Here is a 112,731-nt window from a genome sequence, read left to right on the forward strand (position 1 = left end):
TTCGAACGTCACGGCCAGCCGATCGGGTCGGGGCGGGAGACCCGCACGATCAGCCGCCGGCTGCGCCGCGCCCTGGAGCATCGCGACCGGTGCTGTGTGGTGCCCGGTTGTGGGGCCACGCGCGGGTTGCATGCCCATCATCTGGTGCATTGGGAAGACGGCGGGCCCGCCGAGTTGGACAACCTGGTGCTGGTCTGTCCCTATCATCATCGTGCTCATCACCGCGGTCTGATCACCCTCACCGGACCCGCGCACCGCCTGGTCGTCACCGACAGCGACGGCGACCCCCTGCCGCCGGGTGCGCTGGCCCGCCCACCCACCACGCCACCACCGGCGGTCGCCCCCTACCGCGGACCCACCGGCGAACATGCGCAGTGGCGCTGGTACGAGCCGTACCGGCCGCAGTCCCCACCGGCGACCAACTAGCCCGCCCGGGCTTCGGTTAGCGCCACATCACCGACACGTGACAGAATGACGGCGTGCGAGCGGTGCTGTGGGACATGGACGGAACGCTCGTGGATTCCGAAAAGCTGTGGGATGTGTCACTTTCCGCGCTCTATGAGTCCTACGGCGCGGAGATGAACCGTGAGACCCGCACCGCGCTCGTCGGCGCTTCCGCCGAGGAGACCATGGTGACCGTCTACACCGAACTCGGTCTGGAACTGGAGCCCGCGGCGATGGCGGAGTCGATCCACTGGCTGCACGAGCACACCGCCGGGCTCTTCGACGAGGGCCTGCCGTGGTGCACCGGGGCCCGCGAGATGCTCGAAGCGCTTGTCGCCGAAGGCACTCCGATGGCGCTGGTCACGAACACCAATCGAAGCCTCGCTGAGCGTGCGCTCAACAGCATTGGGCGACACTACTTCTCGATCACCGTGTGCGGCGACGAGGTCCCCAACGGCAAACCCGCCCCCGACCCGTATCTGCGGGCGGCGGAACTACTCGACGTCGACCCCGCCGACTGTCTGGCCGTAGAGGACTCGGTCACCGGAACCGCTGCCGCCGAGAAGGCGGGCTGTGCGGTCCTCGTCGTGCCGAACGACGTCCCGGTCCCCGGTGGTCTGCGTCGGCGCCACGTGGGTTCGCTGGCCGACCTCGGCGTGGAGGACATGCGCAGGATCTATGCCGAGATCGATCGGGAAATGCGGGAGCGCAGCGCCTGATCACCAACCGGTGACGGTTTGAGCGCGTATAAGCGCCCACTTTTGGGAACACCCCCGACGGCAAGAAGCGAGTGCTTGAATGTGACTCGTATCACGCAACGGTGCGGAAAGGTCGTCGCATGGCCGGTCAGGGTGGTCCAGTCGGGGAGAGTCCCGAAATCTTCGAAGAGGGCCAGGATTTCTCCTCAGGCCGAACGGCGGTGCGGATCGCCTCCGTGGCCGCGCTCGGCGGCCTGCTCTTCGGCTACGACAGCGCGGTGATCAACGGGGCCGTCGACTCCATTCAGGAGGACTTCGGCATCGGTAACGCCGAGCTGGGTTTCGCAGTCGCGTCCGCGCTCCTCGGCGCCGCGATCGGTGCGATGACGGCGGGACGGATCGCCGACAGGATCGGGCGCATCGCGGTGATGAAGATCGCCGCGGTGCTGTTCCTGATCAGCGCGTTCGGCACCGGCTTCGCCCACGAGGTGTGGACCGTGGTGCTGTTCCGCATCGTCGGCGGCGTCGGCGTCGGCGTCGCGTCGGTGATCGCACCGGCCTACATCGCCGAGACGTCGCCCCCGGGCATCCGCGGCCGGCTCGGCTCGCTGCAACAGCTGGCCATCGTGTCGGGCATCTTCTTGTCCTTCGCGGTCAACTATCTGCTGCAATGGCTGGCCGGCGGTGCGAACGAACCTCTGTGGTTCGGGCTCGACGCCTGGCGGTGGATGTTCCTCGCGATGGCCCTCCCGGCGATCCTGTACGGCACGCTGGCGTTCACGATCCCGGAGTCGCCCCGCTATCTCGTTGCCAGCCACAAGATCCCGGAAGCCCGCCGGGTGCTGACCAAGCTGCTGGGCCAGAAGAACCTCGAGATCACCATCACCCGGATCCGCGAGACCCTCGAGCGCGAGGACAAGCCGTCGTGGCGAGACATGCGCAAACCCACCGGCGGCATCTACGGCATCGTCTGGGTGGGCCTGGGCCTGTCGATCTTCCAGCAGTTCGTCGGCATCAACGTGATCTTCTACTACAGCAATGTGCTGTGGCAGGCCGTCGGCTTCAGCGCGGACGAGTCGGCGATCTACACCGTCATCACCTCGGTCATCAACGTCCTGACGACGCTGATCGCCATCGCGTTGATCGACAAGATCGGCCGCAAGCCGCTACTGCTGATCGGCTCATCCGGTATGGCCGTCACGCTGATCACGATGGCCGTCATCTTCGCCAACGCCACGGTCAACCCGGACGGGACGCCGAGCCTGCCGGGAGCATCCGGCGTCGTCGCTCTCATCGCCGCGAACCTGTTCGTCGTCGCGTTCGGCATGTCCTGGGGCCCGGTGGTCTGGGTGCTGCTCGGTGAGATGTTCCCGAACCGCATCCGCGCCGCGGCGCTGGGCCTGGCCGCTGCGGGGCAGTGGGCGGCCAACTGGCTGATCACGGTCACGTTCCCGGGTCTGCGCGAGCACCTCGGTCTGGCCTACGGCTTCTACGGGTTGTGCGCGGTGCTGTCGGGCCTGTTCGTGTGGCGGTGGGTGATGGAGACCAAGGGCGTGTCGCTGGAGGACATGCACGGAGAGATTCTGCAGCAGAACAAGACCGCGGCCGGCTAGCTTCGTCCGGCCGCGGGCGGGGGGTCGTGCGTCCGGCCGTCGGCGATCGCCCGTGCGAAACCCGATCGCGGCGGCGTGGCCCGGCGTGACAGAATTGCCCAACGTGAAGACCTTCGATGCGCTGTTCGCCGAGCTGAGCGAACGGGCACGCACCCGCCCGGCCGGTAGCGGCACCGTCGCCGCACTCGACAGCGGCGTGCACGGCATCGGCAAGAAGATCCTCGAAGAGGCCGGTGAGGTCTGGCTGGCCGCCGAGCACGAGAGCGACGACGCACTGGCCGAGGAGATCAGCCAGCTCCTCTACTGGACCCAGGTCCTCATGCTCTCGCGGGGCCTGTCCCTCGACGACGTCTACGGGAAGCTCTGACATGCTGCGCGTCGCGGTGCCCAACAAGGGGGCGCTCAGCGAGTCGGCCTCGGAGATCCTGTCGGAGGCCGGCTACCGCCGCCGCAGCGATCCCAAGGATCTGACCGTCGTCGACCCGGCGAACAACGTCGAGTTCTTCTTCCTGCGCCCCAAGGACATCGCCATCTATGTCGGCTCGGGGGAGCTCGACCTCGGCATCACCGGCCGCGACCTGGCAGCCGACGCCGACGCACCCGTGCGGGAACGGCTGGCGCTCGGCTTCGGCTCGTCGACCTTCCGCTACGCCGCCCCCGCCGGCCGGGACTGGCAGATCGCCGAACTGGCGGGCAAGCGCATCGCGACGGCGTACCCGAATCTGGTCCGAAAAGATTTGGCCGACAAGGGGATCGATGCCACCGTCATCCGTCTCGACGGTGCTGTGGAGATCTCGATCCAGCTCGGGGTGGCAGATGTCATCGCCGACATCGTCGGTTCGGGACGAACCCTCGGGTTGCACAACCTGGTGGCCTTCGGCGAATCGCTGTGCGACTCAGAGGCGATTCTGATCGAGCGCGCCGACTCCGATCCGGATCCCGCACGCGATCAGCTCGCGGCCCGGGTGCAGGGCGTGGTGTTCGGCCAGCAGTACCTGATGCTCGACTACGACTGCCCCCGCACGGTGCTCGAGAAGGCCACCGCGGTCACACCCGGTCTCGAATCGCCGACCATCGCGCCGCTGGCGGATCCGGACTGGGTGGCGGTGCGAGCGCTGGTGCCACGCCGCGACGTCAACGCGATCATGGACGAGCTGGCGGTCATCGGCGCGAAAGCCATTCTGGCCTCCGACATCCGGTTCTGCCGCTTCTGATCTAGATCGCTCGTCGCGCCCTGAGGCGTGTTAGCGTCCGGATGTCCCACCACCGCACGGAGGTCCGATGACGCACGTTCTGGTTCTGGTTCTGGCCCTGCTGATCGGTGCGATCGCCGGCCTCCGGGCGATGACCGCCCCCGCCGTGGTGGCCTGGGGCGCGATGCTCGGATGGATCGACCTCACCGACAAGTGGTCGGAATGGATGGCGCACCCGATCACCGTGACGGTCTTGACGATCCTCCTCATCGGGGAGCTCATCACCGACCAGTTGCCGAAGACGCCCAGCCGAAAGGTGCCCCCGCAGTTCATCGCTCGGTTGGTCACCGGCGGCTTCGCCGGTGCCGTCATCGGCAGTGCGTTCTTCCACACGTTCAGCGCGACCGGCGCCGGCATGGTGGGCGCCGTACTCGGCACCCTCGCCGGCGCCGAACTGCGCACCCGGCTGGCGAAGTCGAACAACGGCAACGACCGCCCGGGAGCCTTCATCGAAGACGCCATCGCCGTCGGCGGGGGCCTCCTCGTGGCCTTCCTCGTCAGCCTCGTCTAGGCGATCCGATGTCCCAGCGATTCGACGCGATCATCATCGGTGCCGGGCAGGCCGGCCCCCCGTTGGCGGGACGGCTGACCGAAGCCGGCCAGACCGTCGCGGTCATCGAGCGCAAACTCGTCGGCGGAACCTGCGTCAACTACGGCTGTATCCCGACCAAGGCCCTCGTCGCGAGCGCGCACGCCGCCCACCTGGCCCGCCGCGGCGCCGACTTCGGTATCGGCACCGCCGACGTCACCGTGGACATGACGGCGGTGAAGGCCCGCAAGGACCGCATCAGCGGCGACGACCGCGAAGGCCTGGAAACGTGGTTGGACGGTATGGAGGGCGCCACGTTGATCCGCGGGCACGCGCGGTTCGAAGGCCCCCACACCGTCCGCGTCGACGACCAGGTGCTCGAAGCCGACCGCATCTTCCTCAACGTCGGCGGCCGCGCCGTCGCCCCGGACATGCCGGGACTGGGCGACGTCGACTACCTCACCAACGTCGGCATCCTGGACCTCGACGTCGTCCCCGACCACCTCGTCGTCATCGGTGGCAGCTACATCGCGCTGGAGTTCGCGCAGATGTACCGCCGCTTCGGCGCCGAGGTCACCGTCGTCGAGAAGGGTCCGCGCCTGACCGGTCGCGAGGACGAGGACGTCTCCGCAGCCATCAAGGACATCCTCGAAGCCGAGGGCATCACCGTGGTGGTCGGCGCCGATGCGATCAGTTTCGCCAAGTCCGGCGACGGCGTCGCGGTCACGCCGCGCGAGGGGGCCGAACCTATCGTCGGGAGCCACTGCCTGGTGGCGGTCGGGCGGCAACCGAACACCGACGACCTAGGGCTCGACGCGGCCGGGGTCGAGACCGACGGCCGCGGGTACATCGTCGTCGACGATCAACTTCGGACGAACGTCGACCACATCTGGGCGATGGGCGACTGCAACGGCCGCGGCGCCTTCACCCACACCTCCTACAACGACTTCGAGATCGTCGCCGCCAACCTTCTCGACGACGATCCGCGCCGCGTGAGCGACCGCATCACGACCTACGCCCTCTACATCGATCCGCCGCTCGGACGCGCAGGAATGTCGGTCGACGAGGTTCGCAGATCCGGCCGAAAAGCGTTGGTGGCCAAGCGTCCCATGACGCGCGTCGGGCGTGCCGTGGAAAAGGGGGAGACACAGGGCTTCATGAAGGTGGTCGTCGACGCCGAGACCGAGGAGATCCTCGGGGCCGCGATTCTCGGGGTCGGTGGCGACGAGGTGGTGCACTCCCTGCTCGACGTGATGACCGCCAAGCTGCCCTACACCGCGATCTCGCGGACCATGCACATCCACCCCACGGTGAGCGAGCTGGTGCCCACGTTGCTGCAGGACCTCAAGCCCCTCACCTAGCGAGACCCCCTTGACTGTGGCTTGCGTCACAGTAATATGACCACTGGTCACATCAAGCCTTGGAGGCGCGATGCCGACGGTGACATGGTCTCGTCTCGGTGCGGATCGACGCACGGCGGTGATCGCTGCGGCCGAGGCGGAGTTCGCCGCGCACGGGTTCTCGGCGGGCAGCCTGAACGTGATCGCCCGGCGCGCGGGTGTCGCGAAAGGCAGTCTGTTCCAATACTTCGCGGACAAGCGGGACCTCTACGCCTTCATCACGGACGTCGGCAGCCAGCGGGTGCGGGCCCACATGGAGGACCAGATCGCCCGCCTCGATCCCACCCGGCCGTTCTTCGAATTCCTGACAGATCTCCTCGACGTGTGGGTCGCCTACTTCGCCGAGCACCCCCGTGATCGCGCATTGCACGCCGCAGCCAGTTTCGAGGTCGACACCGACGCGCGGGTCAGCGTGCGCGCCGTGGTGCACCGGCACTATCTGCAGGTGTTGCGTCCCTTGGTCCGCGACGCCCAGGTCCGCGGCGACCTGCGCGCCGACGCCGACACCGACGCGCTGCTCTCGCTGCTGCTGATGCTGCTGCCGCACCTCGCGCTGGCGCCCTACGTGCGCGGCATGGACCCGCTGCTGGGGCTCGACGACATCTCGCCGGATCAGCCTGCCCTCGTCGTGCGCCGTTACGTCGCCGTGCTCGCAGCGGCATTTGCTTCACGGACCGGGGACGCCCCGCAGGCCGTGACACGGAAGAACACCGAAGGAGTGAACACATGAACAGAGCACGCTCGGACTCGCTGGCCGCGGGCGGCCTGAACTGGAACAGCTTGCCGCTGAGGCTGTTTGCGGGCGGCAACGCGAAATTCTGGGACCCGGCCGACATCGACTTCTCGCGCGACCGCGCCGACTGGGAGTCGCTGTCGGAGGTGGAGCGGCACTGGGCGACGCGGCTGTGTGCCGAGTTCATCGCCGGCGAGGAGGCGGTCACCCAGGACATCCAGCCGTTCATGGCGGCGATGCGGGCCGAGGGGCGGCTCGGTGACGAGATGTACCTGACCCAGTTCGCATTCGAGGAGGCCAAACACACCCAGGTGTTCCGGATGTGGCTCGACGCGGTGGGGATGACCGAAGATCTGCAGGGATACCTCGACGATCTGCCGGCCTACCGGCAGATGTTCTACGAGGAGTTGCCCGCCTCGCTGGACGCACTGAGCGGCGACCCGTCCCCGGCGGCACAGGTACGGGCATCGGTCACGTACAACCACGTCATCGAGGGGATGATGGCGCTGACGGGATACTATGCGTGGCACCGCATCTGCGTGGACCGCGGCATCCTGCCGGGGATGCAGGAGCTCGTCCGCAGGATCGGCGACGACGAACGTCGTCACATGGCGTGGGGCACCTTCACGTGCCGGCGCCACGTCGCCGCCGACGATGCCAACTGGGCGGTGTTCGAGTCGCGGATGAACGAGCTCATCCCGCTGGCGCTGCGCAACACCGAGGACGCGTTCGCGTTGTACGAAGAGATTCCGTTCGGTCTGTCCATGGACGAGTTCCAGCAGTACGCCGCCGACAAGGGGATGCGCCGGTTCGGCACCATCAGCAGTGCGCGCGGTCGCCCGCTGGAGGAGATCGATCTCGACTATTCGCCGCTGCACCTGGAGGACGCCTTCGCCGACGAGGACCGCGCGTCGCTGGCGTCCTCGGCGTGAGGGCTCAGCGGCAAGCGGCGCGCAGCAGCCGCAGCTGACCGATCTCGGCGGCGTTCTTCGTCAGCTCGACCGTCACCCACAGCACGGTGTCAGCGACCGTCCTGCCGCTCGACTCCGGCCAGGGGAAGCCCGTGGGCGCGGCAAGGTCGTCAGACGTCAACGCCGACATCGTGTTTCGCCACTGCGCGGCCAGGTCCCGCACCCTCGCCGTGGCCTGCTCGCCCGTCCCGGCCCACCGTATCGACGTCGGCTCCGGCAGTTCATCGCCCGCCAGCGTCGCGATGGCCGCGCTCCACCAGAAGTCGATGTGCCACGTCAACCACGCGATCGTCGGCACCGGCACGGGGTCGGGTTCGACTTCGGCAAAGTCCGCGACCCAGGTGCCGTCCTCGCCGCGGTGGACCGTCCAGCACAGATCGGCGGGCTCCCAAAGGAAGTCGGCCTCGGTCAGCGCATCGAGGTGCAGTTCGGTCAGCGCCCACGCGAGGTCGAACTGACGACGCACCTCGTCGAGCATCAACGCCGTTGCACCAGAAGTGTCTGTGCGCATGTGCCGATGAAGCCGTCACGGTCGAAGATCTCCGCGGTGGTCACCCCGACCCCGTCGGGGCCGATGGACCCCCGCGCCCGCAGCGCGAAGTCGCGGCCCTGCGGCAGCCGATGCAGGTGGACCGTGGTGTCGGTGTTCATGAACACGAAGCGCTGCGGATCGAGGGCCGCGCCGATCCCGTTGGCGGAATCGACGACCATCGCCAGCCGTTGCAACGCTGTGGTGGGTTCCGAATCCACCAGAGGCACAAGCGGTGTCAGCCAGGCGACGGCGGCGCCGTCCTGGTCGGGCTGGCTGCGCCAGCTCACGGTCTCGAGGTAACCGGGCGCCCCTTGCCACGCGTGCGTGGCATCGGCCGCCTCACCTTCGGTCAGGGGAGGGTAGCGGTCGGTCGCGGCGTCCTGGGTGTCGCTCGGCGCCAGCAGCCATGCGGTGGCACGGGCGACGGCCCGACGCGTCCCATCGGGGCGTTCGACGAGCATCTCGGCCGACATCATCGAGATCCGGGCGCCCGGGCGGTCCACCCAGGCACGCACGCGCAGTGTCGTCACCGGGATGGCGCCCAGGATGTCGAGTGTCACGCGACCGACCCGCAGACCCGTGCCGTCTGCCAGGTCTTCGATCGCGCGGGTCAGCAGCGCCAGCGGCGGCGAGCCGTGCTGGATCTGCGGATCCCAGTTGCTGCGGGTCCCGTCGGTCGACTCGAACACGTCGTAGTCGCCGTCGCGCCCCACACGACGGAACAGGCAGTCGATCACGCGGCGGGCTCCGCCTGCAGCACTGCGTCGGGGTCGCCCTCGTCCAGGACTTGCGGCCAGCCGGGGTACGGCGGGGGAGTGCCTCCGTAGACCGGGCACAGCGACCGGTGTGCGCACCAGTCGCACAGCCGCGACGGGTTCGGACGGAAATCGCCTGTGGCACCGGCGGTCTGGATGGCGCGCCAGATGGCGGTCAGGGTCCTCTCGAAGCGTTCGAGCTCGTCGAAATCCGGGGCGTAGTCGAGCACCTGCTGGTCTGCGAGGTAGAGCAGTCGCAGGCGCGTGGGCAGCACGCCCCGCGCTCGCAGCAGGGCGACCGCGTAGAACTTCATCTGGAACATCGCCTTGAACTCGGCCAGCGCGCGGGCCTCCGGGGGAGCCTTGCCGGTCTTGTAGTCCACGACGCGCACCTCGCCGGTCGGCGCGACGTCGATACGGTCGACGAAGCCGCGCAGCAGGGTGCCGTCGGCCAGCTCGACCTCCACCCGCTGTTCGCAGCTCTGCGGATCGAATCGCGTCGGATCCTCCAGCCGGTAGTAGCCGGACAACAGTGTCCGTGCCTGCTCCAGCAACTCGGCCTGCAGTTCCGGGGGGATATCGGAGGCCAGCTCGGGGCGCTCGGCGACCAGACGCTCCCACGCGGGCTCGATCAGGCCGGCCGCGATCTCGGGCACCCGCTCCGGGGCGGGCAGCGCGTACAGCTGCTCCAGCGCGGCGTGCACCACCGACCCGCGCACCTGGGCGGCCGACGACGGCTCGGGGAGCCGGTCGATGGCCCGGAACCGGTACAGCAGCGGACACTGCTTGAAGTCCGCGGCGCGCGACGGCGACAACGCGGGGCGTCGCACCGGCTCACTCATGGCTTTCACCCTAGGACCGGGGTCGGACATACCGCGGCAACCCGGACGCGAACGGCGGCGCGTCTACTGGCAGGCTGGTCAACCGTGCGTAGAACCGGTCCGTTTGCCGTCGGTGACCGAGTGCAGCTCACCGACGCCAAAGGCAGGCGCTACACCATGCTGCTCAAGCCCGGCGGCGAGTTCCACACCCACCGCGGCATCATCTCCCTCGACGAGGTGGTCGGCCTGCCGGAGGGCAGCGTGGTGAAGTCCACCAACGGCGACCAGTTCCTGGTGCTGCGGCCGCTGCTGGTCGACTACGTGATGTCCATGCCCCGCGGCGCCCAGGTGGTCTACCCGAAGGACGCGGCGCAGATCGTGCACGAGGGCGACATCTTCCCCGGGGCGCGCGTGCTGGAGGCCGGCGCCGGTTCCGGCGCGCTGACGTGCTCGCTGCTGCGCGCCGTCGGCCCCGAGGGCCGGGTGACCTCCTACGAGGTGCGCGAAGACCACGCCGAGCATGCCCAGCGCAACGTCACGACGTTCTTCGGGGACCAGCCGGCCAACTGGGATCTGGTGATCGCCGATCTCGCCGACCACGACGGCAGCGAGGTCGACCGGGTCGTGCTGGACATGCTGGCGCCGTGGGAGGTGCTCGGACCGGTGGCCGACGCCCTCGTCGCCGGCGGCGTGCTCGTCATCTATGTCGCCACCGTCACCCAGTTGTCCAAGACCGTCGAGGCGCTGCGTGAACAGCAGTGCTGGACCGAACCGCGGGCGTGGGAGAGCATGCAGCGCGGGTGGCACGTCGTCGGGCTGGCGGTGCGTCCCGAACATTCGATGCGGGGGCACACCGCGTTCCTGATCAGTGCTCGCAAATTGGCGCCCGGCGCGGTGGCGCCGACGCCTCTGCGGAAGAAGCGGCTGCCCAGCTAGTCGTCGTCGGTGCTCTTGCGCAGGCCGCGCCGCGCGGAGAGCAGCTCGAGCTCGGGTCGTGCCGCGACCAGACGCTCGGCGGCGTCCAGTACGTCGACCACGTGGGAGCGGTCGGCGGAGACGACGCCGATGCCGATGCCGGCGCGGCGATGCAAGTCCCGGGAGCCGGTCTCGGCGGCCGACACCGCGAATCGACGGGTCAGCTCGGCGACGACAGGACGGATCAACGAGCGCTTCTGCTTGAGCGAGTGGACGTCGCCGAGGAGGACGTCGAACTCCAGCCAGCCGATCCACATGGTCAGCGGGGTGGTGTCGGCGCCGCCGGAGCGGGCGCCGCGGCGCCGGTGTCGAGCTGCAGCAGCAGGTCGGCGGTCTGGCGGGTCAGCTGCCACGCGCCGGCCGCGGGGGCGAACTCCATCGGGTAGACGAACTCGCGGGCCGGTGGATTGGCCGGTCGGATCACGATGGTGGCCACGACGTGACCCGGGGCCGACTGCGACCAGCCGAGGTCGCGGGCCTCGAAGGTGAGGGGCAGAGATCCGTTGTCGCGCAGCGCGACTGCGAAGCGATCGAGCCCGGCTGCCTCGGCCGGGGCGCCCCCTTCGATCAGCGTGATTTTCTGCCCGCCGGGAACGGCGGGGTCGGCCAGTCGGGCCATCACATCGGTCAGCGCGTCCGCGGGGGGCAGGGGTGGTCCACCGGGAGAATCGGGGATGGGCGCCGGAATCCCCACCGACGGCTCCGCGGACGGCGACGACGTCGGAGTGGCGGCGGGATGCTGGGGCTGACTGCACCCCACAAGCCCGAGCGCCGCCACACAGAGTGTGGCGGCGCTGCGGACAATGCTGGGCTGCGGGATCAGCCGACCGCGCTGAGAAGTGCCATCGCGGACTGCTTCGAGATCTGCCAACCGGTCGGGCTGGGCCCGGCGACGAACGTCACGTTCTGCGTGGCGGCGGCGCCGGTCTGGGCCGTCGCGGTCACCGTCGCCGTGGCGATGGGGCCGTTCTGGTCGATGTTGTTCACCGCGAAGTTCAGCGGGAAGTAGCCCTTGGCGGCGGCGTTCGCGTAGCCGTTGTCGGCCACCCTGGCCTCGATGCGGCCCAAGCCGCCCTGCACGTACGCCGACTTGCCGCCCGTGAACGATCCGGGTCCCGACAGCGCGCTCAACGTGGAGACCAGCGGTCCCTGCAGGTCGGGCGCCGGCGCTGCGGGCAGCGGCGCATCGAGGACGGCCGGTGAGGCCCCCGCGACACCGGCGGTGGCAATCGAGGTCACACCCGCGGCTGCAGCACCGACGAATGCGGCGGCTGCTGCCCCAGCGGTCAAGCTGGTAACGAGGGATTTCAGGGTCACGGCTGTCCTTCCGTTGGCCGAACTGATCTATAGAGGCTAACAGTGTTGCTGGTGTGTCGAATTCCTAGAGCACACACAAAGACTGAATCGCCGGTAGCGTTGAAGGTGTTACTGCACCAACATCGGGTGTGGGAAAGGAGCTCAGCATGAGTGAGTCCGAGCGTTCCGAGGCGACTGACGGCTTCGGAGCATCCCCCAACAGGCATCTGTCCAGCGAAGATGCGGCAGAGCTGGAACAGTTGCGGCGCGAGGCGGCCGCCCTGCGGGAACAGCTGGAAAACGCTGTCGGTTCCCAGAGCGGTTTGCGCAGTGCACGCGATGTTCACCAGCTCGAGGCACGGATCGACTCGCTGGCGGCGCGTAACGCCAAGCTGATGGACACCCTCAAAGAGGCGCGGCAGCAGTTGCTGGCGCTCCGCGAAGAGGTCGATCGCCTCGGTCAGCCGCCGAGCGGCTACGGCGTGCTGCTCTCGGTGCAGGAGGACGACACGGTCGACGTGTTCACCTCGGGTCGCAAGATGCGGCTGACGTGCTCGCCGAACATCGACACCAAGGAACTGAAGAAGGGCCAGACGGTGCGCCTCAACGAGGCACTGACCGTCGTGGAGGCCGGGCAGTTCGAGTCTGTCGGTGAGATCAGCACCCTGCGCGAGATCCTGTCCGACGGCCACCGTGCCCTCGTCGTCGGTCATGCCGATGAGGAGCGCATCGTGTGGCTGGCCGAACCGCTGGTCGCGGCCGAGCACCTGCCCGAGGGGTCGTACGCCACCGAGGACGACTTGGACGACGACCGGCCGCGCAAGCTGCGCCCGGGCGACTCGCTGCTCGTCGACACCAAGGCGGGGTACGCGTTCGAACGGGTCCCCAAGGCCGAGGTCGAGGACCTCGTCCTCGAAGAGGTGCCCGACGTCAGCTACGGCGACATCGGCGGGCTGACCCGGCAGATCGAGCAGATCCGCGACGCGGTCGAACTGCCGTTCCTGCACAAGGACCTGTACCGCGAGTACGCGCTGCGGCCGCCCAAAGGCGTGCTGCTCTACGGCCCTCCCGGCTGCGGTAAGACGTTGATCGCCAAGGCGGTCGCGAACTCGCTGGCCAAGAAGATGGCCGAGCTGCGCGGGGAGGATTCCCGGGAGGCCAAGAGCTACTTCCTCAACATCAAGGGCCCCGAGCTGCTGAACAAGTTCGTCGGTGAGACCGAACGTCACATCCGGCTGATCTTCCAGCGGGCCCGCGAGAAGGCCTCCGAGGGCACCCCGGTGATCGTGTTCTTCGACGAGATGGACTCGATCTTCCGGACCCGCGGCACCGGTGTGAGCTCCGATGTCGAGACGACCGTCGTCCCGCAGTTGCTGTCGGAGATCGACGGGGTCGAAGGCCTGGAGAACGTCATCGTCATCGGCGCCTCCAACCGTGAGGACATGATCGACCCGGCGATCCTGCGGCCCGGCCGCCTCGACGTCAAGATCAAGATCGAACGGCCGGACGCCGAATCGGCGCAGGACATCTTCAGCAAGTACCTCACCGAGAACCTCCCGATCCACACCGACGATCTGTCGGAGTTCTCGGGGGACCGGTCGCTGACCATCAAGGCGATGATCGAGAAGGTCGTCGACCGGATGTACGCCGAGATCGACGACAACCGCTTCCTGGAGGTCACCTACGCCAACGGTGACAAAGAAGTCATGTATTTCAAGGACTTCAACTCCGGCGCGATGATCCAGAACGTCGTGGATCGGGCGAAGAAGAACGCGATCAAGTCGGTGCTGGAAACCGGCCAGCCCGGCCTGCGAATCCAGCACCTGCTGGATTCGATCATCGACGAGTTCGCCGAGAACGAGGATCTGCCGAACACGACCAACCCCGACGACTGGGCGCGGATCTCGGGCAAGAAGGGCGAGCGGATCGTCTACATCCGCACGCTCGTCACCGGGAAGTCGTCCAGTGCCAGCAGGGCGATCGACACCGAGTCGAACCTGGGCCAGTACCTGTAGGTCGGGTTCAGGCACTGCACACCGCCGGCACCGGCGGCGTTCACTTCGGCGACCCCCGCGCGTCAGCACCCGGGCGTAGTTTTCCTGCGTCCCCAGGTCTGCGAGTCAGGGAGTCCCATGAAGATCCACGCCGCGAAGATCCACGCCGCCCGCGTGTGCGGTGCGACCGCTGTGCTGTTCGCCGTGGCGACGGCCGCCGCGATCCCGGCGTCGCGGACGTCTACGCGATGCCCGATGTCGAAGGGGCGGTGTTGCAGGATGCCTGGGACGCCGTCGTCTCGGCGACCGACGGCACGCTGGAACCCCAGACGTCCACGGCCGAAGGACCGCCGTTCGAGCAGATCAACCTGACGAACTGGGAGGTCTGTTCGCAGTCGCCGGCCGACGGCGAGGAGATCTCCGCGGACTCGCCGCCCGAACTCGAGGTGGCGCGCCCCGGCGCCTGCTGATCAGCTCGACAGCGAGTAGCTGTTGGCCAGATCGTCCTGTAGGACACTGGCTTTCTGCGCCGTCGTGTCGATCCGCAGCGGACGCTCCAGGGTGCGCGCGCGGTAGCTCCAGCCGGCGGGCAGGGTCAGCCGGGTCGCCAGCCCGGCCAGGTCGTCGAGATGTAACTGCGGATCGACGGTCTGGCTGAAGGTCTGCATCACCCAGCGCCGGCCGTCGGGATCGGTGAGCTCGAAGACGGGCGTGCCGGCGTCGTAGAGGAACGCCGCCCGGCGGTCGACCTGGTTGACCGAATAGGGCGCCGGGTTCATCGACGACAGCTCGACGGTCGCCTGCCGCAGCATCTCGATGCCGCCGAAGGTGCGCCGCTCGGTCTCGGTACCGCCCGCCTTCTCGATGTGGCTCATCAGCCAGTACCTCGGCCCGTTCAGCAGTGCGGCTGCGGCGCTGTGCTCGGCCGCGATGGCCTGGGCGTCGAGCTGCGACCACAGTTCCGCCGGACAGTCGTTGAGCGGGTAGGTGTTGTAGACGGTTGCCTGCGGCCCGGTTTCGCCCATGTGGACGAGCAGCACCTCGCCGTACCGCTTGCCGAAGACGTCGGTCATCGTGCCGGAACCGTGGGAAGGGACAGCGGCAGGACCGTGAGCGCCGGGGCGCGTGTCAGGTCCGCGACGGTGTAGCGGTCGAGCTCGGCGTAGAACGCCTCCTTGGCGGTGGCCAGCGCACGCCGCAGCCGGCACCCGGCCACCAGCGGGCAGGGACTGCCGCCCTCGCAGTCGATGACCTCGCGGTCGCCTTCGAGTTCGCGGATCAGCCAGCCGATCGACGCCGTCCGCCCCGCGTCGGTCAGAGACAGCCCGCCGACCCGGCCCCGGCGGGCCTCGACCAACCCGAGTTCGACGAGACGGGACACGGCTTTGGCGATGTGGTTCTCCGAGGCCGCCGCGCTGGCGGCGATGTGGCGCGTGGTGACGCGCTGGTCGTCGAACTCGCCGGCGCTGAGCAGCATCATGGCGCGCAGTCCGAGGTCGGTGAACCGCGTGAGCTGCATGGATCCACGCTACGCCGGGCGATCCCGGGTCGGCGCGGTAACCGTGCGATAGCGATCCCGTGCCACCAGGGTCAGGCGCAGGTCGTCGATCAGCGGGTCCAGGAACTGGGCGCGGTAGCCCCTGTCGCCGACCGCGCGGGCGGCCAGATACATGAACGTGAGCGCGGTCAGGAACATCGAGATCTGGATCAGGGCGTCGGGCACCGGAAGGGTCATGCCGAAGATGTGGCCGTCGCTGGGTCCGCGATCGGTCAACGCCGCCAACAACTCCGGGCTGATCAGGATCAGGCCGAGGAGGAAGAAGAGCAGACCTGTCACCACCGACACGGTCAGCACCTGGACGATCTGCGACATCGCCAGGACGAAGACGACGTTGGAACGCTCGGCCCGCGACAGCGGCACCCGTCGCGGCCGGTCCGGCATGGACGCGAAGGGGGTGCCCGTCAACCGGGCGGCATCCTCGGGTTGTTTCGCCTCGGGACGCAGGATGGGCCGGACGCTGCTCAGCGTGCCCGACACCAGGAACGCCGAGGCGATCAGCATGAGGAACAGCAGCGCGCCCCAGAGCCGGAGGCGACCGATGGTCGAGGCCATGGTCCACACGGGGCCGTTGAAGAACACGAGGACCGTCAGCAGCATCACCGGCAGGGCGCCGAGCAACAGGTTGCCGATCGAGGCGAGGTTGGCCAGCATCATCCGCACCGCCCAGCCCAGGACGGCCCCGACTCCCGTTGCCGTGCAGACGAATATCGCCGCGACGAGCGCCAGCGCGACGATCGTGTCGACCAGGACGCGCGGAGTGGGGCCTGCGTAGAGGCCGCCGAGCACCTCGATCGCCAGGCAGAGCCCCGAGACCGCGGAGCGCGCGCGCAGGTCGTCGATCCGCGACACCCGGCGTCCCACGAGTGCCGCCGACGGCAGCACCAGTACGACAGCGCCGAGGATGAACCATTCCGTCCGCGTCGGGCTGCCGTCGATGTCGATCGTGTGCTTCCCGGTGACGGTGACGACCAGGACCGAGAACACCATCGTCACCGCCAGCGCCGCCAGCGCGGGGGCCGAGCGGGTCCACACCCGCTGCACGAGCACTCCGGGCCGCAGCACGGCGGGCAGTCCGTGCTGCAGGAACCACCGCTCGGCGGCGCGGCGCTGTTCGGTCTCGGGGGCCATGGCGGATAGATCTCACCATGCGGCCGGGTCCCGCGCGGGTGATCGCCGAGAGCCCGCGATCCGGTCCGCAGCGGTTCCCCTACGCTGGGCGGTATGCAACGGATCATCGGAACAGAGGTCGAGTACGGCATATCGTCGCCGTCTGATCCGACCGCGAATCCGATCCTCACCTCCACCCAGGCGGTGCTCGCCTACGCGGCGGCGGCGGGCATCCAGCGCGCCAAGCGGACCCGGTGGGACTACGAGGTCGAATCGCCTCTGCGCGACGCCCGCGGTTTCGACCTGAGCCGCTCGTCGGGGCCGCCTCCGGTCGTCGACGCCGACGAGGTCGGCGCGGCGAACATGATCCTCACCAACGGGGCACGGCTGTACGTCGACCACGCCCACCCGGAGTACTCGGCGCCCGAGGTCACCGACCCGATGGATGCCGTGATCTGGGACAAGGCCGGTGAGCGGGTGATGGAGGCCGCGGCACGCCACGTCGCCAGCGTGCCCGGAGCGGCCAAGCTGCAGCTCTACAAGAACAACGTCGACGGCAAGGGCGCGTCCTACGGCACGCACGAGAACTACCTGATGAGCCGCCACACGCCGTTCTCGGCGGTCATCGCAGGGCTCACTCCGTTCCTGGTGTCGCGGCAGGTCATCACCGGCTCGGGGCGCGTGGGCATCGGCCCGTCCGGCGACGAGCCCGGGTTCCAGCTCTCGCAGCGGTCCGACTACATCGAGGTCGAGGTCGGCCTGGAGACCACGCTCAAGCGGGGCATCATCAACACCCGCGACGAACCGCACGCCGACGCCGACAAGTACCGCCGCCTGCACGTCATCATCGGCGACGCCAACCTCGCCGAGACCTCGACCTACCTGAAGGTCGGTGCGACGGCGCTGGTGCTGGATCTCATCGAGGAAGGCCCGCAGCTGGGCCTGGACCTGTCCGATCTGGCCCTGGCCCGTCCCGTGCACGCCGTCCACGTGGTCTCTCGGGATCCGTCGCTGCGGGCGACGGTCGCGCTGGCCGACGGCCGCGAGATGACCGCGCTGGCGCTGCAGCGCATCTACCTCGACCGCGTGGCCAAGCTGGTGGACAGCCGGGACCCGGACCCGCGGGCGACACATGTGCTGCAGACGTGGGCGCACGTGCTCGATCTCCTCGAGCGCGATCCGATGGAGTGCGCCGACCTGCTCGACTGGCCCGCCAAGCTGCGGTTGCTGGAGGGTTTCCGCAACCGCGAGAACCTCAGCTGGAACGCGCCGCGACTGCACCTGGTGGACCTGCAGTATTCGGACGTCCGTCTGGACAAGGGCCTGTACAACCGGCTGGTGGCCCGCGGCTCCATGCAGCGGCTGGTCACCGAACAGCAGGTGCTCGACGCGGTGGACAATCCGCCGACCGACACCCGCGCCTACTTCCGCGGCGAGTGCCTGCGCCGCTTCGGGGCCGACATCGCCGCCGCGAGCTGGGATTCGGTGATCTTCGACCTGGGCGGTGACTCACTGGTGCGCATCCCGACCCTGGAACCGCTGCGCGGCAGCAAGGCTCACGTCGGCGCCCTGCTCGATTCCGTGGACAGCGCCGTCGAACTGGTCGAGCAACTGACGACCTGACCCGGCTATCCCCGGCAATCGCGGGTCCGCCCGGTAGTGTGGTGAGACCGGCGGGACGTCGGCCGGGTGCCCGTGCAGACGGGTTCACTGACGCAGGAGGCAGCGATGGCGCAGGAGCAGACCAAGCGTGGCGGCGGCGGCGGCGAGGACGACGACCTCACCGGCAGCACGGCCGCCGGCCAGGAGCGCCGCGAGAAGCTGACCGAAGAGACCGATGACCTCCTGGACGAGATCGACGACGTCCTGGAGGAGAACGCCGAGGACTTCGTCCGTGCGTACGTGCAGAAGGGTGGACAGTGACCTGGCCGGATCGAGATAAGTCCGCCTTTCCGTCCGCGCTACCCGGGGCCTTCAGCGCCCCGTCGGCCCTGTCCCACGGCGGGGTGAACCCGTCGTCGTTCTCGGATTTCCTGCGCCACCAGGCGCCGCACCTGCTGCCGGCCGGCAGCGGTCCCGTCCCCACGGACGCCGTTCCGCACGGCACGACGATCGTGGCGCTCAAGTACCCCGGCGGTGTGGTGATGGCCGGTGACCGGCGCGCCACCCAGGGCCACATGATCGCCAGCCGCGACGTGCAGAAGGTCTACATCACCGACGACTACACCGTGACCGGCATCGCCGGGACTGCGGCGATCGCGGTCGAGTTCGCGCGGCTGTACGCCGTGGAGCTCGAGCACTACGAGAAACTCGAAGGCGTCGCGCTGACGTTCCCCGGCAAGGTCAACAGGCTCGCGACCATGGTGCGCGGCAACCTCGGCGCTGCGCTGCAGGGATTCGTGGCGCTGCCCCTGCTCGCCGGCTACGACCTCGACGACCCGAATCCGCAAGGCGCAGGACGGATCGTGTCCTTCGACGCCGCCGGCGGACACAATCTCGAAGAAGAGGGCTACCAGTCGGTGGGGTCGGGTTCGATCTTCGCCAAGTCGTCGATGAAGAAGCTCTATTCGCAGGTCTCCGACGCCGACTCCGCGCTCCGGGTCGCCGTCGAGGCGCTCTACGACGCCGCCGACGACGACTCGGCCACCGGCGGACCGGATCTCGTCCGCGGCATCTTCCCGACCGCTGTCGTGATCGACGCCGACGGCGCCCGCGAGGTGCCCGAGCAGCAGATCGCCACGGTGTGCCGCAGCATCATCGAAAGCCGTTCCCGAGCAGACACGTTCGGGCCCGACGCCGAGGCCGTTCGAGGTGACGACCAGTGAGCTTCCCGTATTTCATCTCACCCGAGCAGGCGATGCGCGAGCGCTCGGAGTTGGCGCGAAAAGGAATCTCGCGCGGCCGCAGCGTGATCGCGCTGGCCTACGCCGACGGTGTGCTGTTCGTGGCCGAGAACCCGTCGCGCTCCCTGCAGAAGGTGAGCGAACTGTACGACCGCGTGGGCTTCGCGGCCGTGGGGCGCTTCAACGAGTTCAACAACCTCCGCAGTGGCGGGATCAGGTTCGCCGACACCCAGGGCTACGCCTACTCGCGACGTGACGTGACGGGACGCCAGCTGGCCAACGTGTACGCACAGACGCTCGGCACGATCTTCACCGAGCAGGCCAAGCCTTACGAGGTCGAACTCTGCGTGGCCGAAGTCGCTCATCACGGGGAGACGAAAGCCCCTGAGCTGTACCGGATCACCTACGACGGATCCATCGCCGACGAGCCCCATTTCGTGGTGATGGGCGGCACCACCGAGCCGATCGCGGCGGCCCTCAACGAGTCGTACGCCGAGAACGCCAGCCTGGCCGACGCGGTGTCCATCGCCGTCAGTGCCTTGAGCACAGGCGGAAACGGCGCCGAACCCAGGACGTTGGGACCCTCGACGCTCGAAGTCGCGATCCTCGACGCCAACCGGCCGCGACGGGCATTCCGTCGTATCACCGGCAGCGCCCTGGAGGCGCTGCTGCCGGTCGCCGAACCTGCCGACGACAGCGCGCCGTCCGAGGGCAGCGACTCCTAACGCTTCTTGGCGCCGACGTCGGCGCCGGTGTCGGTGTCGCGCACCCGCGCGGATCTGAGCGGGCACCCGTGGATCCATGGCGTCCCGGGCTGGGGCACGTCGTTGTTCCCAGTTTCCCTTCAGCGTGTTGGCCTTGCGCTGCCCTGCCAACGGGTGGATGATTTGTTGCGTATAACGCATCGCGTTGCGTAGTACGCAACAACTAGATGCGGCAAAAATCATCATCCTGAATCGAAAGCGGTCGAGGCATGCCCAAAGTCGTCGTGATCGGTGCCGGCATCGTCGGCACTTCGCTGGCCGACGAACTGACCGCTCGCGGATGGACGGACGTCACGCTCGTCGATCGCGGACCGCTGTTCGCCACGGGAGGCTCCACGTCCCACGCGCCCGGCCTGGTCTTCCAGACCAACCCGTCCAAGACGATGACGGCGTTCGCCCGCTACACGGTCGAGAAGTTCTCGGCGCTCCAGCATCCCGACGGCTGGGCGTTCAACCCCGTCGGTGGCCTGGAGGTGGCCACCACCGCTGAACGGCTCGCCGACCTGCACCGTAAAGTCGGATGGGCACAGTCCTGGGGGATCGACGGTCATCTGCTGAGCCCGGCCGAGTGCGCCGCCCTGCACCCACTGATCGACACTGATCGGATCCTCGGTGGGTTCCACACCCCGGCCGACGGTCTCGCCAAGGCGCTGCGCGCCGCCGAGGCGCAGGCCCGGCGTGCCGAGGCCCGCGGCGCCACCCTGCGGCCCCACACCGAGGTGCTCGGTGTGCTTGACAACGGCCGCCGCGTCACGGGCGTCCGCACCGCAGACGGCGTCCTGGAGGCCGACGTCGTGGTGTGTGCCGCCGGTTTCTGGGGCGCTCAGTTCGCCCGCCAGGTCGGTCTCGTCCTGCCGCTGGTACCGATGGCCCACCAGTACGCGCGCACCGGACAGATCGCCGAGCTCGTCGGCCGCAACACCGAGCGCACCGAGGCGGGGCTGCCGATTCTGCGCCACCAGGATCAGGACCTCTATTTCCGCGAGCACGTCGACCGCCTCGGTATCGGCTCCTACAGTCATCGGCCCATGCCGGTGGACATGACCCACCTGCTCGCCGACACCGCGGGTGAGCCGATGCCGTCGATGATGCCGTTCACCGAGGAGGACTTCGCACCCGCCTGGCGGGCCGCCGCCGAACTGCTACCGGCGCTGGGGGATGCGAAGGTCGAGGAGGCGTTCAACGGCATCTTCTCGTTCACCCCGGACGGGTTCTCCCTCATGGGCGAGCATCGCGAGCTGCCCGGATTCTGGGTTGCCGAAGCTGTCTGGGTCACCCATTCGGCCGGCGTCGCCAAGGCCACCGCCGAATGGATCATTGACGGGACACCCTCGATCGACACCCACGAATGCGACCTGTACCGCTTCGAAGACGCCGCCCGCAGCCCGGAGTTCGTCCTGCAGACCAGCACGCAGGCCTTCGTCGAGGTCTACGACGTGATCCACCCGCACCAGCACCGCACCGCGCTGCGCGGACTGCGCACCAGCCCGTTTCATCACCGCCACACCGAGCTCGGCGCGTACTTCTTCGAGGGCGGCGGCTGGGAGCGACCCGCCTGGTTCGAGTCGAATTCGACGCTGGCACAACGGCTTTTCGACGACGGACTGGCCGTTCCCGATCGGGACGAGTGGGCGGGCAGGTTCTGGTCACCGATCTCGGTGGCCGAGGCGCACTGGACGCGCCAGAGCGTCGCGATGTATGACATGACGCCGCTGACCCGGTACGAGGTCTGCGGTCCGGGCGCCGCGTCGTTCCTGCAACGGATGACCACCAACAACGTCGACAAGAGCGTCGGATCGGTCACCTACACCCTGCTGCTCGACGACGCCGGGGGGATCCGCAGCGACCTGACCGTCGCCCGGCTGGGTCCGGACACCTTCCAGGTCGGCGCCAACTCCCCGATGGACCTCGACTGGCTTTCCAGGCACAAGCCTTCCGACGTGATGTTGCGTGACATCACCGGTGGCACGTGCTGCCTGGGGGTATGGGGGCCGAAGGCCCGCGAAGTGCTCGCCCCGCTGTGTCCCGACGACCTGTCACACGGCGCCTTCGGCTACTTCCGGGCCCGCCACACCCATCTGGGTGCCATCCCGGTGACGATGATGCGGGTGTCCTACGTCGGCGAGCTCGGCTGGGAGATCTACGCGAGTGCGGAGTACGGGGCCGCGTTGTGGGATCTGGTGGCCGAGTCCGGCGCGCCGCACGACATCATCCCCGCCGGGCGCATCGCCTTCAACAGCCTGCGCATCGAAAAGGGTTACCGCAGTTGGGGAACCGATATGACGGCCGAGCACCGACCGGCCGCAGCCGGCCTGGACTTCGCGGTTCGCTTCGGCAAGGACACCGACTTCGTGGGCAAGGAGGCGCTGCAGACCGCGGCTGCGCCCGCAACGACGTTGCGCAGCATCGTGTTCGACGACCCTGACGCCGCCGTCCTGGGCAAGGAGCCGGTCTCGCTCGGCGGCACCTGCGTCGGCTACATCACCAGCGCCGGCCATTCCGCGACGATCGGCCGCACCATCGCCTACGCCTGGCTGCCGTCGCACGTGGCGGTCGGCGATGTCGTCACCGTCGCCTACCGGGGAGCCACCCATGCGGCCCGGGTGCATGCCGAACCGGTCGTGGACCCCGAGATGACCCGGATCAAGAGGTAGCCGTGACCTACGACGTGATCGTGATCGGGCTCGGCGGCATGGGCAGCGCCGCGGCGTATCACCTTGCCGCCCGCGGACAGCGGGTGCTCGGGCTGGAAAAGTTCACCCCGGCGCACGACAAGGGGTCCAGCCACGGCGGGTCGCGCATCATCCGGCAGTCCTACTTCGAGGACCCCGCCTATGTGCCGCTGCTGCTGCGCGCCTACGAGCTGTGGGACAGACTGGCCCTCGACAGCGCACGCGAGGTCTACCGGATGACCGGAGGCGTGTTCATCGGACCCCCGGACAGCCTCACCGTGGCAGGCAGCCTGCGTGCGAGCCGGCAGTGGGATCTGCCCCACGAGGTGCTCGAGGACGCCGAGATACGGTCGCGCTTCCCGAATTTCACGCCGAACCCCGGTGACGTCGCACTGTTCGAGGCGAAGGCCGGCTTCGCCAGGCCGGAGCTGACGGTGCAGGCCCATCTCGACCTCGCCGAAAAAGCAGGAGCCACACTGCGGTTCGGTCACGAGGTGCTGGAATGGTCGGAGACGTCCGGGGGGGTGACGGTACGGACGGCCGAGGGTACCTTCACCGCCGGGCAGGTCGTGATCTGCCCGGGAGCGTGGGCGCCGCAGCTGCTCGCCGAGTTCGGCATCCCGATCACGGTGGAACGGCAGGTGCTCTACTGGCTGGACCCCGTCGGCGGCACCGCGCCGTTCGTCGATCACCCCATTTTCATCGACGAGAACGACGCCGGGGCACAGATCTACGGGTTCCCTGCCATCGACGGACCTCGCGGCGGGGTCAAGGTCGCGTTCTTCCGCAAGGGCGTCGAGTGCTCCCCGGACACCATCGACCGCACCGTGCACGACCACGAGATCCGCGAGATGCGCGAACGGGTCGCCGACCTGCTGCCCGCCCTCGACGGGCCGTGCCTGCACTCGGCGACGTGCATGTACGCCAACACCCCGGATCAGCACTTCGTGATCGCCCGCCACCCCGAGAGCGCGAACGTGACGGTGGCGTGCGGATTCTCGGGGCACGGCTTCAAGTTCGTGCCGGTCGTGGGGGAGATCCTCGCCGACCTGGCCACCACCGGTGCGACGGCGCACCCGATCTCGCTTTTCGACCCACGCAGATTGGTGACGACGACATGACGGCACTCCTGGCCACCCTGGCCGGCCGCTACTACACGAGCACCGAGGCCTTCGCCGCGGAGCAGGAGACCATCTTCGAGACCATGTGGATGTGCGCGGTGCGGTCCTCGGACCTCGCGCGCCCCGGCGCGTTCCGGAAGGTCCAGGTGGGTCGCGAGAGCGTGCTGCTGGTCCGCGGTCGCGACGGTCTGCTGCGCGCATTCCTGAACGTGTGCCGACACCGGGGGGCGCAGCTGTGCACCGAATCCGAGGGAGAGGTGAAGCGGACGCTGCGGTGCCCTTACCACTCCTGGACCTACGCTCTGGACGGCAAGCTGGTGGCCGCTCCGAACATCGGGACCCTCACCGAGGACGGCGGCGCCCCGATCGACCGCTACCGGTACGGTCTGGTGCCGGTCGCCTTGACCGAATGGCTCGGCTACGCGTGGGTGTGCCTGGCCGACACGCCACCGCCGTTCGAGGATGTGATCGCCGAAGCAGCCAGAACCCTCGGTGACGACGACGCGATCGACCGCTACGGCATCGGCGGCCTCGATGTCGGCCACCGCGTCGTCTACGACGTGGCGGCCAACTGGAAGCTCATCGTCGAGAACTTCATGGAGTGCTACCACTGCAGCTCCATCCACCCGGAGCTGGTCGGGGTGGTGCCGGAGTTCGCCCAGGGTCTCGCCGCCCAGGCCAACGTGGGCCTCGGCGCGCAGTTCGGTTCGGACGTGGCCGGATTCACCGTGGACGGCGCGGCCGGTTTCGACCGGCTGCCCGGGATCACCGACGCCCAGGACAGGCGCTACTACGCCATCACCGTCAAGCCGACGGTCTTCATCAATCTCGTGCCCGATCACGTCATCTTCCACCGGATGTACCCGATGGCGGTGGATCGCACGGTGGTCGAGTGCGATTGGCTCTACACGGGCGACATCGTCGGTTCCGAGCGGGACGTGTCGCGGTCGGTCGAACTGTTCCACCGCGTCAACGTCCAAGATTTCGAGGCCTGCGAACGCACCCAGCCGGCCATGTCCTCACGGGCCTACCGGCGCGGCGGTGTCCTCGTTCCGGCCGAACACCACCTCGCAGAGTTCCATCACTGGGTAGTGTCCCGGCTGGCGGCTCCGATGTAGACGAAGCGAGGGGGCACGAGAAGCCATGGACGGCGAACCCGATCTCTGTATCGGCGGCACCTGGCGTCATGCCTCCGACGGGGGCACCCGCTACATCGTCAACCCCGCCCACGGCGGGATCGCGGCCGTCGTCGACGAGGCGACGCCCGAGGATGCCGCCGCAGCCGTGGCGGCCGCCAGGGCCGCGTTCGACGAGGGCAGCTGGCGGGCGACGCCGGTCTCCGAGCGTGCCGCCGTGCTCGACCGCGTCGCCGACCTGCTCCAGCGCGACAAGGAGTCACTGGCCCATCTCGAGACCATGGATACCGGCAAGACCCTCGTCGAGAGCCGCATCGACATCGACGACGTCACTTCGGTTTTCCGCTACTACGCCAAGCTGGTCGGCGCCGAGGCCGACCGTGTCGTCGACGTCGGTGACCCGGCGGTGATCAGCCGCGTGATCAGGGAACCCATCGGCGTCTGCGTGCTGATCGCGCCGTGGAACTATCCGCTGCTGCAGATGTCGTGGAAGGTGGCCCCGGCCCTGGCGGCCGGATGCACGATGGTCGCCAAGCCCAGCGAGGTGACCCCGCTGACGACGATCGCGTTCGTCCACCTGCTCGACGAGGCCGGCGTGCCGGCGGGGGTGGTCAACCTGATCCAGGGCAGCGGCGCCACGCTGGGCCCGGCGCTCACCGGCGACCCCGCCGTGGACTTCATCTCGTTCACCGGCGGTCTGGCCACCGGGCGCAGCATCGCCAAGACCGCAGCCGACAACGTCACGAAGGTGGCGCTGGAGCTCGGCGGCAAGAACCCGCACATCGTGTTCGCCGACATCGGATCCGGCGTCGCCTTCGACAACGCCGTCGATCACGTGCTGACCGGGGTGTTCCTGCACTCCGGCCAGGTCTGCTCGGCGGGTACCCGGTTGATCGTCGAGGACTCCCTCGCCGCTGACTTCGTCGCGGCGCTGGCGGCTCGGGCGGCGACCATCAGAATGGGCGACGGGCTGGATCCGGCCAGCGAGACCGGGCCCCTGGTCTCCGAACAGCACCGGGACAAAGTGGAAGGCTATGTGCAGCTGGGCATCTCGGAGGGCGCGAAGCTGGTGACCGGCGGCGCCCGGCCTGCCGACCCGGCGCTGAAGGACGGCTACTTCTACCTGCCCACCATCTTCGACAGCTGCGACCGGTCGATGCGGATCGTCACCGAGGAGACGTTCGGTCCGATCCTGACCGTCGAACGGTTCAGCACCGAAGCCGAGGCCATCGCGCTGGGCAACGACACGGAATACGGTCTGGCCGCCGGAGTCCGGACATCGGACGCGGCGCGGGGCGAACGGGTGGTGCGGGCGTTGCGACACGGCACGGTGTGGCTCAACGACTTCGGCTACTACACGGCGGCCGCGGAGTGGGGCGGTTTCGGCAGATCCGGCAACGGCCGCGAACTGGGTCCCACGGGGCTCGCGGAATATCAAGAGATCAAACACATCTGGCACAACACCGCTCCCGGTGCCGCGGGCTGGTTCAAGGGATAGGACATCACATGGTCGTCAAAGAGCCCTCCGGGGCGAGCGGAAGGGTCCATGCCGACAGCGGCATGGAGGATTTCGGTTACCGGGAATCCCTGGATCGCAGTATCGGCAAGTTCGCCAGCTTCGCCGCCGGCGTCAGCTACATCTCGATCCTGACGGGCACATTCCAGCTGTTCTACTTCGGATTCGGCACCGCGGGCCCGGCCTATCTGTGGTCGTGGCCGCTGGTGTTCGTCGGTCAGATGGCGGTGGCGCTGTGCTTCATGGAGCTCGCCGCCAAGTACCCGGTCGCCGGATCGGTCTACAACTGGAGCAAGAAGCTCGCCAGCAGGCTGGTCGGGTGGACATCGGGCTGGCTGATGCTCACCGCGTCCATCGTCACCATCTCGGCGGTCGCGTTGGCCTACCAGCTCAACCTGCCCAGGCTGTGGAGCGGGTTCCAGATCATCGGCGACGGCACCGGCCCGTACGACTACGCGGCCAACGCGGTGCTGCTCGGCTCGGCGCTCATCGCGTTCACCACGCTGGTCAACGCGCTCGGGGTGCGCCTGATGGCGATGATCAACTCCAGCGGCGTGTTCATCGAGCTGATCGCCGCCGTGCTGATCGTCATTCTGCTGGCCGTCAACGCCGAACGCGGCCCCCAGGTGTTCTTCTCCACCAACGGCTACGGCACCGACGAGAGCCTCGGGTTCCTCGGCGCCTTCCTCATCGCGTCACTGGCGTCGGGCTACGTGATGTACGGCTTCGACACCGCGAGCTCGCTGGGCGAGGAGACGGTCGAACCGCGCCGGACCGCCCCCAAGGCGATCGCCCGCGCGATCCTGGCCTCCTTCGTCATCGGCGGCGGCATCCTGGTATTCGCGGTGATGGCCGCGCCGAACCTGGAGGACCCCGCGCTGGGGGAGAGCAGCGGCGGCCTGCAGTACATCGTCCAACAGGTGATGTGGGGCCCGCTGGGCAAGATCTTCCTGGTCTGCATCGTCATCGCGGTCACGGTGTGCTGCCTGGCCGTTCACACCGCGGCGATCCGCCTGTCGTTCGCGATGGCCCGCGACAACGCGCTGCCGTTCGGTGAGAGGCTGGCCTCGGTGCATCCGAAGACCCAGACCCCGATCGTGCCGGCCGTGACCATCGGGATCATCTCGATCGTCATCCTGGTCGTCAACATCACGAACCCGCAGATCTTCACGGTCCTGACCTCGATCGCCATCATCATGATCTACCTCGCCTACCTGATGGTGACCGGGCCGATGCTCAAGAAGCGGATGCGGGGGGAGTGGCCGCCCAAGGACCTCAAGGAGGGCGGCTACTTCACCATGGGCCGTTGGGGCCTGCCGGTCAACATCGTCGCGGTCGTCTGGGGTGTCGGGATGGCGCTGAATCTGGCCTGGCCGCGCGCCGCCGTGTACGGCGAACCCTGGTACAACACCTGGGGTGCGTTCGTCTACATCGGTGTCATCCTCGGGGCCGGTCTCCTGTGGTATTTCGCCAAGGGCCGCAACCACATCGGGACACTGAAGTCGCACGCCGCCGAGACCACCGCGGGCGCCGATGGCTGAGCACGGCACGTTCGACTATGTCATCGCCGGCGGCGGCACCGCGGGCTGCGTGCTGGCCGCCAGGCTCTCCGAGAACCCCGACGTCACGGTCTGCCTGATCGAGGCGGGGCCCAGCGACGTCGGTGACGACGCGATCCTGGTGCTCTCGGAGTGGATGCACCTCCTGGATTCCGGGTACGACTGGGATTATCCGGTCGAGCCGCAGGAGCGCGGAAACTCGTTCATGCGTCACGCGAGAGCCCGGGTGCTGGGCGGATGTTCGTCGCACAATTCGTGCATCGCCTTCCATCCGCCCGCCGAGGCGCTCGACGACTGGGTCGCGATGGGGGCCACCGGATGGGGCGCCGCCGACGTGCTTCCGCTGGTGCGCCGCCTCACCGAGACGGTGCTGTTGCGCGACGTTCCCCCCGACGACCCCTGCGGCACAGCGGTTCTCGAAGCCGCCGCGATGGTCGGGATGCCTACCGTGGCGTTCAACAGAGGCGAGACGGTGCGCAACGGCGCCGGCTGGTTCCAGATCAACGCCGGCGAGGACGGTATCCGCAACTCCACGTCGAAGGCATTCCTGCATCCGATCCTCGGAACCCGCAAGAACCTCGAAGTCCGCACGGACTGCTGGGTTTCGGAGATCCTGTTCGACGACGCGCTGCGCGCCACCGGCGTCCGCTACCAGCGGCCGGACCTGACCGGCTACGACACCGTCTCGGCACGCCGCGAGGTCGTCGTCACCGCCGGGGCGATCGACACTCCGAAATTGTTGATGCTCTCGGGCATCGGGCCGACCGCCCACCTCCGCGAGATCGGCATCGAGGTCCGCGTGGACTCACCGGGCGTCGGCGCCAATCTCGACGACCACGTCGAGGGCCTGGTGTTCTGGGAGGCGTCGCGGCCGATGGTCACGACCTCGACGCAATGGTGGGAGATCGGACTGTTCACCACGATCGACGAGGGTCTGAACCAGCCCGACCTGATGATGCACTACGGCTCCGTCCCGTTCGACATGAACACGCTGCGGCGTGGATACCCCACCACCGACAATGGGTTCTGCCTGACGCCGAACGTGACCCAGGGCCGGTCGCGGGGAACGGTGCGGCTCCGGTCGCGCGACTTCCGGGACCGCGCCCGCGTCGACCCCCGCTACTTCACCGACCCGGACGGCTACGACGACCGCATCATGCTCGCGGGCGTGAAGCTCGCCCGTTCCCTCGCCGAGCAGGCGCCGCTGGCGCCGTGGGTGGCGCGCGAGCTGGCTCCCGGGCCGGAGGCGACGACCGACGACGAACTCCTGGACTACATCCACCGGTGTCACAACACCGTCTACCACCCGGCCGCCACGGCGCGGATGGGCGCGGTGAGCGACCCGATGGCGGTGCTGGACCCGCAGCTGCGGGTGAAGGGCGTGACGGGCCTGCGGGTGGTCGACGCGTCGGCGATGCCGAAGCTGCCCGCGGTCAACCCGAACATCACCGTGATGACGATGGCGGAGAAGTGTGCCGACCTCATCAAAGAAGCCTGAGAGCTTCGATCTCGCAGCCTTTCTGGCTGAACACACCCCGTTTCAGGGGTCGACGGAGGCCGAACTCGCCGAGCTGGCCGCCGGCGCGGCGATAGAGGAGTTCCCCGCCGGGCACGTCGTCGCCGACTACACGGACCGGGCGCCCGACGAGATCTGGATGGTGTGCGACGGAGCGGTGGCCTTGCGCTCCAGCGGCGACGGCACCCTGATCGACGTTGTCGCCGCCGGCGGGATCTTCGGCTACATGCCGTTGCTCACCGGCGCGGGAATGGACTTCCAGGCCCGCACCACGGCCCCAAGCACGTTGATCAGGCTGCCGGGCGCATCGGTGCGGGCGCAGTTCGCCAAACCGGCCGGCCTGGCGTTCCTCGCCTCGTCGAGCTGGTCGGCCGGCGCCGAGCGCCCGGCGATCGCCACAGCCACCGACAGCAGACCCGTCGCCGAACTCCTCCACGGCGAGGTGCTCGTGGTCTCCCCGTCGGAGTCGGTGCGCGACGTGGTCGTGCAGATGACCGAGCGCCACGTGTCCTACGCGCTCGTCCGGCTCCGCGACGGCGGCCTCGGGATCTTCACCGACCGCGACCTGCGCACCCGGGTCGTGGCGGCGGGCCTCGCCGTCGACGTGCCCATCGAACGCGTCATGAGCGCGCCGGCGCGCACCGTGCCCACGGATCTCACCGCCGACAGCGTGCTCGTGGAGATGCTCGACTGCGGGCTGCGGCACATGCCGGTGGTGACGCCCCGCGGAGAGGTGGTCGGTGTCCTCGACGACGCCGACCTGCTCGCCGCGTCGGCCCGGCAGAGCTTTCTGCTCCGTCGCTCCATCGCCGCGGCGAGCACCCCCGCGCAACTGCAGGAGGTCGGACGCCGGGTCACGGGTACGGCCGTCGACCTGTTCCGCAACGGGACCAAGGCGGCGGCCACGAGCGCGATCCTGTCCGTCGTCATCGACAGCCTGGTGCGCCGGGCCCTGGAACTCGTTCTCGCACAACAGGACCGCGGCGGAACCGACGGCTTCGCCTGGCTGATCCTCGGCAGCGTGGCCCGGCGCGAGGCGATGCCGTCCTCCGATGTCGACAGCGCGCTGTCCTGGCGCGACGACCACCCCGCCGCCGACGCCGTGGACCCCGCCCGGCTGCGGTCGATCGCCACCGAGGTGCACGCCATCCTGGACGCCTGCGGGCTGCCGTCGGACCGCAACGGCGCCACCGCTGCCACCGCGAGATTCGCACGGTCGCAGGCGGACTGGCTGCAGGCCGCGCTCGGGTGGCTCGAGGATCCGTTGCGCGACAGCGGGATCATCATGTCCTCGCTGCTGATCGACGGCCGGGTGGTCTGGGGCGATCCCGGCCTGCATTCGGTGCCCGCCGCGTTCCGCACGATCGGCGACCAGCATCCCGACGCACTGCGATTGCAACTGCTCGAAGCGCTTTCGGGCAAGGTTCGCACCCGCTCGCTGCGTGACGTGCTGTCCCGTCGTGGCGGCACGTTCGACCTCAAGAGCCACGCCGTCACGCCGATCGTCAACCTGGCCCGCTGGGGTGGTCTGACCGCAGGGGTGACCTCGGCGACCACCCCGGTGCGGTTGGAAGCCGCCGCGCAGGCGGGGGCGCTCAGCGACCCGGACGCGCGCACTCTGTCCGAGGTCTACGCGATGTTGCAGCGGCTGCGGATGGCGCACCAGGTGGAGCAGGTCGCCGCCGGCCACACACCGGGAGACATCATCACGATGTCGGAGTTGTCGCCGCTGAATCGCAGCCTGCTCGGAGACGGGCTGCGGGAGATCGCGGCCGTACGCCGACGTGTCGGCAGCGCCGGGCGCACGGGCCTATAGGCTGGCTGCCCGATGGTCAAGCCTGACAACCCGTCACCGGGCGACCCGCCTGCGGCGGTGCAGTCGGTCGACCGCGCGCTGACGGTTCTGGAGATCATCGCCGGGCTGGGTCAGGCGGGCGTGACCGAGATCGCCGCCGACCTGGGCGTCCACAAATCCACGGTGTCACGCCTGATCGCCGTGCTGGAGGCGCGCGGCTACGTCGAGCAGGTCTCCGAACGGGGCAAGTACCGGCTGGGGTTCGCGATCTCGCGGCTCGCGCATGTCGCCGGCGCCCAGAGCGACCTGGTGAAGCTGGGGCAGGAGGCGTGCGACGCGCTGAGCGCCGATGTGGGGGAGACCGCCAACCTCGCCGTGCTCGATCAGGACCGCATCGTCAACATCGTGGAGGCCATCGGTCCGTCGGAGATCACGTTGCGCACCTGGGTGGGGCAGACGTGCCCGGCCTATGCGACCTCCAGCGGCAAGGTGCTGCTGGCCGGACTGGATCCCGGTGAGGTCCGCTCCCGCGTGCGCCCACCGATGACGTCGTTCACGGACACCACCGCCCGCAGCGTGGCAGATCTGCTCGACGAACTCGCCGCGGTGCGCGAGCGCGGGTGGGCCAGTGTGCGGGAGGAACTGGAGGTGGGGCTGAACGCCGTCGCGGCCCCCGTCTACGACGCGCACTCGCAAATCATTGCGGCACTCAGTGTTTCGGGTCCGTCCTACCGGCTGGCCACAGACCGCTTCGACGAGGTCGCCGCGCGGACGATCGCCGCGGCCGATCATGTCAGCAGGCGGCTCGGCTGGACTCCACGCCGCTGAGCCGCTCGCGGTTTAACGGAGCCTGCGGCAGGCAACGCGTCTGACATGCAGCTGGCATCTGCGGCCGTCACCCACAGAACGGTCGACGTGGACGGTATCGCGACGTTCGTGCGGGAGGCCGGACCGCCGGATGCGCCGATTGTGTTGTTGCCACACGGCTATCCCGCATCCTCCTTCGTGTACCGGGGCCTGATGGCCGCGCTCGGCGACAGGTGGCGTCTCGTCGCCCCGGACCTCCCCGGGTTCGGCTACAGCGCCACACCGCCGGCCACGGAGTTCGGCTACACCTTCGACGCCTATTCGGCCTTCCTGCAACGGTTCGTCGACGTCGTCGGTCTCGATCGCTATGTGATTTGGCTGCACGACTACGGCTCTCAGTTCGGGTTCCGCCTCGCTCTGCACGCACCGGAGCGGGTCGCCGGACTGGTCATCCAGAACGGCGACATCTACGAGGACGCCTTCGGGCCGAAATACGAGTTCCTGCGGCGATCGTGGGACGACCCGGGCCCGCAGGCGCGGCGACGGATCGCCGACCACGTCACCCCGGCCGGGTTCCGCAGCGAGTTCACCGGCGAGCTACCCCCGGATGTCGCTGACCGGGTCAGTCCCGACCTCGCCACACTGCACTGGACGTTGATGAACACCCCGGAGCGCATCGCCAATCTGATCCGGCTCCTCGAAGACCAGCCCAGCACACTGGCCTGGTTCGCCGAAGAGCAGCGCTATCTCAGAGAACACCGTCCGCCGACGCTGATCGTGTGGGGTCCGCATGACGGGTACATGCCGCAGGAGTCGGCCTGGGCGTACCGTCGCGACCTCCCCGACGTGCCCGTCCACCTGCTCGGCGGCGGCCACTGGCTGCTGGAGACCCACCTGCCCGAGGTGGTGTCGTTGGTCTCGGCGTTCCTGTCCGAGATCCACCCGCCTCACGGAGGTGGACCCGACGCGGCCTGAGCGATGGTCTGCGCATCTCCGGTGATGACCGCCAGGATGGTGCGCCAGGAATCGGACGGCCGGTTGAGCATGCCGCTGTGGGCTTCCCAACCGGCGACCCGTCCGCCGTCGTCGTAATACCCGGTGTCCAGCGCGATCACGGTCGGCATCTCATCGGGATCGACGCCGTGCGGACCGCCCGGGATGCCCTGCACCAGCTCGATGAAATCGTCCGGCGCGGTCATCGAGTAGCGCTGCACCGACGGGTTCCTGTTGTGCCAGTCGCCCGGATCGTCCACGCCGACACCGGCGCCCGCCGCGGCGAGGAACAGCGTGCGGTCCGACGTCAGACCCCGCGCCTCGGCGGTCCCGACGATCGATCCGCCGTAGGAGTGCCCGATGACCGTCACCGGGACGTCGTCGCCGACCCGCCGGTCCACGTCCTCGGTGAACGCGACCAGGCGCGGCGCCATGTCGAGTGCGTAGCGCGCATCCGCGGCGTTGCCCACCGCGGCCGGATCCCGCACCTGGGGGAAGGGACCGCCCAGGTAGGTGATGACCGCGACGTCGCCGCCGCTTCCGGACACGAACCGCCTCGCCGTGGCCGCGTTCGCCGCGGAACCCTCGACGGTGGTGTTCACCCCTGGCACCAGCACCGCCACGCTGCGGGCCGCCGTGAGGTCACCGTGCAGTTCGACGAGCGAGGCCCGGGCCGGGTCGAACGCGAGGATCTGCCGCGGAACCCGCGGCCCGCCGGCCGGATCGTCGATCTCGCTCAGCAGGCCGCGATAGAACGCGATCCGGCGGCGCGACAGGTCGTCGGCGCCCGTCTCGGCCAGGATCGCCGCGGCGATGTTGATTCGGTTCGCGGCCACCCGCATGTCCCACGGGATCCCGTCGGTATTGCCCACGCGCTGCGGGAAGTCGGCGACCAGACGGGCGCGCTGCTCGGCGGTCATGGCCGCGATCTGGCCGGCGATGCGGTCCTGGCTCATCACCGGCCACGCGTCGACGACGTCGGCCGCACCCACCGGCCACGTGCCGGCGGGAACCGTGGCCGCCGGCTCCGGCGCGTCGCCGGGACCGGCCGACAGCGCGGCGGCGATGTCGCGGGCCGCATCCGTGTCGGCGGCGTCGAGGCGGCCCAGGGCGTCGGCGATCCGCTCACTCAACTCGGCGGCGCGTGCGTCGAGGAGCTCCTCGGCGACGGCCTCGTCGCCGCCGGCGAGCAGGATCAGCAGCGGCTCGGGGCCCGCGCCGACCCCGACCGTCCCGTCGTCGGAAACCACGAAGCCGTCGCGCCGCGCCTGCGTCACCTCGGCGAGCACGTCGTTGCGCGCCGAGGTCAGCTGTTCGGCGCCGTCCTGGGCCGCTGCGGACGCGCCCACCAGACGGTGCGCCACCGCCGCTGCCGCCTCGGCGATGCGGCGTGCCCGCGCACGGCCCGCGTCGGCGGCGTTCCCGGTCCAGAAGTCCCGGCTGCGGTCACACTCGTCGACCGCGCTGTCGACGCGGTGCCGAAGCCACCGCGCGGCGTGGTCGAAGTCGCGGGCCAGCTGGCGCAGCCCCTCCGGCCGCCACTGCTCGGTCAGCGACACCGAGGGGCGGGTCACTTCACCGCGAGCCGCTCGCCGAGGGCGGCGTCGGCGTGAACGAAGGCCTCGGCAGCTTCGCGCGCCGCCGCCACCCACGCGATCAGGTCGGCCACCACCTCCGCCACCTGACCGCCGACCACATCGGCAATCGGTAGCGCGGCGACGGCAGAGTCCGGTAATGCGCCGGCGTCGAGCGCCGGCCACCTCATCTGTGCCACGGCGTCGCCGGCGGCGGCGACGCCGTCCGCTGTCGCCCTCAGCCGCTCCAGGTCGACGTGTGCGATTTCCCCCATGGGCTCATGCTGACAGGCCCCAACAGCCCAGAGCCGAGTTATCCACAGGCACTTTCCTCGGGTGTCGCCCGTCGTGTGAGCCGGACAACTTGTAGTCTCGATGAGGTGCAGCGACGAATCATGGGCATCGAGACCGAATTCGGTGTCACCTGCACGTTCCACGGTCACCGCCGGCTCAGCCCGGACGAGGTGGCGCGGTACCTGTTCCGCCGGGTCGTGTCGTGGGGCCGTAGCAGCAACGTCTTCCTCCGTAACGGAGCCCGCCTCTACCTCGACGTCGGCAGTCACCCCGAATACGCCACCGCCGAATGCGACAGCCTGACCCAGCTCGTCACCCACGACCGGGCCGGTGAACGCGTGCTGGAGGACCTGCTCATCGACGCCGAGCAGCGCCTCGCCGACGAGGGCATCGGCGGCGACATCTACCTGTTCAAGAACAACACCGACTCCGCGGGCAACTCCTACGGCTGCCACGAGAACTACCTCATCGTGCGGGCCGGCGAGTTCTCCCGCATCTCCGATGTGCTCCTGCCGTTCCTGGTCACCCGCCAGCTCATCTGCGGTGCGGGCAAGGTGCTGCAGACCCCCAAGGCCGCGACCTACTGTCTGTCGCAGCGCGCCGAGCACATCTGGGAAGGGGTGTCCAGCGCGACCACCCGGTCCCGCCCGATCATCAACACCCGTGACGAACCGCATGCCGACGCGGAGAAGTACCGCCGTCTGCACGTCATCGTCGGCGACTCGAACATGAGCGAATCCACCACCATGCTCAAGGTCGGTTCGGCGTCGCTGGTGCTGGAGATGATCGAGGCCGGCGTCGCGTTCCGGGATTTCTCCCTGGACAACCCGATCCGTGCGATCCGCGAGGTGAGCCACGACCTGACGGGTCGCCGGCCGGTGCGGCTGGCCGGGGGCCGGCAGGCCAGCGCGCTGGACATCCAGCGCGAGTACTACGCCCGCGCGGTGGAGTACCTGCAGTCCCGCGAGCCCAACACCCAGATCGAGCAGGTGGTGGATCTATGGGGGCGTCAGCTCGACGCCGTCGAGAGTCAGGACTTCGCGAAGGTCGACACCGAGATCGACTGGGTGATCAAGCGCAAGCTGTTCCAGCGCTACCAGGACCGCTACAACATGGAGCTGTCCGACCCCAAGATCAGCCAGCTCGACCTCGCCTACCACGACATCAAGCGGGGTCGCGGCGTGTTCGACCTGCTCCAGCGCAAAGGTCTGGCCGCCCGCATCACCACCGACGAGGAGATCGAGGCGGCGGTCAACACCCCGCCGCAGACCACCCGCGCCAAACTGCGGGGGGAGTTCATCAGCGCCGCTCAGGAGGCGGGCCGGGACTTCACCGTCGACTGGGTTCACCTCAAGCTCAACGACCAGGCGCAGCGCACCGTGCTGTGCAAGGACCCGTTCCGCTCGGTGGACGAGAGGGTGAAGCGACTCATCGCTTCGATGTGAGCTCACGCCTCGCGGTGGCGGGCCGGTGCACCGAGACCGCATAGTCGCCACCCTCGTAGGGCCGGCGGTCCCACGTCGCCCACCGGTTCACCAGTTCCAGGCCCGCTGCCGCCGCGACCTCGTCGTAGCGCGCCAACGTCAGCCTGCCGGTGGTCAGCTGAAACCCGGCGACCAGAAGTCCGGTCGGCGTCAATCGCCGCGCGAGTTGGCTGACGACTGTCGCCTCGGTGCCGCGGTCGAGGAAGATCATGACGTTGCCCGGCATCGCCACGACGTCGAAGGTGTCCTCGACCCGGCTGTCGGTGTCGACGAGGTCGGCCTCGACCCAGCGCAGATCCGGCGCCTTGGCCCTGGCGGCGCCGAGCATGGCGGGGTCGGCGTCGAGGCCCACCACGGAGAACCCGCGAGCGGCGAGTTCGATTGCGACCCTTCCGGTTCCGCAACCGGCGTCCAGCACGCTCGTTCCGTCGATGCCATGCAGCAGCTGTTCGATCAGACCGGCCTCGCCGTGGATACTCTGGCCGGCGGCGGCCAGCTTCTGCCACCGCGCGTCGTAGTCGTCGCCGCGGGGCCTGTCGGACTGCTGCCAGCGGGAGCTCACCGCACCCCTCGGTTCTTCGCGCAAGCGCTCATCAGGTACCTCGGTTCTTCGCGCAAGCGCTCATCACGTGAATGGTCGCAGACGCGCCGCGATGGCCGTCGGACGGGACCAGCCCCGCGCCTTAAGCTCGTAGCCGTGGCGATCTCGAAAGTCGAACGGTTGATGAACCTCGTCATCGCGTTGCTGTCGACGCGGTCCTTCATCACCGCCGACCGCATCCGCGAGACCGTCTACGGCTATTCGGGGGAGGCCAGCGACGAGGCCTTCTCGCGGATGTTCGAACGCGACAAGAACGAACTGCGCGATCTGGGCATCCCGCTGGAGACCGGGCGCGCGTCGTCGTCGGATCCGGCCGAGGGCTACCGCATCAACCGCGAGGCCTACGCCCTTCCGGCCGTCGAGCTGACGCCCGACGAAGCCGCCGCCGTCGCCGTGGCCACCCAGTTGTGGGAGTCGCCGGAGCTCATCACGGCGACCCAGGGCGCGCTGCTCAAGCTGCGTGCGGCCGGAATCGACGTCGACGCGCCCGACGATGTCACGATCACCTCGACCGCGGCACTGCCCGGTCTGCGCGGCTCGGAGGAAGTTCTCGGAATCCTGTTGTCCGCCATCGATTCCGGTCAAGCAGTGCAGTTCCCGCACCGGCCGTCCCGCAGCGAACCCTACGTCACCCGCACCGTCGAACCGTGGGGCGTCGTCACCGATCAGGGTCGCTGGTATCTGGTCGGCCACGACCGCGACCGCGACGCGATGCGGACGTTCCGGCTCTCGCGGATCGGCGCCGACGTCAGGCCCGTCGGACCTGCCGGCGCGGTGACCAAACCGCCGGGTCTCGATCTGCGCGAGATCGTCGCGCGGGTGGTCGGGGACTGGCCGGCAGCCGGTCAGGCCACGGTGTGGGTGGCGCAAGGGCGCGCGACCGCACTGCGCCGCCGGGGCACCGTCATCGGCGCGCGCACGATCGGCGGCCGCGCCGGGGACGAGCTCGCCGTCGACATCGGCATGTTCGACAGACTGGCCCGGGAAGTGGCCAGCTACGGCCCCGACGCGGTGGCCCTGGAACCCGAATCGCTGCGCAAGGACGTCATCGCGCGGCTCGAAGCGCACCTGGCGCCGGTCGAACAGATGAAGGAGGCGGATCGCCTGTGACGGCCATCAGCGCCCGGTTGGTGCGCCTGCTCAACATGGTCCCGTACTTCCAGGCCAACCCGAAGATCACCTATGCCGAGGCCGCGACAGACCTCGGGGTGAGCGTCACCCAGCTTCGCGAAGATCTGAACCAGCTGTGGATGTGCGGGTTGCCGGGGTACGGCCCCGGAGACCTCATCGACTTCGAATTCTCCGGCGACACCATCGAGGTCACGTTCTCCGCCGGCATCGACCACCCGCTGCGGCTGACCTCACCGGAGGCCACCGGCGTCCTGGTGGCGCTGCGATCCCTGGTCGACGTGCCCGGGATGGTCGACCCCGAGGCGGCCCGCAGCGCGATCGCCAAAATCGAATCCGCGGCGGGCACCGTCGGCCACGGCGTCGAGGGTGCGGCGGTCGAGGAGCCCGCACCGGTCGAGAGCGAGGCCGCCGCGGCGGTGCGGACGGCCGTGCGCGACGACCGGGCGCTGGCCATCGAGTACTACACGGCATCCCACGACACGCTGTCGAGCCGCATCGTCGACCCCATCCGCGTGGTCCTCATCGCCGACCACAGCTATCTGGAGGCGTGGTGCCGGTCGGCCGAGGCGGTCCGGTTGTTCCGGTTCGACCGCATCGTCGACGCCCGGGTGCTCGACGAGCCGGCGGTGCCCCCGCCGCCGGCAGTGCAGGCGGGGCCGGACACCTCGCTGTTCGACCCGGACACCGCCGACCCCGCACTGCCGACCGCCACCCTGCTGATCGACCGGTCCGCGGGGTGGATGTTCGACTACTACCCGCTGCGGGTGCAGCGGGAGTTCCCCGACGGCTCGTGCGAGGCGGCGATGACCTACGCCTCCGATCAGTGGATGACCCGCTTCGTGCTCGGTTTCGGTTCCGCGGTGCGCGTCCTGGCACCGGCCGAACTGGCCGAGCGGGTGCGGGAATCAGCGACCGCCGCGCTGCAGGCCTATCGGGTCGGCATCGATTCCCCCGGCGGGTAAGCTGGGCGCAGACGTCTGGAGGTAACCAAATTGGGTGGTCTACAACCCTGGCACTGGGTCATCGTGATCGCTGTGTTCGTGCTGCTCTTCGGTGCCAAGAAGCTCCCGGACGCAGCGCGGTCCCTGGGTAAGTCGATGCGCATCTTCAAGTCCGAGATCAAGGAGATGCAGGCGGATTCGAAGTCCGAGACGGCCGACCGTCCCGAGGCGCGCACGCAGATCGCGTCCGAGCGCGTGCAGGATCCCGCCGCTGCGCCCCACGTCACGGAAACGCCGGCTCAGCCGACTCAGCCGACTGTCGTAGATTCGTCGGCTCAGCCGACTGTCGTAGATTCGTCGGCTCAGCCGACGTCGGACAGACGCCCGGCCTGACCGGACAGCTCACGAACGCGGCCTCGGGCCGCGTTCGTGATGTCGCGCCGGTGAGCAGCATCTAGGCAGACCTGTGCAGATACCTGGCCTTCTCAAGAAACTCGACCCTCGGCAACGTCGGGCGCGGGTCAATCCCGACGGCACGATGTCGCTGGTCGACCACCTCACCGAGCTGCGCACCCGGCTGCTGATCGCGGTCCTCGCCGTGCTGGCGACAACCGTCATCGGTTTCCTCTGGTACAGCCACGGCGCGTTCGGGCTGCCCAGCCTGGGCGACTGGCTTCGCGGGCCTTACTGCTCGCTGCCCGCGTCGGCGCGGGCGACCATCGCCCCGGACAACGAGTGCCGCCTGCTGGCGACCGCCCCGTTCGACCAGTTCATGCTGCGCCTCAAGGTCGGCATGACCGCCGGCGTGGTGATGGCGTGTCCGGTGTGGCTCTATCAACTGTGGGCGTTCATCACCCCCGGTCTCTACGCCAAGGAGCGCCGGTTCGCGGTCGCGTTCGTGATGGTCGGGGCCGCCCTGTTCATCGCGGGCGCGATCCTCGCCTACGTGGTGCTGTCGAAGGCCCTCGGGTTCCTGCTGACCGTCGGCAGCGACGTGCAGGTGACCGCGCTGTCGGGTGATCAGTACTTCGGGTTCCTGATCAACCTGCTGCTCGTCTTCGGGATCAGCTTCGAGTTCCCGTTGCTGATCATCATGCTGAACCTCGTCGGCATCCTCACCTACGAGCGGCTCAAGGCGTGGCGTCGCGGTCTGATCATGGGGCTGTTCGTGTTCTGCGCGTTCGTCACACCCGGCTCGGACCCGTTCTCCATGCTGGCGCTGGCGTTGGCGATGACCCTGCTGATGGAGGTCGCGATCCAGGTCGCGCGGATCAGCGACCGGCGCAAGGCGCGGCGTGCCGCGGCCGAGGACATCCCGGACGACGAAGCGGCGCCGATCGGTCACGCCGAGAGCATCGAGGCGCCCGCCGCGGTACCGACCCCGTCGCGGCTCGTGGTCGATGACGACGCCACCTGAGTCGTCGCCGGCGCTGGCGGACTTCGCCGCACAGCTGCCGTTCGCGCTGGACGGATTCCAGCGCCGCGCCTGCGAAGCCCTCGCCCAGGGGCACGGCGTCCTGGTGTGCGCGCCGACCGGCGCCGGCAAGACCGTGGTGGGGGAGTTCGCGGTGCACCTGGCGCTCGCTGCGGGCCGCAAGTGCTTCTACACCACACCCATCAAGGCGCTGAGCAACCAGAAGCACAACGACCTGGTGCGCCGCTACGGGCCCGAACGCATCGGTCTGCTGACCGGTGACCAGGCGATCAACGGCGACGCCGACATCGTCGTGATGACCACCGAGGTGCTCCGCAACATGCTGTATGCGGATTCCCGTGCGCTGCAGGGACTCTCGCACGTCGTCATGGACGAGGTGCACTTCCTGGCCGACCGGATGCGGGGTGCGGTGTGGGAGGAGGTCATCCTGCACCTGCCCGAGGACGTCCGCCTGGTGAGCCTGTCGGCCACCGTGAGCAATGCCGAGGAGTTCGGCGGCTGGATCAAGACGGTGCGCGGCGACACGACCGTCGTGGTCGACGAGCACCGGCCCGTCCCGCTGTGGCAACACGTGATGGTGGGCAAACGCCTGCTCGACCTGTTCGACTACCGCGCGTCGGGCCCGTCTGCGCGGGACCTCCTCGTCGACCCGGAACTGTTGCGCCACATCGCCCACCGGCGCGAGGCCGAGCGTCTCGCCGACTGGCAGCCGCGGGGCCGTAGCCGGACCGGACGCCCGGCGGGCCTCTACCGCACCCCCGGGCGTGCCGAGGTGATCACCGCGCTGCAACACGACGAACTGCTGCCGGCCATCACGTTCATCTTCTCGCGCGCCGGCTGCGACGCCGCGGTCAAACAGTGTCTGCGGTCGTCGCTGCGCCTGACCACCGGCGAGGAACGGGCTCGCATCGCCGAGATCGTCGACCGGCGCACCGCCGACCTCAACGAGGCAGACCTCGTCGTGCTCGACTACCACGAGTGGCGAGAAGGTCTGCTGCGTGGACTGGCAGCGCACCACGCCGGGATGCTGCCCGTCTTCCGGCACACCGTCGAGGAGCTGTTCACCGCGGGCCTGGTGAAAGCCGTCTTCGCCACGGAGACACTGGCTCTGGGCATCAACATGCCCGCCCGCACCGTCGTGCTCGAACGCCTGGTCAAGTACAACGGCGAACAACACCTGCCGCTGACGCCGGGGGAGTACACGCAGCTGACCGGCAGAGCCGGCAGGCGCGGAATCGACGTCGAGGGCCACGCCGTCGTGCTGTGGAACCCCGACGTCGACCCCGCCGAGGTCGCCGGGCTGGCCTCGACGCGGACGTTCCCGCTGCGCAGCTCGTTCGCCCCGACCTACAACATGACCATCAACCTGGTCAATCAGATGGGGCCCGAGCAGGCGCACCGACTGCTGGAGCGCTCGTTCGCCCAGTACCAGGCCGACCGTTCGGTCGTCGGCCTCGTGCGCGGCGTGGAACGCGGGGAGCGGATGCTCGGCGACCTCGCCACCCAGATGGGCGGGCCCGGCGCCCCGATCCTCGACTACGTGCGCTTGCGCGCCCAGATCGCGGAACGCGAACGTGCCCAGTCCCGCGCGTCGCGGCTGCAGCGGCGGCAGGCCACCAACACCGCGCTGGCCGGCCTGCGGCGCGGGGACATCATCGCAATCAACCAGGGCAAGCGGGGCGGCCTGGCGGTCGTGCTGGAACCCGCCCGCGGCGACGAGGACCCGCGCCCACTGGTGCTTTCCGAACACCGGTGGGCCGGTCGCATCTCGTCGGCCGACTACTCCGGCGCCGCCGGGCCGATCGGCAGGATGACCCTGCCCAAGCGCGTCGAACACCGCAACCCGCGGGCCCGCCGCGACCTCGCGTCGGCATTGCGGTCCGCCGCGGCCGGGCTCGACGTGCCGTCGGGCAAGGGCCGCCGCAGCGGACCGGCGCCGGACGGGGACGTCGACCCCGAACTGGTGGTGCTGCGCGAGCGCGTGCGGGCACACCGCGCTCACGGCCTGTCCGACCGCGAGGAACGGGCCCGGGTCGCCGAGCGCTATCTGCGCCTGGAGCGGGACAACGAGCAACTGCGCACCAAGATCGCCGCGGCGACAAACTCCCTGGCGCACACCTTCGACCGCATCGTCGTGCTGCTGACCGAACGTGGATTCATCGCCGCCGCACGCCCCGACGAGGACGGGGACACCGGTGCCGGGCCCACCGCCGACACGCCCACCGTCACCCCGGACGGCCGCCTGCTGGCCCGCATCTACAGCGAGAGCGACCTCCTGGTCGCCGAATGCCTGCGCGCCGGAGTCTGGGACGAACTCGACGCGGCCGAACTGGCCGCGGCGCTGTCGTCGGTGCTCTACGAATCGCGGCGGGACGGGCACGGGCCCGGCGACGGATCGGAGATCCCGACCGGCCGGCTGCGCCGCGCGCTCAACCAGACACGCCGGCTGTGGTCCGAACTGCGCTCCGACGAACAGCGCCACCGCATCACCCAGAGCCGCGAACCCGACGACGGCTTCGTCAGCGCGATCTACCGCTGGGCGAGCACCGGAGACCTGGCCGCGGCGCTGGCGGCCGGCGACACGTCAGGGTCGGGCACCGGATCGTCCATGTCGGCGGGCGACTTCGTCCGCTGGTGCCGCCAGGTGCTCGATCTGGCCGATCAGGTGCGCAATGCCGCCCCCTCGCCTGCTTTGCGGGCAACCGCGAAACGCGCCATCAACGACGTTCGGCGCGGCGTCGTAGCTGTTGACGCCGGGTAGTGTGTTGTCGCAGCGAGCCACGACCGAGGAGTGAAATGAGCGGACCGCAGGGATCTGACCCGACCCAGCCGTGGCCGGGTCAGCAGCCTGAGCAGGGGACAGACCAGTCGGCGGGCGATTCGGCGGCCAACCAGGGGTGGCAGCCGCCGTCGGGTGCGGGCCAGACCCAGGGTGGCGAGCAGCCGGCGTGGCAGCAGCCCCCGGCCTACCAGCCGCAGCAGTATCCGCAGTACCAGCAGCCGACGCAGCCGCCCACGTACTCACCTCAGCAGTACCCCGGGGGCGATCAGTACGGCCAGCAGACCTCTGAATACAGCCCCACCGGATACACCCAGCCCGGTCAGTACGGCCAGCCCGGCGCCTACGGTCAGCCGGGCCAGTACGGACAGCAGCCGGGTCAGTACGGACAGCAGCCCGGCCAGTACGGACAGCAGCCGGGCCAGTACGGCCAGTATCCGGGTGCGCCCGGCTTCGCCCCGTCGGGATCCGACGGCGGCTCGAAGCGGTCGATGGCCCTCATCGGTGGCATCCTCGGCGCGCTCGCCCTGATCGTCATCGCCGCCGTGCTGGTGATGGGCTTCTGGAAGCCCGGGTTCTTCGTGACCACCAAGCTCGACGTCAACGCCGCCCAGACCGGTGTGGAGCAGATCCTTACCGACGAGACCAACGGCTACGGCGCCAAGAACGTCAACGACGTCAAGTGCAACAACGGCGAGAGCCCGACGGTCAAGAAGGGCGACACCTTCAACTGCGAGGTGAGCATCGACGGCACCAAGCGCCAGGTCACCGTCACGTTCCAGGACGACGACGGCACCTACGAGGTCGGACGCCCCAAGTAGGCCGGCCCGTCAGGGCCCGTCAGAGCTTGTCTAACGCGGCCTGCAACCGAGCGATCGACGACGACACGCCGTAGCGTTCCGCGAGTTCGGCGACTTTGCGGGGGTGCCGCGCCGCCAGCGGCAGCTCGTCCCCGTCCGTCGACCAGCTGATGTCGGCATCGGTGGCCACCCGCACGACGGGCTCGGCCTTCTCGATGTACTCGGCCGCGGCCAGGATCTTCTTGCGGTGCGCCTTGGCCAGCGTCGAGGACGGGTCCGCAGCGGCGGCCAGGATGCGCTCCAGTGATCGATGCTGGGCCAGCAGCGTCGCCGCGGTCTTCTCACCGATGCCCGGCACGCCGGGCAGGCCGTCGGACGGGTCACCGCGCAGCAACGCGAGCTCCGCATAGGCCGGCCCGGCACGCTCGATCGGCACCCCGTACGTCTCGGCCACCTCCTCGGGCCCGTACGTGATCGCCTTGGACAGACCGCGGCCCAGATAGAGCACGCGCACCGGCACCGGCTCGTCGCGCACGAGCTGGAGCAGATCGCGATCGCCGCTGACCACCACCACGGGGTCTTCGGTCTCGGCGCCGGCGAGGGTGCCCAGCACATCGTCGGCCTCGCAGTGCGCCGCACCCGCGGTGGCGATGCCGAACGCGTCGAGGATCTCCATGATCATGTCGACCTGGGGGGTCAGCTCGTCGGGCACCACCTCGATGTCGGGCTGCTCGTCGGGGTTCTCCTCGGCCACGCGATGCGCCTTGTAGGACGGGACGAGGTCGACCCGCCACTGCGGACGCCAATCGTCGTCGCGGCAGACCACCAGGCGGTGCGGACGTTCCCGGGTGATGACCGTCGCGACGGCGTCGAGGAAGCCGCGCAGGGCGTTGACGGGCCGACCGTCCGGTGCGGTGATCGACGACGGGACACCGAAGTACGAGCGAAACCACATGCTCGCCCCGTCGAGTAGCACCAGCGGCGCGTTCTTGCTCATGCGCGCCATCCTGCCAGGTCACCTCGCGTCCCTCTGCGCCTCGCTACTAGCCTGGAATCCATGACGGACACCCGTTCCAGCGCGCGCTTCGACACCGGCGTCTACGCCCACCGGCTGCGGGCGGCCGCGGCGGCCGCCGCCGACGCCGGTCTCGCCGGCCTGGTGATTACGCCGGGATACGACCTGCGCTACCTGACGGGGTCGCGGGCCCAGACATTCGAGCGGCTCACCGCGCTGGTGTTGCCCGCGGACGGAGACCCTACGGTCGTCATCCCGCGCCTGGAACTGGCCTCGCTAAGGGAGTCGGCGGTGCCCGACCTCGGTGTCTCCGTGCGGGATTGGGTCGACGGCGAGGACCCCTACCGCCTGGTGGCCGACGCCCTGCCCGGCGGCGCGCCCCTGGCGGTGGCGGTCACCGATTCGATGCCCGCCCTGCACCTGCTGCCGCTGGCCGGCGTCCTGGGCACGGTCCCGGTGCTGGCCACCGACGTCCTGCGCACGTTGCGGATGATCAAGGACCCCGCCGAGATCGACGCGCTGCGCAAGGCGGGCGCCGCCATCGACCGGGTGCACGCGCGGGTGCCGGAGTTCCTGGTGCCGGGACGCACCGAGGCCGACGTCGCCGCCGACATCGCCGAAGCGATTGTGGCAGAGGGTCATTCCGAGGTCGCGTTCATCATCGTCGGCTCAGGCCCGCACGGCGCCGACCCCCACCACGAGTGCTCGGATCGCGAACTGCAGGCCGGGGACATCGTCGTGGTCGACATCGGCGGCCCGTACGACCCCGGCTACAACTCCGACTCGACCCGCACGTACAGCATCGGCGAACCCGACCCGGAGGTGGCGCGCCGCTACGCGGTGTTGCAGCGGGCCCAGCAGGCCGCGGTCGATGTGGTGCGCCCCGGGGTCACGGCCGAGGAGGTCGATGCGGCGGCCCGCGACGTGCTCGCCGGCGAGGGACTGGCCGAGGCGTTCGTGCACCGCACCGGACACGGGATCGGGCTGTCTGTGCACGAAGAGCCCTACATCGTGGCGGGCAACGCGCTACCGCTGCAGGAGGGGATGGCGTTCTCCGTCGAGCCCGGCATCTATTTCCCCGGGCACTGGGGCGCGCGCATCGAGGACATCGTGATCGTCACCGCCGACGGCGCGCTGTCGGTCAACGAGCGACCGCACGACCTCGTCGTGGTGCCGGTCGCCCAGCACGGCTAGCCTTCGCCGCGGTCCAGCAGACCCGAGGAACCCAGGACACGCTCGATGCGGACCTCGATCACCACCCGCTTGGGGTTGGGGCGAGGTGTCCGGTAGCGCTGCGCGTACCGCAATTCGGCGTCGCGGACGGCCTCGATGCCCTTGTGCACCGTCGCGGTGCCCTCCAGCGAGAGCCACCGGGCGCCGTCCACCTGGCTGAGCACCGCGACGCCGCGTTGCTCGGCGTTGACGGCCTTCTGCGACCCGCCGGTGGTGATGACGCGGGCGATGTGTGTCGTCGGGTCGAACGTGAACCCGACTGCGACGACGTGCGGGGACTGGTCGGAGCGCAGCGTGGTCAACATCGCGAGGTGGCGCTCGGTGAGGAACGCCAGCGCATCGTTGGTCAGTCGCGTTGTTGCCTTGGCCATCGGCGTCCACGCTAGCGCAGGACATAATCAGGGCCGTGAAGGACACGAGTCTGGTGGTCGTCTTCGGCGGCCGCAGCGAGATCGGGCTGGAAGTGGCGCAGCGACTGGCGCCGGGAGCCACGGCGGTGCTCGCGGCCCGCAGGCCCCACGAACTGGATGCCGAGACCGCCCTCCTGGAGCGGGCGGGCGCGGCGGCCGTACACACCTACGCCTTCGACGCCGACGACCTGACCTCCCACCGCGGCCTCGTCGCGACGATCGTCACCGAGCACGGCCCGATCGACACCGCCGTCCTGGCCTTCGGCATCCTGGGCGATCAGTCCCGCGCCGAAGCGGACGCCGCACACGCGGCCGCCATCGCCCACACCGACTACGTGGCCCAGGTCAGTCTGCTCACCGTGCTGTCCGAGGCCATGCGCTCGGCGGGCTCCGGCGCTCTCGTGGTGTTCTCCTCCATCGCCGGTGTGCGCGTGCGCCGCGCCAACTACGTCTACGGATCGGCCAAGGCGGGTCTGGACGGGTTCTGCAACGGGCTCTCCGACGCGCTGCACGGCTCGGGGGTGCGTCTGCTGCTCGTTCGGCCGGGCTTCGTCGTCGGCCGCATGACCGAAGGAATGTCGCCGGCCCCGCTGTCGAGCACACCCGCCCAGGTGGCCGAGGCCACGGTGCGGGCGCTGCGCAAGGGGCGCACCACCGTGTGGATCCCCGGATCGCTGGCCGCCCTGGCCTTCGCGTTCCGCAGCATGCCGCGGTGGATGTGGCGGAGGTTGCCGCGGTGATCGTCGTCGTGGGTATCGGGGCCGACGGTATGGCCGGGCTCCCTGCCGCATCCCGCTCCGAGTTGACAAGGGCCACGGTCGTTTACGGATCACCACGGCAGCTGGAGCTTCTGGACGCCACGGTCACCGCCGCGCGACGGTCGTGGCCGACGCCGCTGCTGCCCGCCCTGGACACGCTTCTCGACGGCGCCGACGGCGACGTCCACGTGGTCGCCAGCGGCGACCCGCTGCTGCACGGGATCGGCAGCACCCTCATCCGCCGCTTCGGCGCCGACCTGGTCGCGGTGCTGCCGCACGTGTCCTCGGTGACGCTCGCCTGTTCACGCGTGGGATGGTCGGTCCAGGACACCGAGATCATCAGCCTGGTGACACAGGACACCGTGGCCGCGGTCCGCCGCGGCGGGCAGGCGATCGTGTTGTCGCGCAACGGCTCCTCGCCGGCGGAACTGGCCAGGCTGCTGGCCGACACCGGGCGTGGCGATTCGGAGTTGACGATCCTCGAGCAACTCGGCGGACCCAGGGAACTGCGACGCACCTCGACGGCGCAGGAATGGTCCAACCGGCCTCCGGGCGACGTCGACGACCTCAACGTGATGGCTGTGCGCTACCTGCCGGACGCCCGGCAGCTCGGCATCCTGCCCGACGATGCGTTCGCCCACGACGGTCAGATCACCAAGCAGATGGTCCGCGCCGCCACGCTCGCGGCGCTGGCCCCGAAGCCGGGCGAGCTGCTCTGGGACGTGGGCGCGGGATCGGGCAGCGTCGCGATCCAGTGGTGCCTGTCCGGGCCCGGCTGCCGCGCGATCGCCTTCGAACGCGACGAAGGTCGGCGGGCCCGGATCGTCCACAACGCCACCGCCTTCGGTGTGCGGGTCGAGGCGACCTTCGACGCTCCCGAGACGTTCGCGTTCACCCCGCCACCCGACGTGATCTTCGTCGGGGGCGGTGTGAGTCAGCCGGGGCTGATGGACGCCTGCTGGGACGCGCTGCGCGCGGGCGGGCGGCTCGTCGCCAATGCCGTCACCGTGGAGTCTGAAGCCGTTCTCGCGCAACACTATTCTCGACACGGTGGCGAGCTGCGGCGATTCCAGCACTACGCCGGGGACGCCGTCGGCTCCTTCACCGGCTGGCGTCCCGCGATGCCCGTCACGCAGTGGTCGGCGACGAAGACCGGTACGTCCTGACCAGGTCGATCGCGTCCAGTTCGCGGATCGCCCGGCAGCCCCGGTGCAGCATGGTCAGGATCATCTCGTCGCCCCGCTCCGTGGACGCCGCGAACGCGTAGCCCAGCGCGGTCAGCAGCGGCGCCTGCAGAACGCCGAGTCGATAATCGTGCCAACATGTTTCGAGGTCGTATCCGCTCACGCCGTGGCCGAGGAGCGTGGAGTGGTACCGCTCGACGAGGTCGCGCTCGGACTCGGCGCGCTGCTCGGGGAGCAGGCTCGTGGCGGTGAAATAGGCCAGGTCGCGGGTCGGCAGCCCGATGCCGATCGTCTGCCAGTCGACGACGGTCACCCGGGTGCGGTCCGGGTCGTAGAGCAGATTGTCGAGCCGGTAGTCGCCGTGCATCAGCGAGAAGCGCTCCGGCACAGCCAACAGCCATGGGGTCACCAGGCCCATCGACGTCAGCAGGGTGTCACGGTCCTCGTCGCTGACCGATCCTCCGAGCTTGTCCAGCGTGATGTCGGCGGCCATCACGGCCACGTCACCCATCCCCTTGGCCGCCGCCTCGTCCCCGGGTTTGGGCATCACGATGCAGGGCAGGTCGAAGAAGCGCCGTTCGCCCCAGCTGGGCCCGTGCAGACCGGCGAGGGCCTCCACGGCCAGGGCCGCCTCGGCCGGGGTGCACCCCGCGATCTGGTCGCCCTGCTCGGCCGGGGCCATGTCGGCCAGCACCAGAACGAAATCGGTTCCGTCGGGGGATATCTCGCTGTGAAAGCACCCCGGCACCGGGATCGCGACGTCCCGGGCGACCGCCGAGTAGAACTCGACCTCCGAGAGGTATCCCAGCGCCACCCGTTCCCGCACCGCGTCGTCCTGGGCGGGGAGCTTGACCGCGAAAGTGGCGGGCGGAGTGGGGGACTGCGCCGTGGGCGGGTAGGTTGCGCGCACCCGGTAGGTGGCCCCGGTCTGCCCGGTGCCGATGGCGGTCACCTCGACGTCGCCCACCTCGGTGCCCAGCACCGAGGCCAGCCACTGAGGGGTGAGGTCTGCCGGGCCGCGGGGAATGCTCACTGGGTCGCCTTTCGGTATGTTCTGCTCTTCGCGGAAGCGCTCATCGGTGTGTTCTGCTCTTCGCGCAAGCGCTCATCGGTGTGTTCTGCTCTTCGCGCAAGCGCTCATCGGTAAGCGCCGTCGTCGGCATAAATCGTGCGCAGCCACACGGTTTCGGCCGCGGTCAGCAGTTCGTCGCGGGTCAGCCGGCCGCCGACGGTGTAGCGCTCAAGGAGACGGTCGTTGAACTCCAGCAGGATGCCGGCGAGGAGCTCCGCCTGCGGACCGCCCGGTGCGCGCCCGCCGTCGCGTTCGGCGGCGATCATGCCCGCGACCGCCGGGACGAACGACTCGCGGGCGTCATCCCACACGTCGCGGATCGAGGCGTTCGTCGCCCGGGCTTCGAGCATCGCCTGCAGCAGATACCGGTGCGCATCGACGGTGTCGAGCAGTGCCACCAGCATCGCCCGGATCCTCTGCTGCGGTGGACGGTCGGTGCTGGTGAGCAGATCGCCGGCCAGGAAGCCGTCGTCGTACATGGGTTCCAGCAGGGCGGCCACCGCGGCCGCCTTGTTCTCGAAGTAGAAGTAGAACGCGGACCGGGTGACGCCCGCGCGCCGGGTGACGTCGGCGATGTTGAGCGCGTCGAAGCCGGATTCGCGCAGATGGTGGTCGAGCGAATCGAGGATGGCCACCCGCCTCAGGTCGCTCTTCTGAGGCTGGCGACGGTCGGTGGGCGACCGCACCGGGAGTCCTCGCTGCACGCGCGAGGTTAACCCGCAGTTCTGACGAGTGTCAACGATGCGCGACGCGCGTCAGGCCTCCGGATAACGCCGCAGCGTGAAAACCCGATCGGCGCCGTCGGCGCGATGCCAGCGGGTCTGCGACGACCCGATGATGAGAAGGCAACGCATGTCGACGTCGGCCGGGTCCAGCTCGCCCAACGGAACGACGCGTACCGACTCGCCCGGCCCCGCGACGTCCCGGCCGATGACCACCGGCGTGGCCGGGTCGCGGTGCTCCAGCAGCAGGTCACGCATGGCCGCGACCTGCCAGGTGCGGGTCTTGGACGCCGGGTTGTAGATGGCCAGGACCATGTCAGCGGCCGCGGCGGCCGACACCCGCCGGGCGATCACCTCCCACGGCTTGAGCCGATCGGACAGCGAGATCACGGCGTAGTCGTGGCCCAGGGGCGCGCCGACGCGGCTGGCCACCGCCTGCGCGGCGGTCATCGCGGGGATGACCCGGACGTCCACGCCCGGCCACTGCTCGGCCTCTTCGAGCACCGCCGTCGCCATCGCGAACACCCCGGGGTCGCCCGAGGACACGACGGCAACGGTGCGGCCCTGCTCTGCCAGCTCGCAGGCCAGCCGGGCGCGCGCGGGCTCGTCGGTGTTGTCGCTGGGGTGACGGTGCTGCCCGTCCCGGACACCGACGCGGTCCAGGTAGGGCCCGTAGCCGATCAGGTCGGTGGCCGCCGCGAGCTCGTGGCGGCTCTGCGGTGTCATCCAGTTCGAGTCGCCGGGGCCCAGCCCGACCACCGCCACCGACCCGGTGCCGCGCGGGGCGGGCCGGTCGCCGGCGAGCATCGTGATGGCGAAGTACGGCACGGAGTCGTCGTCGACGTCCGCGGCGGGCAGCACCCGCTGACGCTCGGTGCTCGCGCGCTCGACGTAGTACGCGTCACCGAGGCGGCCCGAAGCTGAAAGCGCCTGACGTACAGCAGGATACGAGCGTCCCAGTTTCATGATCACCGCGGCGTCGGTGTCGGCGAGCCGGCGCTGCAGTTCGTCGGCGGGCAGCGTGCCGGGCAGGATGGTCAGTATCTGATCGCCCTGGACCAGCGGCGTCGACACCGCTGCCGAGGCCGCGCTCACCGAGGTCACCCCCGGCACGATCACGGCGTCGAAGCGCTGCGTCAGCCGGGTGTGCATGTGCATGTAGGAGCTGTAGAAGAGCGGATCGCCCTCGGCCAGCAGCGCGACGTCGCGCCCGGCGTCGAGGTGCGCGGCGATCCGGTCGGCCGATTCCCGGTAGAAGTCGTCCATCGCCCCGGCGTAACCACCGGGGTGGTCGGACGTCTCCGTCGTGACGGGGTAGACCAGGTGCTCTTCGATCTGCCCGTCGCGCAGGTATGGCTCGGCGATGCCGCGCGCGATGCTGCGCCCGTGCCGCGCGCTGTGGTAGGCCACCACGTCGGCGGCGGAGATCACCCGCGCGGCCTTGACCGTCACCAGTTCGGGGTCACCGGGCCCGAGTCCCACGCCCCAGAGCGTGCCCACCCGGCCGGTCATTCTTGTTCTGCCGCAATCGCGTTGACGGCGGCAGCGGCCATTGCGCTACCTCCGCGGCGGCCCGTGACCACGAGATATGACATGCCGCGGTCGTTGTCGATGAGCTCCTGTTTGGACTGGGCCGAGCCGACGAACCCGACGGGGCCGCCGAGCACCGAGGTGGGCGGGGCGACGCCGTCGTCGAGGAGCTCCAGCAGCCGGAACAGGGCGGTGGGGGCGTTGCCGATGGCGAAGACCGCCCCCGGGATCCGGTCCACCCACAGGTCCACCCCGGCCGCCGAGCGGGTGCTGCCGAGGCGGGCCGCCAGGTCGGCGGCACGCGGGTCGGCCACCAGGGACACGACCTCGTTGTCGGCGGGCAGACGCATCCGGGTGATGCCCGACGCGACCATCGAGGAATCGCACAGGATCGGCGCACCGGCCGCCAGGGCCGCGTGCGTGCGGGTCACCACATCCGGGGTGAACTCGACATGCTCGGCGACGTCGACCTGTCCGCAGGTGTGGATCAGCCGGACGACCACGCGGGAGACGTCATCGGGGAATCGGGCGAGGTCCGCCTCGGCGCGAATGGTCGCAAACGACTGCCGATAGATCTCTGCGGCGTCGCGGATGTAGTCGAGCACCCGCCCACCCTACGGGTGCGGTTCGCGGGCCCGGTAGCCGTCTCCGGTAGCCACCAGCACCTGGCCGTGGGCCGGGCTCCCGCATGCCCGCTCGCAGCCGACGAAGTGCCGATGCGAGGTGATCGCGGGGTCGACCGCCGCGGCGGCGTCGGCCCGGACGTCGGCGATCGAGTGTGCGCATCCGGGGCTGCCGGTGCATGCGGACAGCGCCAACCAGGGGGAGTCCTCGTCGAAGACCAGGCCCAGCGGTGCGAGCACGCGCAGCGCGACGTCGGCGACCCCCTCGTCGAGATCGAAGAGCAGGACCGACCGCCACGGAGTGACGGCCAGCGGTGCGCCGACCGCCGCGAGGTAGCGCGCCAGCTGGGCGTCGAGGACCCCGAGGGGGATCGCCGCGCCGAGGGTGATCAACCCGTCGTCCTGCTCGATCCACCCCACCGGGGGGCGGGTCTGCGCGGCCCAGGTCGTACCGGGCGGCGCGGTGGGTGTCCGGGTGCCCAGCAGCACCGCGGGATCGTCGAGTTCGCCCACACGCCAGTGCTTGTCGCGGATGTCGAGGAAGCGCCCGGCGATGTCGAGCAGTTCGTCGACGGCCTCGCCCAGGGCGATCCGCACCCCGGTGTCCCGGCCGGCGAGCAGCAGAGCGGCGCGGGATCCGTCGAGCGCGTGCACCCCGACGTCGGCGCCCAGTCCCGAGATGTCGGCGCGGCCGTCGTCGATGCCGAACAGGAACCGGCCCGGCAGTGCCGCGAGGCGGGGGTCGCGGCGGATGGCGGCATCGAGATCGGCCACCAGGCCGCGGACGTCGGCGAGCCCTCCGTGCCGGCCCGACAGCGGCGACGCCACGATGTTGCGCACCCGCTCGTGGGTGGGCGTCGGCAGCAGGTCAGCCGCGGCGAGACGGCCGGCGACTGCCGGGGCGTCGTGGACGCCCCGGATCTGCAGGTTGCCGCGGGACGTCAGCTCCAGGGTCGAGGAGCCCAGTTCCGAGGCGGTCTGTGCGAGCGCCTCCAGCTGCGCGGCGGTGATCGCACCTCCGGGCAGTCGAACCCGGGCGAGCTCACCGTCGGCGGCCCGATGTGTCTGGAGTGCACCGGGACACGCGTCGTCGTCGCGAACCCTGGCCATCCGTCCACGGTACCCGCCGGCACCGCTCGGTCAGCTCGCGAGCCGGACCGGTTCGACGACCGCGGAGTAGGTCGACGCGTCGCCGGCGACCACCCGGCTGCGTTCGCCGTGGACGTCGACGGGGATGTCGCCCGCCAGGGTGACGCGGCTGAGACGCCGGAACTGGTCGTCGTAGTCGGAGACGGCGTAGTGCTGGGTCGCCCTGTTGTCCCACACCGCGATGTCGCCCAGCTCCCAGCTCCACCGAATGGTGTTCTCCAGCTTCGTGATCCGGTTCTGCAGCAGCTGGAACAGCGCCGCGGACTCGGACTGGCCCAGGCCGACGAAATGCTTGACGAAGTGGCCGAGCAGGAGCACCTTGCGGCCCGTCTCCGGGTGCACCCTTACCACCGGATGCTCGGTCTCGTAGTAGTCGGAGACGAACTCCTCGCGGTACTGCCGTTCGGTGTCGGCGAGGTGCTCCAGGCGCGCGTCGACGTCGCCGGCGTAGTCGTAGGTGTTGGTGTGTACCGCCCACAGGCTCTCCGCGAGCGCCCGCAGGGGTTCGGGCAGCCTGTCGTAGGCGGCTTCGGTCGAGGCCCATGTGGTCGTCCCGCCGTACGGCGGCAACGTGATCGCCCGTAGCAACGACGCCTTGGGGATGCGGTCGACGAACGTGACGTCGGTGTGCCAGCTGTTGGCCTTGTCGTAGCGCGAGTCGATCGGCAGCACCTTGGCGCCGCGCGACGTGACCGTCGGATGCGCGGTCGTCGGCGTGCCCAGCATCCGGGCGAACGCCAACTGGCTGTCGTCGTCGAGGCCGTGCTGCCCGCGCAGGAAGATCACCTTGTGCTCCAGCAGCGCGTCGTTGATCCGGTCCGCGGTCGCGGCATCCACGCCGCGGGCGAGGTCGACCCCGTCGACGCGCGCACCGATCCGAGCGCCGAGCTTGACCACCTTCACCGATGACACGTTCCCACCTCCATAGCGTGAGCTCAGTTGCTGGGCTCCCGTGCCACTGTGTCGCGGATCGGCGCGCGCTCACACCCTTAGATTCACCGCGAATCGAAACCGCGCCGTTTCAGCGAAGTCAAGATCGGGTAAGGGAGATCAGCGCCAGTCAACGGATCGTGCATAGCGCGGGAAAGTCGAGAGCAGTGAGCTCCCTGTGGGAATACGTCTCTGCGCACTATCCGCAGTTGATCTTCGATTCATACCAGCACGTCAGCGCGGTCGTGCAGAGCGTGCTGATCGCCACCGTGCTCGGCGTGCTGATCGGGGTCCTCAGCTATCGCAGCGCCCTGGCGGCCAATCTGGCCACCACCACCTCCAGCGTCATCCTGACCGTTCCGTCGTTCGCGCTGCTCGGTCTGTTGATTCCGCTGTTCGGCCTCGGCGTGATCACCAGTGTGACCGCCCTGGTGCTGTACTCGCTGCTGCCCATCGTGCGCAACACGATCGTCGGTCTCAACGCCGTCGACCCCGCGCTGACCGATGCCGCCCGCGGTATCGGGATGAGCAGGCTGGACACGTTGCGCAGGGTGGAGCTCCGGCTGGTCTGGCCGGCCATCCTGTCCGGCATGCGGCTGAGCACCCAGATGTCGATGGGGGTGCTGGCGATCGCGGCCTACGTCAAGGGGCCCGGGCTGGGCAACCTGATCTTCGCGGGCCTGGCACGGGTCGGCAGCCCCACCGCGCTGCCGATGGCCTTGAGCGGCACCTTGCTCATCGTGACCCTCGCACTGGCGCTCGACGCCGTCCTGGTCCTCATCGGGCGGCTCACGACCTCGAAAGGCATTCGGTGACAGAGCAATTAGACCCTACCGGGGTGCGCATAGAACTCGACCACGTGTCGAAGGTGTATCCGGGAGCCAGGCAACCGGCCGTCGACGACGTATCCCTGGAGATCCCCGCCGGGGAGATCGTGATCTTCGTCGGCCCGTCCGGGTGCGGGAAGACCACGACGATGCGGATGATCAACCGGCTCAGCGAGCCGACGTCGGGCCGCATCCTGATCGGCGACAAGGACGCGCTGTCGATCAAGCCCACCGAGCTGCGCCGCTCCATCGGCTACGCCATCCAGCAGGCGGGACTGTTCCCGCACATGACGATCCGCCAGAACGTCGGGCTCGTTCCCGGCCTTCTCGGCTGGGACCGGGGCCGTATCGGCGACCGGGTCGACGAACTGCTCGACCTGGTCGGCCTCGAACCCACCCAGTACGCCGACCGTTACCCACGCCAGCTCTCCGGCGGCCAGCAGCAACGTGTCGGTGTGGCCCGGGCCCTGGCGGCCGACCCGCCGGTGCTGCTGATGGACGAGCCGTTCGGCGCCGTCGATCCCATCACCCGCAGCACGCTGCAGGACGAGTTGCTGCGGCTGCAGACCGAGCTTCGCAAGACCATCGTCTTCGTCACCCACGACTTCGGGGAGGCGGTGAAACTCGGCGACCGGATCGCGGTGCTGGGACAGCAGTCCAAGGTGCTGCAGTACGACACCCCGCAGAACATCCTGGCCAGCCCCGCCGACGACACTGTCGCCGGCTTCGTCGGCTCCGGGGCGTCGCTGCGTCAGCTCGGGCTGCTGCGCGTCAAGGACGTCGCGCTCGAGACGCGCCCGTCGGTGCACCGCGGCGACAGCGTCGACCACGTCCGCTCGGTGATCGCCGGCAGCGAATGCGACTGGGCGGTGGTCCTCGACGACCGCGAGCGTCCCGTCAGCTGGGTGCGGGAAGGCCGGCTCCGGCATGCCGATTCACTCGCCGACGCCGTGGAGACGCTGGACCTGGTGAGCACCCAGTCGACGCTGGAGGACGCCCTGGAGGCGATCCTCGCTGAGCAGCACGCGTCGGCCGTCGTGGCCGGGCCGGGCAACCGCTACATGGGGGTGGTCACCCTGGACACCCTGATCGACACGATCACCAGCCTGCGCGCCGACGCCGAGGCGTCCACCGCCGCCGAAGGCCCGTCGTGACGACGGTGACCGACACGGCCGCGGCGTCCGGCACACCCTCGGCGACGCGGGCTGAGCGGCTGCGCCTGTTCGTCCAGCCGGTGCTGGTGCTGATCGTCGCGGCCGCCGTGGTGTTCTGGGCGTTCCACCGCGAGCTGACCGCCACCCAGCAGGAGAACATCAACCCCGCCAACGTCGCCACGCTGATCTGGCAGCACCTGCTGATCACCGCCGCCGTCACCGCGATCGTGCTCGTCATCGGTGTCCCACTGGGCGTGTTGGTCACCCGCCCGGGCGCGAAGGTGTTGCGGCCCTTGTTCGTCGGTATCGCCAACGTGGGGCAGGCCGCACCCGCGATCGGCTTGCTGGTCCTGCTGTTCCTGCTCACCGCCAAGACCGGCTTCTGGATCGGTGTGCTGCCGATCGCGCTCTACTCCCTGCTTCCGGTGCTGTCCAGCACGATCCTGGGCATCGATCAGGTGGACCGGCCGCTGATCGACGCCGGTCTCGGGCAGGGCATGTCGCGGCGGTCGCTGCTGGTGCGCGTCGAGCTGCCGCTGGCCGTCCCGTACATCCTCGCCGGGCTCCGTACCTCGCTCGTGCTGGCCGTCGGCACTGCGACGCTGTCGTTCCTGGTCAACGCCGGCGGTCTCGGCATCCTGATCGACACCGGCTACAAGCTCCAGGACAACGTGACGCTGATCCTGGGCAGCGTGCTGGCGGTCTGCCTTGCGCTGCTGGTGGATTGGCTGGGCGGGCTGGCCGAGTACTTCATCAGCCCGAAGGGGCTGCGGTGATGAGGCTGCGTTCGACACTGGCCGTGGCGGCGACGCTCGTGCTGACCCTGTCGGGGTGTGGGCTGGGGTCGGGCAGCACGGTGCCGCTGGAGGTCGGTCCCGGTTCGGTGCAACCGAACCCCGCCCTGGAAGGCGTCCGCATCACGGTCGGCTCCAAGGAGTACACCGAGCAGGTGATCATGGGTTACATCCTGGAGTTCACACTCGCCGCGGCGGGGGCCGAGGTGCGTGACCTCACCGGCATCGTCGGATCCCGAAGCACCAGGGAGGCACAGCTTTCCGGGCAGGTGGACGTCGCCTACGAATTCACCGGCAACGCCTGGATCAACTACCTCGGACACGAAAAGCCCATCCCCGACACCAGGGAGCAGTACGAGGCCGTCCGCGACGAGGATCTCGAACGCAACGACATGGTGTGGCTGGAACCCGGCCCGATGGACGACACCTATGCGCTCGCGGCGAGCCCGCAGACCGTCGAACGTACCGGCGTGCGCACTCTGTCGGACTACGCAGCGCTGGTGCTGCGCAACCCCGCCGCGGCGCGCACCTGCGTCGACACCGAGTTCCGCGCCCGCCAGGACGGCTTCCCGGGGATGGCCGCGGCCTACGGATTCGATCCGGCCCGCGCGCAGACCCCGATCCTGCAGGTGGGCATCATCTACCAGGCCACCTCCGACGGCACCGAGTGCGACTTCGGCGAGGTGTTCACCACCGACGGCCGCATCGCCGCGCTGAACCTGACGGTGCTGACCGACGACAAGCAGTTCTTCGCCCACTACAACCCGTCGGTGACCATGAAACGCGAGTTCTTCGAGGCGCATCCGGAGATCGCCGAGGTCACCGCCCCGGTCACGGCCGCGCTGACCAATGAGGCGATCACCGAGATGAACAAGCAGGTCGATGTGGAGGGCCGCGATCCCAGTGCCGTGGCCCGCGACTGGATGGTCTCGGAAGGCTTCGTCACCGCCGACTAGTGGTCTGCGCCGTTTTGGGCGACCGAGTGGACCGCCCAGCGCGCAATCTGTGACCGTCGTCACTTCGGCGCGAAGCTGGTTCCGTCCGGCACAGAACGCCCGCTCAAGGTGATACCGGCGGTACCGTCCTGCTTACTGAATCCGTGTCGAACACGATGTCCGCCCGGATTCGCCACGACTTTCGGAGGTATCCATGTTCGCACTCATCGTGTTCGCCGCAATCATCGCGCTGCTGGTCACCGCGATCGGCATGCCGTACCGGCAGACCTGGTACGGCCGCTGGCAGGGCTGACCATCACCGGGCCGCGCTCGGGCGGTAGGTGCCGAAGCTCCAGATGTTGCCGTAGGGATCGCGGGCCGCGAACTCATGGGACCCGTAGTCCTGGTCGGTGACCGGCATGACGATCTCCGCGCCGGCCGCGCGCGCCCTGTCATGGAGCGCGTCGACCCCGGCCGGGGTCTCGATGACGACGTAGACGACGACCGGACCCGGCAGCGCGAAGATGCTGTCCCGGTCGGCGTCGTCGACCATCACCAGGCCGGTGCCGATCGCCACCTCGGCGTGCTGGAGAGGCTGGACGGGGTCGGGCGGTACGAGAAGCGTCGGTTCGGCCCCGAAAGCCTGGACGAGCCAGTCGATGGCCTTGCGTGGCTCGGTGAACGGGACGATCGGCACTGCGCCGAGGAAAGTCGGGTTCGAAGTCATGACCCGACGGTAGGGGGCTCAGACCGTCACGTCTTGTACGGAATTGACGGTGCGCATTTCGCCCGGTGTGAGACCGGACAACTCGCGCACCTCCCGCGACAGGTGTGCCTGGTCGAAGTAGCCGCACTCGGCGGCGGTCTCCGTCAGATCGGCCCCGCGTTCCAGGTGCAGGCGGGCCCGCTCGAACCGGATGATCCGCGCCACGGTCTTGGGCGGCAGTCCCACCGCGTCGCGGTAGCGGGCGATGAGCCGCCGATGGCTCCAGCCGAGCTCGGCGGCCAGGGACCCGATCGTGGCGGCGCCACCGCTGGCCACGATCTGCCCCAGCGACCACGCCACGCCGGCGTCCACCTCGGGTGCCTCGCACAGCCGGTCGGTGAGCGCGGCATCCACGATCGCGAAGCGCTGGGGCCAGCTGGGGGCGTCTCCGATGCGCTGCACCAGATCGGCGCCGGAGGGGCCGAGCACCGCCTCGATCGGTACCGACCGGTTGGCGAGCTCGGCCAACGGGACCCCCAGCACACGTCGCGCACCGAGCGGGGTCAGATCGATCTGCAGGCACTGCACCGAGCCCCGGTGGCCGACCAGCACGGGTCCGTCGGTGAGGCCGGCCACGAACGACCGCAGCCGCAGCGGGGCGGAGCCGACATGTTCGCGGTGGGCCACGGTCCACGCGTCGTCCAGAGTGATGATGACCGGGACGAACGAGCAGGCGAGCTCGCGGAAGACGCCGGGGACCCCGTCACGCGCGGTGAAGCCCTCGTAGCGCAGCACCACCCCGCGCAGCGACGGATCCGGGGTGCCTACGGCGACGCCCGCGCTCATGGCGTCCACCGTAGTCCGGTACGAATGTGGGGTGAGTGAACCCGCCGCCTCGCCGACCGTGCTGCTCCTGTCGACGTCGGACACCGACCTGATCACCGCCCGCGCCAGCGGCGCCGCCTACCGCTGGGCCAACCCGGCGCGGCTGGTGGAGGGGGAACTCGACGAGCTGCTCGACGGCGTGGACGTCGCCATCGTGCGCATTCTCGGTGGATACCGGGCGTGGGAGGACGGCATCGACGCCGTCGCGGCCAGCGGTATCCCGACCGTCGTGGTCAGCGGGGAGCAGGCTCCCGACGCCGACCTGATGAACTACTCGACGACGCCCGCGGGCGTCGCGCTGCAGGCGCACATCTACCTCGCCCAGGGCGGCGTCGAGAATCTCGGGAACCTGCACGCTTTCCTGTCGGACACCCTGCTGATGACCGGCTTCGGGTTCGCCGAGCCCGTCGCCACCCCGAGCTGGGGTGTGCTCGAACGCCCCGCGCGCGCCGGCGCCGACGATGGCACCGACGACGGCGACCGGGGCCCCACCGTGGCCGTGCTCTACTACCGGGCCCAGCATCTGGCGGGCAACACCCGCTACATCGAGGCGCTGTGCGACGCGATCGACGACGCCGGGGGAACGGCGCTCCCGGTGTTCTGCGCGTCGCTGCGCACCGCCGACGACGCGCTGATCGAACTGCTCGGCACCGCCGACGTGCTCATCACCACCGTCCTGGCTGCGGGTGGCGCCACGCCGGCGGCGGTCGGCGCAGGCGGCGCAGACGACACGTGGAACGTGGCACACCTTGCCGCCCTTGATGTTCCGATCCTGCAGGGGCTGTGCCTGACGAGCTCGAAGGCCCAGTGGGAGGCCAACGACGACGGGCTGTCGCCACTCGACGTCGCCACCCAGGTGGCGGTACCCGAGTTCGACGGCCGGATCATCACGGTTCCCTTCTCGTTCAAGGAGATCGACGACGAAGGTCTGATCTCGTACGTGCCCGATCCGGAACGGTGCGCCCGCGTCGCGGGTTTGGCGGTGCGGCACGCGCGGCTCCGCGCGATTGCGCCCGCCGACAAGCGGGTCGCGATCGTGTTCTCGGCCTACCCCACCAAGCACGCCCGCATCGGCAACGCGGTGGGCCTGGACACCCCGGCCAGCGCGATCAGACTGCTGCAGGCCATGGGCGAGCGCGGCTACCACCTCGGGGAGCCGGGCGAGGTGCCGGGGCTGGAGGCCGGCGACGGCGACGCCCTCATCCACGCGCTGATCGAGCGCGGGGGACAGGACCCCGCCTGGCTGACCGAGGGGCAACTGGCCGGGAACCCGATTCGCGTGTCCGCCAAGGACTATCGCGCCTGGTTCGCGACGCTTCCGGCCGAGCTCACCGATGCCGTCACCGAGCACTGGGGCCCCGCTCCCGGCGAGCTGTACGTCGACCGCAGCCGCGACCCCGACGGGGAGATCGTCATCGCGGCGATGCAGTCGGGCAACGTCGTGCTCATGGTCCAGCCGCCGCGCGGGTTCGGAGAGAACCCCGTGGCCATCTACCACGACCCGGACCTCCCACCCAGCCATCACTACCTGGCCGCCTACCGGTGGCTGGGACGGGGTTTCGGGGACACCGGCGGCACCACGTTCGATGCCGATGCGATCGTGCATCTCGGCAAGCACGGCAACCTGGAGTGGCTGCCCGGCAAGACCCTCGGCATGTCGTCGGCGTGTGGCACCGACGCCGCACTGGGCAACCAGCCGCTGATCTACCCCTTCCTGGTCAACGACCCGGGCGAGGGGACCCAGGCCAAGAGACGGGCCCACGCCACCCTCGTCGATCACCTGATCCCGCCGATGGCCCGGGCCGAAAGCTACGGCGACATCGCCCGGCTCGAGCAGTTGCTCGACGAGCACGCCAACATCTCCGCGCTCGACCCGGGAAAGCTGCCCGCGATCCGCCAGCAGATCTGGACGCTGATGCGCGCAGCGAAGATGGACCACGACCTCGGCCTCGAAGACCGGCCCGACGAGGATTCGTTCGACGACATGCTGTTACACGTCGACGGCTGGTTGTGCGAGATCAAGGACGTCCAGATCCGCGACGGCCTGCACATTCTCGGTGAGACGCCGTCCGGCGACTCGCAGATCGACCTCGTCCTGGCCATCCTGCGCGCCCGCCAGTTGTTCGGTGGCGAGCAGACGGTCCCCGGGCTGCGCGAGGCGCTGGGCCTCAAGGAGAACGGCGAGGAGGGCCGGCTCGACCGCACCGCGGTCGACGACGCCGAAGCCCGCGCCCGCGAACTCGTCGTCGCCCTCGCCGAAACCGGTTGGGACGCCGCAGCGGTCGACTCCCTGACCGACAACGCCGACGTCGCGGCCATTCTGCGCTTCGCCGCCACCGAGGTGGTGCCCCGGCTCGCCGGCACGGCGGGGGAGGTCGAGCAGATCCTGCGGGCCCTCGACGGGCGGTTCATCGCGTCGGGCCCGTCGGGTTCGCCGTTGCGGGGACTGGTCAACGTCCTGCCGACCGGACGCAACTTCTACTCGGTCGACCCCAAGGCCGTTCCGTCGCGGCTGGCCTGGGAAACCGGTGTGGGCCTGGCGGACTCGCTGCTGGAACGCTATCGCAGTGACTACGGCCGCTGGCCGGAGTCGGTGGGGCTGTCGGTGTGGGGCACCTCGGCGATGCGCACCTCGGGCGACGACATCGCCGAAGTCCTTGCGCTGCTGGGCGTCCGGCCGGTGTGGGACGACGCGTCGCGGCGGGTCGTGGATCTGGAGGCGATCCCGCTGGCCGAACTGGGTCGCCCCCGCATCGACGTCACCGTCCGCATCTCCGGGTTCTTCCGTGACGCCTTCCCCCACGTGGTGGCCATGATCGACGACGCCGTCCGCCTGGTCGCCGATCTGGACGAGGCGGCCGAGGACAACTTCGTCCGCGCGCACGCCCACGCAGACCTGGCCGACCACGGTGACCACAGGCGCGCCACCACAAGGATTTTCGGATCCAAGCCGGGAACCTACGGCGCGGGCCTGCTGCAGCTCATCGACAGCAGGAACTGGCGCGACGACGCCGATCTCGCCGAGGTGTACACCGCCTGGGGCGGGTTCGCCTACGGGCGCGGCCTCGACGGGGCCCCCGCGACCGACGACATGAACCGGTCCTACCGCCGAATCGCCGTGGCGGCCAAGAACACCGACACCCGCGAGCACGACATCGCCGACTCCGACGACTACTTCCAGTATCACGGCGGCATGGTGGCCACCGTGCGCGCCCTGACCGGCAAGGACCCCGCCGCCTACATCGGCGACAACACCCGGCCCGAATCGGTGCGCACGCGCACCCTGTCCGAGGAGACCACCCGGGTGTTCCGCGCCCGCGTGGTCAACCCGCGCTGGATCACGGCCATGCGCAGGCACGGTTACAAGGGCGCGTTCGAGATGGCGGCCACGGTCGACTATCTGTTCGGCTACGACGCGACCGCCGGGGTGATGGCGGACTGGATGTACGAGCAGTTGTCGCAGAGCTACGTGCTCGACGACGAGAACCGCAAGTTCATGAACGAGTCCAACCCGTGGGCGCTGCACGGTATGGCCGAGCGGCTGCTCGAGGCCGCCGGACGCGGCATGTGGGCCGCGCCGGAGAAGGCCACCCTGGACGGGCTCAAGCAGGTGCTGCTGGAAACCGAGGGCGACCTGGAGGGGTGACACCGGCCCTGAGGCCGGCCTCAGGACCGGCCTGAAGAACCTGACTAACCTGACAGCATGTCTGTCACGTTCGCCGAAGTCGCCAAGTCCGAATACATCCTGCTGACGACGTTCACCAAGGACGGCCGGCCCAAGCCGACCGCCATCTGGGCGGCGCCGGCCGGCGAGGCCCTGATCGCCATCACCCAGGAGAAATCCTGGAAGGTCAAGCGCATCCGCAACACCCCGCGCGTGACCATCGCCGAGTGCGATCGTCGCGGCAACCCCAAGGGAGAGCCCGTCGAGGCCACTGCGGCGATCCTGCCCAAGGCGCTGAACGCCAAGACCTACGATGCGCTCGGCAAGCGCTACGGCCTTCTCGGGAAGACGTTCAACTTCTTCTCCAAACTGCGCGGCGGCATGGACAACAACGTTTCGATCGAGATCAAACCGGTCAATTAGAGGGTTCATGGCGAACTCCGCGACCCAGCACCCGACGTTCGAGGACGTCTACCGCGAGAAGTATCTGCTGCTGACCACGTTCACCAAGGACGGGCGGCCCAAGCCCACCCCGGTGTGGGGCGTCCCGCATGAGGGCAAGCTGCTGATCAGCACCGACGACGGCTCGTGGAAGACCAAGCGCATCAAGAACACGCCGCGGGTGACCATTCAGAAGTGCGGTGTCCTCGGCAAGCCCAAGGGCGAGCCCGTCGAGGCGGTCGCGCGCAACCTGCCGAAGTCCGAGACGCGCCGCGTCTTCGACATGGTCACCCGGCGCTACTGGTGGCATGCCTGGTGGTGGGTGCCGCAGGCCATCATCCGCGGCGGCGTCGACAAGGTGCACGCCGCGATCGAGGTCGAACCCGCCTCGTCGTGACCCGCGCCTGAACATCGGCTGAGGGTCTGTGGGCAGCGGAACCGGGGACATCCCCCCGGCGTTGTCACACTATGGCGATGAGGCTGTTCCTTCTGTACGCGGTCGTCGAGCTGGCCGTGCTGGTCGCGCTGGTCTCGACGATCGGTTTCGGCTGGACCCTGCTGCTGGTGGCCGCGGTGTTCCTGCTGGGTCTCGCGCTGGCCGGCTCGCAGCTGCGCCGCCATCTCCAGCGCCTGCGGGCCGGACTGAGCCTGGCCGATGCGCAGGGGGCGGTCACCGACAGCGTGCTCGTCGCCCTCGGTACGGTTCTGGTCGTGATTCCCGGCCTGGCCAGTTCGGCTCTCGGCGCACTGCTGCTCCTACCGCCCACCCGCGCGGCTGCCCGTCCGCTCGTCACCGCGCTGGCGGCCCGGCGGGCCCCGCTGATCGTGGGCGTCGGAACGATGGGTTCGGCAGCGGCACGTTCCCGCATGCGCGGTGAATACGTCGACGGTGAGGTGATCGACGTCCACGACGTCGGCGACCCGGTCGTCTTCGACGACGGCGCGCCCGGACGCCGAGACGCTGCCGACCCGGTCGTCTTCGACGACGGCGCGCCCGGACGCCGAGACGCTGCCGACCCGGTCGTCTCGGAGGACGGTGTCACCGGACGGCGCGAACTGCCCCGCTCACCGGAGTGACCGAGCTCCTCCTCAACGGCCGGGTGCACAGCCCGGCCATGCCCGACGCCACCGCCATGGCCGTGCGTGACGGGGTGGTCGCATGGCTGGGCAGCGACGACGTGGGCCGCGCGCAGTTCCCGGAGGCGACCGTCACCGACCTCGCCGGAGGATTCGTGGCGCCGGCGTTCGTCGACAGCCACGTGCACACCACCGCCACAGGTCTGACGCTGACCGGCCTGGACCTCCGGCCCGCAACCTCGCTGCCGCACTGCCTGGAGCTGCTGACCGCCCACCTGCGGTCGCATCCCGACGGCGTCGTCTGGGGACACGGCTGGGACGAATCCGCCTGGCCGGAGGGTATCGCTCCGAGCACCGCGGACGTCGACGCCGTCGCCGGTTCCCGGCTGGTCTACCTCGCCCGCGTGGACGTGCATTCCGCGGTCGCGTCGACAGCCCTGCGTCATGTCGCCGGTGTGACCGACGGGGCGCCGCTGATCGCCGACGCCCACCACCGGGTCCGCCGCGCGGCCCGCGAGCGGCTCGACGCCGCACAGCGCGCCGACGCCAGGCAGGCCGCCCTGGACATGGCCGCGGCGCACGGCATCGTCGCCGTCCACGAGTGCGCCGGCCCGGACATCGGCGGCCTCGACGACTGGCGGGAGTTGCGGGCTCATGTCCACGGCGTCGATGTCGTCGGCTACTGGGGCGAACAGGTCAGCACCGCGGCACAGGCCACCGAGCTGATCGAGGCGACCGGTGCCCGCGGTCTGGCGGGCGACCTGTTCGTCGACGGCGCGATCGGGTCGCGCACCGCATGGCTGCACGAGCCCTACACCGACGTCGGCGCCGATGCCCACCCCGGCTGCGGGGCGGCAACCGGGAACAGCTACCTCGACGTGGACGCCTGCACCGCGCACCTGGCCGCCTGCACCCAGGCCGGCGTCACCGCCGGTTTCCACGTGATCGGCGACGCGGCCGTGGCCGCCGTCACCGCAGCGCTGCAGGCGGTCGTCGATCGCTTCGGCGTCCCCGCGGTGGCGCGCTGCGGGCACCGGCTCGAACACCTCGAGATGGTCACGCCGGAACAGGCCGCGTTCCTGGGCAGCTGCGGTGTCATAGCCAGCATGCAACCGAACTTCGATGCGCTGTGGGGCGGTGCGAACGGCATGTATGCCCAGCGTCTGGGGGCAACCCGCGCCGCGGAACTGAATCGCTTCTCGCTGTTAGCATCCCAAGGCGTGCCACTCGCTTTCGGTTCGGACAGCCCCGTCACCGACATGAATCCCTGGGCGACCGTGCGCGCGGCCACGGCTCACCGGACCCCGGGCAGCGCGATCTCGGCACGTGCCGCGTTCGCCGCCGCGACCAAGGGAGCGTGGCGGGCCGGGGGAGTCCGCGACGGTGTGACGGGCACGCTGGTGCCGGGGGCCCCGGCGAGCTACGCGGTGTGGGACGCCGACCGTTTCGATGTCAGCGCGCCCGCCGACGCGGTGCAGCGATGGTCCACCGATCCGCGGTCACGGGTGCCGGTGCTGCCCGCTCTCGACGGTGAGCTGCCCCGCTGCCGGCAGACCGTGCACCGAGGTTCTGTCCTCCATGGCTGACACCGTCGACACCGCAGCCGAGACCGGGACCGGCGCCGACGCCCCGCCGGCCGCGTCGCGGTGGCGCCGCCTCGGTCAGGGGATCGTCGACCGCCTCGCCCTGGTGAGCGTGGCGATCGTCGCCGGTCTGGCGCTCTGTGTGAGCTTCCCACCGTTCGGATGGTGGTTCACCGCGATCCTGGCGCTCGGACTGATGGGCTGGGTGCTGACCCGGCCGTCCACCACCGTCATGGGGGGCGCCGGCTACGGGCTGCTGACCGGCCTCGCCTTCTATGTGCCGCTGCTGCCATGGATCAGCGGTCTGGTGGGAGCGGCGCCGTGGCTCGCACTGTCGTTCGCCGAGGCGCTGTTCACCGCGTTGTTCGGTGCGTTGGCCGTGGTCGTCCGCCGGGTGCCCGGCTGGCCTGTGTGGTTCGCCGGCCTGTGGTCGGCCCAGGAGTGGCTGAAGTCCACGGTCCCCTTCGGCGGTTTCCCATGGGGAGTGGTCGGGTTCTCCCAGACCGACGGACCCCTGCTCCCGCTGGCATATCTCGGGGGAGCACCACTGGTCTCGTTCGCGGTGGCGCTGACCGGCTTCGGCCTGGCCGCGCTCGTCCTCGAGATCGCCGGATGGTGGCGCCGCGACGCTGCGACGCGGGCGACCCGCCCGCCGGCCGTGGTGATCCCGGGCCTGTGCATCACCCTGGTGCTGCTGGGCACCGCCCTGGCCTGGCCGCACGTGCGCAAGGCCGGGCTCGGCGCCGGGGACGAACCCCCGGTGACGGTGGCCGCCGTGCAGGGCAACGTCCCGCGACTCGGCCTGGAGTTCAACGCACAACGGCGAGCGGTGCTGGACAACCACGTTCGCGAAACGCTGCGGCTGGCCGACGACGTGCGGTCGGGGCGGGCGCCGCAACCGATGCTCGTGATCTGGCCGGAGAACTCGTCGGACATCGATCCCATCGCCAACGACGATGCAGCGCAGGAGATCTCGAAGGCGGCCGCGGCGATCAACGCACCCGTCCTGGTGGGCGGCGTGGTCGCGGCGCCCGGGTACAGCCGGGACAATCCGGTGTCGAACAACACTGTCCTCGTGTGGAACCCGGGGACCGGGCCTTCCGACCGGCACGACAAGCGCATCGTCCAGCCGTTCGGCGAGTACCTTCCGTGGCGCGGCTTCTTCAGCAAGCTCTCCTCCTACGCCGACCGGGCCGGGTACTTCCTCCCCGGCGACGGGGACGGAGTGGTCCAGGCCGCGGGGGTGCCCGTCGGCATCACCACCTGCTGGGAGGTCATCTTCGACCGCGCGGCACGGGAATCGGTACGCAACGGGGCGCAGCTGCTGGCGGTTCCCAGCAACAACGCGACCTTCGACCAGGCGATGAGTGAGCAACAGCTGGCGTTCGGCCGATTGCGTGCCGTCGAACACGACCGGTACGTCGTGGTGTCGGGCACCACGGGGATCAGTGCGGTCATCGCCCCGGACGGGCACGTGATGGCCCGGACCGGCTGGTTCGAGTCCGCCTACCTGGACAAACAGGTCCGGCTCAAGACTGCGCTGACGCCCGCGACCCGGTTCGGGCCTCTCATCGAGGCGGTCCTGGTGGCCCTCGGCGTTTCGGCTGTTCTCGGGGCGATGCTGCACAATGGTGCATTCGTGCCCACCAGATGGAGAGGTCGGAAACCGACCAGCGACGACGGCGAAGGAGCCCCATGAGCGTCCCCGGTGGCTTGACCGGTGAGGGCAGACCTGCCGGGCGGCCCAGCGCCCGCACGTTGGTGATCATCCCGACGTACAACGAGCGCGACAACCTGCTGACGATCGTGTCCCGCGTCAACGACTCGACACCCGACGTCCACGTGCTGATCGTGGACGACGGCAGCCCCGACGGCACCGGTGAGCTCGCCGACGAGCTGGCGCTGGCCGATCCCGACCGCGTCCACGTCATGCACCGCACCTCCAAGGACGGTCTGGGCGCGGCCTACCTCGCCGGGTTCGCCTGGGGCCTGAACCGGCAGTACTCCGTGCTGGTCGAGATGGACGCCGACGGGAGCCACGCCCCGGAGGACCTCTACCGCCTCCTCGACCAGATCGACGCGGGCGCCGACCTGGTGATCGGATCGCGCTACGTCGACGGAGGTAACGTCCGCAATTGGCCGCGACGCCGGCTCGTGCTGTCCAGGACGGCCAACTCGTACTCGCGCATCCTGCTCGGCGTCGACATCCACGACATCACGGCGGGCTATCGCGCGTACCGCCGCGAGGTGCTGGAGAAGATCGACCTGGCCGCCGTGGATTCGAAGGGCTACGGCTTCCAGGTGGATCTGACGTGGCGCACCATCAACGCCGGCTTCACCGTCGTCGAGGTGCCGATCACCTTCACCGAACGCGAGCACGGGGTGTCGAAGATGGACGGGTCCACCATCCGGGAAGCGATCGTCAAGGTCGCCCAGTGGGGCATGCGGGCCCGCATCGACCGGGCCCGTGGGAGCGCGCGCTAACTATCCGCGGCGGCGCGTCTTGACGATCTCGAGACGTTCCTTGAGCAGCTCTTCGAGTTCCTCGACGGAACGACGCTCCAGCAGCATGTCCCAGTGGGTGCGCGGGGGCTTCACCTTCTTGGGCTCGGGGACATCGCCCTCGATGAGGGTGCCCTCCATGCCGTTGCGGCACAGCCAGGTGCCGGGGATCTCGGCGTCGTCGGCGAACGGGACGTCGAACTCCTCGCCGTTGTCGGTGCGGTAGCGGGCGACCTGACGCGGCGCCAGGTCGTGGTTGCGGTCCGTCTCGTAGCTCACTGCTCCGAGGCGGCTGCCCCTCAAGACACGATCAGCCATCGTCAACTCCTCTGTGAAAGCTCGTGGTCCGGGATTGTCAACGCGTACACACAGCGAAGAGTTCCCGACTCGACCGTCGATGATACCGGGATATCGCGGTCGTCCCGTTTACAGTCGGGCGGTGACCTCGCTGAGCCCCTCGACGGGTACCCGTCGGCGCCCTCAAACCTGCCGGTGGTGCGGTCGCGAGGTGGCCGATGCGGGGATGGGGCGGCGGCGCCAGTACTGCAGACAGTCCTGCAGGCAACGGGCCTACGAGCAGCGCGCCCAGGTAAAGGGCACCGCCCTGCCGCCCGATGCGGTCGTGCTGTCCGCAGATGAGGCCTCGGACCTCTCGGATCGCGTGTACGAGGTCCGCTGCGCCGCCGAGGACATGGCGACCGCCATCGAGGAGGGCGCCGGAGCCGCCGAACTGCGCGAGCTCTGCGACGCGGTGATGAGGGCGGCGCGCGCCGCCGACGGCTGGCGCTGACTCCTTCCAGACGACGCGGCCGGTAGTCCGACGGTCGCGCCTGCCCAGCGGTACCCTTGGCGCGTGACCAGCGCCGATCCCGCGCTTTCTCCACCGACCCGTGTGTGGCGCTGGGACGATTTCTGTCTCGACGCGGCCCGCTACGAGCTGCGGCGCGCCGGTGCGGCGATCCGGGTCGAACCCCAGGTGTTCGACGTGTTGACCCAACTGGTGAGCAACTCCGAACGGTTCGTCAGCAAGGAGGAGCTCTTCGATTCGGTGTGGGGCGGGCGGTTCGTCGGCGAGGCTGCGCTCACCAGCCGGATCAAGGCGGCGCGCCGGGCACTGGGCGACGACGGCGAATCCCAGCGCTACATCCGCACCGTGCGCGGGCGTGGGTACCAGTTCGTCGGCCGGCTGCTCGCCGACGGCGTCGCTGCGACTCCCGAGCCGGAGGCGCCCCGGCAGCACATCGCCTTCACCCGCGCGTCCGACGGCGCACGGCTGGCCTACGCGGTGTCGGGAGAGGGGCCGCCGCTGGTGCGGGCCGCCAACTGGATGACCCACCTCGGCTATGACATCGAGAGCCCGGTGTGGCGGCACTGGGTCAGGGAGATGTCGTTGCGCAACACGTTCATCCGGTACGACGAGCGCGGGTGCGGACTGTCGGACTGGGACGCCGGCTCGTTCGACTTCGACAACTGGGTGACCGACCTCGAAACGGTCGTCGAGGCCGTCGGTCTGCAGCGGTTCCCCCTGCTCGGAGTGTCGCAGGGAGGCGCGGTGGCGGTCGCGTACGCCGCCCGGCACCCGGAGAAGGTGAGCAAGCTCGTGCTGTGCGGCGCATACGCGCGGGGCCGTGCGGTGCGAGCCCTCAACGACGACGAAAGACGGGCCGCCGCACTGGATCTCGACCTCGCCCGGGTCGGATGGGGTCGTGACGATCCGGCCTTCCGTCAGGTCTTCGCCGCGCAGTTCCTGCCCGACGGGACGCGGGCGGACTGGGCGGCGTTCGATCAGTTGCAGCGCCGCACCACGTCGCCGGAGAACGCCGTGCACTTCCTGGAGGAGTTCGCCCGCATCGACGTGCGGGAGTCCTGCGCCCGGGTGCAGTGCCCCACGTTGATCCTGCACTCCCGCGACGACCATCGTGTGCCGATGCGCTACGGAGAGGAATTGGCGGCGCTCATCCCCGAGTCCCGGCTGGTGGCGCTCGCGAGCAACAACCATCTGCTCACCGGTGCCGAGCCCGCGTGGCGGGTGTTCTGCGACGAGGTGGCCGCGTTCCTCGGCGCGTGAGCAGGGATCTCCACACAATCTCCACGCAATCTTCATGTGCGCCGCCGGGCGGCCGATCATGCTGATGCCATGAGAAACCACACGCGTTCACTGCTCGCCGGGCTCAGCGCGCTCGTCGCGTTCGGAACGTTGTCGGCCTGCACGAGCAACTCCACCCCCGAGGCGACCTCACCGTCGCAGCCGGCGCCGGAGACCTCCTCGGCGGCACCGTTTCCCGAATCCGCCCGCTATATGGCCGACATGGCCGCAGCCGACGGCAAGCCCATGACCATTGGGATCAGCGTGGACGGCAGCTCCGTCGCCGCCTACGCCTGCAACGGAACAGACGACGAGGCATGGTTCTTCGGCGACCAGACCGGCGGGGCGCTCGACCTGAAATCGCGGTTCCGGGACACCCTCGCCGCGCAGTTCACCGGCAGCGACGTGACCGGCGAGGTCACGATGAACGGGGTCGGGTACCGGTTCACCGCAGCGCCCGTCTCCGGCGTCGCGGGCATGTACACCGCCGACGCCGACGGGGTGCGTGCTTCCTGGGTGGTGCGTCCCGACGGATCCGCCACCGGCGTGCAGTTCAGCGGATTCCAGAAGGGGGACCGCAACTTCGACGTGTTCAATCTCGATGAGCTAAGCGACTTCGACGTGCGCAACGACGTGCGCAACAAACGCAATCTCGGGCCTGCGGGGCCCATCGAGTTCCCGCCGGGCGCTGCGCCCCGCTCCACGATCAACGGGGTCAGCGTGAACCCGACGCTCGTGACCGGCACATTCCGGCTGAACTGACGAATCGCGGTTCACCTCACGCAGAATCAAACCCTTCGGCGCCGGGACGGTCGGGCGTAGCGTCGCCTCACCGTGACACCTTCCACCGACCCGGCGCCGCCGTTGGCACCGGCCGCCCCCGCCCCCGGCGCCCGCCGTCCAGACCGCAGATGGGGTCTGATCCGGCTCGCGTCCCCGTTCGCGTTCCTCGCGCTCTGGCAACTCGGCAGTGCCCTGCGCCTGATCCCGCAGGAGGTGCTGCCCGCCCCGTCGCTCATCGTCGAAGCGGGCGTCGAACTTCTCGAGAACGGCCAGCTCGTCGACGCCCTCACCGTGTCCGGGATCCGGGTGCTCGAAGGCCTCGTCCTCGGGGGCGTCGTGGGCGTCGCGCTGGGTACGGCCGTCGGCCTGTCGAGGTGGGTCGAAGCCACCGTGGACCCGCCGATGCAGATGGTGCGCGCTCTGCCGCACCTCGGCCTGATCCCGCTGTTCATCCTCTGGTTCGGCATCGGTGAGCTGCCCAAGGTGCTGCTGGTCGCGCTCGGGGTGAGCTTTCCGCTCTACCTGAACACCTTCTCGGCGATCCGGCAGGTCGACCCCAAACTGTTCGAAACAGCGCAGGTACTGGGTTTTTCGTTCTGGCAGCGCTTCCGTTCGATCATCGTGCCGAGCGCCGCGCCCCAGGTTCTGGTCGGCGCGCGCCAGTCGCTGGCGATCGCGTGGCTCACCCTCATCGTCGCCGAACAGATCAACGCCGACAAAGGCATCGGCTTCCTGATCATGAATGCGCGCGACTTCCTGCGCATCGACATCATCATCTTCGGCCTGATCGTCTACGCCCTCCTCGGGATCGGCACCGACGCGATGGTCCGCGCCCTGGAGCGCCGAGCCCTGAGGTACCGCTCATGACCATCACCTCACCTGCCGCGCAGCATGTTTGCGATCCAAGGCCCGTCACGGCCGGCGAGCTGCGCCATGTCGACAAGTGGTACGGCGAGCACCATGTGCTCGCCGACGTGTCGCTGCGCATCGACCGCGGCGAGATCGTCGCGCTGATCGGGCGCAGCGGCTCGGGTAAATCGACCGTCTTGCGGGTGCTGGCCGGGCTGTCCGCCGACCACACCGGCGAGCGTGCCGTCGCCGGCGCGCCGGCGATGGCCTTCCAGGAGCCCCGGCTGTTCCCGTGGCGCGACGTGCGCACCAACGTGGCGTACGGCCTGACCCGCAGTCGCCTGTCCAGAGCAGAGAAGGCGCGACGCGCCGAGCACGCACTGGCCGACGTCGGTCTCGCCGAGCGTGCCGGCGCCTGGCCCTTGACACTGTCCGGGGGTCAGGCACAACGGGTTTCACTGGCTCGCGCCCTGGTGGCCGAACCGCAGCTGCTCCTGCTCGACGAGCCGTTCGGAGCGCTCGACGCGCTGACCCGGCTGTCGATGCGCCACCTGCTCCTCGACCTCTGGCGCGAGCACGGTTTCGGCGTCCTGCTCGTCACCCACGACGTGGACGAAGCCGTCGCCCTTGCCGATCGCGTGGTCATCCTGGAGGCCGGTGAGGTGGTGCACACGCTCGACATCCCTGATCCCCGCCGCGGGCCGGGGGAGGGCCACACCGATCGCCACCGGGCCGAGCTTCTCGACAAGCTCGGTGTCCGACTCTGACCGACGTTCTCCGGAAAGGATCTTCGATGTCTCGACTCATCGTGGTGCTCGCACTCCTGACGGTGCTGCTCGCCGGCTGTGTGACCAGGGAAGACGCCGCGGGTGCTGAGCAGGCCCCCGATCTCGTCCCCCTGACCGAACTGTCGGACCTCACCCTGCAGGTCGGCGATCAGAAGGGCGGCACCGAAGCCCTGCTGACCGCTGCGGGCGCCCTGAACGGGCTGCCGTACACGATCGCGTTCTCGACCTTCACGTCCGGACCGCCTCAGATCGAAGCCGCCACCGCGGGCAGGATCGACTTCGCCGTCACCGGCAACACGCCGCCCATCTTCGGCGCCGCCTCGGGAGCGAAGGTCAAGGTGGTCTCGGCCTACGACGGCAGCGGTCGCGGCGACAAGGTTCTGGTGCACCGGGATTCACCGATCCGGTCTGTCGCCGAGCTCCGCGGCAGACGCATCGCACTGGCCAAAGGCAGCTCCGCACACGGCAATGTCCTCGCCCAACTCGATCGCGCCGGCATGACACCCGCCGACGTCTCCTTGGTCTTCCTGCAACCGGCCGATGCACTCGGCGCGTTCGCCCAGCGTCAGGTCGACGCCTGGGCGGTCTGGGACCCCTATACCGCGCAGGCGGAAGCCGACATCCCGGTGCGCAGCATCGCGCAGGCCACCGGCGTCACGAACGGAGCGGGTTTCGGCGTCGCCTCCGACCGGGCGCTGGCCGACCCGAAGCGCAACACGGCGATCAGCGACCTACTGGTGCGCTATGCCAAGGCGGTGCAGTGGGCACATGACCATCCCGAAGAATGGGCCGAGAAATATTCGGCCGCAGTGGGTCTCGACCCCGCGGTCGGGGCTGCCGCGCAGGACCGCAGCCTGCGTCTGCCCCTCCCGCTGTCCGACGAACTCGTGGCGTCCGAGCAGCAGTTGACCGACCTGTTCGCCGAATCCGGACAGATCGCCGAAGCCCCGGAGTTCGACAAGTGGGTCGACCGCCGCTACGCCGAGACACTGGCGCCTCTGTCGGTCGCTCGTACCTAGGAGACATGATGACCGCACTCACCACCTCGACATCCAGCGTCCCGGCATCGGCTGCCTCGGCACGGTTCCACTGGTTCCTCCCCACCGCCGGTGACGGCAGGTCGATCGTCGGCGCCTCGCACGCCTCCGCGCAGCTCACCGAACCGGCGGGTTACCGACCGCCGACCCGCCGCTACCTCGCCGAGATCGCCCGCGCCGCAGACCGCCTCGGATACGAAGGAGTGCTGACGCCGACCGGGACGTGGTGCGAGGACGCCTGGCTCACCGCGTCGGCTCTGCTCGCCGAGACCGAACGACTGAAGTTCCTCGTCGCGTTCCGGCCCGGCCTGGTGCCTCCGACGCTGGCGGCGCAGCAGGCCGCCACGCTGCAGCGGTTCTCCGGCGGACGCGTGCTGCTCAACATCGTCAGCGGCGGCGACGATCTCGAACAGCGCCGGTTCGGTGACTGGGTGGGCCACGACGAACGCTATGCGCGCACGGGCGAGTTCCTCCACATCGTGCGCTCCGTGTGGACCCAGGAATCCGTCGACTTCACCGGCGACTTCTACGAGGTGGCCGACGCCCGGGTCTCCGCGCCGCCGAACCCGTTGCCGCAGATCTACTTCGGGGGGTCCTCGGCACCGGCCCTGCCGATCGCGGCCGACCACGCCGACGTCTACCTCACCTGGGGCGAGCCGCCGCAGGCCGCCGCGGCCAAGATCGAGACGGTGCGCGCCCTGGCCCGGCAGCGGGGACGCACCGTGCGGTTCGGCATCCGGTTGCACACCATCAGCCGGGACACCTCCGAAGCGGCATGGGCGGTGGCCGACGAGCTGCTGGCCACGCTCAGTCCCGAACAGATCGCCATTGCCACGCAGCTGCACGCGAAGTCGGAGTCCGAGGGCCAACGCCGCATGACAGCACTGCACGGGGGGCGCACCGACCGGCTGGAGATCTACCCCAACCTGTGGGCGGGGGTGGGTCTGGTGCGTGGTGGCGCGGGCACCGCGCTGGTGGGCAGCCACGAGGAGGTCGCGAACCTCATCCTGGAGTACCACGGCGTCGGGTTCGACGAGTTCATCCTGTCGGGCTACCCCCACCTGGAGGAGGCGTACTGGTTCGCCGAGGGTGTGCTGCCGATCCTGAGACGCAAGGGCGTCGCCTGAGGCCCCGACTCGGGTAAAGCTGTCGGCGTGGATGAGTGGTTCGAGCGCAGCCCGTTCATCGGTTTCGTCCCGTGGATCATCTACTGGGTCGTGGCCGACGGTCCGAGCACCTAGATGTTCGGCGCCCTCTGCGCCGTCATCGCCACGCTGATCCTCGGAATGTCGGCGGGCTTCGCCGGGGTGCGGTTGCTCGACGGGGTCACGGTGGCGTTCTTCGCGGGCGTGACGATCGTGGGCCTGGTCATCGGTGCCCAGGACCGCGACTGGATGGACACCTATGCCACGACCCTGTCCAGCGGCGTGCTCGCGTTGATGGCGCTGGTGTCGCTGGCATTCGAACCCTTCACGGCCCAGTACGCGCCTGCCTCGGGCCCGCGTCAGGACTGGGAGGAGGCAGCCTTCCGGCGCACCAACCAGGTGCTGACGCTGATGTGGGCCCTTGTGTTCGCCCTCATCGCGGTGCTCGGCTACCTCGCGGTGGCGGCGCCGTCGACCGTTCACCTGACCAAGGCGGTCATCCCCGTGGTCGTCATCGTCGGGGCCGCGGGCATGACGCTCACCTACCCGGCCAAGGCGCGGGAGAAGGCACGCCAGGGCGCCGGATGACCCCGGTCAGCACCCGTACAGTGCCGCCGACTCCGGGGGCGGCGCCAGCGCCGCCAGGCATCCGAACGGCACGACGCCGGCTGCGGCGATGCGTACCGCGGCACGGTGGGCGTAGTTGACGCAGTAGAGGCCCGAACTGTCACTGCGACACCGGTTGTCGCCGAACGCCAACGACTGCCCGGCGGCCAGCTCGGTCCCCGTGCCGGCGGCGAACGGGCCGGGATCTCCCCGCAGCGCGCCGACCGACAGGGTCGTCCCAGTGAACTCGGTCCACCCCGGCTTCCAGACACCCTCGGCCTGCGCCGGGCGCGGCGCGGGCGCCGTCGGGTCCAGCAGACACGTCAGGGGGCCGGTGGTCGTGATGCACTGCGTGGTGCTGTGCGGCGGTCCGGACGGTGCGACGAAGGCGACGGCGTCGCCGAGCCGGGTGGTGACGCCGTCGCGGAACGCCACATGGAATGAGCCGGGATCGACGGGCGTGCCCGCCTCGATGAAGTCGATGACCTCGTCGATCGGGGCCGCGGCCGCCGGCGTCGGAGTGGACGGCGCCTGCGGGGAAGCCGCCGGTGACGTCGCTGTCGGCGCAGGCGTCGGGGATCCCGGCGACTCCGCCTGACCGCCCACGGACTGAGAGCAGGCCGCCGCCAGGGCGCTGACCGCGACCAAGGCAGCAAGACGCATCTGACCAGGCTATCGACCCGACACGGATCCCACGGTGAGGCAGGCCGGCACAACGTTCGCTACCGTCGACAGAATGCACGAGCACACCGTCCGGGTGAACACCGCTGCGGGCACCGTCGAGGGCTTCACCCGGGACGGGGTCGATCGATGGCGGTCCATCCCCTTCGCGCGACCCCCGGTGGGAGCGCTCCGGTACCGCGCACCCCAGCCGGTGCAACCGTGGCGGGGCGTCCGCCACTGTCACGGCTTCGGTTATTGCGCTCCCCAGCAGAAGATGTACACCCTCCTCGCGCCGGGCAGATATCAGCCGATGAGCGAGGACTGTCTGACGCTGAACGTGGTGGCCCCCCAGGGCGCTGGCACGCGCGCCGACGGCCCGCTGCCCGTCATGGTCTTCATCCACGGCGGCGGCTACCTGCTGGGGAGCTCGGCCACCCCGGTCTACGACGGCGCCTCGCTGGCCCGCAAGGGATGTGTCTACGTCTCGGTGAACTACCGGCTGGGGGCACTGGGGTGTCTGGAGCTGTCGTCACTGTCGACCCCCGAGGTGACGATCGACGACAACCTGTTCCTGCGCGACCTCGTGATGGCCCTTCGCTGGGTGCGCGACAACATCGGTGCCTTCGGCGGTGACGCCGACAACGTCACCATCTTCGGCGAGAGCGCCGGGGCCCATGCCGTCGCGACGCTGATGGCGACCCCCGATGCCAAGGGCCTGTTCGCACGGGCCATTTCCCAGAGCCCGGCGAGCGGCATGATCAGCAACGCCGACATCGCCGAGGACTACGCGGTGCGCTTCGCACGACAGCTGGGGGCCGACCGTGCCGGTGCGGGCCGGGCCCTGCTGGCCGCGCGCCCCGCCGAACTGGTGAACGCGCTCGACCGGTTGGTCGTGGAGGGGCAGCGCGACATGCTGGGCGCCTTCGCGATCGGACCGACCTTCGGCACCGAATACCTGCCCGAGGACCCCGTCGAGGCGATGCGGGACGGTACGGCACATGCGGTGCCGCTGATCGTGGGCACCAACGCCGACGAGGGCCGGTTGTTCACCCGGTTCCTGAAACTGCTGCCGACCAACGAGCAGGCGATCGAACGTCTGCTGGCACACATGGAACCCGAAGCGCGCCAACGCATCCTGGCCGCGTACCCCGGATATCCCAGTGCGCAGGCGTGTGTGCGGTTCGGTGGCGACTTCATCTTCGGATCGGCGGTGTGGCAGATCGCGCACGCACACTCCGCCCACGCCCCGACCTACGTCTACCGCTTCGACTACGCGACCGCGGCGCTGCGGCTCTCCGGCATGGGCGCCACTCACGCCACCGAACTGCTCGCGGTGTTCGACGTGTACCGCTCCCGGTTCGGCCGCCTACTCACCGCAGGCATCGACGCGCGCAGCGCCCGCAAGGTCACCGACGACGTGCAACGGCGCTGGCTGTCCTTCGCCGGCCGGGGCGCGCCCGGCGCCGACTGGCCGCAGTACACCCGCGACGACCGCGCGGTCCTGGTCCTGGACCGTCGCCGACGCGTCGAACTCGACCCGCACTCGGATCGTCGCCTGGCGTGGGAGGACTTCTTCCTGGCCGCGCGGTGACGTCGCCGACTTGCGCGATTCAACCCGCCCCGGAGCGGCCGATGTGATTGCGTTGATTCGTGTCTCAGCCCGCTGATCCGTCCGCGCAGCCGTTCCCCCTCGACCCGCTCACCGCTTCCGAGATCTCGGCGGTCGCCGACATCCTGCGCCGCGAGCGCGGCGTGGTGCCCGGTGCGCCGGGGGCGCCGGCGGGCTGGCGGTTCGCATCGATCGAGATGCTCGAACCCGGCAAAGCCGAACTGGCCGACTTCGAAGCGGGCGGGGCCAGGCCGGCGCGGCGGGCCGAGATCGTGTGCTTCGACCGGTCGGCCAACGCGACCTACAAGGGTGTGGTGTCCCTGGGTGATCAGCGTGTCGAGAAGTTCGAGCACATTCCGGGCGTCCAGGCGAACTTCACCGTCGACGAGTTCGCGGAGTGCGACCAGTTGCTGCGCGCGCACCCGGAGGTGATCGCCGCACTGCGTAACCGGGGCATCACCGACCTGGACCTGGTTTTCTTCGACACGTGGACCTACGGGGACGCGGTCGCCCCGCCCGAGTACCGCGACCGGCGGATCGGTTGGTCGGACAGTTGGCTCAAAGCCGCTCCCGGCGCCAATCCCTATGCGCGGCTGGTCAGTGGCCTGCACTGCGTCGTCGACCTCAACGCCATGGAACTGCTCCGGGTCGAGGACGAGGGGGCGTTCGCCGCGGGTGAGCCCGCGCCCGCGGTGATGGGTGAGTACGTACCCGCCCACATCCCGGAACGGATTCTGGCCGCGTCGCGCCGCGAACCGCTCAAGCCCCTGCACGTCACCCAGCCCGAAGGGCCGTCGTTCACCCTGGAGGGCAACCTGCTGCGGTGGCAGAACTGGTCTCTACGAGTGGGTTTCAACCACCGCGAGGGCATGACGCTGCACACGGTGCGCTACCGCGACGGTGAGCGCGAACGGTCGATCGCGCACCGGCTCTCCTTCGCCGAGATGATCGTGCCCTACCGAGATCCGTCGCCGGATCACTTCCGCCGCACGGCTTTCGACATCGGTGAGTGGGGCCTGGGTTTCATGACGACCTCGTTGACGCTCGGTTGCGACTGCCTGGGCGAGATCCGCTACCTCGACGCCGTGCTGCACAACAGCCGAGGGGAGCCCTACACCATCGCCCAGGCGATCTGCATCCACGAAGAGGACGACGCGGTCCTGTGGAAACACGTCGATCACGACATCGGCGCCGAAGTGCGACGGATGCGCCGGCTCACCGTCTCGTTCCACGTCACGGTCGCAAACTACGAATACCTGGTCTACTGGCGGCTTTACCAGGACGGGAACATCGAATGCGAGGTGCGCGCCACCGGCATCATGGTGACCACACCACTGCCGGCGGGCGCACCCAATCCCAACGGCACGCTCGTCGACGAGCGCACCTACGCCCCGTTCCACCAGCACTTCCTGGTCGCTCGCCTCGACATGGACGTCGACGGGCCACGGAACACGGTGGTGGTGTCCGAATCGTTCGCCGAACCGATCGGGCCCGCCAACCCGCACGGACTGTCGCTGGTGGTGACCAACACCCCGCTGCGCACCGAAGGTGAAGCCCGACAGGATGTGAACTTCGCAACCCAGCGCGCCTGGAAGGTGGTCAACCCCAACGTCGTGACCGGGATCGGTGCTCACCCGGCGTACAAGCTCGTTCCCAGCGGTGCCATCCCGCCGATGTTCGAACCCGGTTCGCCCGTCCTCGAACGCGCCGGGGTGATCGCCCACACGCTGTGGGTGACTCCCAATCAGCGTGACGAGCGTTGGCCGGCAGGGGAATTCGTGAATCAGTCCGCCCGCGACACCGGCCTGACGCGGTGGACGGCCGCCGACCGTCCGATCGAGAACACCGACGTCGTCCTGTGGTACGTGTTCGGTATCCATCACATCACCCGGGCCGAGGACTGGCCGGTGATGCCCGTCGACGTGGTGTCGTTCTGGCTCAAGCCGTTCGGGTTCTTCGACCGCAACCCCGCGCTCGACGTCGCCGGCAGCCCGCCCGACGCGTGCCACACCCCCGTCGCCGGCGCCCACCACTGATGGCACGCTGAAGGGCGTGGTGCTCAGATCCGTCCTGCTGTTCGTCCTCGCCGCCGTGCTGGAGATCGGGGGCGCCTGGCTGGTGTGGCAGGGTGTGCGCGAACATCGCGGGTGGCTGTGGGTGGGCGCGGGACTGCTCGCCCTGGGCGCCTACGGCTTCGTCGCGGCGTTCCAGCCCGATGCCAACTTCGGTCGGGTGCTCGCCGCCTACGGGGGCGTCTTCGTCGCCGGATCGCTGCTTTGGGGGATGGTCGCCGACGGCTTCAGGCCGGACCGATGGGACGTCGGGGGCGCGCTCGTCTGCCTCGTCGGCGTCGGCCTGATCATGTACGCGCCGCGCTGACCCGTCGTCAGGACAGATGCGCGCCGGCGTCGTCCAGGTCCTTACGGCTCAAACCCATCGGTGTCCCGTCAGGAAGATCCTGTGCGGCAACAACTTTGCGGGTGATGGGAGTGAGGACGCCGAACAGTGTCTCGACGGCGGCGTCGTCGATCCCGGCGAGCGCGGACAGCGCGAGCGCATCCGTGCGGTCCTCGATGTGCTGTTTGAGCGCGCGGCCTGACGGTGTCAGCTCACCTTCGTCGTCGAGCAGTCCCCGTTCCCGGAGTTCCCCGTGGTGCCGAGCCCATTGGTCGTCGTCGTAGTCGCGAGCACGTTTGATCATCTCGGCGGGAACCCGGCCGGCCGCGGCGTGCAGGATGTTGCATTCACGGCCGGATACGCCCTCGGCGGTCAGTACGGCCACGTGTCCGTCGCCGCGATGCTCCCGCAGCAGCGTCGAGGCGTGCCACAACCGGGCCAGCGGTTCATCCGGCCACGCCAGTGCGTGGTTGGCCGCGTACAGCGCCCGCCCACCCACCTCGCACCGCGCGACCGCGTCGGCGACGAGGTCGGCGACGGTGCCCGCCTCGTCATCGGTGACGCCGTAGCGCCGCAGCGCGGCTGCGGCGGCGTCGCTGCGGATTTCCAGCGCCGCAGCCGGGGGAGCGATCTGCCAGGCTGCCGGCAACGCCTTGGCGACGCGTTCGGGGGTGAAGTTGTAGAACGCGGCAGTGACGACATCGACCGGCACCGGGCCCAGCGGGGCGGAGCGGGCCGCGAAATAGCCCATCCAGAACCCCTTGTATCCGAGCCCGTCCAGTGCCGACCGGGCTTCAGGCGCGAAGTAGGTGACGGCGTGCACCGGTTCGATGCGGTCGTGCAGGCGGCGTGCGACAGAGTGGGGTCTGGACATCTCGGCAGTCAATCATCACACCGACGGGGCCTGCTAGGGTGCCTGCAAACTTCCTGACTGCGACGGGATCACACCCATGAGGAAGGTCTTCGGTCCGCTCACCGCGCTGGCGGCAGCGAGCGCGGTGGTGTCCGGTTGCCACGTCCAGCTCGCCGACGGCCTACCGGTGGTCACGACCGAGGATCTGCAGTCCGACATCGCGCAGCGTTTCGGTGATGCCGGGCAGCGGCCGCAGTCCGTCTCGTGCAAGGAGCCCCTCGTCGGCGAGGTCGGTCAGGTGGCGCGCTGCGATGTGGTGATGAGCCCGACCAACAGCTTCGCGCCGATCGTGACCGTCACCAGCGTGGAAGGCGCCACGATCGACTACGAACTGGTGCCGGCACTGTCAAAGGAGCAATTGGAGCGGGCCGTGGTCCGGTTGATCGACGAAGCCGGTGGGCCACCGCCGTCCGAGGTGAGGTGTCCGGGCGGGCTCACGGGCCGGATGGGGGAGGCCGCACAGTGCGACGTCGTCACCTCAGGTGTCACGTTGCGCCGGACTGTGGAAGTCACCAGCGTCGAGGGGTTGATGATGAACTTCGACCTGGTCCCGATCCTGACCAGGTCCGAGGTGGAGAAGTCGCTGCTCGACGATCTGTCCCGTCATCTGAGCCGGCGGCCCGACTCGGCGACCTGCACGGGCGATCTGGAGGGCAAGCCGGGCAACACGGTGGACTGTGCTGTGGTCGCGGGCCCGGAGCGCGCGGCTTTCCTTCTCACGGTGACCGCGGTCGACGGCACGAACATCGATTACAGCTACGCCCCGCGGTGATGAAAAGGGTTGCGGCACCGACTTTCTGACGACATAGAGAAAGACAGAACCGCGGCGCCGACACTCTGGTCGGCGCCGCGGATCGGTGTCCAGCGTGCGGCCCACAGGGCCGCGGACGCGATCAGCGCACGCGGCGCTTCTGCTTCTTGGCCTGCTTCTTGGCTTCCTTACCGGCGGACTCGGCCAGCAACGCCGCCCGGTCGCGAGCGAGCTCGGCACGGTCGCGCGCCAGCGCCGCCCAGTCGGTACCGCGGTCGCGCGCCAGCTCGGCCAGTTCCGGGGCCCGGTCACGGGCGCGGTCGGCGAGGTCACCGCTGCGGTCGCGGGCGATCTCGGCGAATTCGCCGCCGCGCTCGCGGGCGATCTCGGCCAGCTCGGCGCTGCGCTTCTGGGCGATCTCGGCCAGTTCACCGCCGCGCTCGCGGGCGACCTCGGCCCACTTCCCGCCGCGGTCCTTGGCGACCTCGGCCAGTTCCGAGCCGCGTTCACCGGCGATGTGCGCCAGTTCGCGTCCGCGCTCGGCCCCGACCTGCAGGCCGTGTCCCACCTTCTCGGCGAGCGCGCTGTCCGACAGCGAGCTGCCCGCGGCCGCGCCGGCCGGCAGGGCGGCGGTGACCGCCCCGGAGACCTTGCGCGCCGCACGGCGGCCGCGCCAACCCAGCGACGGCTTGCCCTCGGTGTCGACCGCAGCGATGATCAGACCGCCGATGAGGCTGATGTCGGTGATGAACGCCCGCCGCTCGTCGGCCTTGCGCTGCGGATCGACCTCGCTCCAGAAAGCATGTCCGCCAAGGGAACTGGGGACGACACTAAGCGCCAGTGCGGCGGAGGCCAACCGGGGGAGTTTTCCGGTGGCCAGCAGCAGGCCGCCGCCGATCTGCACGCCGGCGGTGACCTTCGCGACGGTCTCGGCGTCGGAAGGCACGTTCGTGCCGACCGGGTCGGGCAGCTTGCTCAGTCCTTCGAGGGTCTGGCGAGAGGCGTCGGTCGCTGGTTTGGGGCTTCGGAGAGCCTCAATCCCACGCGAGATGAAGACTGCGGACAGCATCGGGCGCGCAACACGTCGGATCAACATGCGGCCTGTGTTCCCACGCGCACACGGCTGCAAACCCGCCGTATCGCGCCGGCGTGTGCACGCCGTCGGGTCCCTGTCACCGGGCCGGACCCGCTTCGGGGCGGGGCCACTGCGGGTGCCGCCGATCGGTCGACGCCTGTCGCATCCTGTCCAGAACGGCGCGCAGGGGGGACCAGTCCGAACGACGCCTGCGGGTGACCGCATACGCGGTCAGCGTGACGTCGGGGTCGCGCAGGGCCAGCACGCTGACCCCGGGCCCGGTCGGTCTGCCCAGTGGGAGCAGTCCCACGCCGAACCCGGCCACGATCAGGTCCTCCACCAGGTCCAGGCTGTCGATCTGGTGCGCGATGCGCGGGGTGAACCCGGCCAGTGACGCCAGGGTGCGCACGGCCGTCTCGTCGGCGGTGTTGCGGGAGTTCACGATCCAGGTGGACTTCGCGAACGCCGTCAGCCCGGTATCGGGTGGCGTCCCGGCCGGGACGCCCAGGCCCCACCCGATCGACCACAGCGGGGTCACCTCCATGCTCGGACCGGGCGAGGCGGGAGCCAGGTTGTAGTCGTAGGTCAGCGCAAGGTCGAGGTCGTCGCCGGTGAGCAGCGCGAACGCTTCGACGGGTTCGTACTCGCTGATGACGACATCCACCCCGGGATGCCGCGCGGTCAGGCCGCCGATGATGGGCAGCAGGGAGACCCGGATACCGGTGGCGAAGCCGCCCACGCGCACCGTCCCCGCCGGTTCCGCGTCGGGGTCGAGGTCCAGCCTGGCCGCGTCGACGGCGGCAAGGATGCTGACCGCGTGGTCTGCCAGCCGTCGACCCGCCGGCGTCAGCCGGACACGGCGGCCCTCGGGCTCGATCAGCTGCGTGCCCGTGTCGCGCGCCAGCGCCGCGATCTGGGCGCTCACCGTCGAGGTGGTGAGGCCGTGCTCGTCGGCCACGGCGCGCATCGATCCGAGCCGGGAGAGAGCGAGCAGCAGTCCCAGGCGCCGTGTGTCCATCCCACGATTGTCTCCAGTGGTCGGCCGCGCAGTCGGTAAGTTCGCCGCATGGCCGACCTGACCGTCACCGTCAGCGACGGTGTCGCGGTGCTGACCCTCAACCGCCCGCAGCGACGCAACGCCTACACCTCCGAGATGGGAGACCTGCTCAACGGTGCGTACCGGGACTGCGACGCCGACGACGGTGTGCGGGCCATCGTGCTGACCGGTGCGGGTGAGGCCTTCTGCGCGGGAGCGGATTTCGGGCAGGGAGACCCGTTCGCATCCGCCGGGGACGCGTTCACGGCCTCGCCGACGGACCCTGCGGCGTTCGAACTGCGCACCCCGGTCATCGCGGCGGTCAACGGCCATGCCATCGGAATCGGGTTGACCATCGCGCTGCACGCCGACATCAGGATCATGGCCACCGACGCGAAATACGCGGTCGCACAGGTTCGTCGGGGGGTCGTCGGGGACTGCATGTCGCACTGGACGTTGCCCCACCTCGCGGGCGCGGCCGTGGCAGCCGACCTCCTCCTGACCGGGCGCACATTCGACGGCACCGAGGCCGCCGCCCTGGGAATCGCCAGCCGCACGCTGCCCGCGGCCGAGGTGTTCGGCGCTGCGATGGCCGTCGCCCGCGACATCGCGACCAACGTCGCGCCGATGTCGGCCGCTGTGAGCAAGCGACTGCTCTGGGACACGATGATCGAGGGCCTCAGCGCCCGCCAGGTGGCGGCCCGGGAGACCGCCGCGCACCGCCGCCTGCTCGGCGGGGCCGATGCCCGCGAGGGAGTGGCCGCCTTTCTCGAGCGCAGGCCACCGCGCTGGACGGCGTCGGTGTCGCGGGAGTGGGAGGCCTGATCAGGGCCCCGCGGTTCAGCGGCCCCCGGCGGGGTACACCGGCGCGGCAACTGTCGACCGACGTGGACGGGATGTGGCGTGGCCGAACTGACCCTGCTGATCGTGTTGTTCGCCGCAACCGCGGTGCTCGCACCGATCGCCGAGCGCATCAGCATGCCGTACCCGGCCGTGCTGCTGATCTTCGGCATGCTGCTGGCGCCGATCCCCGGGCTGCCGCTGCCCGCGGTGGATCCGAAACTCATTCTGCCGCTGATCCTTCCGCCACTGCTGTTCGCCGCGGCGCGCCGGACCTCCTGGCGCCAGTTCCTGGACAACCGGCGCGCCATCGGGCTGCTTGCGATCGCGCTGGTCGCGGTGACCGCGTTCACCGTGGGGGCCACCCTGGTCGCGATCGTGCCCGGGCTGCCGCTGGTTGCCGCGACCGCGGTCGGTGCGGCGGTCGCCCCGCCGGACCCGATCGCGGCGACGTCGATCGCGGGCAAACTGCATCTGCCGCGCCGGCTGCGCACCATCCTGGAGGGCGAGGGGCTGTCCAACGACGCGACCGCGCTCGTCCTCTACGAAGTCGCCGTCGCGTCGGCGCTCACCGGCGCGCTGTCGCCGGGGCCGCACGGCGACCACTCTGGGGGTGGCCATCGTCGTCGGCGTGCTGACGGGCCTGCTGGTGGCGGTGTGCGCGCGGTGGGTGCTGACCAGGCTGCCGGCGCACCCGGCGGGAACCGCGCTGGTGCTCGTCTGCCCCTTCGCCGCGTACACCGCCGCCGACGCGGTGCACGGCAGCGGAGTGCTGGCGGTCGTCACCCTCGCCCTGTCGTTGAGCCGCTACAGCGATGCGGAATCCGCACAGACCCGGCTGGTGAGCCTCACCACCTGGGAGGTCGTCGAACTCCTCGTCACCGGCGCCGCCTTCGCGTTCGTCGGCCTCGAGCTGCGCGCCATCATGCAGAGCACCCCCGGCTCGTTGACCACACTGATCGTGCAGGCGCTGGCGGTCACCGCGGTGGTGATCGTGCTCCGGTTCGCATGGATCTTCCCGGTCGCGACCCTCGACGAACGCCTGCACCGGCGGCGAGGCGCCGTGGCCGAACCGATCGGGTGGCGCGAGATGACGGTGTCCTCGTGGGCGGGGATGCGCGGTGTCGTCACCCTGGTCACCGCTCTGGCTCTGCCTGCGGCCTTCCCTGAACGCGACCGGCTGGTCTTCATCGCGTTCGTCGTGGTCATCATCACCCTCCTCCTGCAGGGACTCACCCTGCCGGTACTGGTGAAGGTGCTGCGGGTCAGCGGGGACGACGCCGCGCTCGACGACCTCGAGCAGTCGCTGATCCGTCGCGCCCAGGACGCGGGGATGCGCCGACTCGACGAGCTCCGTGCTGCCGGAGACGTCGCCGACGACGTCGTCGATCATGTCGAGGAGAACGCGGCCCGAATGTGGCACGCCATCGGTCTGCGCGACGGTGACCGCGAGCCCCACGGTGCACCGGCCTCGGACCGTATCGGGGAGATCGACGTGGTGCGGGACTCGATGCTCGCGGCGGCCCGTGAGGTGGTGCTGGCGGCGCGGTCGGAGTCCGGGACCGATCCCGGAGTCGTCGACGACGTCCTGCGGCGACTGGACGCCCGCGGCACGATGCCCTGACCGCCTGCGCGAGGGCGACGGTCAGGGCATCGGTCGGACGTGTGCTGTGGTGACTACCGGATGCTGCTGTGGCTACGGGGCCGGGACAGTGCCACAACCCACACCGGGGATGCAGCCGGAAGCGCCACCGGGGCCTGCGGCACCGCTGGGTCCGCCGGGGATGGCGCCCGCGGCGCCGCCGGGTCCTGCGACACCGCCGGGTCCGCCCGGAATGGTGCCCGCGGCTCCCGCCGGTCCTGCGGCTCCGGCAGGTCCGCCGGGGATGGCGCCCGCTGCGCCGCCGGGTCCTGCGACACCGCCGGGCCCGCCGGGGATGGCGCCCGCTGCGCCGCCGGGTCCCGCGACACCGCCGGGCCCGCCGGGGATGGCGCCCGCTGTGCCGCCGGGTCCTGCCACACCGCCGGGTCCACCGGGCACCGCGCCTGCCACACCGGGGGCGGGCGGGGGCGGAGGAACGGCGCCGCATCCGGTGCCGGTCATGTCGTAGCACCCGGGCGGGCCGCCTGCCGGAACCGGCAGGAGGGACGCACCACCGAGAGGTGCGGTGGCGATCGCCGTGGCGGCGGCCGCGGTGAACATCAACGGGGAGTATCGCTTCAGAGTCCTCAGCATGACGCGCCTGTACCACGCTTCGGAGATCTCAAACATCGGCGGCGGCGATTGTTCGCTTTTTCCGAACGGTATGTCCGTCGAAAACGCGTGGACCGCGACGGTGGCCGTCCCGTTCAATGCAGACATGGCCAGCGATCAGGTTCGCACGGGCGCCTTCATGGCGGTGGGCTCGATGCTGTGCGTACAGCTCGGTCTTGCGATCGCCGTCACGCTGATCGACGACATCGGCGTCGAGGGCGTGGCGTGGCTGCGGCTGGCCTGGGCCGGCCTCCTGTTCCTCCTCATCGTCCGCCCCCGTCGAAAAGCATTCACCCGCAACAGCTTTCTGTTGAGTGTGCTGCTCGGGGTCATCACCGCGGGCATCACGCTGCTGTTCATGGCGGCCCTCGACCGCATCCCGCTGGGGACCGCGAGCGCACTGGAATTCCTCGGGCCGCTCGGCGTCGCGGTCGCCCGCGGGCAGGGGCGGGGCCGCTGGATGTGGCCGGCGCCCGCCGCGGTCGGGGTGCTGCTGCTGACCCAGCCGTGGGATGCGGCCGTGGACCTCGTCGGCGTCGCCTACGCACTGAGCGCGGCGGCGTGCTGGGGGGCCTACATCCTGGTCACCCAGAAGGTCGGCGACGCGGTCAGCGGGATCAACGGATTGGCCGTGTCGATGCCGGTGGCCGGTCTGGTCGCCACCGTCACCGTCGGTCCCGGTGTGATCGCGGAGATGACGCCGCACGTGCTCCTCGTCGGGCTCGGGTTGGCGATCCTGCTGCCCGTGGTGCCGTTCGCCTTGGAATTCCTGGCCCTGCGGCGGCTCACCACCGCGGCCTTCGGCACGCTGATGGCCCTGGAACCGGCCTTCGCCATGCTGCTCGGATTCGTCGTGCTCGACCAGCGGCCCGGCACCCTCGGCATCATCGGTATCGGCTTCGTCGTGGCGGCGGGCATCGGGGCCGCCCGCACCGGGGCCCGTGCCGCTCCGGTCCCTCTCGAGGTGGGGTAGACCCGGCTAGCGTGAACCCATGTCCCGAGGAATCTTCGACTCGCCGGTGGTCGGTCTCATCAACGCCGGTGCGGCTCGTGTGATCGACGCGCCCATCATCGGCTCGCTGGTGCGACGCAGCATGGTGGTCATCCGCTACACCGGTAGGCGGTCCGGAAAGACGTTCGAGACTCCGGTCAACTACCAGCGCCGCGGCGGCGCCGTGGTGATCCGCGTGATGGCGCCGGACAAGAAGACCTGGTGGCGCAATTTCACCGGGGACGGCGGGTCGCTGACGCTCCGCGAATTCGACGGCGCCGACCGCACCGGACATGCCGTCGCCCGTCGTGATGATCGTGGACGGGTGACGGTGACCGTCACGGTCTAGGCGCCGCGGGCGCAGGTGCCGCTGCTCAGCTCTCGAACCTCCTGCGGCGGTACAGCGTTCCGATACCCAGCAGGACGAGACTGACCACCAGGATGGCGGTCGCGAGCACGTTGATCTGCGGCGGGACGGCCGCCTTCACCGCCGCGTTCACGTACAGCGGGTAGGTCACCTCCGAGCCGCTGACGAAGAACGTGATGATGAAGTCGTCGAGCGACAGGGCGAAGGACAGCATCGCCGCCGCGACGATGCCGGGCACGATCAGCGGCAGCGTCACCTTGAAGAAGGTCCGGGCCGGGCCGGCGCCCAGATCCAGAGAGGCGTCCTCAAGGGTCCAGTCGAATCCGCGCACCCGGGCGCGCACCGTCATCGCGATGAAGCTGACCTCGAACGCGATGTGCGACAACACGATCGTCAGGTAACCGGCGGTGGTGTTGAAGTCCAGGAACAGGGTCAGCAATGCCGCACCCATCACCACCTCGGGGGCGGTCAGCGGCAGCACCAGGAAGGTGTCGACAGTCCGCTGCCCACGCCACCGCTGCCGCACCAGCGCGATCGCGACGAGGGTGCCCAGCACCAGCGCGACCGCCGTCGACACCGCCGCCACGTTGAGGCTGAGTTTCAGCGCCTCGGTCAGCGGCGGATACTTGAACGGGTCCAGCCAGTTGTCGAGCGTGAAGCCCTGCCAGGTGTAGTTGAACTTGCCCGCCGGTTGGTTGAACGAGAACAGCACGATCACGAAGATCGGCAGGAACAGGTACAGCAGTACCAGTACGGCCACGAGGCGCAGCAGCACGTCGCCCCAGTTGCGGCGTGCGCGAACCTTCTTCGGTTGCGGATCCTGCTGCGCGGCGGTGGCGATCGCGGCGCCGGCCTGCATGGTCATACGAGATCCTCCGTGCCCAGTGCGCGGGTGTAGAGCAGGACCCCGATCAGGATCAGCAGCATCAGCCCGAGGCTCAGTGCCGCCGCGGCAGGGTAGTCCTTGACCACCAGGAACTGCTTCTGGATCACGTTGCCGATCATCGTGGTCTGGGTACTGCCGAGGTAGTCGGCGTTGATGAAGTCACCGACAGCGGGGATGAACACGAGCATGCTCCCCGCCAGGACGCCGGGCATCGCCAGCGGCAGGATCACCTTGCCGAACGCGCGCGGAGTCGAGGAGTACAGATCCTTGGACGCCTCGATCAACCGGGGATCGATCTTCTCCAGGCTGACGTAGAGCGGCAGGATCATGAAGATGATCCAGTTGTAGGTCAGACCGCCGATGACCGCCCAGCTGGTCGATAGCAACCGGCCCTCGTCGGGCAGCATGCCGATCGCGCCGAGCGCGCTGACCACCCACCCTTCGTCGGCGAGGATCGTCTTCCACGCGATGGTGCGGATCAGGAACGTGACGAAGAACGGCAGGATCACCAGTCCGAGGATCAGGTTCTTGAATCTGCCTGCCTTGAACGCGATCACGTACGCCAGGGGGAAGGCCAGGAGAAGGCACAGCAGGGTGGCGACGAACGCGTATCCGAACGACCGGAAGATCTGCTCGCGGTAGAGCGTGAAGGCCTCGGCGTAGTTCCCGAAATCCCAGGCGAACGACAGGGTCGGCATGAACACCGACCCGCCGGTCTCCGAGAGCGAGGTGCGCGCCAGGGAGAAGAACGGCACCACGAAGAAGATCGCGAGGTACGCGAGTGCCGGCAGAACCATCAGATACGGAGCGACCTTGCTCCGCTGGCGGCTGCTGGAGGCAACACCGGCCATGGCGTCAGCCGCCGGTGACGGCGGCGTACGCGGTGTTGTATTCCTGCGTCTGCTCGTCGGTCAGTGGTGCCCAGCCCTTGGACTTGGCCAGCACCTCGGGGGACGGGTTGATCAACGGGTTCGCCGCCGTGGCCGGGTCGATCTTCTCCAGCTCGGCGGTCATGTCCGACAGCACCGGCACGTACTGGACGTAGGCGACCAGCTTGGCGTAGTTGGCCCTGTCGTAGACGTAGTTGATCCACGCCTCGGCGGCCTTCTGGTTCTGCGTGGTGTACGGGATCACCATGGTGTCGACGAACGTGGTCGCACCCGACTCCGGGACCACGAACTGCAGGTCGGGATTGTCGGCCTGCAGCTGCACGACGTCGCCCGAATACGCCTGTGCCACAGCGATGTTGCCTGCTGCGAGGTCGTCGGCGTAGTCGTTGCCGGTGAAGCGGCGGATCTGGCCCCGGTCGTTCTGTTCGCGCACCAGGTCGATGGCCTTCTGCACCGACTCCGTGGAGGGGTTCTCGGGCGAGCTGCCCTGCGAGAGCATGATCATGCCCAGGCCGTCCTGCGCATCCGAGAACAGGCTCACTCGGCCCTTGAACGCCGGATCCCACAGGTCGTCGATGGTGCGGATGTCGCGCCCGGTGGCGGCGCGGTTGTAGGCGAGTCCGACGAGACCCGACATGTAGGGCGCGGTGAACTTGCGGCCCGGGTCGACGCTGGCCTCGATGAGGTCGGGACGGATGTTCTTCTTGTTCGGCACACCCTCGTCGCTGATGTCGTTCAGCCAGCCGAGCTGGTGCAGCCGGGTCGCCAGGAACGTGGTGGGGACGGCGAGGTCCGCGCCGATGTCCTGCTTGCGCGACAGCGGTTCCTTGACCTTGGCGAACCACTGCTCGTTGTCGTTGAAGTCTTCCTTGTAGTCGACGGTGATCCCGGACGCGGTCTGGAACGCCGCGACGAACCCGTCCGCCATGTACAGCGGCCAGTTCGAGATGCGCAGGGTGCCGCTGGCCGGGCCCGCAGATTCCGAGCTGCTGGTCGACGAGCCGGTGTCGGAGGAACCGCAGGCGGCCAGGAACGACGAACCGAGCGTCAGGCCTGCCGCCGCCGCGGCGCTACCGCCGAGGAAGCGCCGCCGGGACGTGCGGCTGGCGGTCATCCGGGCCAGCAGGGTGGGATCGATCTCTCGGGACATGGCGGGGCGTGCCTTTCGTCGGCTCCGGGGAGGGGGTGGGGGCGAGGTGGGCTGGGTGTGCCCGACACAGCGTCAGGAGTCGTCGAGCATCTCTTCGAGATCCTCGGTGGTGGGGATGTCGTCGCCCGGCAGGACCAGCGACGCCTCGGGCGCCCAGCTCACATACACCTCGTCGCCTGGCCTCAGCAGAGGGAGTTGCTGCTCGGGGCCGACGTGCGCGATGACCGTCGACCCGTCGGGGGCGGCCAGCGACAGCCGGACGACGGGGCCCTGGAACGTGAGGTCGGAGACGGTGGCGCGCACGCCTGCGGCGTCTCCGGCGGGGGCGTCCATCGACACGTGGATCCGCTCGGGGCGCACCATCAGCGTCGCGTGCCCACCCGGTTCGATCGTGGTGTCGCCGGCCCGCGCCTGCAGCGTCGAACCCAGGACGTCGATCTCGACGAAGTCCCGGTTGGCGCGCCCGGTACGGCGGCCGGCCCACAGGTTGGCCTGGCCGATGAAGCTCGCCACGAACACCGTCGACGGTCGGTCGTAGATCTCGGTCGGCGTGCCGATCTGCTCGACGTTGCCCGCATTCATGACCGCGATGCGGTCACTCATCGTCAGGGCTTCTTCCTGATCGTGGGTCACGTAGATGAACGTGATACCCACCTCGCGCTGGATGCGCTTGAGCTCGAACTGCATGACGTGGCGCAACTTGAGGTCGAGGGCGCCGAGCGGTTCGTCGAGCAGCAGTGCGCTGGGGTAGTTCACGAGCGCGCGTGCCAACGCGACGCGCTGCTGCTGGCCGCCGGAGAGCTGGGCGGGTTTGCGTTCGGCGAAGTCGCTCAGGCGCACGATCTCCAGGAGTTCGTCGACGCGCTTGCGGACTTCTCCTTTTCCGATCTTCTTGCTGCGCGGTCCGTAGGCCACGTTGTCCCACACCGTCATGTGGGGGAACAGCGCATAGTGCTGGAACACCGTGTTGACGTTGCGCTTGTTCGGCGGAGTCTTGGACACGTCCGCGCCTTCGAGGCGGATAGCCCCTTCGGACGGTGTCTCGAATCCGGCGATCATCCGCAGGGTGGTCGTCTTCCCGCAGCCCGACGGGCCCAGCATCGAGAAGAACTCTCCCGATGCGATGGAGAAGTCGGCGTCGGCGACGGCGATGTAGTCGCCGAAGCGCTTCGTGACATGGTCGATCTCGATGACCGGGCCGCCCGTGGAACGGGTGGCCGCGGATGCCGCCGTCTGATCTGCAGCGGTCGTATGTGTGCCGGTCAGGGCAGGTCCTCCTCGGTTACGGCTGCGTGGCCGTGGGTAAACCTTCGCGGATGACGCGGCCCTTCGCAAGTGATTCCGCAACGAATTTACATTTCCACAATGGATTCCTTCGCCCAACCGGCCGTTCGGCACGAGAATCCGCGTAAAAAGTCGCGTCGGACCGATGCCGGTCCCCACCGGTCGGCATCGCGGTCGGTCGCGTCGTCAAGTGTGTCAGTCGCTTCGCGGCCCGCGAGGCTGTTTACGCCCGCGTATACCCGGGGTAGGGAGTAGGGCATGGCGACAGTCGATGTGTCCGTGACGTCCGATCTGAGTCCCGAGCGAGCCTGGAAGCTGGCCTCCGACCTGCAGCGGTTCGACGAATGGCTGACCATCTTCGGCGGATGGAAGAGCCCGGTGCCCGCCGAGATCGACGTCGACACCCAGGTGTCGTCCCTGATCAAGGTCAAGGGCTTCCGGAACGTCATCCACTGGCGGGTCACGCGCTATGACGAGCCCAAGGAGATCGAGCTGGTCGGCAACGGGCGCGGCGGCGTCTGCATCGCCCTGACCCTTCAGGTCGAGCCCGCCGGAGCAGAAGGTTCGTCGTTCCGCGTCGTGGCCGAGCTCACCGGCGGTCTGCTGTCCACTCCGGTGGGCAACGTCGTCGCCAAGGTCATCAAGGGTGACGTGAACCGCTCGGTCTGCAACCTGGCCGAACTGCGCTGAGCGATCCCGCAGGAGGCGCCGGTCAGCCCCACTCGTGGTTCATCGCGCGCTGCTCGCAGCGGGCCTCCTCGGATTCTGTCGCCCGGTGCCGGGGCCGCGATATCGCGATGAGCGTCATGGCCAGCACCGCAGTGCCGGCGCCGGCCAGGAAGATCGCGGTGAAGCTGCTCTCCAGCGGCACCCCTGATTCCGAGGTGCGCGCCAGCAGCACGGCCACCACCGCGGCAGCCATCGACCCGCCGACCGTTCGGGCGATGGCGTTCATGCTCGTGGCGACGCCTGTCTCACCCGCGTCGCTGTCGGCCACGACGAGCGCGGGCAGCGCACCGTACCCGAGGCTGATGTAGGCGTTGGCGAGGATGTTGGCGACGATGACCTGCCATGGCGAGGCGTGCAGGAAGGCGATCAGCAGGAAGCCGGCGATGCCGACGAGGGCGGCGACGACCAGCACCGGCCGCGCGCCGAACCGGTCGATGAAGCGACCGCTGATCAATGCGACGACGAATCCGGTGAGTGCCCCGGGCAGCAGGTAGACGACGCTGGCTTCGAGCACGCCGGCGCCGAAGCCGAACCCCGCGGTCGCGCGCTCCACCTGGACGAACTGGGTGAGTCCCAGGAACGCGAAATACAGCCCCATGCCGACGAAGATGGTCGCGAGGTTCGTGAACAACATCGACCGTTGCGCCAACATCCGCGTCGAGACCAGCGGCCGTGCGGTGCGTTGTTCCCACCGCCACCAGGCCACCAGCACCGCGACACCGCCGACGGCACACGCGAGCGTGCGCGGGGACGACCACCCCCACGCGTTGGCCTGGGTGATCGCGAGCAGCAGGGCCGACAGTCCGACGGCCAGACCCGCAGCGCCCAGCCAGTCGATCGAACCCGCGGTGCTCCGTGGCCGGTTCGGGACGAGCACCACGACGATCAGGATGACGACGACCGTGAACGCGGTGGTGAGCCAGAAGACGCGGTGATATCTCGCGTCGCCGTTCATCAGTAGCCCGACGACCACCAGTCCGGTTCCGCCGCCGAAGCCGAGGGTGCCCGAGAGCACCGACATGGCCGACACCATGCGCTCCGGCGGGAGCTCTTCGCGCAGGATCGCGATGCAGATCGGGTAGAGGGCGAACGACGCCGCCTGCAGGACGCGCGCGACGATCAACAATGCCAGCGACGTGGTGGTCGCGGCCAGCACCGAACCGATCAGGACCACGGCGAGCACGCCGAGAAGCACCCGTCTCTTGCGGTACAGGTCGGCGAGCCGCCCGATCAGTGGCGTCGCCGCCGCGGCCGCCAGCAGGTTGGCCGTGACCGCCCAGCTGACCCCGACCGGCGAGGCGTCCAACTGCTCGGCGATGACGCCCAACACCGGAACCACGGCGGTCTGGAGCACCGCGACCGTCAGCACCACGATGCTGAGCCCGATAACCAGCAGCCGCGGCCGTCGGACCGTCTGGCGCACGCCCACTCCTGTCGTCAGCGAAGACCCCCAGTTCGTTAGCTCATCTTCAGTTCTCGTCGATTATGGCGCGTGCGACCTCAGCACAGCCAATCGGTGAGGGCGCTCCGGGCCGACCCCGCGCACCGTGGTCGAATATGGCCATGGCGCAACGAACCTCGGATAACGTGTTCAGCGGCCGTCGGCCGTCCGGTGCGGGCGACCTGTCCGTCGAGACGCACGGCATCGCGCCGATCCCGGAAGCGCACCGCTACGGGACTGCGGGGCGCTTGTTCACCGTGTGGTTCGCCCCGCAGGTCAACATGACGGGTGTCTTCACCGGAACGCTGGCGATCGTGCTCGGCCTCGGCTTCTGGCTGGGTCTGCTGGCGATGGTGATCGGCACGGTGCTCGGGGCCCTGGTGGTCGGATACCTGTCGACCTGGGGCCCGCGGACCGGCGCCGGCCAGCTGCCCAACGCGCGCATGGCCTTCGGTGGCACAGTCGTCGTTCCGGCTGCGCTGCAATGGGTTTCGTCGGTCGCCTGGGACGCGCTGGTCGGGTTGTTCGGCGGCGAGGCGCTGTCGGCGCTCCTCGGTATCCCGTTCTGGTCGGGTGTGCTGATCGTGCTCGGGGTCCAGGGCGTCGTCGGCTTCTTCGGCTACGAGTTGATCCACCGCCTCCAGGCGGTGCTCACGGTGGTCCTGTTCGTCACGTTCGTGGTCTTCGCCGTCAAGCTCGTCGGCGGTCACGAGATCGCGGTTCCGGCGACGGCAGCCGGCGCCGACCTCGTCGGGGCGTTCGTGCTGGAGGTGACGATCGCGTTCAGCCTGTCCATCTCCTGGGCGACCTATGCCGCCGATTTCAGCAGATACCTGCCCGCCGGGGTGTCGGCGCGCCGCGTCTTCGCCTTCACCACCGCGGGTTTGGCGGCCGGCTACGTCTTCGTCCAGGGCGTCGGTATCGCGGCGGCCAGTGTGGTGGGGGAGCACACCGTCGAGGGTGTGCGCGCGGTGATGGGTGGCGGTGTGATCGGCGGACTCGCGCTGCTGGTGATCGCGGTGGCCTCCATCGGGTCCGGGGTCATGAACGACTACAGCGGATCCCTGGCCCTGCAGACGATCGGTGTCCGGGTGCGCCGCCCTCTGTCCTCGATCATCGTCACAGTCCTGGCCTTCATGCTCATCCTGTGGCTGCACGCCGCCGACACCGCGACGCGCTTCACCGACGTACTGCTGCTGATCAGTTACTGGATCCCCGCCTTCGTCGCGGTGGTGGTCATCGACTGGCGTATCCGGTCGAAGGGTCGCCCCACCGTCGATCCCGGCTCGGAGACGACGACGGGCCGCGACGGCCTCGCGGCGCTGGTCGTCTTCCTGGCGGCCTATGCCGTCGCCGTCCCGTTCATGAACACCTCGCTCATCCAGGGTCCCGTCGCAATGGCATGGCACGGCGCCGACATCGCCTACTTCGTCAACGGACTGGTCGCTGCCGCGCTCTACGGCGGCTATCGCGCTCTGAGCCGCCGCGGCCGCTGATTCGTCCGGCGCAGCACGGGGTACTGACACTGCCGCTAGCGTCACAGCTGACACTGCCCGAACAGGCAGCGTCCGCCGGAAAGGACACCACATGCGCCCATCCACCCTCGCCAAGACCGCGGCCGGATCATTCGCCGCGGCTGCCGCAGGCGCGCTGGCGACGCGGCCCGCCGTGCAGTCGCCGTGGTACGGGCGGCTCAAGAAGCCGGGGTTCCAGCCGCCCCGCCAGGCGTTCCCGATCGCGTGGAACATCCTGTACTCCGACATCGCCGGCGTGTCGGCGTCGACGCTCGACACCCTGTCCGACCGTGGGGACAGCGAGCAGGCACGCGCCTACACCCGGGCGCTCGGCCTGAACCTGGCCCTCAACGCGGGGTGGAGTTGGGTCTTCTTCAATCGGCGTCAGCTCGGAGCAGCGTCACTGCTGTCGGGCGCGTTGACTGTCAGCAGCGCCGATCTCACCCGCCGCGCCGCCGCAGTGAATCCCAAGGCCGGCGCAGCACTTTCGCTGTATCCCCTGTGGTGTGCGTTCGCGACGGTGTTGTCGACGCGCATCTGGCAACTGAATCGCTGAGGCACGCGCGTGACCGAGAAGTCGGAGGAGCCCGAAGAGCGTCAGCGCCTGGCCGACCGCATTCTGAGCGCGCTCGAAGACGCGATCTACTGGGCCATCGCGGTGATGCTCGTCATCGGTTCCGGTGCGCTGCTGGTGAGTCAGTTCAACACGATGCTGAGGCTGCGCAACACCCCAGCCAACACGATCATGCTGGAGATCCTCGACGGACTACTGCTGATCTTCATCTTCGTCGAGCTGCTCTACGCGGTGCGGACATCGCTGCGCTCCCACGAGATCGTCGCCGAACCGTTCCTCATCGTCGGGATGCTCGCGGGAATCAAGGAGATCGTCGTGCTGTCGGTCGAGGCCGCGACGCTGCTCGACAAGGGCCCCAACTTCGCGCGCGCCGTCGTGGAGATCGGCGTGCTCGGGGGTGTGGTTCTCGTCCTGGCGCTGGCGGCGTTCATCCTGCGAGGGCGGCGCCCGGGCCAGGACACGGGAACGAGGGTCAAGGAAGAAGAGTCCGAGGCCGCCTCGGACCGATAGTCGGGATGATCGCCGACCCCGGCGCGGCAGCCCGGGCGTCGTCACGGTCTACTGGATGTGTGCAGCAGCAACCGAGCGACGCCGGCGAGATCGCGGCGCACTTCACCGAATCCGAGGGCGGGTTCACCCCGACGAAATACGCTCAGAGCCATTGGGGCGAGGACCATCTGAATGGTCCGGCCGTGGTGGGCCTCGCGGCGCGGGTTCTCGAACAGCAGACCGGATCGGCGGAGTTCCTTCCCGCCCGTCTGACGGTCGACCTGTTTCGGGCCGCTCGCAACGTCCGCACCACCGTGGAGGTTCGCGTGGTCCGTGACGGACGCCGGGTGCGCAGCGCCGAATGCGATGTGGTGCAGGATGATCGGCCTGTCGCGAGGGCGACCTTGATCCAGTACCGGCCTTCTGCGCCGCCGCCGGGCGAGCTCTGGCACGCGGATCAGGCGTTTCCGGACGCCCCGGGCCCCGACGGCACGATTCTGCCGTTCGTGGGCAGTGACGACGCAGGCTGGACCCGGTCCCCGGGCGAACACCAGAACGCCTCGCGCAAACGGTTCTACAACGACGGGATCGCTGTCATGCGGGGCGAGGCGAACTCGCCGTTCGTGCGAGCGGCGATGGTCGCCGAGGCGACAAGCCTGGTGACCAACCTCGGGACGGCCGGTGTCGGTTACATCAACGGTGACCTGACCGTGGCGCTGTCGCGGCTGCCGGTCGACGAATGGATCGGAATCCAGGCCGACACCCATCACGCCGCCGCGGGCCTGGCCGTCGGCACGGCCACGCTCTTCGACAGCGCCGGCCCATTCGGCGCCGGGCTCACGACGGCCATCGCCAACCCCGCCGCGCAGATCGACTTCTCCACACGCCGGTTCGGGGTCGGCGACATCGACTACGAATAGGGGTCAGCCGGCCGCGGGCGGCTCCGCTGCACAGCGACGTCCAGCGACGTCCCTAAATGCACCCGCTGACCGAGACTCGCCGTCCGATGTTCGCGCACACGCTCACATTCGGCGGTGGTGGGGGCGGTGGCGGCGGTGCCGCGCTGTAATCCTCGGGCAACGGCGCGTACGCCGCGGGCGGCGGAACCCAGGGTGCGATGGCGTCGGCGACGTTGCCGCACGCGTTGACCGACACATGCCGTCCGCCTACCGAACCGCAGACATCCGCCGACGCGGCCTGTGGTTGGGACAGCGCGGCCAGACCGAGTGTCACGAGAGAAAACCCGATCGACGCCATGGCCCGCGTGGTCCGCACGAAGGGGATCGTACCGCTGGGGACGCGGACGCGAAGCAAATCGCCGGCCCCGTGACAGCACGCCGTTCCCCCTCGTCAACGGCCTGTTCGGTCCCGCTCGCGCAGCACCGTTCGGTAGTAGTGTCGCTGCCATGCCCACGGTCACCACCAGCGACGGCGTCGAGGTCTTCTACAAGGACTGGGGATCGGGCCAGCCGATCGTGTTCAGTCACGGCTGGCCGCTGTCGGCCGACGACTGGGATGCGCAGATGATGTTCTTTCTCGCCCAGGGGTACCGCGTCGTCGCCCACGACCGCCGAGGGCACGGTCGCTCCAGTCAGGTGGCCGACGGCCACGACATGGACCACTACGCCGACGATCTGGCCGCTGTCGTCGAGCACCTCGACCTCCGCGACGCCATTCACGTCGGCCATTCCACGGGAGGCGGCGAGGTCGTGCGTTACCTTGCGCGCCACGGCGAGAGCCGTGCGGTCAAGGCGGCGATCATCGCGGCGGTCCCGCCGCTCATGGTGCAGACCGAGACGAATCCCGGTGGGCTGCCCAAAGCGGCGTTCGACGATTTCCAGCATCAGGTCGCCACGAATCGCGCCGGCTTCTACCGGGATGTTCCGGAGGGCCCGTTCTACGGCTTCAACCGCGACGGCGTCGAGCCCGTCGAGGGAATCATCGCCAACTGGTGGCGTCAGGGCATGCAGGGCGGCGCGAAAGCACACTACGACGGCATCGTCGCGTTCTCGCAGACCGATTTCACCGACGATCTGACGAAGATCCGGCTTCCGGTGCTGGTGATGCACGGCGACGACGATCAGATCGTGCCGTATGCCGATGCCGGGCCCCTGTCGGCCGAACTCCTGTCCAACGGAATCCTCAAGACCTACAACGGATTTCCGCATGGCATGCCCACCACGCACGCCGACGTGATCAACGCCGACCTCTTGGAGTTCTTCCGCTCCTGACGTCTCGTGCCGGGCGCGGGCCGGGTGATGTCTCGGCATATCGGTGATAGTTCTGCATCAGGACTTCGGTGATGCCGAGCGGAGCCTTTTCGGTGATTGGCGACGAGCCACACTGGCTTTCGCGGAAAATGCGGGCCAGCGCCGCCGTAGAGGGATGTGCTGCAGACCCATCGCGGGTACCGCTACGGCCTGAGTCTTGACCTCGTTGCTCGATTTCACGCTCGACATCGGTCGCGAGTCCTGGGCTCGAGCACCGCCGCCAGCCCCTCGGTTTGCGCTCGCCTGGGCAGCACGTAGAACGACTTTCGGGAGATGCCCTGTTCGAGGCAAACGTCGAGACGGCCCGCGGGGCGCGTCATCGGGCCACTGAGAAATCGCCAGACGCACGACAGGCTCAATGGGTTGATTGACTGCCACGACCGCAGCCTCGGGCCAGAAGTGTTACCAGCAAGGACAACCGAACAGTCGCCGACGTCCCGCTTCAGAACTGTCAGCGATGTCCTAAGAGAAGACACTTCGATGCTAGCCGACTTGTCGGTGGTTCGAACTAGTGTTCGATGTATGGAGTTGGTGTCGGAGGCGGTCGCTGTGATCGGCGAGCAGCTCGCAGTGTTGGGCAAGGCGTGTGAGGAGTTGTCGCATCGGGAGCTGATCGGGCTGCTGGCCGAGGTGACGACGGTGCTGCGCAGCGTGCCGGCGCTGGAACATCAGATCCTGGCGCGGCTGCAGGCCGAGACCGAACCGCATCGCCTCGGCGAGTCGTCGTGGAAACGGGTGTTGACCACCGCGCTGCGCTGCAGCGACCGTGATGCCCGGCGCCGTGTGGACCGGGCCGAGACGTTGGGCCCACGCCAGGCGATCAGCGGGGAACCGTTGGCGCCGGTGTGGGAGGCCACCGCGGCCGCCCAGGCTGCCGGGGTGTTGGGTGAGGAGCATGTGGCGGTGATCGCGGCGTTTCATGCGGCCTTGCCGTCGTGGGTTGATGTCGATACCCGGGCTCAGGCTGATCGCCAGCTGGCCGAACTGGGCGCGGGTTTGGGGCCTGAGGCGTTGCGCGCGGCGGCGCAGCGGTTGGCGGCGATGATCGATCAGGACGGGCCCGAACCCTCGGAGTCAGAGCGGGTGGGCAAGCGCGGCCTCACCGTCGGCCCCCAACAACGCGATGGCTACTCCCGGCTGTCGGGGTGGCTCACCCCCGAAGCGCGAGCGATGTGGGACGCGATCGCCGCCAAAGCGGCCGCCCCCGGCACCTACCGCCCCGACGCTGACGCCTCTGGCCCTGAACCTGGCCATGAGCCTGATGCCCGGACCGCGGGCCAGCGCTACCACGATGCGTTCCAGATGCTGTGTCAGTCGGCCCTGGAATCGGGGATGCTGGGCTCCCATAACGGCCTCCCGGTGACGGTGATCGTGTCCACCACACTGCAAGAGCTGCAGAACGGTGCTGGGGTCGCGGTGACCGGCGGCGGCTCCCTGTTGCCGGTGCCGGATCTGATCCGGATGGCCGCGCGGGCTCATCACTACCTGTACGTCTACGACGGACACACCGGACAGTCGCTGTACCTGGGTCGGGCCAAACGCCTCGCCAGCTCCGCGCAGCGTCTCGTGCTGCATGCTCGCGATCGGGGCTGCACCCGCCCGGGCTGCACCGCACCGGGCTACTGGAGCCAGGCCCACCACGCCGTCACCGACTGGACCGCCGGCGGGGAAACCAACATCGACGACCTCGCCTTCGCCTGCCCGGCCGATCACCGCCTCCTCGACACCACCGGCTGGACCACCGCCAAAAACACCGCAAATCAGACCGAATGGATCCCCCCACCCGACCTCGACTGGGGGTACCGCCCGCTTGCGGGGGACGGCCAACGCCGCACCAACAGCTACCACCACCCCGAGAGATACCTCCTCGAGAGAGACGACGAACCGCCCGAGGAGCCATAGCGCTCGGACGCTGCATTGTTGTGTGCCCCAGTGGTTCTCACCGCGAAGTTACGTATGTGTCCGGTGAGAGCATCGGGGTCAGTCGCTGCTTTCCAGCGCTTCCCGCTGGATGCGATCGAACTGGGCGCCCATCGCTTCGGCCAGTGCGGTGGCCCCGGAGAGCGGGCGGACCATCACCATCAGGTCGTCGATCAGGCCGTCGTCGTTGACATGGATGAAATCGCAGCCGGTGATCCGCTTGCCCGCCACGGTGGCTTCGAAGACCAACGCATGGTCGTCGCCGTCCGTGATCTCGCGTAGATAGCGGAAATCCTCGAACACCCGCATCACTGCGCGCAGGATCGCCGCGGTGATGGGTTTTCCGGGGTAGGGCTTGAACGCCACCGGGCTGGTGAACACGACATCGTCGGCCAGAAGTGCCTCGATCGCCGAGCTGTCTCGTGCCTCGACGGCTTGCCGGAATGACTGCATCTCCCACCTCATCTGATCGACAATTCACTGTCCTGGTCACGACGGTATCGTCCTCGCCCCGACCCGGACCACCGACGGGAGTTGTACCGACCGCTGCTACGTAGCCCGCCATGCAACGCGGGCATGTTTTAGCGTGTGGCCATGGCACGTGTGGCAGGGGCTCTCAAGCTCGATCCAGCGTTGGGATTGTTCATCTTCCGTGTGGTGGTGGGTTTTCTGTTCACCCTGCACGGCACGGTCAAGATCTTCGGGTGGCCGAACGGCGGGGGAAAGGCTGCCGAGTTCGCAGCGTGGCCGTCCTGGTGGGCGGGTCTCATCGAGCTGGTGGCGGGCTTGCTCGTGATGTCCGGATTGTTCACGCGCGCAGCGGCTTTCCTCGCCTCCGGCACGATGGCGGTCGCTTACTTCTGGAAACACCAACCCGACGGCCTGTTCCCGATTCAGAACGATGGCGACTCGGCTGCTCTCTACTGCTTCGCTTTTCTGCTGCTCGTCTTCACCGGCGGGGGTGCGTTCGCGCTCGACACACTGCGCGTCAGGCGCGCAGCAGGTGCAGAGCCGTCCGGCCACGTTGATGCCGATGCCGACCGCAGTACGGCACCCGCCGGCGCCAGTTCTTGACTCAAGCAACAACTTTGGCGGGCAGGATGTTCGACCCCAGCTGACGCTCTGCGATTCGGTACGCGGCGTCCCGCGCGAACTCAGCAAAGACGGCGGCCTCTGACAGGCTGAACGGCTTCGCGTCGACGGAGAACGCCAGCAGGTAGCCGAGTCGTCGCTCCTGCGTCTTCAAGACCGCGGTGAGCACCGATCCGACACCGAGAGCGCGCGCCTGCCCCAGCCATTCCGGCCAGGCGCCGAGATGCGGCATCGTCGTGGTGGCGATCGTGGCGCCACTCCTCCACGCGTGAGCACCGGGGTTGTCCGCGAAGCGGTCGTACAGGGCATTGAGCCGCTCACCGACGCCGTCCGAGGATGCCGAGGTGATCCTCCTGCCGTCGGTGGTCAGCAGGTTCACGCCGCACCCTGCGGCGCTGGGCAGGGAAAGCGTGCACCGGCGGACGAGACCGTTCAGGACCTCAGGCAACGTGCATGCCGTCGCCGGCTCTCGGGTCATCGCCGGCTCTCGGGTCATTGTGGTCTCTCGGGTGATGGTCGCCATTGCGCCCCATTTCGCGCGATTGATTGGATGACGCCGCGATACCCGGCCCGACAGGTGTCAAACGCAGGATGCCGGGGTGGGCGTCGACTCGGAAATCCATGTCGTGATCAAGGTTTAACCGCACGAGTGGGGGTATCTCGCTCGAGCCGCCGCTGAGCAGATGCCGCGACACCTATTCCAGCAAGATCCGTATCTAGGCCATGTCTGGGGAGTCCATGTTCCGCCATACCGATTACATGCAATTCGACGTCAAGCCCGAACAGCCCGATCCCGTATATGCCCGCAAACTCCAGGAACTGCTCGGAGGCGCGTTCGGCGAGATGACAGTGACCATGCAGTACCTGATGCAGGGCTGGAACTGTCGTATGAAAGGCAAATACAAAGACCTGATCATGGACGTGGCCACCGAAGAGATGGGTCACGTGGAGATGATCGCGACGATGTGTGCGCGGTTGCTCGAGGGCGCACCGGCCACCGACGCCACCCAGAATGCGCTCGGCGATCCCGTCGTGGCCGCGGTGATGGGCGGTATGGATCCCCAGCAGGCGATCATCTCCGGTGGCGCCCCGACGCTGTCGGACAGCCAGGGATCACCGTGGAACGGCAAATACGTTGTGGCGTCGGGAAATCTGCTCGCCGACTTCTATGCCAATGTCGCGGCCGAGGCGCAGGGCCGCGTGCAGACCGCACGCCTGTGGCACATGACCGACGATCCGGGCGTCAAGGCGATGCTGAAGTTCAACCTGGCCCGCGACACCTACCACCAGAACATGTGGCTCGCCGCGATCGAGGAGCTGCAGGCCGACGGGTTGGAGGGCGTGATCGCCCCGAACGATCTCTTCGACGAAGAGTTCGACGAGCATGCCAGCACCCTGTGGCACCTGTCCGACGGAGCGGATTCCGACAAGGGCCGGTGGGCCAACGGTCCGCTGCCGGACGGCCGCCACACCGGTCGCTTCCTGGCCGACCCACAACCGTTGGGCGACCTGCAGTCCGGGCCGCCGCCGGACCCGAAGCTCTACTGCACCTATGACGGTGCGATGGGCGAGCCCCGCACTCCGGCCTTCGGTACGGAAAAGGGTCTGGTGGGCAAGCTCAAGGACGCGGTGGATCCCGACAAGACGTAACGGACATCCCCCCGAGGGGCGGGGCGCCGTCATTGGTCTGCACGGCGCCTCGCCCCGCCTTGTCCCTCCAGCTCAGAGAAAGACGACTCAGATGAAAGCGATGACCTACCGCGGACCGTATCGGATCCGGGTGGAGGACAAAGACATTCCTCGCATCGAACACCCCAACGATGCGATCGTCCGTGTGCATCGCGCTGCGATCTGCGGTTCGGATCTGCACCTGTACCACGGCATGATGCCCGATACGCGGGTGGGCCACACGTTCGGTCACGAGTTCATCGGCGTCGTGCACGAGGTCGGTCCCTCGGTGCAGAACCTCGTCCCCGGCGACCGGGTCATGGTGCCCTTCAACATCTTCTGCGGCTCCTGCTACTTCTGCGCCCGCGGGCTCTATTCCAACTGCCACAACGTCAACCCGAACGCCACCGCGGTCGGCGGCATCTACGGCTACTCGCACACGTGTGGCGGATATGACGGCGGCCAGGCGGAATTCGTGCGTGTGCCCTTCGCCGACGTCGGACCCGTGACGATCCCGGACTGGCTGGGCGACGACGATGCCCTCATGCTCACCGACGCGCTGCCGACGGGATACTTCGGCGCGCAGCTCGGCGACATCACCGAGGGCGACACGGTCATCGTGTTCGGTGCCGGCCCCGTGGGCCTTTTCGCCGCCAAGTCGTCATGGCTCATGGGCGCGGGGCGGGTGATCGTCGTCGATCACCTGGATTTCCGACTGAAGAAGGCGGCGTCGTTCGCGCATGCGGAGACCTTCAACTTCGTCGAGTACGACGACATCGTCGTCGAGATGAAGAAGGCCACCGGTTATCTGGGCGCGGACGTGGTGATCGATGCGGTGGGTGCCGAGGCCGACGGCAACCTACTCATGCACGTGACCTCCGCCAAGCTCAAATTGCAGGGTGGGTCGCCGATCGCGTTGAACTGGGCGATCGATTCGGTGCGCAAGGGCGGGACCGTGTCGGTGATGGGGGCCTACGGCCCGATGTTCAGCGCCGTCAAGTTCGGCGATGCGATGAACAAGGGTCTGACGATCAACGCCAACCAATGCCCCGTCAAGCGCCAATGGCCCCGTCTGCTCTCCCATATCCAGCAGGGTTACCTCACCCCGAGTGACATTGTGACCCACCATATTCCGCTGGAGGAGATCGCCGAGGGCTACCACATGTTCTCCGCCAAGCTCGACGACTGCATCAAGCCGGTCGTCGTATTCGATACAGACTGACGAAGGGTCGCACACACTCATGCCTACGCCTGCCGACAATCTGCCCGTCTACACAGCAGCCCACCCGCCGACACCCGACAGCGCGCTGCTGCGGGCGAGCATCCCGGGCTGGGGGGCCGACCTCGATCCGCGCGACCGGCCGTCCGTCCCGAAACTCCGCCACGATCTGGAGTCGGGTGCGCACTGGGACTTCCCGGAGCGGCAGTCGGAATCTCAGCCGCGGGAGCGATCGATCGAACACCGTTTCCTGACACCGGTGTTCGGCACCGCGCAGCCCCTGGGGGGTCTGTCGGGGGTCATCCGGCGCGCGGCATACCGGTACAGCGAGGGCAGAGCGGCGCACTGGCTGATCCTGCTGGGCGCCGATCGGGTCGACGTCGTCGAACACCGCGTTTCGGCGCTGTTCTCCCGTTCACCCGACAACCCGATCGCCGAGGCGGGCCTGCGCGCCGAGCTGACGCGTGGTGGGCGTCAGTCACGGATCGGGCGGAAGCGCACCGACGTCAAACACATGTGGATGGACCCCGTCATCACCACGGGGCCCTGGTTGATCCTTGGCGCGATCGTCACCCGTCTCGTGCGACGGCGCAGGGGCTGACTCAGCCGCGCGTCTCGGTGGCGTCGTCGTCGCCCTCGGCCTGATCGGGCTGTTCCTGTCCGGATGTCTTCATCTCGGGGTCGGCATCGGGGTCCTGCCCGCCCGATCCCTGTGAACTGCTCACCGGTCCCGTCATGGGTCACCTCCATCTGTACCGCCGCCATACCCACCCCACCGCCGTCTACGCCCGGGTTTAGCGATTGTCTCGGCGGCTATGAACCCGGTGAACGAGACGGACAGAAGGAGACGACTGTGAGCACCGACGACGCCGGCGCGACCACGGCCAACGACCTGGGTGGAGCCGACGACATGCTCAGCCCGATGGAAGCCACCGATTCCGACGACCTCCGCAACGCCGATGGCGACGATGTGGTGGATCCGCCCGACGACTGGAGCGGCGCCGACAAGTTCGGCATGTCGAGCGAAGAGGAGCGCCAGGGGGAATCGCTCGACCAGCGACTCGCCGAGGAAGTGCCGGATGTGACTCCTGACGACATCGATCCCGACGATGCCGACGGCCCCTCCGCCACCGACGGGCCTGCCCTGGGATCCGACCCCGCCGACGTGGGTCCGGGTGTGCACCAAGGTCAGGTCGACGGCACCCCAGAGGACGGCGAATCGCTGTTCCCGGTGGTCGAGTAGCAACTCAGAGAAGGTGAACCGATGACAGATTCGAACGACCTCGCCCTGCCCGACTACGACCAGATGACCCTGGGCGATCTGCAGCACCGCATCCGCTCGCTCAGCAACGACGAACTGCAGGCGGTGCTCGTGTACGAAGCGGGCCACGCCGCCCGCGTGCCTGTGCTGGAGATCCTGGAGGCCCGGGCGCGCGAACTCGACAGCGGCGCCGAGCCGTCCTCCGGCGATCCCCGACGGGCTCCCGGCATAGAGTCGACCCCCGGTGGGTCCCGGGTGCAGGAGTCCACGGCGGCCGAAGCCAACACGCCGCTGCGGCACGGCGTCGCGGAGCAGACGCCGAACCGTGGACTGCCGTGACCCGGGGTCAGCCCACGAGCAGCCGGGAGGCTGCGCGGTTCAGCCGTCGGCGGGGCCATCCCAGAGGCCCGTCGGCGGCCAGCGCCGCCCGCGCTGCGTTGCGACCGCAGATCCCGTGAACTCCGCCCCCCGGCGGGGCTGCGGCGCTACCGAGAAAGACGTTGTCCAGCGGTGTCTGTGCCCGCCCCTGTCCGGGAAGGGGTCGAAAGATCAACTGCTGGAACAGCTGTGACGTGCCGCCGTTGACGGCACCGGCATGCAGGTTGGCGTCGCTGCGTTCCAGATCCGAGGGGCGCTGAATGACCTTACCGACGATATGATCGGCGAAGCCGGGGGCATGACGAGCCACCACGTCGTCGACCGCCTCCGACACTATGGCGGCCGAGGCGTCGTCGGTGAGGCCGCGGGGTAGATGCGTGTACGCCCAAGCGGATTCGGTGCCCGCCGGTGACCGGGTCGGATCGGCCGTCGTCATCTGACCGAAGAGCAGGAACGGATGTCGGGGCAGCGTGCCGGTGTTCAGGTCCGCCATCCATCGGATGAGCCCCGCGTGGTCAGCGCCGAGGTGCACCGTCCCGGCCTCGTTCAGACTCTTCGAGCGCCAGGGGATCGGCGCGTCGAGTGCGTAGTTGATCTTGAGTACCGGGGTGTCCCAGACGAACCTGTCGAGATCGCGGGACCGGTGGGGTAGCACGTCGGGGGGAAGCAGTTGCTGATACAGCTGTGGGGCGGAGGTATTCGCGATCACGGCGCGTCGGCATCGCACCACGCTGCCGTCCGCGCACCGGACCGCGGTCGCGCGGTGTCCGCTCACGTCGATGCGCTCGACCCGTCGGCCGCAGTCGACGCGTGCGCCAGCGCTGGTCGCGCGGTGGACGAGGGCGCGCGTCAGTTCGCCCGCCCCGCCGACGGGAACGGGGAATCCTCCGTCCTGGGCCAGCATCATCATCAGGTAGCCCATGACCCCGCTGCCCGGCGCGTCGACCGGGACGTCGGCATGCATCGCGTTGCCCAGCAGGAGGAGCTGCGCGGCTTCGCCGTCGAAGAGGTGGCGCGCGAGCTCCCCGGCAGGTAGGAGCAGCAGGTGGGCCAGGCGCAGCGCCTCGGCAGATCCGATGCGGCGCAGCAGATCCGCAGGGCCACGCACGGGCGGGAACGGGGCGAACAGGGTTTCGAGCAGAGGCCTCTTGATCCGCTGGAACAGCGCGCAGGCTTCGACCCAGCGATCGCCGTCGCCGGGCTGGCGCCGTTCGAATTCCGCTGTGGTGCGGTCGATGTCGCGGTAGATGACGGGTGCGTCGTCGTCCTCGGCGGATGAGGCGTGGCCGACGACGGCGGGCGCATGGGTCCACCGCAGCCCGTGGTCCTCCAGGGACAGGGACGCCAGCGCGGGCGAGGCCGCCGAGAGCGGGTAGAACGCGCTGTAGAGGTCGCTGACGAACCCCGGGACCAGTTCGGCGCTGCGCACGGCGCCCCCGGGCTCGTTCTGCGCCTCCAGCACCACGACGTCCCAGCCCGCGTCGGCGAGCAGGGCTGCGGCGACGAGTCCGTTGTGGCCCCCGCCGATCACGACGGCGTCGGCTGTTTCGCTGCCGGCCCCGTTTACGGTGCCGGGGGTGTCAGACGTCATTCGAGGTGCGGCGCTCGGCCATGGCGGCCAGCCGCCAGGTGGTCTCGCGATTGCGGGGGAAGACCGCGGCCAGGGACAGCGAGTGGGGCAGCCACTTCATCGGCGCGGACACCGGCACCTCGGACATCTCGATGACGCACCCGCCGTTGTCGAGATCCTGCAGTCGTAGCGTGATTCGGGCCTTGCCGAAAGGCCGGCCGTTGGCGACCAGCACCAGTTCGCGCTCCGGAACCGAGGATTCGACGACGGTGTTGTCGTTGATCACCGCGGGCCACACACCGATGGAGTGGTGGATGGTGCTCCCGGGCTGCGGCCAGTTCGGGTCGACGGCGCGCATTCTGCTGTTGCCGACGACCCACTGCGAGTAGGTCCAGCCGTCGGCGATCACGTCCCAGACACGCTGCCGTGATGCAGACGTCTCGCGCCGGACGATGGGTGTGTCGTTGATCTCGGGCGGTTCTGTCGTCACCCGACGCGGCTACCCCGCGTGGCGTCCGGCAAACACCAGGACGGGCACGGATCACGGCCGGGGTCGTGCGTGCTTCGATGAGGCGTCCAACTGCAGGAGGTGACACGGTATGGCGCAGCGCTCTGAAGCGGTCTGGCTGGCCGACGTCCTGCGCGCAGAAGGCGTCGAGGTCGTCGAGTTCCCCGGCTGGCGGCAGCGGGGGCACGGCGATTTCAAGGACATCCGCGGCGTGATGGTGCACCACACCGGCTCGGACAACGCGACCGCAGCATCGATCGCCCACGGCCGCCCCGACCTGCCCGGCCCGCTGTCTCAACTGCACATCGCACGGGACGGCACGGTGACCGTCGTCGCGGCGGGCGTCGCGTGGCACGCCGGGGTCGGCATGTATCCGTGGCTGCCCACGAACATGGGCAACTGGCACACCATCGGCATCGAGTGCGCCAACTCCGGGACATCACCGACTGCGCCGCATCGCCGCCATTGGCCCGACGCGCAGTACTTCGCCATGGTCGACAGCTGCGCGGCGATCAGCCGCCGGCTCGGTATACCGGCGAGCCGCACCATAGGTCACAAGGAATACGCGGGACGCGCGCAGGGCAAATGGGACCCCGGTGCGATCGACATGGACCGGCTGCGCCTTGACATCGCGGCGCGAATCGGTGCTGTCCCAAGCGGTCCGACCCCCCGCCCGCCGGTTCCGGTGGGGGAGTACGCCGACGTCCTGCTGTCCCGGGGATCCACCGGCCCACAGGTCGCCGAACTGCAACGGCGCCTCAAGTTCGCCTATGCCGCGTACGCGGGAGAATTGGACATCGACGGTGTGTTCGGCCCGCTGACCGAGGCCGCAGTCCGCGAATTCCAGCGCCGGACACCTGGATTGACCGTTGACGGTATCGTCGGGCCGGCCACCGCGGCGGCGTTGCGACTGCGTCTCGTCACACCGATGTGACCTGAACGGGGATTCCGTTGAGTGCGCCGTTACCCGACGGTTCGTCGAGAAAATCCGGGGGGGACAGGACGTTGGTGTTCACCCCCGGCGCCTCGTTCGCCACGGCGAGGCGGGTGCCCTCCTTGCCGTGGCCCCACCCGTGCGGCATCGACACGACGCCCGGCTTGATGGCCTCGGTGACCTCCACGGGCACCTCGATGCACCCGCCGGACGACCTGACCGCGGCCATGTCCCCGTCGGTGAGACCGCGGCGCCGCGCGTCGTCGCGGTGAATCAGCAGCGTGCACCGATCCCGGCCTTTCATCAACGGTCCGACGTTGTGCAACCAGGAGTTGTTGGAACGCAGGTGGCGACGACTTACCAACACCAACTCTTCGGGTGCGCGGGTGAGCCGGCTCGCGAGCCGCGGCAGATCGTCGAGAAGATAGCGCGGCGCCAGCCGGATCTTGCCGTCGGCGGTCCCGAGGACCTCGGGGACCCGCGACACCATGGGGCCGTAGTTGATCCCGTTCGGCATCGACTTCAGCTTCGTCAGGGTCAACCCGTCGGGGTTGTCTCCGTAGCGGTCGCCGAACGGGCCGGTCCGAAGCGTCAGGTCCAGGGTCCGCTCGGGCCCGCCATGGTCGTAGTGGGCGCGGATCTCGGCTCCGTCGAGGCCCTGGGTGAAGCACATGTAGTCGAAGAATCCATCGTCGATGGCCGCGATATCGACCTCCTCGGCCGGTGTGCCGGTACACAATCCGGTGAGCCGGATCAGGATCTCCCATTCGTCGGGCGCCGCCGGATCCGGCTTGGCGAACACCGGCGGCGAATAGTTCGCGATGCTGTTGATCGCGAAGTTCAGGATCAGATCGTCATGGTGCGGCTGTTCCAGCGGTGAGCATCCCGGCAGGATGACATCGGCGTGCCGCGTGGTCTCGTTGAGCCACAGGTCGACCGAGATCATCGCTTCCAGACCGGGCAGCGCCTCGTCGAGCCGGTGACCGCCGGGCGTGGACAGCACAGGATTGCCGGCGACGGTGATCAGCGCCTTGATCTGGCCCTCGCCCGGGGTGGCGATCTCCTCGGCCAGGCAGGAAACCGGGACCTGGCCGAGCACCTCCTTGGCGCCGCGGACGCGGGTCCGG

General features: G+C 69.2%; 115 protein-coding genes and 3 pseudogenes (1 of these 118 only partly in view). 77 read left to right on the plus strand and 41 right to left on the minus strand.

Translation table 11 applies throughout. The features are described 5' to 3' along the window. The 9 genes from FHR72_RS21950 to FHR72_RS21990 all read left to right on the plus strand — a co-directional run. A partial coding sequence (locus FHR72_RS21950; RefSeq protein WP_183472135.1) for an HNH endonuclease signature motif containing protein occupies positions 1-426 on the plus strand: 426 nt, incomplete at its 5' end. A 53-nt stretch (positions 427-479) separates the two neighbouring features. Then, a complete protein-coding gene (locus tag FHR72_RS21955; RefSeq protein WP_183472136.1) occupies positions 480-1,163 on the plus strand; it encodes an HAD family hydrolase in 684 nt (227 codons plus the stop codon). Between the two features lie 119 nt (positions 1,164-1,282). Further along, a complete protein-coding gene (locus FHR72_RS21960) occupies positions 1,283-2,755 on the plus strand; it encodes a sugar porter family MFS transporter (protein ID WP_183472137.1) in 1,473 nt (490 codons plus the stop codon). A gap of 85 nt (positions 2,756-2,840) precedes the next feature. After that, positions 2,841-3,122, plus strand: coding sequence for a phosphoribosyl-ATP diphosphatase (locus tag FHR72_RS21965; RefSeq protein WP_183472491.1), 282 nt, complete (start codon positions 2,841-2,843; stop codon positions 3,120-3,122). Between the two features lies 1 nt (position 3,123). After that, positions 3,124-3,969, plus strand: coding sequence for an ATP phosphoribosyltransferase (gene hisG / locus FHR72_RS21970; RefSeq protein WP_183472138.1), 846 nt, complete (start codon positions 3,124-3,126; stop codon positions 3,967-3,969). A gap of 67 nt (positions 3,970-4,036) precedes the next feature. Beyond that, entirely contained in the window at positions 4,037-4,519 is a 483-nt protein-coding gene (locus FHR72_RS21975) for a DUF4126 family protein (RefSeq protein ID WP_183472139.1), read from the plus strand. A gap of 8 nt (positions 4,520-4,527) precedes the next feature. Then, positions 4,528-5,898 carry an FAD-containing oxidoreductase gene (locus FHR72_RS21980; protein ID WP_183472140.1) on the plus strand — a complete coding sequence of 457 codons (1,371 nt, stop codon included), beginning with the start codon at positions 4,528-4,530 and terminating at the stop codon, positions 5,896-5,898. A 70-nt stretch (positions 5,899-5,968) separates the two neighbouring features. Continuing rightward, complete coding sequence (locus FHR72_RS21985; protein ID WP_183472141.1) at positions 5,969-6,667, plus strand: TetR/AcrR family transcriptional regulator; 699 nt, start codon at positions 5,969-5,971, stop codon at positions 6,665-6,667. Further along, positions 6,664-7,602, plus strand: coding sequence for a R2-like ligand-binding oxidase (locus tag FHR72_RS21990; protein WP_183472142.1), 939 nt, complete (start codon positions 6,664-6,666; stop codon positions 7,600-7,602). Before FHR72_RS21985 ends, FHR72_RS21990 begins: the two co-directional genes overlap by 4 nt. Positions 7,603-7,606: 4 nt before the next feature. Here the strand turns inward: FHR72_RS21990 and FHR72_RS21995 are convergent, their stop codons facing one another. Genes FHR72_RS21995 through FHR72_RS22005 form a run of 3 tightly spaced genes read right to left on the minus strand, consistent with a single transcriptional unit; the run spans position 7,607 to position 9,770 of the window. Then, entirely contained in the window at positions 7,607-8,119 is a 513-nt protein-coding gene (locus FHR72_RS21995) for a DinB family protein (RefSeq protein WP_183472494.1), read from the minus strand. Continuing rightward, positions 8,119-8,910 carry a thioesterase family protein gene (locus FHR72_RS22000; protein ID WP_183472143.1) on the minus strand — a complete coding sequence of 264 codons (792 nt, stop codon included), beginning with the start codon at positions 8,908-8,910 and terminating at the stop codon, positions 8,119-8,121. The genes FHR72_RS21995 and FHR72_RS22000 overlap by 1 nt, the downstream gene beginning before the upstream one ends. Beyond that, complete coding sequence (locus tag FHR72_RS22005; RefSeq protein ID WP_183472144.1) at positions 8,907-9,770, minus strand: RecB family exonuclease; 864 nt, start codon at positions 9,768-9,770, stop codon at positions 8,907-8,909. Before FHR72_RS22005 ends, FHR72_RS22000 begins: the two co-directional genes overlap by 4 nt. 84 nt (positions 9,771-9,854) lie before the next feature. On the opposite strand from FHR72_RS22005, the gene FHR72_RS22010 reads away from it, so the two are divergent. Next, on the plus strand, positions 9,855-10,685 hold the full coding sequence (locus FHR72_RS22010) for a tRNA (adenine-N1)-methyltransferase (RefSeq protein ID WP_183472145.1): 831 nt from the start codon (positions 9,855-9,857) through the stop codon (positions 10,683-10,685). On the opposite strand, the gene FHR72_RS22015 is transcribed toward FHR72_RS22010, so the two are convergent. From FHR72_RS22015 to FHR72_RS22025, 3 genes are read right to left on the minus strand one after another with little or no spacing between them, the layout of a single operon-like run. After that, the gene (locus FHR72_RS22015) at positions 10,682-10,981 is read right to left on the minus strand and encodes a DUF503 domain-containing protein (protein ID WP_183472146.1); all 300 of its coding nucleotides are present in this window, start codon (positions 10,979-10,981) and stop codon (positions 10,682-10,684) included. The two genes, FHR72_RS22010 and FHR72_RS22015, sit on opposite strands and share 4 nt — an antisense overlap. 2 nt (positions 10,982-10,983) lie before the next feature. Beyond that, a complete protein-coding gene (gene lppK, locus FHR72_RS22020) occupies positions 10,984-11,544 on the minus strand; it encodes a lipoprotein LppK (protein ID WP_472670924.1) in 561 nt (186 codons plus the stop codon). Then, a complete protein-coding gene (locus tag FHR72_RS22025; protein WP_183472147.1) occupies positions 11,544-12,041 on the minus strand; it encodes an MTB12 family secreted protein in 498 nt (165 codons plus the stop codon). Before FHR72_RS22025 ends, lppK begins: the two co-directional genes overlap by 1 nt. Before the next feature lie 146 nt (positions 12,042-12,187). Between FHR72_RS22025 and arc the strand changes: the two genes are divergently transcribed. Beyond that, positions 12,188-14,035 carry a proteasome ATPase gene (gene arc / locus FHR72_RS22030; protein ID WP_183472148.1) on the plus strand — a complete coding sequence of 616 codons (1,848 nt, stop codon included), beginning with the start codon at positions 12,188-12,190 and terminating at the stop codon, positions 14,033-14,035. Between the two features lie 227 nt (positions 14,036-14,262). Further along, positions 14,263-14,484 carry a hypothetical protein gene (locus tag FHR72_RS22035; RefSeq protein WP_260156172.1) on the plus strand — a complete coding sequence of 74 codons (222 nt, stop codon included), beginning with the start codon at positions 14,263-14,265 and terminating at the stop codon, positions 14,482-14,484. Here the strand turns inward: FHR72_RS22035 and FHR72_RS22040 are convergent, their stop codons facing one another. Genes FHR72_RS22040 through FHR72_RS22050 form a run of 3 tightly spaced genes read right to left on the minus strand, consistent with a single transcriptional unit; the run spans position 14,485 to position 16,703 of the window. Continuing rightward, on the minus strand, positions 14,485-15,087 hold the full coding sequence (locus FHR72_RS22040; protein ID WP_183472149.1) for a hypothetical protein: 603 nt from the start codon (positions 15,085-15,087) through the stop codon (positions 14,485-14,487). After that, positions 15,084-15,533 carry an RrF2 family transcriptional regulator gene (locus FHR72_RS22045; RefSeq protein WP_183472150.1) on the minus strand — a complete coding sequence of 150 codons (450 nt, stop codon included), beginning with the start codon at positions 15,531-15,533 and terminating at the stop codon, positions 15,084-15,086. The genes FHR72_RS22040 and FHR72_RS22045 overlap by 4 nt, the downstream gene beginning before the upstream one ends. 9 nt (positions 15,534-15,542) lie before the next feature. Beyond that, a complete protein-coding gene (locus FHR72_RS22050) occupies positions 15,543-16,703 on the minus strand; it encodes a hypothetical protein (protein WP_183472152.1) in 1,161 nt (386 codons plus the stop codon). 93 nt (positions 16,704-16,796) lie between these two features. On the opposite strand from FHR72_RS22050, the gene dop reads away from it, so the two are divergent. The 13 genes from dop to FHR72_RS22115 all read left to right on the plus strand — a co-directional run bounded on the left by dop (position 16,797) and on the right by FHR72_RS22115 (position 33,386). Further along, entirely contained in the window at positions 16,797-18,305 is a 1,509-nt protein-coding gene (gene dop / locus FHR72_RS22055) for a depupylase/deamidase Dop (protein ID WP_183472154.1), read from the plus strand. A gap of 105 nt (positions 18,306-18,410) precedes the next feature. After that, positions 18,411-18,605, plus strand: a complete 195-nt coding sequence (locus FHR72_RS22060) for a ubiquitin-like protein Pup (protein ID WP_046365221.1) — start codon at positions 18,411-18,413, stop codon at positions 18,603-18,605. Continuing rightward, positions 18,602-19,507 carry a proteasome subunit beta gene (gene prcB, locus FHR72_RS22065; protein WP_183472156.1) on the plus strand — a complete coding sequence of 302 codons (906 nt, stop codon included), beginning with the start codon at positions 18,602-18,604 and terminating at the stop codon, positions 19,505-19,507. Before FHR72_RS22060 ends, prcB begins: the two co-directional genes overlap by 4 nt. Continuing rightward, positions 19,504-20,250: a proteasome subunit alpha gene (gene prcA, locus FHR72_RS22070; RefSeq protein WP_183472158.1), complete on the plus strand. Its 747-nt coding sequence runs from the start codon at positions 19,504-19,506 to the stop codon at positions 20,248-20,250. Before prcB ends, prcA begins: the two co-directional genes overlap by 4 nt. Before the next feature lie 248 nt (positions 20,251-20,498). After that, positions 20,499-22,943 carry a GcvT family protein gene (locus FHR72_RS22075; protein ID WP_183472160.1) on the plus strand — a complete coding sequence of 815 codons (2,445 nt, stop codon included), beginning with the start codon at positions 20,499-20,501 and terminating at the stop codon, positions 22,941-22,943. A 38-nt stretch (positions 22,944-22,981) separates the two neighbouring features. Further along, positions 22,982-24,082, plus strand: coding sequence for an N-methyl-L-tryptophan oxidase (gene solA / locus FHR72_RS22080; RefSeq protein ID WP_221194252.1), 1,101 nt, complete (start codon positions 22,982-22,984; stop codon positions 24,080-24,082). Then, on the plus strand, positions 24,079-25,200 hold the full coding sequence (locus FHR72_RS22085) for an aromatic ring-hydroxylating oxygenase subunit alpha (protein ID WP_183472164.1): 1,122 nt from the start codon (positions 24,079-24,081) through the stop codon (positions 25,198-25,200). Before solA ends, FHR72_RS22085 begins: the two co-directional genes overlap by 4 nt. A gap of 25 nt (positions 25,201-25,225) precedes the next feature. Then, on the plus strand, positions 25,226-26,716 hold the full coding sequence (locus FHR72_RS22090; RefSeq protein ID WP_183472166.1) for an aldehyde dehydrogenase family protein: 1,491 nt from the start codon (positions 25,226-25,228) through the stop codon (positions 26,714-26,716). Positions 26,717-26,724: 8 nt separating this feature from the next. After that, positions 26,725-28,275, plus strand: a complete 1,551-nt coding sequence (locus FHR72_RS22095) for an APC family permease (RefSeq protein ID WP_183472168.1) — start codon at positions 26,725-26,727, stop codon at positions 28,273-28,275. Continuing rightward, complete coding sequence (locus FHR72_RS22100; RefSeq protein ID WP_183472170.1) at positions 28,268-29,791, plus strand: GMC family oxidoreductase; 1,524 nt, start codon at positions 28,268-28,270, stop codon at positions 29,789-29,791. Before FHR72_RS22095 ends, FHR72_RS22100 begins: the two co-directional genes overlap by 8 nt. Next, entirely contained in the window at positions 29,766-31,625 is a 1,860-nt protein-coding gene (locus FHR72_RS22105) for a putative nucleotidyltransferase substrate binding domain-containing protein (protein ID WP_183472180.1), read from the plus strand. The genes FHR72_RS22100 and FHR72_RS22105 overlap by 26 nt, the downstream gene beginning before the upstream one ends. A gap of 12 nt (positions 31,626-31,637) precedes the next feature. Further along, positions 31,638-32,432: an IclR family transcriptional regulator gene (locus FHR72_RS22110; RefSeq protein ID WP_183472182.1), complete on the plus strand. Its 795-nt coding sequence runs from the start codon at positions 31,638-31,640 to the stop codon at positions 32,430-32,432. Between the two features lie 45 nt (positions 32,433-32,477). Then, the gene (locus tag FHR72_RS22115; protein ID WP_183472184.1) at positions 32,478-33,386 is read left to right on the plus strand and encodes an alpha/beta fold hydrolase; all 909 of its coding nucleotides are present in this window, start codon (positions 32,478-32,480) and stop codon (positions 33,384-33,386) included. Here the strand turns inward: FHR72_RS22115 and FHR72_RS22120 are convergent. Together FHR72_RS22120 and FHR72_RS22125 are read right to left on the minus strand one after the other, a co-directional pair. Continuing rightward, on the minus strand, positions 33,359-34,978 hold the full coding sequence (locus tag FHR72_RS22120; RefSeq protein WP_183472186.1) for an alpha/beta hydrolase: 1,620 nt from the start codon (positions 34,976-34,978) through the stop codon (positions 33,359-33,361). The genes FHR72_RS22115 and FHR72_RS22120 overlap by 28 nt on opposite strands. After that, complete coding sequence (locus tag FHR72_RS22125) at positions 34,975-35,253, minus strand: DUF7162 family protein (protein ID WP_183472188.1); 279 nt, start codon at positions 35,251-35,253, stop codon at positions 34,975-34,977. The genes FHR72_RS22120 and FHR72_RS22125 overlap by 4 nt, the downstream gene beginning before the upstream one ends. A 105-nt stretch (positions 35,254-35,358) precedes the next feature. Here FHR72_RS22125 and pafA point away from each other — a divergent pair, with 105 nt between their 5' ends. Then, complete coding sequence (pafA, locus tag FHR72_RS22130; protein WP_104864914.1) at positions 35,359-36,717, plus strand: Pup--protein ligase; 1,359 nt, start codon at positions 35,359-35,361, stop codon at positions 36,715-36,717. Here pafA and FHR72_RS22135 read toward each other — a convergent pair. Further along, the gene (locus FHR72_RS22135) at positions 36,701-37,318 is read right to left on the minus strand and encodes a class I SAM-dependent methyltransferase (RefSeq protein WP_183472190.1); all 618 of its coding nucleotides are present in this window, start codon (positions 37,316-37,318) and stop codon (positions 36,701-36,703) included. The genes pafA and FHR72_RS22135 overlap by 17 nt on opposite strands. A 135-nt stretch (positions 37,319-37,453) precedes the next feature. Between FHR72_RS22135 and FHR72_RS22140 the strand changes: the two genes are divergently transcribed. From FHR72_RS22140 to FHR72_RS22165, 6 genes are all read left to right on the plus strand, one after another. Next, positions 37,454-38,467, plus strand: a complete 1,014-nt coding sequence (locus FHR72_RS22140) for a helix-turn-helix transcriptional regulator (protein WP_183472192.1) — start codon at positions 37,454-37,456, stop codon at positions 38,465-38,467. Then, positions 38,464-39,450, plus strand: a complete 987-nt coding sequence (locus FHR72_RS22145; protein WP_183472194.1) for a helix-turn-helix transcriptional regulator — start codon at positions 38,464-38,466, stop codon at positions 39,448-39,450. Before FHR72_RS22140 ends, FHR72_RS22145 begins: the two co-directional genes overlap by 4 nt. Before the next feature lie 30 nt (positions 39,451-39,480). Beyond that, positions 39,481-39,822, plus strand: coding sequence for a Sec-independent protein translocase subunit TatA (tatA, locus tag FHR72_RS26655; RefSeq protein ID WP_260156173.1), 342 nt, complete (start codon positions 39,481-39,483; stop codon positions 39,820-39,822). Positions 39,823-39,895: 73 nt separating this feature from the next. Then, entirely contained in the window at positions 39,896-40,846 is a 951-nt protein-coding gene (gene tatC, locus FHR72_RS22155; protein ID WP_183472196.1) for a twin-arginine translocase subunit TatC, read from the plus strand. Next, on the plus strand, positions 40,830-43,625 hold the full coding sequence (locus tag FHR72_RS22160) for a DEAD/DEAH box helicase (protein WP_183472199.1): 2,796 nt from the start codon (positions 40,830-40,832) through the stop codon (positions 43,623-43,625). The genes tatC and FHR72_RS22160 overlap by 17 nt, the downstream gene beginning before the upstream one ends. Before the next feature lie 35 nt (positions 43,626-43,660). Then, complete coding sequence (locus tag FHR72_RS22165) at positions 43,661-44,464, plus strand: DUF4333 domain-containing protein (RefSeq protein ID WP_183472202.1); 804 nt, start codon at positions 43,661-43,663, stop codon at positions 44,462-44,464. Between the two features lie 19 nt (positions 44,465-44,483). On the opposite strand, the gene FHR72_RS22170 is transcribed toward FHR72_RS22165, so the two are convergent. Then, complete coding sequence (locus FHR72_RS22170; RefSeq protein WP_183472205.1) at positions 44,484-45,440, minus strand: 5'-3' exonuclease; 957 nt, start codon at positions 45,438-45,440, stop codon at positions 44,484-44,486. Between the two features lie 60 nt (positions 45,441-45,500). Between FHR72_RS22170 and FHR72_RS22175 the strand changes: the two genes are divergently transcribed. Beyond that, positions 45,501-46,652, plus strand: a complete 1,152-nt coding sequence (locus tag FHR72_RS22175) for a M24 family metallopeptidase (protein ID WP_183472208.1) — start codon at positions 45,501-45,503, stop codon at positions 46,650-46,652. On the opposite strand, the gene FHR72_RS22180 is transcribed toward FHR72_RS22175, so the two are convergent. Then, positions 46,649-47,062, minus strand: a complete 414-nt coding sequence (locus FHR72_RS22180; RefSeq protein ID WP_183472211.1) for a F420-dependent biliverdin reductase — start codon at positions 47,060-47,062, stop codon at positions 46,649-46,651. The two genes, FHR72_RS22175 and FHR72_RS22180, sit on opposite strands and share 4 nt — an antisense overlap. 35 nt (positions 47,063-47,097) lie before the next feature. On the opposite strand from FHR72_RS22180, the gene FHR72_RS22185 reads away from it, so the two are divergent. Together FHR72_RS22185 and cbiE are read left to right on the plus strand one after the other, a co-directional pair. Beyond that, the gene (locus FHR72_RS22185) at positions 47,098-47,841 is read left to right on the plus strand and encodes a decaprenylphospho-beta-D-erythro-pentofuranosid-2-ulose 2-reductase (protein WP_183472214.1); all 744 of its coding nucleotides are present in this window, start codon (positions 47,098-47,100) and stop codon (positions 47,839-47,841) included. After that, positions 47,838-49,025, plus strand: a complete 1,188-nt coding sequence (gene cbiE, locus FHR72_RS22190) for a precorrin-6y C5,15-methyltransferase (decarboxylating) subunit CbiE (RefSeq protein ID WP_183472500.1) — start codon at positions 47,838-47,840, stop codon at positions 49,023-49,025. Before FHR72_RS22185 ends, cbiE begins: the two co-directional genes overlap by 4 nt. Here the strand turns inward: cbiE and FHR72_RS22195 are convergent. The 6 genes from FHR72_RS22195 to FHR72_RS22220 all read right to left on the minus strand — a co-directional run bounded on the left by FHR72_RS22195 (position 48,988) and on the right by FHR72_RS22220 (position 55,051). After that, positions 48,988-50,076 carry an aminoglycoside phosphotransferase family protein gene (locus FHR72_RS22195; RefSeq protein ID WP_183472217.1) on the minus strand — a complete coding sequence of 363 codons (1,089 nt, stop codon included), beginning with the start codon at positions 50,074-50,076 and terminating at the stop codon, positions 48,988-48,990. The two genes, cbiE and FHR72_RS22195, sit on opposite strands and share 38 nt — an antisense overlap. Positions 50,077-50,180: 104 nt before the next feature. Beyond that, positions 50,181-50,801 carry a TetR/AcrR family transcriptional regulator gene (locus FHR72_RS22200; protein ID WP_183472220.1) on the minus strand — a complete coding sequence of 207 codons (621 nt, stop codon included), beginning with the start codon at positions 50,799-50,801 and terminating at the stop codon, positions 50,181-50,183. A 69-nt stretch (positions 50,802-50,870) separates the two neighbouring features. After that, complete coding sequence (locus tag FHR72_RS22205) at positions 50,871-52,349, minus strand: precorrin-2 C(20)-methyltransferase (protein ID WP_183472223.1); 1,479 nt, start codon at positions 52,347-52,349, stop codon at positions 50,871-50,873. After that, the gene (locus FHR72_RS22210) at positions 52,346-52,972 is read right to left on the minus strand and encodes a precorrin-8X methylmutase (protein WP_183472226.1); all 627 of its coding nucleotides are present in this window, start codon (positions 52,970-52,972) and stop codon (positions 52,346-52,348) included. Before FHR72_RS22210 ends, FHR72_RS22205 begins: the two co-directional genes overlap by 4 nt. 9 nt (positions 52,973-52,981) lie before the next feature. Further along, positions 52,982-54,100 carry a precorrin-3B synthase gene (gene cobG / locus FHR72_RS22215; RefSeq protein ID WP_183472229.1) on the minus strand — a complete coding sequence of 373 codons (1,119 nt, stop codon included), beginning with the start codon at positions 54,098-54,100 and terminating at the stop codon, positions 52,982-52,984. 30 nt (positions 54,101-54,130) lie between these two features. Beyond that, entirely contained in the window at positions 54,131-55,051 is a 921-nt protein-coding gene (locus tag FHR72_RS22220) for a TauD/TfdA dioxygenase family protein (RefSeq protein WP_183472232.1), read from the minus strand. Positions 55,052-55,236: 185 nt separating this feature from the next. Between FHR72_RS22220 and FHR72_RS22225 the strand changes: the two genes are divergently transcribed. The 4 genes from FHR72_RS22225 to FHR72_RS22240 are packed head-to-tail and all read left to right on the plus strand — an operon-like array spanning position 55,237 to position 58,800. Continuing rightward, a complete protein-coding gene (locus tag FHR72_RS22225) occupies positions 55,237-55,884 on the plus strand; it encodes an ABC transporter permease (RefSeq protein WP_183472235.1) in 648 nt (215 codons plus the stop codon). Then, entirely contained in the window at positions 55,881-57,050 is a 1,170-nt protein-coding gene (locus FHR72_RS22230; RefSeq protein ID WP_183472238.1) for an ABC transporter ATP-binding protein, read from the plus strand. The genes FHR72_RS22225 and FHR72_RS22230 overlap by 4 nt, the downstream gene beginning before the upstream one ends. Continuing rightward, positions 57,047-57,826, plus strand: a complete 780-nt coding sequence (locus FHR72_RS22235; RefSeq protein WP_183472241.1) for an ABC transporter permease — start codon at positions 57,047-57,049, stop codon at positions 57,824-57,826. The genes FHR72_RS22230 and FHR72_RS22235 overlap by 4 nt, the downstream gene beginning before the upstream one ends. After that, complete coding sequence (locus tag FHR72_RS22240) at positions 57,826-58,800, plus strand: glycine betaine ABC transporter substrate-binding protein (RefSeq protein ID WP_183472244.1); 975 nt, start codon at positions 57,826-57,828, stop codon at positions 58,798-58,800. Before FHR72_RS22235 ends, FHR72_RS22240 begins: the two co-directional genes overlap by 1 nt. 295 nt (positions 58,801-59,095) lie before the next feature. Here FHR72_RS22240 and FHR72_RS22245 read toward each other — a convergent pair whose 3' ends face one another. Together FHR72_RS22245 and FHR72_RS22250 are read right to left on the minus strand one after the other, a co-directional pair. Then, the gene (locus tag FHR72_RS22245) at positions 59,096-59,506 is read right to left on the minus strand and encodes a VOC family protein (RefSeq protein ID WP_183472246.1); all 411 of its coding nucleotides are present in this window, start codon (positions 59,504-59,506) and stop codon (positions 59,096-59,098) included. A gap of 18 nt (positions 59,507-59,524) precedes the next feature. Further along, positions 59,525-60,331 (minus strand): helix-turn-helix domain-containing protein, encoded by an 807-nt coding sequence (locus FHR72_RS22250; RefSeq protein WP_183472249.1) that lies wholly within the window; start codon positions 60,329-60,331, stop codon positions 59,525-59,527. Between FHR72_RS22250 and cobN the strand changes: the two genes are divergently transcribed. The 7 genes and pseudogenes from cobN (at position 60,330) to FHR72_RS22285 (ending at position 69,619) form a co-directional block, all read left to right on the plus strand. Next, positions 60,330-64,016 (plus strand): cobaltochelatase subunit CobN, encoded by a 3,687-nt coding sequence (gene cobN, locus FHR72_RS22255; protein ID WP_183472252.1) that lies wholly within the window; start codon positions 60,330-60,332, stop codon positions 64,014-64,016. The genes FHR72_RS22250 and cobN overlap by 2 nt on opposite strands. A gap of 57 nt (positions 64,017-64,073) precedes the next feature. Further along, positions 64,074-64,457, plus strand: a complete 384-nt coding sequence (locus FHR72_RS22260) for a PPOX class F420-dependent oxidoreductase (protein WP_183472254.1) — start codon at positions 64,074-64,076, stop codon at positions 64,455-64,457. Positions 64,458-64,464: 7 nt separating this feature from the next. Further along, a complete protein-coding gene (locus tag FHR72_RS22265) occupies positions 64,465-64,872 on the plus strand; it encodes a PPOX class F420-dependent oxidoreductase (protein ID WP_183472256.1) in 408 nt (135 codons plus the stop codon). Between the two features lie 71 nt (positions 64,873-64,943). Further along, a pseudogene (locus tag FHR72_RS22270) lies at positions 64,944-65,405 on the plus strand (FxsA family protein); the annotation flags it as partial. Between the two features lie 143 nt (positions 65,406-65,548). Continuing rightward, entirely contained in the window at positions 65,549-67,138 is a 1,590-nt protein-coding gene (locus tag FHR72_RS22275; RefSeq protein ID WP_183472260.1) for an amidohydrolase, read from the plus strand. Next, a complete protein-coding gene (lnt, locus tag FHR72_RS22280; RefSeq protein ID WP_183472262.1) occupies positions 67,131-68,834 on the plus strand; it encodes an apolipoprotein N-acyltransferase in 1,704 nt (567 codons plus the stop codon). The genes FHR72_RS22275 and lnt overlap by 8 nt, the downstream gene beginning before the upstream one ends. Further along, positions 68,831-69,619, plus strand: coding sequence for a polyprenol monophosphomannose synthase (locus tag FHR72_RS22285; protein WP_183472264.1), 789 nt, complete (start codon positions 68,831-68,833; stop codon positions 69,617-69,619). Before lnt ends, FHR72_RS22285 begins: the two co-directional genes overlap by 4 nt. Here FHR72_RS22285 and rbpA read toward each other — a convergent pair whose 3' ends face one another. Then, positions 69,620-69,955 (minus strand): RNA polymerase-binding protein RbpA, encoded by a 336-nt coding sequence (gene rbpA, locus FHR72_RS22290; RefSeq protein WP_183472279.1) that lies wholly within the window; start codon positions 69,953-69,955, stop codon positions 69,620-69,622. 121 nt (positions 69,956-70,076) lie between these two features. On the opposite strand from rbpA, the gene FHR72_RS22295 reads away from it, so the two are divergent. The 8 genes from FHR72_RS22295 (at position 70,077) to FHR72_RS22330 (ending at position 76,913) form a co-directional block, all read left to right on the plus strand. Further along, the gene (locus FHR72_RS22295; RefSeq protein WP_183472282.1) at positions 70,077-70,427 is read left to right on the plus strand and encodes a hypothetical protein; all 351 of its coding nucleotides are present in this window, start codon (positions 70,077-70,079) and stop codon (positions 70,425-70,427) included. Positions 70,428-70,490: 63 nt separating this feature from the next. Continuing rightward, positions 70,491-71,705: an alpha/beta hydrolase gene (locus FHR72_RS22300; protein WP_183472285.1), complete on the plus strand. Its 1,215-nt coding sequence runs from the start codon at positions 70,491-70,493 to the stop codon at positions 71,703-71,705. 69 nt (positions 71,706-71,774) lie between these two features. Next, positions 71,775-72,485, plus strand: coding sequence for a hypothetical protein (locus FHR72_RS22305; protein WP_183472289.1), 711 nt, complete (start codon positions 71,775-71,777; stop codon positions 72,483-72,485). A 102-nt stretch (positions 72,486-72,587) separates the two neighbouring features. Further along, complete coding sequence (locus FHR72_RS22310) at positions 72,588-73,373, plus strand: ABC transporter permease (protein ID WP_183472502.1); 786 nt, start codon at positions 72,588-72,590, stop codon at positions 73,371-73,373. Beyond that, positions 73,370-74,122 carry an ABC transporter ATP-binding protein gene (locus FHR72_RS22315; RefSeq protein WP_183472292.1) on the plus strand — a complete coding sequence of 251 codons (753 nt, stop codon included), beginning with the start codon at positions 73,370-73,372 and terminating at the stop codon, positions 74,120-74,122. The genes FHR72_RS22310 and FHR72_RS22315 overlap by 4 nt, the downstream gene beginning before the upstream one ends. A gap of 26 nt (positions 74,123-74,148) precedes the next feature. Next, positions 74,149-75,162 (plus strand): ABC transporter substrate-binding protein, encoded by a 1,014-nt coding sequence (locus FHR72_RS22320; protein ID WP_183472296.1) that lies wholly within the window; start codon positions 74,149-74,151, stop codon positions 75,160-75,162. Between the two features lie 8 nt (positions 75,163-75,170). Next, a complete protein-coding gene (locus FHR72_RS22325; protein ID WP_183472299.1) occupies positions 75,171-76,307 on the plus strand; it encodes an LLM class flavin-dependent oxidoreductase in 1,137 nt (378 codons plus the stop codon). Positions 76,308-76,421: 114 nt separating this feature from the next. Next, positions 76,422-76,913 (plus strand): hypothetical protein, encoded by a 492-nt coding sequence (locus FHR72_RS22330; protein WP_260156175.1) that lies wholly within the window; start codon positions 76,422-76,424, stop codon positions 76,911-76,913. Between the two features lie 6 nt (positions 76,914-76,919). Here FHR72_RS22330 and FHR72_RS22335 read toward each other — a convergent pair whose 3' ends face one another. Continuing rightward, the gene (locus FHR72_RS22335; protein WP_183472302.1) at positions 76,920-77,594 is read right to left on the minus strand and encodes a hypothetical protein; all 675 of its coding nucleotides are present in this window, start codon (positions 77,592-77,594) and stop codon (positions 76,920-76,922) included. 73 nt (positions 77,595-77,667) lie between these two features. Here FHR72_RS22335 and FHR72_RS22340 point away from each other — a divergent pair, with 73 nt between their 5' ends. From FHR72_RS22340 to FHR72_RS22350, 3 genes are read left to right on the plus strand one after another with little or no spacing between them, the layout of a single operon-like run. Beyond that, a complete protein-coding gene (locus FHR72_RS22340) occupies positions 77,668-79,185 on the plus strand; it encodes a carboxylesterase/lipase family protein (protein WP_183472305.1) in 1,518 nt (505 codons plus the stop codon). A 59-nt stretch (positions 79,186-79,244) separates the two neighbouring features. Beyond that, positions 79,245-81,239: a primary-amine oxidase gene (locus FHR72_RS22345; RefSeq protein WP_183472308.1), complete on the plus strand. Its 1,995-nt coding sequence runs from the start codon at positions 79,245-79,247 to the stop codon at positions 81,237-81,239. A 16-nt stretch (positions 81,240-81,255) separates the two neighbouring features. Next, positions 81,256-81,582, plus strand: a complete 327-nt coding sequence (locus FHR72_RS22350; protein ID WP_183472311.1) for a YnfA family protein — start codon at positions 81,256-81,258, stop codon at positions 81,580-81,582. Between the two features lie 7 nt (positions 81,583-81,589). On the opposite strand, the gene FHR72_RS22355 is transcribed toward FHR72_RS22350, so the two are convergent. After that, complete coding sequence (locus FHR72_RS22355; protein ID WP_183472314.1) at positions 81,590-82,474, minus strand: SCO6745 family protein; 885 nt, start codon at positions 82,472-82,474, stop codon at positions 81,590-81,592. Positions 82,475-82,550: 76 nt separating this feature from the next. On the opposite strand from FHR72_RS22355, the gene FHR72_RS22360 reads away from it, so the two are divergent. Further along, complete coding sequence (locus FHR72_RS22360) at positions 82,551-83,285, plus strand: DUF4333 domain-containing protein (RefSeq protein WP_183472317.1); 735 nt, start codon at positions 82,551-82,553, stop codon at positions 83,283-83,285. A 121-nt stretch (positions 83,286-83,406) separates the two neighbouring features. Here the strand turns inward: FHR72_RS22360 and FHR72_RS22365 are convergent, their stop codons facing one another. Both FHR72_RS22365 and FHR72_RS22370 read right to left on the minus strand, forming a co-directional pair. After that, on the minus strand, positions 83,407-84,360 hold the full coding sequence (locus FHR72_RS22365) for a DoxX family protein (RefSeq protein ID WP_183472320.1): 954 nt from the start codon (positions 84,358-84,360) through the stop codon (positions 83,407-83,409). Between the two features lie 76 nt (positions 84,361-84,436). Then, positions 84,437-85,357 carry a LysR family transcriptional regulator gene (locus FHR72_RS22370; protein ID WP_183472323.1) on the minus strand — a complete coding sequence of 307 codons (921 nt, stop codon included), beginning with the start codon at positions 85,355-85,357 and terminating at the stop codon, positions 84,437-84,439. A gap of 48 nt (positions 85,358-85,405) precedes the next feature. On the opposite strand from FHR72_RS22370, the gene FHR72_RS22375 reads away from it, so the two are divergent. The 3 genes and pseudogenes from FHR72_RS22375 (at position 85,406) to FHR72_RS22380 (ending at position 87,839) form a co-directional block, all read left to right on the plus strand. Beyond that, positions 85,406-86,200: an enoyl-CoA hydratase/isomerase family protein gene (locus FHR72_RS22375; protein WP_183472326.1), complete on the plus strand. Its 795-nt coding sequence runs from the start codon at positions 85,406-85,408 to the stop codon at positions 86,198-86,200. A gap of 153 nt (positions 86,201-86,353) precedes the next feature. Then, positions 86,354-86,722: pseudogene (locus tag FHR72_RS26660) on the plus strand (cation:proton antiporter domain-containing protein); the annotation flags it as partial. 106 nt (positions 86,723-86,828) lie between these two features. Then, entirely contained in the window at positions 86,829-87,839 is a 1,011-nt protein-coding gene (locus tag FHR72_RS22380) for a cation:proton antiporter (RefSeq protein ID WP_311736231.1), read from the plus strand. 72 nt (positions 87,840-87,911) lie between these two features. On the opposite strand, the gene FHR72_RS22385 is transcribed toward FHR72_RS22380, so the two are convergent. Further along, positions 87,912-88,451 (minus strand): hypothetical protein, encoded by a 540-nt coding sequence (locus FHR72_RS22385; RefSeq protein WP_183472328.1) that lies wholly within the window; start codon positions 88,449-88,451, stop codon positions 87,912-87,914. Between the two features lie 124 nt (positions 88,452-88,575). On the opposite strand from FHR72_RS22385, the gene FHR72_RS22390 reads away from it, so the two are divergent. Further along, positions 88,576-89,442, plus strand: a complete 867-nt coding sequence (locus FHR72_RS22390) for an EamA family transporter (protein WP_183472330.1) — start codon at positions 88,576-88,578, stop codon at positions 89,440-89,442. Positions 89,443-89,461: 19 nt separating this feature from the next. Continuing rightward, positions 89,462-89,809, plus strand: coding sequence for a hypothetical protein (locus FHR72_RS22395; protein WP_183472332.1), 348 nt, complete (start codon positions 89,462-89,464; stop codon positions 89,807-89,809). Positions 89,810-89,834: 25 nt separating this feature from the next. Here the strand turns inward: FHR72_RS22395 and FHR72_RS22400 are convergent, their stop codons facing one another. The 4 genes from FHR72_RS22400 to FHR72_RS22415 all read right to left on the minus strand — a co-directional run bounded on the left by FHR72_RS22400 (position 89,835) and on the right by FHR72_RS22415 (position 93,944). Continuing rightward, positions 89,835-90,692: an ABC transporter permease gene (locus FHR72_RS22400; protein ID WP_183472334.1), complete on the minus strand. Its 858-nt coding sequence runs from the start codon at positions 90,690-90,692 to the stop codon at positions 89,835-89,837. Beyond that, positions 90,689-91,564: an ABC transporter permease gene (locus tag FHR72_RS22405; RefSeq protein WP_183472336.1), complete on the minus strand. Its 876-nt coding sequence runs from the start codon at positions 91,562-91,564 to the stop codon at positions 90,689-90,691. The genes FHR72_RS22400 and FHR72_RS22405 overlap by 4 nt, the downstream gene beginning before the upstream one ends. A 4-nt stretch (positions 91,565-91,568) precedes the next feature. Continuing rightward, a complete protein-coding gene (locus tag FHR72_RS22410) occupies positions 91,569-92,753 on the minus strand; it encodes a polyamine ABC transporter substrate-binding protein (protein WP_183472339.1) in 1,185 nt (394 codons plus the stop codon). 72 nt (positions 92,754-92,825) lie between these two features. Continuing rightward, positions 92,826-93,944: an ABC transporter ATP-binding protein gene (locus tag FHR72_RS22415; protein WP_183472504.1), complete on the minus strand. Its 1,119-nt coding sequence runs from the start codon at positions 93,942-93,944 to the stop codon at positions 92,826-92,828. A gap of 351 nt (positions 93,945-94,295) precedes the next feature. On the opposite strand from FHR72_RS22415, the gene FHR72_RS22420 reads away from it, so the two are divergent. Beyond that, entirely contained in the window at positions 94,296-94,727 is a 432-nt protein-coding gene (locus tag FHR72_RS22420) for a type II toxin-antitoxin system Rv0910 family toxin (protein WP_183472342.1), read from the plus strand. Between the two features lie 22 nt (positions 94,728-94,749). Here FHR72_RS22420 and FHR72_RS22425 read toward each other — a convergent pair whose 3' ends face one another. Beyond that, entirely contained in the window at positions 94,750-96,189 is a 1,440-nt protein-coding gene (locus FHR72_RS22425; protein WP_183472345.1) for an MFS transporter, read from the minus strand. A gap of 134 nt (positions 96,190-96,323) precedes the next feature. Between FHR72_RS22425 and FHR72_RS22430 the strand changes: the two genes are divergently transcribed. From FHR72_RS22430 to FHR72_RS22445, 4 genes are all read left to right on the plus strand, one after another. Continuing rightward, on the plus strand, positions 96,324-97,703 hold the full coding sequence (locus tag FHR72_RS22430; protein ID WP_183472348.1) for a purine-cytosine permease family protein: 1,380 nt from the start codon (positions 96,324-96,326) through the stop codon (positions 97,701-97,703). 91 nt (positions 97,704-97,794) lie between these two features. After that, positions 97,795-98,277 (plus strand): TspO/MBR family protein, encoded by a 483-nt coding sequence (locus FHR72_RS22435; RefSeq protein ID WP_183472353.1) that lies wholly within the window; start codon positions 97,795-97,797, stop codon positions 98,275-98,277. A gap of 9 nt (positions 98,278-98,286) precedes the next feature. Next, positions 98,287-98,805, plus strand: coding sequence for a phosphate-starvation-inducible PsiE family protein (locus FHR72_RS22440; RefSeq protein WP_183472356.1), 519 nt, complete (start codon positions 98,287-98,289; stop codon positions 98,803-98,805). 59 nt (positions 98,806-98,864) lie between these two features. Continuing rightward, positions 98,865-99,704, plus strand: coding sequence for an acyl-CoA thioesterase domain-containing protein (locus FHR72_RS22445; protein ID WP_311736232.1), 840 nt, complete (start codon positions 98,865-98,867; stop codon positions 99,702-99,704). A gap of 52 nt (positions 99,705-99,756) precedes the next feature. On the opposite strand, the gene FHR72_RS22450 is transcribed toward FHR72_RS22445, so the two are convergent. Next, positions 99,757-100,041, minus strand: a complete 285-nt coding sequence (locus tag FHR72_RS22450) for a hypothetical protein (protein ID WP_221194270.1) — start codon at positions 100,039-100,041, stop codon at positions 99,757-99,759. Positions 100,042-100,190: 149 nt separating this feature from the next. Here FHR72_RS22450 and FHR72_RS22455 point away from each other — a divergent pair, with 149 nt between their 5' ends. After that, positions 100,191-101,015 (plus strand): alpha/beta fold hydrolase, encoded by an 825-nt coding sequence (locus FHR72_RS22455; RefSeq protein ID WP_183472364.1) that lies wholly within the window; start codon positions 100,191-100,193, stop codon positions 101,013-101,015. A gap of 72 nt (positions 101,016-101,087) precedes the next feature. Here the strand turns inward: FHR72_RS22455 and FHR72_RS26880 are convergent. Then, positions 101,088-101,432: pseudogene (locus FHR72_RS26880) on the minus strand (IS481 family transposase); the annotation flags it as partial. Positions 101,433-101,576: 144 nt separating this feature from the next. Here FHR72_RS26880 and FHR72_RS22460 point away from each other — a divergent pair. Next, positions 101,577-102,956, plus strand: a complete 1,380-nt coding sequence (locus FHR72_RS22460) for an HNH endonuclease signature motif containing protein (protein WP_183472367.1) — start codon at positions 101,577-101,579, stop codon at positions 102,954-102,956. Positions 102,957-103,034: 78 nt separating this feature from the next. On the opposite strand, the gene FHR72_RS22465 is transcribed toward FHR72_RS22460, so the two are convergent. Next, complete coding sequence (locus FHR72_RS22465; protein WP_183472370.1) at positions 103,035-103,427, minus strand: nuclear transport factor 2 family protein; 393 nt, start codon at positions 103,425-103,427, stop codon at positions 103,035-103,037. Positions 103,428-103,568: 141 nt separating this feature from the next. Between FHR72_RS22465 and FHR72_RS22470 the strand changes: the two genes are divergently transcribed. Then, complete coding sequence (locus FHR72_RS22470) at positions 103,569-104,048, plus strand: DoxX family protein (protein WP_183472374.1); 480 nt, start codon at positions 103,569-103,571, stop codon at positions 104,046-104,048. 1 nt (position 104,049) lies between these two features. Here the strand turns inward: FHR72_RS22470 and FHR72_RS22475 are convergent, their stop codons facing one another. Further along, positions 104,050-104,445 (minus strand): hypothetical protein, encoded by a 396-nt coding sequence (locus FHR72_RS22475; RefSeq protein WP_183472377.1) that lies wholly within the window; start codon positions 104,443-104,445, stop codon positions 104,050-104,052. A gap of 359 nt (positions 104,446-104,804) precedes the next feature. Between FHR72_RS22475 and FHR72_RS22480 the strand changes: the two genes are divergently transcribed. The 3 genes from FHR72_RS22480 (at position 104,805) to FHR72_RS22490 (ending at position 107,554) form a co-directional block, all read left to right on the plus strand. After that, on the plus strand, positions 104,805-105,716 hold the full coding sequence (locus tag FHR72_RS22480) for a manganese catalase (protein ID WP_183472506.1): 912 nt from the start codon (positions 104,805-104,807) through the stop codon (positions 105,714-105,716). A gap of 91 nt (positions 105,717-105,807) precedes the next feature. Further along, positions 105,808-106,956, plus strand: coding sequence for a zinc-dependent alcohol dehydrogenase (locus tag FHR72_RS22485; protein WP_183472381.1), 1,149 nt, complete (start codon positions 105,808-105,810; stop codon positions 106,954-106,956). 19 nt (positions 106,957-106,975) lie between these two features. After that, the gene (locus tag FHR72_RS22490) at positions 106,976-107,554 is read left to right on the plus strand and encodes a hypothetical protein (protein ID WP_183472384.1); all 579 of its coding nucleotides are present in this window, start codon (positions 106,976-106,978) and stop codon (positions 107,552-107,554) included. A gap of 1 nt (position 107,555) precedes the next feature. Here the strand turns inward: FHR72_RS22490 and FHR72_RS26665 are convergent, their stop codons facing one another. Beyond that, complete coding sequence (locus tag FHR72_RS26665; protein ID WP_260156178.1) at positions 107,556-107,690, minus strand: hypothetical protein; 135 nt, start codon at positions 107,688-107,690, stop codon at positions 107,556-107,558. Between the two features lie 173 nt (positions 107,691-107,863). Here FHR72_RS26665 and FHR72_RS22495 point away from each other — a divergent pair, with 173 nt between their 5' ends. After that, positions 107,864-108,196, plus strand: a complete 333-nt coding sequence (locus FHR72_RS22495) for a hypothetical protein (RefSeq protein ID WP_221194271.1) — start codon at positions 107,864-107,866, stop codon at positions 108,194-108,196. Positions 108,197-108,217: 21 nt separating this feature from the next. Then, on the plus strand, positions 108,218-108,553 hold the full coding sequence (locus tag FHR72_RS22500; protein WP_183472389.1) for a DUF8129 domain-containing protein: 336 nt from the start codon (positions 108,218-108,220) through the stop codon (positions 108,551-108,553). A 7-nt stretch (positions 108,554-108,560) separates the two neighbouring features. Here FHR72_RS22500 and FHR72_RS22505 read toward each other — a convergent pair whose 3' ends face one another. Both FHR72_RS22505 and FHR72_RS22510 read right to left on the minus strand, forming a co-directional pair. After that, on the minus strand, positions 108,561-110,183 hold the full coding sequence (locus FHR72_RS22505; protein WP_183472391.1) for a phytoene desaturase family protein: 1,623 nt from the start codon (positions 110,181-110,183) through the stop codon (positions 108,561-108,563). Beyond that, the gene (locus FHR72_RS22510) at positions 110,173-110,652 is read right to left on the minus strand and encodes an SRPBCC family protein (protein ID WP_183472393.1); all 480 of its coding nucleotides are present in this window, start codon (positions 110,650-110,652) and stop codon (positions 110,173-110,175) included. Before FHR72_RS22510 ends, FHR72_RS22505 begins: the two co-directional genes overlap by 11 nt. A 109-nt stretch (positions 110,653-110,761) precedes the next feature. Here FHR72_RS22510 and FHR72_RS22515 point away from each other — a divergent pair, with 109 nt between their 5' ends. Next, positions 110,762-111,604 (plus strand): peptidoglycan recognition protein family protein, encoded by an 843-nt coding sequence (locus tag FHR72_RS22515; RefSeq protein WP_183472395.1) that lies wholly within the window; start codon positions 110,762-110,764, stop codon positions 111,602-111,604. Here FHR72_RS22515 and FHR72_RS22520 read toward each other — a convergent pair. Then, positions 111,591-112,731: the 3' portion of a molybdopterin-dependent oxidoreductase gene (locus FHR72_RS22520; RefSeq protein WP_183472397.1), read on the minus strand. The gene runs 1,103 nt beyond the window's last position; the window shows 1,141 of its 2,244 coding nt (coding positions 1,104-2,244); the start codon falls outside the window, past its right edge; it ends in the stop codon at positions 111,591-111,593. The two genes, FHR72_RS22515 and FHR72_RS22520, sit on opposite strands and share 14 nt — an antisense overlap.

Source organism: Mycolicibacterium iranicum (assembly GCF_014190915.1).
Classification (GTDB): domain Bacteria; phylum Actinomycetota; class Actinomycetes; order Mycobacteriales; family Mycobacteriaceae; genus Mycobacterium; species Mycobacterium iranicum_B.

Excerpts from the sequence above, each read along its gene's own strand:
- FHR72_RS21960 (WP_183472137.1), top strand. The coding sequence starts at position 1,283 with ATGGCCGGTCAGGGTGGTCCAGTCGGGGAGAGTCCCGAAATCTTCGAA.
- hisG (WP_183472138.1), top strand. The coding sequence starts at position 3,124 with ATGCTGCGCGTCGCGGTGCCCAACAAGGGGGCGCTCAGCGAGTCGGCC.
- FHR72_RS21975 (WP_183472139.1), top strand. The coding sequence starts at position 4,037 with ATGACGCACGTTCTGGTTCTGGTTCTGGCCCTGCTGATCGGTGCGATC.
- FHR72_RS21980 (WP_183472140.1), top strand. The coding sequence starts at position 4,528 with ATGTCCCAGCGATTCGACGCGATCATCATCGGTGCCGGGCAGGCCGGC.
- FHR72_RS21985 (WP_183472141.1), top strand. The coding sequence starts at position 5,969 with ATGCCGACGGTGACATGGTCTCGTCTCGGTGCGGATCGACGCACGGCG.
- FHR72_RS21990 (WP_183472142.1), top strand. The coding sequence starts at position 6,664 with ATGAACAGAGCACGCTCGGACTCGCTGGCCGCGGGCGGCCTGAACTGG.
- FHR72_RS21995 (WP_183472494.1), bottom strand. The coding sequence starts at position 8,119 with ATGCTCGACGAGGTGCGTCGTCAGTTCGACCTCGCGTGGGCGCTGACC.
- FHR72_RS22005 (WP_183472144.1), bottom strand. The coding sequence starts at position 9,770 with ATGAGTGAGCCGGTGCGACGCCCCGCGTTGTCGCCGTCGCGCGCCGCG.
- FHR72_RS22015 (WP_183472146.1), bottom strand. The coding sequence starts at position 10,981 with ATGTGGATCGGCTGGCTGGAGTTCGACGTCCTCCTCGGCGACGTCCAC.
- arc (WP_183472148.1), top strand. The coding sequence starts at position 12,188 with ATGAGTGAGTCCGAGCGTTCCGAGGCGACTGACGGCTTCGGAGCATCC.
- FHR72_RS22035 (WP_260156172.1), top strand. The coding sequence starts at position 14,263 with ATGCCCGATGTCGAAGGGGCGGTGTTGCAGGATGCCTGGGACGCCGTC.
- FHR72_RS22040 (WP_183472149.1), bottom strand. The coding sequence starts at position 15,087 with ATGACCGACGTCTTCGGCAAGCGGTACGGCGAGGTGCTGCTCGTCCAC.
- FHR72_RS22045 (WP_183472150.1), bottom strand. The coding sequence starts at position 15,533 with ATGCAGCTCACGCGGTTCACCGACCTCGGACTGCGCGCCATGATGCTG.
- FHR72_RS22050 (WP_183472152.1), bottom strand. The coding sequence starts at position 16,703 with ATGGCCCCCGAGACCGAACAGCGCCGCGCCGCCGAGCGGTGGTTCCTG.
- dop (WP_183472154.1), top strand. The coding sequence starts at position 16,797 with ATGCAACGGATCATCGGAACAGAGGTCGAGTACGGCATATCGTCGCCG.
- FHR72_RS22060 (WP_046365221.1), top strand. The coding sequence starts at position 18,411 with ATGGCGCAGGAGCAGACCAAGCGTGGCGGCGGCGGCGGCGAGGACGAC.
- FHR72_RS22075 (WP_183472160.1), top strand. The coding sequence starts at position 20,499 with ATGCCCAAAGTCGTCGTGATCGGTGCCGGCATCGTCGGCACTTCGCTG.
- solA (WP_221194252.1), top strand. The coding sequence starts at position 22,982 with ATGGGCAGCGCCGCGGCGTATCACCTTGCCGCCCGCGGACAGCGGGTG.
- FHR72_RS22085 (WP_183472164.1), top strand. The coding sequence starts at position 24,079 with ATGACGGCACTCCTGGCCACCCTGGCCGGCCGCTACTACACGAGCACC.
- FHR72_RS22090 (WP_183472166.1), top strand. The coding sequence starts at position 25,226 with ATGGACGGCGAACCCGATCTCTGTATCGGCGGCACCTGGCGTCATGCC.
- FHR72_RS22095 (WP_183472168.1), top strand. The coding sequence starts at position 26,725 with ATGGTCGTCAAAGAGCCCTCCGGGGCGAGCGGAAGGGTCCATGCCGAC.
- FHR72_RS22100 (WP_183472170.1), top strand. The coding sequence starts at position 28,268 with ATGGCTGAGCACGGCACGTTCGACTATGTCATCGCCGGCGGCGGCACC.
- FHR72_RS22110 (WP_183472182.1), top strand. The coding sequence starts at position 31,638 with ATGGTCAAGCCTGACAACCCGTCACCGGGCGACCCGCCTGCGGCGGTG.
- FHR72_RS22115 (WP_183472184.1), top strand. The coding sequence starts at position 32,478 with ATGCAGCTGGCATCTGCGGCCGTCACCCACAGAACGGTCGACGTGGAC.
- FHR72_RS22125 (WP_183472188.1), bottom strand. The coding sequence starts at position 35,253 with ATGGGGGAAATCGCACACGTCGACCTGGAGCGGCTGAGGGCGACAGCG.
- FHR72_RS22160 (WP_183472199.1), top strand. The coding sequence starts at position 40,830 with ATGACGACGCCACCTGAGTCGTCGCCGGCGCTGGCGGACTTCGCCGCA.
- FHR72_RS22165 (WP_183472202.1), top strand. The coding sequence starts at position 43,661 with ATGAGCGGACCGCAGGGATCTGACCCGACCCAGCCGTGGCCGGGTCAG.
- FHR72_RS22170 (WP_183472205.1), bottom strand. The coding sequence starts at position 45,440 with ATGAGCAAGAACGCGCCGCTGGTGCTACTCGACGGGGCGAGCATGTGG.
- FHR72_RS22175 (WP_183472208.1), top strand. The coding sequence starts at position 45,501 with ATGACGGACACCCGTTCCAGCGCGCGCTTCGACACCGGCGTCTACGCC.
- FHR72_RS22180 (WP_183472211.1), bottom strand. The coding sequence starts at position 47,062 with ATGGCCAAGGCAACAACGCGACTGACCAACGATGCGCTGGCGTTCCTC.
- FHR72_RS22205 (WP_183472223.1), bottom strand. The coding sequence starts at position 52,349 with ATGACCGGCCGGGTGGGCACGCTCTGGGGCGTGGGACTCGGGCCCGGT.
- cobG (WP_183472229.1), bottom strand. The coding sequence starts at position 54,100 with ATGGCCAGGGTTCGCGACGACGACGCGTGTCCCGGTGCACTCCAGACA.
- FHR72_RS22240 (WP_183472244.1), top strand. The coding sequence starts at position 57,826 with ATGAGGCTGCGTTCGACACTGGCCGTGGCGGCGACGCTCGTGCTGACC.
- FHR72_RS22245 (WP_183472246.1), bottom strand. The coding sequence starts at position 59,506 with ATGACTTCGAACCCGACTTTCCTCGGCGCAGTGCCGATCGTCCCGTTC.
- cobN (WP_183472252.1), top strand. The coding sequence starts at position 60,330 with ATGGCGTCCACCGTAGTCCGGTACGAATGTGGGGTGAGTGAACCCGCC.
- FHR72_RS22250 (WP_183472249.1), bottom strand. The coding sequence starts at position 60,331 with ATGAGCGCGGGCGTCGCCGTAGGCACCCCGGATCCGTCGCTGCGCGGG.
- FHR72_RS22260 (WP_183472254.1), top strand. The coding sequence starts at position 64,074 with ATGTCTGTCACGTTCGCCGAAGTCGCCAAGTCCGAATACATCCTGCTG.
- FHR72_RS22265 (WP_183472256.1), top strand. The coding sequence starts at position 64,465 with ATGGCGAACTCCGCGACCCAGCACCCGACGTTCGAGGACGTCTACCGC.
- lnt (WP_183472262.1), top strand. The coding sequence starts at position 67,131 with ATGGCTGACACCGTCGACACCGCAGCCGAGACCGGGACCGGCGCCGAC.
- FHR72_RS22285 (WP_183472264.1), top strand. The coding sequence starts at position 68,831 with ATGAGCGTCCCCGGTGGCTTGACCGGTGAGGGCAGACCTGCCGGGCGG.
- rbpA (WP_183472279.1), bottom strand. The coding sequence starts at position 69,955 with ATGGCTGATCGTGTCTTGAGGGGCAGCCGCCTCGGAGCAGTGAGCTAC.
- FHR72_RS22305 (WP_183472289.1), top strand. The coding sequence starts at position 71,775 with ATGAGAAACCACACGCGTTCACTGCTCGCCGGGCTCAGCGCGCTCGTC.
- FHR72_RS22315 (WP_183472292.1), top strand. The coding sequence starts at position 73,370 with ATGACCATCACCTCACCTGCCGCGCAGCATGTTTGCGATCCAAGGCCC.
- FHR72_RS22320 (WP_183472296.1), top strand. The coding sequence starts at position 74,149 with ATGTCTCGACTCATCGTGGTGCTCGCACTCCTGACGGTGCTGCTCGCC.
- FHR72_RS22325 (WP_183472299.1), top strand. The coding sequence starts at position 75,171 with ATGACCGCACTCACCACCTCGACATCCAGCGTCCCGGCATCGGCTGCC.
- FHR72_RS22330 (WP_260156175.1), top strand. The coding sequence starts at position 76,422 with ATGTTCGGCGCCCTCTGCGCCGTCATCGCCACGCTGATCCTCGGAATG.
- FHR72_RS22335 (WP_183472302.1), bottom strand. The coding sequence starts at position 77,594 with ATGCGTCTTGCTGCCTTGGTCGCGGTCAGCGCCCTGGCGGCGGCCTGC.
- FHR72_RS22340 (WP_183472305.1), top strand. The coding sequence starts at position 77,668 with ATGCACGAGCACACCGTCCGGGTGAACACCGCTGCGGGCACCGTCGAG.
- FHR72_RS22355 (WP_183472314.1), bottom strand. The coding sequence starts at position 82,474 with ATGTCCAGACCCCACTCTGTCGCACGCCGCCTGCACGACCGCATCGAA.
- FHR72_RS22360 (WP_183472317.1), top strand. The coding sequence starts at position 82,551 with ATGAGGAAGGTCTTCGGTCCGCTCACCGCGCTGGCGGCAGCGAGCGCG.
- FHR72_RS22365 (WP_183472320.1), bottom strand. The coding sequence starts at position 84,360 with ATGTTGATCCGACGTGTTGCGCGCCCGATGCTGTCCGCAGTCTTCATC.
- FHR72_RS22370 (WP_183472323.1), bottom strand. The coding sequence starts at position 85,357 with ATGGACACACGGCGCCTGGGACTGCTGCTCGCTCTCTCCCGGCTCGGA.
- FHR72_RS22375 (WP_183472326.1), top strand. The coding sequence starts at position 85,406 with ATGGCCGACCTGACCGTCACCGTCAGCGACGGTGTCGCGGTGCTGACC.
- FHR72_RS22385 (WP_183472328.1), bottom strand. The coding sequence starts at position 88,451 with ATGCTGAGGACTCTGAAGCGATACTCCCCGTTGATGTTCACCGCGGCC.
- FHR72_RS22390 (WP_183472330.1), top strand. The coding sequence starts at position 88,576 with ATGGCCAGCGATCAGGTTCGCACGGGCGCCTTCATGGCGGTGGGCTCG.
- FHR72_RS22395 (WP_183472332.1), top strand. The coding sequence starts at position 89,462 with ATGTCCCGAGGAATCTTCGACTCGCCGGTGGTCGGTCTCATCAACGCC.
- FHR72_RS22400 (WP_183472334.1), bottom strand. The coding sequence starts at position 90,692 with ATGACCATGCAGGCCGGCGCCGCGATCGCCACCGCCGCGCAGCAGGAT.
- FHR72_RS22405 (WP_183472336.1), bottom strand. The coding sequence starts at position 91,564 with ATGGCCGGTGTTGCCTCCAGCAGCCGCCAGCGGAGCAAGGTCGCTCCG.
- FHR72_RS22410 (WP_183472339.1), bottom strand. The coding sequence starts at position 92,753 with ATGTCCCGAGAGATCGATCCCACCCTGCTGGCCCGGATGACCGCCAGC.
- FHR72_RS22420 (WP_183472342.1), top strand. The coding sequence starts at position 94,296 with ATGGCGACAGTCGATGTGTCCGTGACGTCCGATCTGAGTCCCGAGCGA.
- FHR72_RS22430 (WP_183472348.1), top strand. The coding sequence starts at position 96,324 with ATGGCCATGGCGCAACGAACCTCGGATAACGTGTTCAGCGGCCGTCGG.
- FHR72_RS22435 (WP_183472353.1), top strand. The coding sequence starts at position 97,795 with ATGCGCCCATCCACCCTCGCCAAGACCGCGGCCGGATCATTCGCCGCG.
- FHR72_RS22450 (WP_221194270.1), bottom strand. The coding sequence starts at position 100,041 with ATGGCGTCGATCGGGTTTTCTCTCGTGACACTCGGTCTGGCCGCGCTG.
- FHR72_RS22455 (WP_183472364.1), top strand. The coding sequence starts at position 100,191 with ATGCCCACGGTCACCACCAGCGACGGCGTCGAGGTCTTCTACAAGGAC.
- FHR72_RS22460 (WP_183472367.1), top strand. The coding sequence starts at position 101,577 with ATGGAGTTGGTGTCGGAGGCGGTCGCTGTGATCGGCGAGCAGCTCGCA.
- FHR72_RS22465 (WP_183472370.1), bottom strand. The coding sequence starts at position 103,427 with ATGCAGTCATTCCGGCAAGCCGTCGAGGCACGAGACAGCTCGGCGATC.
- FHR72_RS22470 (WP_183472374.1), top strand. The coding sequence starts at position 103,569 with ATGGCACGTGTGGCAGGGGCTCTCAAGCTCGATCCAGCGTTGGGATTG.
- FHR72_RS22480 (WP_183472506.1), top strand. The coding sequence starts at position 104,805 with ATGTTCCGCCATACCGATTACATGCAATTCGACGTCAAGCCCGAACAG.
- FHR72_RS22485 (WP_183472381.1), top strand. The coding sequence starts at position 105,808 with ATGAAAGCGATGACCTACCGCGGACCGTATCGGATCCGGGTGGAGGAC.
- FHR72_RS22490 (WP_183472384.1), top strand. The coding sequence starts at position 106,976 with ATGCCTACGCCTGCCGACAATCTGCCCGTCTACACAGCAGCCCACCCG.
- FHR72_RS26665 (WP_260156178.1), bottom strand. The coding sequence starts at position 107,690 with ATGACGGGACCGGTGAGCAGTTCACAGGGATCGGGCGGGCAGGACCCC.
- FHR72_RS22495 (WP_221194271.1), top strand. The coding sequence starts at position 107,864 with ATGCTCAGCCCGATGGAAGCCACCGATTCCGACGACCTCCGCAACGCC.
- FHR72_RS22500 (WP_183472389.1), top strand. The coding sequence starts at position 108,218 with ATGACAGATTCGAACGACCTCGCCCTGCCCGACTACGACCAGATGACC.
- FHR72_RS22505 (WP_183472391.1), bottom strand. The coding sequence starts at position 110,183 with ATGACGTCTGACACCCCCGGCACCGTAAACGGGGCCGGCAGCGAAACA.
- FHR72_RS22515 (WP_183472395.1), top strand. The coding sequence starts at position 110,762 with ATGGCGCAGCGCTCTGAAGCGGTCTGGCTGGCCGACGTCCTGCGCGCA.